The organism is Sphingomonas sp. DC5200-1 (assembly GCF_049897245.1).
In the GTDB taxonomy this organism is placed as follows: domain Bacteria; phylum Pseudomonadota; class Alphaproteobacteria; order Sphingomonadales; family Sphingomonadaceae; genus Sphingomonas; species Sphingomonas aquatilis.
Genome location: NZ_JAFCVW010000010.1, coordinates 1 through 93706 on the forward strand (window position 1 = coordinate 1; position 93706 = coordinate 93706).

At 65.2% G+C, this 93706-nt stretch carries 95 protein-coding genes, 2 tRNA genes and 1 pseudogene; 53 read left to right on the top strand and 45 right to left on the bottom strand.

Annotated elements, in window-relative coordinates; all coding sequences use genetic code 11:
* The 3 genes from ACP7A3_RS17225 to ACP7A3_RS17235 form a co-directional block, all read left to right on the top strand.
* A partial coding sequence (locus ACP7A3_RS17225; RefSeq protein ID WP_426256996.1) for a hypothetical protein occupies positions 1-211 on the top strand: 211 nt, incomplete at its 5' end.
* 20 nt (positions 212-231) lie between these two features.
* Positions 232-519: a hypothetical protein gene (locus ACP7A3_RS17230; protein WP_426290046.1), complete on the top strand. Its 288-nt coding sequence runs from the start codon at positions 232-234 to the stop codon at positions 517-519.
* 62 nt (positions 520-581) lie between these two features.
* Positions 582-2834, top strand: a complete 2253-nt coding sequence (locus ACP7A3_RS17235) for a tail fiber domain-containing protein (RefSeq protein WP_426254490.1) — start codon at positions 582-584, stop codon at positions 2832-2834.
* A 198-nt stretch (positions 2835-3032) separates the two neighbouring features.
* On the opposite strand, the gene ACP7A3_RS17240 is transcribed toward ACP7A3_RS17235, so the two are convergent.
* Positions 3033-3491 carry a hypothetical protein gene (locus ACP7A3_RS17240; protein WP_426254489.1) on the bottom strand — a complete coding sequence of 153 codons (459 nt, stop codon included), beginning with the start codon at positions 3489-3491 and terminating at the stop codon, positions 3033-3035.
* An 11-nt stretch (positions 3492-3502) separates the two neighbouring features.
* Between ACP7A3_RS17240 and ACP7A3_RS17245 the strand changes: the two genes are divergently transcribed.
* The 4 genes from ACP7A3_RS17245 to ACP7A3_RS17260 all read left to right on the top strand — a co-directional run bounded on the left by ACP7A3_RS17245 (position 3503) and on the right by ACP7A3_RS17260 (position 5575).
* Entirely contained in the window at positions 3503-3991 is a 489-nt protein-coding gene (locus tag ACP7A3_RS17245) for a hypothetical protein (RefSeq protein WP_426254488.1), read from the top strand.
* Positions 3988-4290 carry a hypothetical protein gene (locus ACP7A3_RS17250; RefSeq protein WP_426254487.1) on the top strand — a complete coding sequence of 101 codons (303 nt, stop codon included), beginning with the start codon at positions 3988-3990 and terminating at the stop codon, positions 4288-4290. The genes ACP7A3_RS17245 and ACP7A3_RS17250 overlap by 4 nt, the downstream gene beginning before the upstream one ends.
* Positions 4291-4628: 338 nt before the next feature.
* Entirely contained in the window at positions 4629-5144 is a 516-nt protein-coding gene (locus ACP7A3_RS17255) for a TIGR02594 family protein (RefSeq protein WP_426254486.1), read from the top strand.
* Entirely contained in the window at positions 5141-5575 is a 435-nt protein-coding gene (locus tag ACP7A3_RS17260) for a hypothetical protein (protein WP_426254485.1), read from the top strand. Before ACP7A3_RS17255 ends, ACP7A3_RS17260 begins: the two co-directional genes overlap by 4 nt.
* 124 nt (positions 5576-5699) lie before the next feature.
* Here ACP7A3_RS17260 and ACP7A3_RS17265 read toward each other — a convergent pair whose 3' ends face one another.
* A complete protein-coding gene (locus ACP7A3_RS17265; protein WP_426254484.1) occupies positions 5700-5888 on the bottom strand; it encodes a hypothetical protein in 189 nt (62 codons plus the stop codon).
* 44 nt (positions 5889-5932) lie between these two features.
* Here ACP7A3_RS17265 and ACP7A3_RS17270 point away from each other — a divergent pair, with 44 nt between their 5' ends.
* A complete protein-coding gene (locus ACP7A3_RS17270) occupies positions 5933-6208 on the top strand; it encodes a hypothetical protein (RefSeq protein WP_426254483.1) in 276 nt (91 codons plus the stop codon).
* A 98-nt stretch (positions 6209-6306) separates the two neighbouring features.
* Here the strand turns inward: ACP7A3_RS17270 and ACP7A3_RS17275 are convergent, their stop codons facing one another.
* The 7 genes from ACP7A3_RS17275 to ACP7A3_RS17305 form a co-directional block, all read right to left on the bottom strand.
* Positions 6307-6498 (bottom strand): hypothetical protein, encoded by a 192-nt coding sequence (locus tag ACP7A3_RS17275; protein ID WP_426254482.1) that lies wholly within the window; start codon positions 6496-6498, stop codon positions 6307-6309.
* Positions 6495-7124, bottom strand: coding sequence for an SOS response-associated peptidase family protein (locus ACP7A3_RS17280; protein WP_426254481.1), 630 nt, complete (start codon positions 7122-7124; stop codon positions 6495-6497). The genes ACP7A3_RS17275 and ACP7A3_RS17280 overlap by 4 nt, the downstream gene beginning before the upstream one ends.
* Positions 7124-7597, bottom strand: a complete 474-nt coding sequence (locus ACP7A3_RS17285; protein WP_426254480.1) for a hypothetical protein — start codon at positions 7595-7597, stop codon at positions 7124-7126. Before ACP7A3_RS17285 ends, ACP7A3_RS17280 begins: the two co-directional genes overlap by 1 nt.
* A 327-nt stretch (positions 7598-7924) precedes the next feature.
* Positions 7925-8074 carry a hypothetical protein gene (locus ACP7A3_RS17290; protein ID WP_426254479.1) on the bottom strand — a complete coding sequence of 50 codons (150 nt, stop codon included), beginning with the start codon at positions 8072-8074 and terminating at the stop codon, positions 7925-7927.
* 54 nt (positions 8075-8128) lie between these two features.
* Positions 8129-8260: a hypothetical protein gene (locus tag ACP7A3_RS17295; RefSeq protein ID WP_426254478.1), complete on the bottom strand. Its 132-nt coding sequence runs from the start codon at positions 8258-8260 to the stop codon at positions 8129-8131.
* A gap of 131 nt (positions 8261-8391) precedes the next feature.
* Positions 8392-8850 (bottom strand): hypothetical protein, encoded by a 459-nt coding sequence (locus ACP7A3_RS17300; RefSeq protein WP_426254477.1) that lies wholly within the window; start codon positions 8848-8850, stop codon positions 8392-8394.
* Positions 8851-9080: 230 nt separating this feature from the next.
* Complete coding sequence (locus ACP7A3_RS17305) at positions 9081-9545, bottom strand: hypothetical protein (RefSeq protein WP_426254476.1); 465 nt, start codon at positions 9543-9545, stop codon at positions 9081-9083.
* Between the two features lie 154 nt (positions 9546-9699).
* On the opposite strand from ACP7A3_RS17305, the gene ACP7A3_RS17310 reads away from it, so the two are divergent.
* The 3 genes from ACP7A3_RS17310 to ACP7A3_RS17320 all read left to right on the top strand — a co-directional run bounded on the left by ACP7A3_RS17310 (position 9700) and on the right by ACP7A3_RS17320 (position 11482).
* Positions 9700-9776, top strand: a tRNA-Pro gene (locus ACP7A3_RS17310).
* A gap of 255 nt (positions 9777-10031) precedes the next feature.
* Positions 10032-10949 (top strand): bifunctional helix-turn-helix transcriptional regulator/GNAT family N-acetyltransferase, encoded by a 918-nt coding sequence (locus ACP7A3_RS17315; protein ID WP_426254475.1) that lies wholly within the window; start codon positions 10032-10034, stop codon positions 10947-10949.
* Positions 10946-11482, top strand: a complete 537-nt coding sequence (locus ACP7A3_RS17320; protein ID WP_426254474.1) for a GNAT family N-acetyltransferase — start codon at positions 10946-10948, stop codon at positions 11480-11482. Before ACP7A3_RS17315 ends, ACP7A3_RS17320 begins: the two co-directional genes overlap by 4 nt.
* A gap of 23 nt (positions 11483-11505) precedes the next feature.
* Here the strand turns inward: ACP7A3_RS17320 and ACP7A3_RS17325 are convergent, their stop codons facing one another.
* Both ACP7A3_RS17325 and ACP7A3_RS17330 read right to left on the bottom strand, forming a co-directional pair.
* Positions 11506-12669, bottom strand: coding sequence for an MFS transporter (locus tag ACP7A3_RS17325; protein WP_426254473.1), 1164 nt, complete (start codon positions 12667-12669; stop codon positions 11506-11508).
* Positions 12670-12681: 12 nt separating this feature from the next.
* The gene (locus tag ACP7A3_RS17330; protein WP_426254472.1) at positions 12682-13716 is read right to left on the bottom strand and encodes an aldo/keto reductase; all 1035 of its coding nucleotides are present in this window, start codon (positions 13714-13716) and stop codon (positions 12682-12684) included.
* A gap of 92 nt (positions 13717-13808) precedes the next feature.
* Here ACP7A3_RS17330 and ACP7A3_RS17335 point away from each other — a divergent pair, with 92 nt between their 5' ends.
* From ACP7A3_RS17335 to ACP7A3_RS17345, 3 genes are all read left to right on the top strand, one after another.
* Complete coding sequence (locus tag ACP7A3_RS17335; RefSeq protein WP_426254945.1) at positions 13809-14726, top strand: LysR family transcriptional regulator; 918 nt, start codon at positions 13809-13811, stop codon at positions 14724-14726.
* 84 nt (positions 14727-14810) lie between these two features.
* On the top strand, positions 14811-15920 hold the full coding sequence (locus ACP7A3_RS17340; protein ID WP_426254471.1) for a lactonase family protein: 1110 nt from the start codon (positions 14811-14813) through the stop codon (positions 15918-15920).
* Positions 15921-15973: 53 nt separating this feature from the next.
* The gene (locus ACP7A3_RS17345) at positions 15974-16516 is read left to right on the top strand and encodes a hypothetical protein (protein WP_426254470.1); all 543 of its coding nucleotides are present in this window, start codon (positions 15974-15976) and stop codon (positions 16514-16516) included.
* A gap of 16 nt (positions 16517-16532) precedes the next feature.
* On the opposite strand, the gene ACP7A3_RS17350 is transcribed toward ACP7A3_RS17345, so the two are convergent.
* The 5 genes from ACP7A3_RS17350 to ACP7A3_RS17370 form a co-directional block, all read right to left on the bottom strand.
* A complete protein-coding gene (locus tag ACP7A3_RS17350) occupies positions 16533-17261 on the bottom strand; it encodes a GntR family transcriptional regulator (RefSeq protein ID WP_043059627.1) in 729 nt (242 codons plus the stop codon).
* 2 nt (positions 17262-17263) lie between these two features.
* Positions 17264-18157 (bottom strand): N-acetylmuramic acid 6-phosphate etherase, encoded by an 894-nt coding sequence (locus ACP7A3_RS17355; protein WP_426254944.1) that lies wholly within the window; start codon positions 18155-18157, stop codon positions 17264-17266.
* Positions 18158-18161: 4 nt separating this feature from the next.
* On the bottom strand, positions 18162-19718 hold the full coding sequence (locus ACP7A3_RS17360) for a sodium:solute symporter (protein ID WP_426254469.1): 1557 nt from the start codon (positions 19716-19718) through the stop codon (positions 18162-18164).
* A gap of 97 nt (positions 19719-19815) precedes the next feature.
* Complete coding sequence (locus tag ACP7A3_RS17365) at positions 19816-22434, bottom strand: TonB-dependent receptor domain-containing protein (protein ID WP_426254468.1); 2619 nt, start codon at positions 22432-22434, stop codon at positions 19816-19818.
* Positions 22435-22702: 268 nt separating this feature from the next.
* Positions 22703-23560 (bottom strand): protein phosphatase 2C domain-containing protein, encoded by an 858-nt coding sequence (locus ACP7A3_RS17370; protein WP_426254467.1) that lies wholly within the window; start codon positions 23558-23560, stop codon positions 22703-22705.
* Positions 23561-23769: 209 nt separating this feature from the next.
* Here ACP7A3_RS17370 and dld point away from each other — a divergent pair, with 209 nt between their 5' ends.
* Both dld and ACP7A3_RS17380 read left to right on the top strand, forming a co-directional pair.
* Positions 23770-25494 (top strand): D-lactate dehydrogenase, encoded by a 1725-nt coding sequence (gene dld / locus ACP7A3_RS17375; protein WP_426254466.1) that lies wholly within the window; start codon positions 23770-23772, stop codon positions 25492-25494.
* A gap of 104 nt (positions 25495-25598) precedes the next feature.
* The gene (locus tag ACP7A3_RS17380) at positions 25599-26831 is read left to right on the top strand and encodes an NAD(P)/FAD-dependent oxidoreductase (RefSeq protein WP_426254465.1); all 1233 of its coding nucleotides are present in this window, start codon (positions 25599-25601) and stop codon (positions 26829-26831) included.
* Positions 26832-26936: 105 nt separating this feature from the next.
* On the opposite strand, the gene ACP7A3_RS17385 is transcribed toward ACP7A3_RS17380, so the two are convergent.
* A complete protein-coding gene (locus ACP7A3_RS17385; protein ID WP_043059633.1) occupies positions 26937-28571 on the bottom strand; it encodes a CTP synthase in 1635 nt (544 codons plus the stop codon).
* Positions 28572-28660: 89 nt separating this feature from the next.
* Positions 28661-29020 carry a preprotein translocase subunit SecG gene (secG, locus tag ACP7A3_RS17390; RefSeq protein WP_017979015.1) on the bottom strand — a complete coding sequence of 120 codons (360 nt, stop codon included), beginning with the start codon at positions 29018-29020 and terminating at the stop codon, positions 28661-28663.
* Positions 29021-29532: 512 nt separating this feature from the next.
* Between secG and ACP7A3_RS17395 the strand changes: the two genes are divergently transcribed.
* The 9 genes from ACP7A3_RS17395 to ACP7A3_RS17435 all read left to right on the top strand — a co-directional run bounded on the left by ACP7A3_RS17395 (position 29533) and on the right by ACP7A3_RS17435 (position 37746).
* On the top strand, positions 29533-29853 hold the full coding sequence (locus ACP7A3_RS17395; protein WP_043059634.1) for a MarR family transcriptional regulator: 321 nt from the start codon (positions 29533-29535) through the stop codon (positions 29851-29853).
* A complete protein-coding gene (locus tag ACP7A3_RS17400) occupies positions 29789-30178 on the top strand; it encodes an SH3 domain-containing protein (RefSeq protein ID WP_426254464.1) in 390 nt (129 codons plus the stop codon). Before ACP7A3_RS17395 ends, ACP7A3_RS17400 begins: the two co-directional genes overlap by 65 nt.
* Positions 30175-31104, top strand: coding sequence for an N-acetyl-gamma-glutamyl-phosphate reductase (gene argC, locus ACP7A3_RS17405; RefSeq protein ID WP_426254463.1), 930 nt, complete (start codon positions 30175-30177; stop codon positions 31102-31104). Before ACP7A3_RS17400 ends, argC begins: the two co-directional genes overlap by 4 nt.
* Before the next feature lie 14 nt (positions 31105-31118).
* Positions 31119-32582, top strand: a complete 1464-nt coding sequence (gene zwf, locus ACP7A3_RS17410; protein ID WP_017979020.1) for a glucose-6-phosphate dehydrogenase — start codon at positions 31119-31121, stop codon at positions 32580-32582.
* A gap of 209 nt (positions 32583-32791) precedes the next feature.
* Entirely contained in the window at positions 32792-33496 is a 705-nt protein-coding gene (pgl, locus tag ACP7A3_RS17415; RefSeq protein WP_426254462.1) for a 6-phosphogluconolactonase, read from the top strand.
* A gap of 124 nt (positions 33497-33620) precedes the next feature.
* On the top strand, positions 33621-35432 hold the full coding sequence (gene edd, locus ACP7A3_RS17420) for a phosphogluconate dehydratase (RefSeq protein ID WP_426254461.1): 1812 nt from the start codon (positions 33621-33623) through the stop codon (positions 35430-35432).
* Between the two features lie 124 nt (positions 35433-35556).
* The gene (gene glk / locus ACP7A3_RS17425) at positions 35557-36522 is read left to right on the top strand and encodes a glucokinase (protein ID WP_017979023.1); all 966 of its coding nucleotides are present in this window, start codon (positions 35557-35559) and stop codon (positions 36520-36522) included.
* Between the two features lie 16 nt (positions 36523-36538).
* Positions 36539-37144 carry a bifunctional 4-hydroxy-2-oxoglutarate aldolase/2-dehydro-3-deoxy-phosphogluconate aldolase gene (eda, locus tag ACP7A3_RS17430; RefSeq protein WP_331360326.1) on the top strand — a complete coding sequence of 202 codons (606 nt, stop codon included), beginning with the start codon at positions 36539-36541 and terminating at the stop codon, positions 37142-37144.
* A gap of 209 nt (positions 37145-37353) precedes the next feature.
* A complete protein-coding gene (locus ACP7A3_RS17435) occupies positions 37354-37746 on the top strand; it encodes a hypothetical protein (protein WP_426254460.1) in 393 nt (130 codons plus the stop codon).
* On the opposite strand, the gene mltG is transcribed toward ACP7A3_RS17435, so the two are convergent.
* The 6 genes from mltG to fabD all read right to left on the bottom strand — a co-directional run bounded on the left by mltG (position 37747) and on the right by fabD (position 42655).
* Positions 37747-38715, bottom strand: a complete 969-nt coding sequence (mltG, locus tag ACP7A3_RS17440) for an endolytic transglycosylase MltG (protein ID WP_426254459.1) — start codon at positions 38713-38715, stop codon at positions 37747-37749.
* A 10-nt stretch (positions 38716-38725) separates the two neighbouring features.
* Positions 38726-39982: a beta-ketoacyl-ACP synthase II gene (gene fabF, locus ACP7A3_RS17445; RefSeq protein WP_020486511.1), complete on the bottom strand. Its 1257-nt coding sequence runs from the start codon at positions 39980-39982 to the stop codon at positions 38726-38728.
* Positions 39983-40140: 158 nt separating this feature from the next.
* Positions 40141-40377, bottom strand: coding sequence for an acyl carrier protein (locus ACP7A3_RS17450; protein ID WP_017979028.1), 237 nt, complete (start codon positions 40375-40377; stop codon positions 40141-40143).
* A gap of 119 nt (positions 40378-40496) precedes the next feature.
* Positions 40497-41237, bottom strand: a complete 741-nt coding sequence (gene fabG / locus ACP7A3_RS17455; RefSeq protein WP_426254458.1) for a 3-oxoacyl-[acyl-carrier-protein] reductase — start codon at positions 41235-41237, stop codon at positions 40497-40499.
* 12 nt (positions 41238-41249) lie between these two features.
* Positions 41250-41696, bottom strand: coding sequence for a GxxExxY protein (locus ACP7A3_RS17460; protein ID WP_241891337.1), 447 nt, complete (start codon positions 41694-41696; stop codon positions 41250-41252).
* On the bottom strand, positions 41696-42655 hold the full coding sequence (gene fabD, locus ACP7A3_RS17465; RefSeq protein ID WP_426254457.1) for an ACP S-malonyltransferase: 960 nt from the start codon (positions 42653-42655) through the stop codon (positions 41696-41698). Before fabD ends, ACP7A3_RS17460 begins: the two co-directional genes overlap by 1 nt.
* A 206-nt stretch (positions 42656-42861) precedes the next feature.
* Here fabD and ACP7A3_RS17470 point away from each other — a divergent pair, with 206 nt between their 5' ends.
* From ACP7A3_RS17470 to ACP7A3_RS17490, 5 genes are all read left to right on the top strand, one after another.
* The gene (locus ACP7A3_RS17470; protein ID WP_017979032.1) at positions 42862-43206 is read left to right on the top strand and encodes an RcnB family protein; all 345 of its coding nucleotides are present in this window, start codon (positions 42862-42864) and stop codon (positions 43204-43206) included.
* Between the two features lie 195 nt (positions 43207-43401).
* A complete protein-coding gene (gene rpsF, locus ACP7A3_RS17475; protein WP_017979033.1) occupies positions 43402-43824 on the top strand; it encodes a 30S ribosomal protein S6 in 423 nt (140 codons plus the stop codon).
* Positions 43824-44048, top strand: a complete 225-nt coding sequence (rpsR, locus tag ACP7A3_RS17480; protein WP_007403456.1) for a 30S ribosomal protein S18 — start codon at positions 43824-43826, stop codon at positions 44046-44048. The genes rpsF and rpsR overlap by 1 nt, the downstream gene beginning before the upstream one ends.
* A gap of 12 nt (positions 44049-44060) precedes the next feature.
* Positions 44061-44666, top strand: a complete 606-nt coding sequence (gene rplI / locus ACP7A3_RS17485) for a 50S ribosomal protein L9 (protein ID WP_017979034.1) — start codon at positions 44061-44063, stop codon at positions 44664-44666.
* Between the two features lie 312 nt (positions 44667-44978).
* The gene (locus ACP7A3_RS17490) at positions 44979-45476 is read left to right on the top strand and encodes a hypothetical protein (RefSeq protein ID WP_426254456.1); all 498 of its coding nucleotides are present in this window, start codon (positions 44979-44981) and stop codon (positions 45474-45476) included.
* Here ACP7A3_RS17490 and mutL read toward each other — a convergent pair.
* Positions 45385-47211, bottom strand: coding sequence for a DNA mismatch repair endonuclease MutL (mutL, locus tag ACP7A3_RS17495; protein ID WP_426254455.1), 1827 nt, complete (start codon positions 47209-47211; stop codon positions 45385-45387). The two genes, ACP7A3_RS17490 and mutL, sit on opposite strands and share 92 nt — an antisense overlap.
* A 132-nt stretch (positions 47212-47343) precedes the next feature.
* Between mutL and ACP7A3_RS17500 the strand changes: the two genes are divergently transcribed.
* From ACP7A3_RS17500 to ACP7A3_RS17525, 6 genes are all read left to right on the top strand, one after another.
* Positions 47344-48384 carry a rod shape-determining protein gene (locus ACP7A3_RS17500; RefSeq protein ID WP_018250722.1) on the top strand — a complete coding sequence of 347 codons (1041 nt, stop codon included), beginning with the start codon at positions 47344-47346 and terminating at the stop codon, positions 48382-48384.
* Positions 48385-48439: 55 nt separating this feature from the next.
* Positions 48440-49318: a rod shape-determining protein MreC gene (gene mreC, locus ACP7A3_RS17505; RefSeq protein ID WP_294286364.1), complete on the top strand. Its 879-nt coding sequence runs from the start codon at positions 48440-48442 to the stop codon at positions 49316-49318.
* Positions 49319-49322: 4 nt separating this feature from the next.
* On the top strand, positions 49323-49850 hold the full coding sequence (gene mreD / locus ACP7A3_RS17510) for a rod shape-determining protein MreD (protein ID WP_017979040.1): 528 nt from the start codon (positions 49323-49325) through the stop codon (positions 49848-49850).
* Positions 49847-51952, top strand: coding sequence for a penicillin-binding protein 2 (mrdA, locus tag ACP7A3_RS17515; RefSeq protein ID WP_426290047.1), 2106 nt, complete (start codon positions 49847-49849; stop codon positions 51950-51952). Before mreD ends, mrdA begins: the two co-directional genes overlap by 4 nt.
* A complete protein-coding gene (rodA, locus tag ACP7A3_RS17520) occupies positions 51949-53058 on the top strand; it encodes a rod shape-determining protein RodA (RefSeq protein ID WP_147034642.1) in 1110 nt (369 codons plus the stop codon). The genes mrdA and rodA overlap by 4 nt, the downstream gene beginning before the upstream one ends.
* 117 nt (positions 53059-53175) lie before the next feature.
* Positions 53176-53251, top strand: a tRNA-Lys gene (locus ACP7A3_RS17525).
* Positions 53252-53262: 11 nt separating this feature from the next.
* Here ACP7A3_RS17525 and ACP7A3_RS17530 read toward each other — a convergent pair.
* Positions 53263-53901: a site-specific integrase gene (locus ACP7A3_RS17530; RefSeq protein WP_426254453.1), complete on the bottom strand. Its 639-nt coding sequence runs from the start codon at positions 53899-53901 to the stop codon at positions 53263-53265.
* 83 nt (positions 53902-53984) lie between these two features.
* On the opposite strand from ACP7A3_RS17530, the pseudogene ACP7A3_RS17535 reads away from it, so the two are divergent.
* Positions 53985-54179: pseudogene (locus ACP7A3_RS17535) on the top strand (IS5/IS1182 family transposase); the annotation flags it as partial.
* Positions 54180-54300: 121 nt separating this feature from the next.
* Here the strand turns inward: ACP7A3_RS17535 and ACP7A3_RS17540 are convergent.
* A complete protein-coding gene (locus tag ACP7A3_RS17540) occupies positions 54301-55641 on the bottom strand; it encodes an MFS transporter (protein WP_426254452.1) in 1341 nt (446 codons plus the stop codon).
* A 63-nt stretch (positions 55642-55704) separates the two neighbouring features.
* Here ACP7A3_RS17540 and ACP7A3_RS17545 point away from each other — a divergent pair, with 63 nt between their 5' ends.
* The 3 genes from ACP7A3_RS17545 (at position 55705) to ACP7A3_RS17555 (ending at position 60462) form a co-directional block, all read left to right on the top strand.
* Entirely contained in the window at positions 55705-56844 is a 1140-nt protein-coding gene (locus tag ACP7A3_RS17545) for an ROK family protein (protein WP_426254451.1), read from the top strand.
* Positions 56845-56912: 68 nt separating this feature from the next.
* Positions 56913-59423 (top strand): TonB-dependent receptor, encoded by a 2511-nt coding sequence (locus tag ACP7A3_RS17550; protein ID WP_426254450.1) that lies wholly within the window; start codon positions 56913-56915, stop codon positions 59421-59423.
* Positions 59424-59502: 79 nt separating this feature from the next.
* Positions 59503-60462, top strand: coding sequence for a glycerophosphodiester phosphodiesterase family protein (locus tag ACP7A3_RS17555; RefSeq protein WP_426254449.1), 960 nt, complete (start codon positions 59503-59505; stop codon positions 60460-60462).
* A gap of 433 nt (positions 60463-60895) precedes the next feature.
* Here ACP7A3_RS17555 and ACP7A3_RS17560 read toward each other — a convergent pair whose 3' ends face one another.
* From ACP7A3_RS17560 to ACP7A3_RS17570, 3 genes are all read right to left on the bottom strand, one after another.
* Entirely contained in the window at positions 60896-61291 is a 396-nt protein-coding gene (locus ACP7A3_RS17560; RefSeq protein ID WP_426254448.1) for an SDR family NAD(P)-dependent oxidoreductase, read from the bottom strand.
* 84 nt (positions 61292-61375) lie between these two features.
* Positions 61376-62047: a sensor histidine kinase gene (locus ACP7A3_RS17565; protein ID WP_426254447.1), complete on the bottom strand. Its 672-nt coding sequence runs from the start codon at positions 62045-62047 to the stop codon at positions 61376-61378.
* A gap of 67 nt (positions 62048-62114) precedes the next feature.
* Positions 62115-64379: a PAS domain S-box protein gene (locus ACP7A3_RS17570; protein ID WP_426254446.1), complete on the bottom strand. Its 2265-nt coding sequence runs from the start codon at positions 64377-64379 to the stop codon at positions 62115-62117.
* A gap of 135 nt (positions 64380-64514) precedes the next feature.
* On the opposite strand from ACP7A3_RS17570, the gene ACP7A3_RS17575 reads away from it, so the two are divergent.
* From ACP7A3_RS17575 to ACP7A3_RS17585, 3 genes are all read left to right on the top strand, one after another.
* Complete coding sequence (locus tag ACP7A3_RS17575; protein ID WP_426254445.1) at positions 64515-65690, top strand: zinc-dependent alcohol dehydrogenase; 1176 nt, start codon at positions 64515-64517, stop codon at positions 65688-65690.
* An 11-nt stretch (positions 65691-65701) separates the two neighbouring features.
* Positions 65702-66292, top strand: coding sequence for a hypothetical protein (locus ACP7A3_RS17580; RefSeq protein WP_426254444.1), 591 nt, complete (start codon positions 65702-65704; stop codon positions 66290-66292).
* 493 nt (positions 66293-66785) lie between these two features.
* On the top strand, positions 66786-67595 hold the full coding sequence (locus ACP7A3_RS17585) for a hypothetical protein (RefSeq protein WP_426262748.1): 810 nt from the start codon (positions 66786-66788) through the stop codon (positions 67593-67595).
* A gap of 294 nt (positions 67596-67889) precedes the next feature.
* Here ACP7A3_RS17585 and ACP7A3_RS17590 read toward each other — a convergent pair whose 3' ends face one another.
* Entirely contained in the window at positions 67890-68945 is a 1056-nt protein-coding gene (locus tag ACP7A3_RS17590) for a LacI family DNA-binding transcriptional regulator (protein ID WP_394663670.1), read from the bottom strand.
* Between the two features lie 151 nt (positions 68946-69096).
* Between ACP7A3_RS17590 and ACP7A3_RS17595 the strand changes: the two genes are divergently transcribed.
* The 4 genes from ACP7A3_RS17595 to ACP7A3_RS17610 all read left to right on the top strand — a co-directional run bounded on the left by ACP7A3_RS17595 (position 69097) and on the right by ACP7A3_RS17610 (position 73588).
* On the top strand, positions 69097-70059 hold the full coding sequence (locus ACP7A3_RS17595; RefSeq protein WP_426257122.1) for a dihydrodipicolinate synthase family protein: 963 nt from the start codon (positions 69097-69099) through the stop codon (positions 70057-70059).
* 160 nt (positions 70060-70219) lie between these two features.
* Positions 70220-71605 (top strand): MFS transporter, encoded by a 1386-nt coding sequence (locus tag ACP7A3_RS17600; protein ID WP_426268126.1) that lies wholly within the window; start codon positions 70220-70222, stop codon positions 71603-71605.
* An 88-nt stretch (positions 71606-71693) separates the two neighbouring features.
* A complete protein-coding gene (locus ACP7A3_RS17605; RefSeq protein ID WP_426254441.1) occupies positions 71694-73175 on the top strand; it encodes a carbohydrate porin in 1482 nt (493 codons plus the stop codon).
* A gap of 86 nt (positions 73176-73261) precedes the next feature.
* Entirely contained in the window at positions 73262-73588 is a 327-nt protein-coding gene (locus ACP7A3_RS17610) for a MarR family winged helix-turn-helix transcriptional regulator (protein WP_426262749.1), read from the top strand.
* A gap of 447 nt (positions 73589-74035) precedes the next feature.
* Here ACP7A3_RS17610 and ACP7A3_RS17615 read toward each other — a convergent pair whose 3' ends face one another.
* Genes ACP7A3_RS17615 through ACP7A3_RS17630 form a run of 4 tightly spaced genes read right to left on the bottom strand, consistent with a single transcriptional unit; the run spans position 74036 to position 77311 of the window.
* On the bottom strand, positions 74036-74674 hold the full coding sequence (locus tag ACP7A3_RS17615) for a methyltransferase (RefSeq protein ID WP_426254439.1): 639 nt from the start codon (positions 74672-74674) through the stop codon (positions 74036-74038).
* Positions 74671-75324, bottom strand: coding sequence for a PIG-L deacetylase family protein (locus ACP7A3_RS17620; RefSeq protein WP_426254438.1), 654 nt, complete (start codon positions 75322-75324; stop codon positions 74671-74673). The genes ACP7A3_RS17615 and ACP7A3_RS17620 overlap by 4 nt, the downstream gene beginning before the upstream one ends.
* Entirely contained in the window at positions 75321-76295 is a 975-nt protein-coding gene (locus ACP7A3_RS17625) for an acyl-CoA dehydrogenase (protein ID WP_426254437.1), read from the bottom strand. The genes ACP7A3_RS17620 and ACP7A3_RS17625 overlap by 4 nt, the downstream gene beginning before the upstream one ends.
* A complete protein-coding gene (locus tag ACP7A3_RS17630) occupies positions 76292-77311 on the bottom strand; it encodes a glycosyltransferase (RefSeq protein WP_426254436.1) in 1020 nt (339 codons plus the stop codon). Before ACP7A3_RS17630 ends, ACP7A3_RS17625 begins: the two co-directional genes overlap by 4 nt.
* A gap of 399 nt (positions 77312-77710) precedes the next feature.
* On the opposite strand from ACP7A3_RS17630, the gene ACP7A3_RS17635 reads away from it, so the two are divergent.
* The 4 genes from ACP7A3_RS17635 to ACP7A3_RS17650 all read left to right on the top strand — a co-directional run bounded on the left by ACP7A3_RS17635 (position 77711) and on the right by ACP7A3_RS17650 (position 83520).
* Positions 77711-78238: an RNA polymerase sigma factor gene (locus tag ACP7A3_RS17635; RefSeq protein ID WP_426268137.1), complete on the top strand. Its 528-nt coding sequence runs from the start codon at positions 77711-77713 to the stop codon at positions 78236-78238.
* Positions 78222-79187 (top strand): FecR family protein, encoded by a 966-nt coding sequence (locus ACP7A3_RS17640; RefSeq protein ID WP_426254434.1) that lies wholly within the window; start codon positions 78222-78224, stop codon positions 79185-79187. The genes ACP7A3_RS17635 and ACP7A3_RS17640 overlap by 17 nt, the downstream gene beginning before the upstream one ends.
* Positions 79188-79242: 55 nt before the next feature.
* Complete coding sequence (locus tag ACP7A3_RS17645; RefSeq protein ID WP_426254433.1) at positions 79243-82341, top strand: TonB-dependent receptor; 3099 nt, start codon at positions 79243-79245, stop codon at positions 82339-82341.
* 66 nt (positions 82342-82407) lie between these two features.
* On the top strand, positions 82408-83520 hold the full coding sequence (locus tag ACP7A3_RS17650) for a pectinesterase family protein (protein WP_426254432.1): 1113 nt from the start codon (positions 82408-82410) through the stop codon (positions 83518-83520).
* Between the two features lie 272 nt (positions 83521-83792).
* Here the strand turns inward: ACP7A3_RS17650 and ACP7A3_RS17655 are convergent.
* From ACP7A3_RS17655 to ACP7A3_RS17670, 4 genes are all read right to left on the bottom strand, one after another.
* Positions 83793-84502, bottom strand: a protein-coding gene (locus ACP7A3_RS17655; RefSeq protein WP_426254431.1) for an IS5 family transposase whose coding sequence is annotated in 2 segments (ribosomal slippage) — positions 83793-84172 and positions 84172-84502 — 711 coding nt in all. Because the reading frame shifts where the segments join, the coding sequence is not laid out codon by codon here.
* Between the two features lie 112 nt (positions 84503-84614).
* Positions 84615-85394 carry a hypothetical protein gene (locus ACP7A3_RS17660; protein ID WP_426254430.1) on the bottom strand — a complete coding sequence of 260 codons (780 nt, stop codon included), beginning with the start codon at positions 85392-85394 and terminating at the stop codon, positions 84615-84617.
* A 326-nt stretch (positions 85395-85720) separates the two neighbouring features.
* The gene (locus tag ACP7A3_RS17665) at positions 85721-85960 is read right to left on the bottom strand and encodes a hypothetical protein (RefSeq protein WP_426254429.1); all 240 of its coding nucleotides are present in this window, start codon (positions 85958-85960) and stop codon (positions 85721-85723) included.
* A gap of 248 nt (positions 85961-86208) precedes the next feature.
* Positions 86209-87189, bottom strand: a complete 981-nt coding sequence (locus ACP7A3_RS17670) for an AraC family transcriptional regulator (protein WP_338108133.1) — start codon at positions 87187-87189, stop codon at positions 86209-86211.
* A 65-nt stretch (positions 87190-87254) separates the two neighbouring features.
* On the opposite strand from ACP7A3_RS17670, the gene ACP7A3_RS17675 reads away from it, so the two are divergent.
* Complete coding sequence (locus ACP7A3_RS17675; protein ID WP_426254428.1) at positions 87255-87590, top strand: EthD domain-containing protein; 336 nt, start codon at positions 87255-87257, stop codon at positions 87588-87590.
* 53 nt (positions 87591-87643) lie between these two features.
* On the opposite strand, the gene ACP7A3_RS17680 is transcribed toward ACP7A3_RS17675, so the two are convergent.
* Positions 87644-88279, bottom strand: coding sequence for an NADPH-dependent F420 reductase (locus ACP7A3_RS17680; protein WP_426254427.1), 636 nt, complete (start codon positions 88277-88279; stop codon positions 87644-87646).
* Entirely contained in the window at positions 88276-89088 is an 813-nt protein-coding gene (locus tag ACP7A3_RS17685) for an inositol monophosphatase family protein (RefSeq protein WP_426254426.1), read from the bottom strand. The genes ACP7A3_RS17680 and ACP7A3_RS17685 overlap by 4 nt, the downstream gene beginning before the upstream one ends.
* Before the next feature lie 156 nt (positions 89089-89244).
* Here ACP7A3_RS17685 and ACP7A3_RS17690 point away from each other — a divergent pair, with 156 nt between their 5' ends.
* Positions 89245-89763 (top strand): TetR/AcrR family transcriptional regulator, encoded by a 519-nt coding sequence (locus tag ACP7A3_RS17690; protein ID WP_426254425.1) that lies wholly within the window; start codon positions 89245-89247, stop codon positions 89761-89763.
* 103 nt (positions 89764-89866) lie between these two features.
* Here the strand turns inward: ACP7A3_RS17690 and ACP7A3_RS17695 are convergent, their stop codons facing one another.
* The 4 genes from ACP7A3_RS17695 to ACP7A3_RS17710 form a co-directional block, all read right to left on the bottom strand.
* Positions 89867-90679 carry an SDR family oxidoreductase gene (locus tag ACP7A3_RS17695; protein WP_426254424.1) on the bottom strand — a complete coding sequence of 271 codons (813 nt, stop codon included), beginning with the start codon at positions 90677-90679 and terminating at the stop codon, positions 89867-89869.
* 65 nt (positions 90680-90744) lie between these two features.
* On the bottom strand, positions 90745-91602 hold the full coding sequence (locus ACP7A3_RS17700; protein ID WP_426254423.1) for an SDR family oxidoreductase: 858 nt from the start codon (positions 91600-91602) through the stop codon (positions 90745-90747).
* Between the two features lie 13 nt (positions 91603-91615).
* On the bottom strand, positions 91616-92098 hold the full coding sequence (locus tag ACP7A3_RS17705; protein WP_426254422.1) for a MarR family winged helix-turn-helix transcriptional regulator: 483 nt from the start codon (positions 92096-92098) through the stop codon (positions 91616-91618).
* Positions 92099-92303: 205 nt separating this feature from the next.
* Positions 92304-93518 carry a methyl-accepting chemotaxis protein gene (locus ACP7A3_RS17710; RefSeq protein WP_426254421.1) on the bottom strand — a complete coding sequence of 405 codons (1215 nt, stop codon included), beginning with the start codon at positions 93516-93518 and terminating at the stop codon, positions 92304-92306.
* Between the last annotated feature and the right edge of the window lie 188 nt (positions 93519-93706).

A 93706-nucleotide genomic window follows, 5' to 3' on the forward strand; every position in this document is an offset into this window, starting at 1 on the left:
CGTCCAGATCCAGCAGTCTGCGCGACCGCAGGTGCCGCTTGCGGCAGAAAATCCTTGTCTAGCGCTCGGATACAGGCGATCTTCACCTCAAACGCCACGCCACTTGGGGAATGCAGGCTACATGGACTATGAGTCGGGATCGGGACCAGACAGGTTCGCCTATGACGTGCTGACGGATGGTCCGATTATCGGCATCTCCTTCAGGTTCTGATCGCGGCAGGGGAACGACTCATGACATCGGCTGCCAATTTTTTCGGCGCTCGCCGCCATCTTCCAGTCATCCTCGCGACAGTGATCCTTGCCGCTGTCGGCACGACCGGCTGCCGAAATGCCGAGAAGGCCGCTGCTGCGCCCGCCGATGTCGACATGCAAGGCATCGCCGAGGAAGCCTTCATTTATGGATATCCCATCGTCATGAACTATGGGGTCATGTACGAGTCAAATATCGACGAAAAATCTTCGCAATTCCGCGGTGGCATGAACAAGCTTGTCAATATCGCGCGGGTGTTTACCCCCTAAATACCTGACCCAAGGCCCCCTTGGGCGGAATGCCCATGGGAGCTCCATCTCCGGAGACCCTTATGGCCCCGATCACGGCGCAGCTGGATCTGTCGATCTGGCGCAATGACGAAGTGTGCGAATTCAAAATGCTGGTTCGCGGCGTTGATCTGACCAACGTCGAGCTTCGCGGCCAGGTCAGGCTGGCGCCGGATACGCCCGGTGCGGCATTGGTCGACCTATATACCGTGCAGAACGGAAACGCCGAGGGCATCCGCCTGGCCGGCGTCTCGACGACCGACGGCGTGCCGACCAGCGACGTTCGGATCCGGATCAACAAAAGCACCCGGGCAGCTCTGCCTTACTCGGGCGAGCTCGGTGACCCGACGAAGCTCGTCTGGGTTCTGGCTTGGGGCGGAGTGACGCGCGTCGTCGGTGACTTTTACGTCCTCGCCCATGCGCTTGCCAGCGACAGCGCGCCGACCAATCGGCCATTGGGTGCCGGCTATGGCACGCGAGCCGCAATGCCGTTTGCCAGCGCTACGCTGACGATCGCAGAAGACCAAGGCGCAACGATCAACATTGAAGGCATCGATACAATCGCGCCGCTGCTGGCTGCATCGAAGGCTGCGGTCGATCAGGCGATCGCAGCCATGGCCAACGCGCGGCCGACTACGCTTGCGAACGCCACGCGCGGCAGGATCATCTTCGCCAATGGCAGCAGCTATTTCAACGGCGCGGCCGGCCAATCGGGCGCGATCAAGATCGGGCTGCCCACAGGCATCGACGCGCGCGAGGTTACGATGCGCGTGCTGGTTCGCGACCATTATGGCAGCCTGATCTTCCATCTTGCTGGCCGGAACGATGGTGCGTGGAATTATCCCACTGCTCGCGTCGAGGGCCAGCACCAGATCCTCGCCGAGCACCCCGTGCGATTCGGCAACGATGGCACCCGCGACTGTATCTGGATCGGCGACACCAGCTACAGCTACTGGGACAATCTCACCGTAGAGGTGCTGGAGGCGACCTTCACGGGCGGGCCGGTGACGGAAGCATGGATGGCCGGATGGTCTGTCGGCCTGACGACGACGATCGAGAATGTCTATGTCGGGCCGATCCCGACGTTCCTTCCGGTCACCTCGAAAGACATAAAGATTAACGCGTCGCCGATGGTTGGCATTGCTATCGGTCCTGGTGCATCGTTCGGGACCCGCGCCTCCGGTTACAACGTCAACATTGGCTACGAGAACGGCAAAGGGCTCGGCCCGAACGATTTCAACATCGTCAGCATGGGCCTACAAGGCTTCGACGATCCTTCGGAAGGATCGAGCGCGTCGACCGGCATCGGCTCGCAAACGTTCCAGCATGCCAAGGCCATCATCAACTCGATGGCCTACAATATACATGCCGGTCTCTCTATAGAATACGGCGACAACTTCAACGCGCTAGGTGCCGGCGCGATGGAGTACGCGAAGAATGTCAGTCGAGCGCTTGCGATCTGCGCGTACGCGGGGCGGGATAATCAAGCGTCCGACACGATGTTCATCGGACCGCGCGCTGGCATGTACTCGGTCAACGAGGCGGGCGCCTTCCACCTCGCCGTGAACGAAAACGAGAGCCTTTTTCGCGGTAATTTCCTGACCCGCTACGTCAACGTCAACGGGCAGCTGGCTAGCGAGGGTCTCAATCCCCTCCAGGACAACCGCTGGTCACTAGGCACAGGATCTCTGCGGTTCGCCGCGATCTTCGTCGCATCGGGCCAGATCAGCACCTCCGACGAACGCCAGAAGACCGACATCGAGGCGATCCCAGACGCCTGGCTGGACGCCTGGGCGGAGGTCGAATGGTCGCGCTATAAGTTCGTAGGTGGAAAACGCTGGCACGCGGGACTGGTCGCGCAACGCGTTCACGCGGCCTTTGCGCGCCACGGGATTGACGCGTTCGAGATCGGCCTGATGTGCTTCGACAGCTGGGACGAAGAGACGGCCGTCAGGACCGAGGATCGGTGTGAGACGAAAACGTGGCTGGAGCCGGTGCTCAAGGACGATCCGATCCAGCTGGTCGAAACCGGTCGGACCGAGGACGGCCGGCCGATCTACGGATTAGCGAAGCCGGCAGAGCCTGAGATGGTGGAGCGAAGCAAGGAGATCACCGTTCGGGTCGAGCTGGACGAAACGGTGGTCACCCGCGAAGCTGGCGACATGTGGGGCCTGCGTTACGACGAATGCTTCGCCCTGGAGGCGGCCTTTCAGCGCCGCGCACTCGCCCGCGAACGAGCGCGCAATGATCAACTGGAAGCGAGGCTTCGCGGTATCGAGGCGAGCTTAGCGGCCTGAGCCGCCGCTCGCCCGTTGACCGTTATTCAGCCGCACTCCGCCTCAAAGCGAGCCCGGACTGAATCATAGTCAGCATCGCGCGACAGGCGCGGATCCACAATTCGATGATGAGGGACGGCGAAAAGCTGTTGAAGCTGCGTCAAGAACCGTTCGAGCATATCGTCTCCTGTCTGCGCGCTTCATCACGCGTCTACAGGATCATACGTCAGAAACGGTTGACGAGTTCCTCAAAGAACTTCGCTTTCTGTGAAGCGCTACGACGATCAGTACCGCTGCGATAATGCCGGTGTCGGCGATCCAATCCCGGATGTCGCAGTCCCTATGAAGCGCCGGGATCGACTGGACCACCTCGATCATCGCTCCCACGAACGATAGGCGCTCGCCGAGGTGCGTAAGGCTGAAGGTCGGATAGCCGGCACACGCCAAGGTCGTCAGCGTGCCGAATGCCGCCATGTGCTGCCACTTGTCGCCTATGCCGTGAAGGTCGGGCGGGTGTGGGAGGAAGGCCATCGTCAGCGCGAACGCCAGCGCGCCCCAAAAGGCGATGCGGAGTAGTCCGATACTCATCGCGCTTGTGCGTAATCGAAAGACCCCACCGGCGCCATCGGCGCCATCTCGAAGGATACGCTGATGAACAACAGCAGCTTCGCGGCTCAAGCGGTCGCGATATGACCCCGCTCGGCCATGTTGTCAGCACCGTCGCCATCTGGTCGATGATGCTGTTCGGCATCCGCTTCGCAGTTGCTGCGGTCGAGTGGATGATCCCGACCGTTCGCGCATTCGCCCGCTGGGCGCGATGCGCGCGGGAGGGCCGCATGCGACATGGCCGCGCCTTCGTCCGAGTGTTGGTGAAGCTGCACGTCGACTTTCGTCGCGCGATCGTCACGCCTTGGTCGGCGCCCCTTCTCTTCGTCGGCTCGGCGATGATCGGCTTCGGGTATGCATTCGGCGCGTCCGGTGACGCGGCCAAGCTCGTGTCGCACACGCCCGACGCGTGGAATGCGTTCGACGTCGCGACCGACGCTATGGCCGCGGCGCGTTCGATTGCCGGCATGTCCTTCGTTCTGGCAGCGACCGCTCAGCGTCGCACGGCCAGCTTTCTGGTCTCAGCCGCGCTGATCGCGACGGGCATCGGTATCGGGGTGGTGACGTTGTGAAGGACTGGCAGGCATATGCTCTCGCGGCCTTCGCCGTGTTCGCTGGCCAGGTGCTGCGCGTCGGGCAGAAAATCGAGGCGGGCAAGCCGATCAGCTGGCGCGACCTGTTCGTGATGGCGTCGCTGCTGCCGGCGTTCGGATCGATGGCGGGCGCCGCAGCAGTACATTTCGGCTGGCCGACCTGGTCGGTGCTCGTCGTCGGCACAAGCGCCGGCTGGGTCGGCTTCGGCTCGATGCGGTTCATACTCATGCTGGCGAAGACGATCTTTGGCCAATTGGCCAGTGCCAAGGTCGAATGACAGCGCCTCGCCAGATCAAAGAGGGAAACGGCGAGGCGCTGGACCAGCGCCCCCTAGACAGCGCGATCTGGCGCCCCTGTGCTTCAATACTGTTGCCGACGCAAGACGCCTCCGGCCGCGAGATTCGCGCGCAGCCGGAGGCGTCCTGCTGTCCGGGGCAATATTGCCCTGCACGGCTTGGTAAATGCGAATGGTGTGCAAATCATGACCGGAAGAAGGTCAGAGCGCCCCGCCCACTGATCGCTGTCCGTGGGGCGGGGCGCTGGTCCCGTAGTGACCAGTCCTGAGACTGGCCGGGCTGGCGCCGGGCCGCAAGCGAAATCGATAGGAGTTTACCGATGACGACGGCAACAGAGCCGGCGTGGCTTCGTGCTGCGCGGGCGAAGCTCGGCACGCGTGAGGCGCCCGGTGCGGCCAACAGCCCCACGATCATGGGCTGGGCGAAGAGGCTCGGCACGAAGGTGCTGGGCATGGTCTACAACGCTGACAGCGTGCCATGGTGCGGTCTGTTCGTCGCCACCTGCCTTGCCGAGGAGGGCATCGCCGCGGCGCCGATCGCGGTGCGGGCGAAGGCATGGGCGACCTGGGGCGTCGCGCTGCGACCGGAGAAGCTGGCGCCGGGTGCGGTGCTGGTGTTCGAGCGGCCGGGCGGCGGCCACGTCGGCTTCTATGTCGGTGAGGATGCGGCCGCCTATCATGTCCTCGGGGGCAATCAGGGTGACGCGGTCACCGTCACCCGCATCGCGAAGGATCGCTGCATCGCGCGGCGCTGGCCCGCTGGTCGGTCGATCGTCGGCGGGCCAGTGGCGATGAAGACCATCGCGGGTCTGCCTCTGTCGAGGAATGAGGCGTGACCTGGGCGGCGGGATTCGCGCTGCTGCGCCGGTTCTGGCCGGCGATCCCGATCGTCATCCTTGGCGCCGCCCTGCTCGCGACGCGCGCCACGCTCGCCGACCGCACCGCCACGCTGAAGGCGGAACGCAACGCCTGGTCTGCGGAGATCGACCGGGCGACCAAGCAGCGCGCGATTGACGAGGCGCGATGGGCGCAGGCGTCCGCCAGCGCCGCCCTGACCTATGCCGACCGTCTCGCCGCGCGCGAACCAATCATCCTTCGATCCACCAACACCGTGAGGGAATATGCTCAGACTGACGCTGGCCGGGCTCGTTGCCTTGGCGCTGACCGGGTGCGCGGGATCGACGCGCTCGACGCTGCCCTCTTCCCCGCGGCTCCCGGCGCCGCCCGCAGTGGGGGTGCTGGCGTGCCTGCCGACCCCGATCAATAGACAGGCGGACGGGAGCGCGACGTCGGCTGACGCGGAGGCGGCGATCCGCACCAGCCGCGCTGATCTCGCGCGCTGCGACGCGCGCCGGCAGCTGCTGCTCGACGCTTGGCCGCGCTGATCGCGATCAATCCATCGTCAGCGCCTGCCGTGCCGCCACGGCCATCTCGCGAAACGCGGCCTGCCAGGTCGCGCCCGCATCTTTCCACGCCCACGGCCCCTCTAGCCGCTCGATACGGCTGTCCCATAGCTTCTCGGCGAGGTGCTCGATCACCGCCTCGTCATCGTTGCTGGTGCATAGTCGGCAGCGTGCCATGTCGAATCGCTTGCGATGTTGTTCCCGATCCGTTCCATAGCCGGATGCGCCCCGGTGAGCGAATCACGGTCGAGCTATCGGTTCAGATCCTGCGCACCGCCATGTCGGCCGGCGAGCAGGTGACGCCCGACTGCGCGCCCGTTCGCCTCGCGCTGCGCTGCCTCTGGCGGCACTGCCCAGAGCGATGGCCGCTCTATTCATTCTGGGAAGGCTGCCAGGGTGGGCACGAGCTCGGCAGGCAGCAAACGATGACGTCGGCCTTCAACGGGATCATCCGCCAGCTGCGCCGTTCGGGCGCTTGGTCCGACACGTCCAGCTAATCGTGGTGGCGCGTCGCCAGCCGCAGGAAAACGATCGCGCCGACCAACGCCGCGGCGAACGCCACGAATATCACGAGCTGGCCATCCATCGCGGCCGGCTATCGAAACATAGCGCTCGCGGCAAAGCCCTGAGGGGTAAGCTGCCATCGGCCGTGCCAGTGACGAGCCAGGCCGTCCGCGGCCAGCTGCTCGACCGCGGCCTGCGGTGCATCCGCGGGCAATGCCCAGCCCTCACCGTCGTGCTGCGCGGCGTCGATGATCGACTGCAGCGCCGGAGGCAGATCGCTCAACCCTTGGCATTCCTCGTGGGGAATACCGGGCCGCGCACCGTCATCCGCTCGGCCGGATAAGGCTGTTGCAGCGCGACGACGTCGTCATAGCTGCCCTGCAGCCAGCGACCCCAGTCCGCCTCATGGAGAATGGTGATCATCGCTTTGGGGTGGATCGGCGCCACGATCTCGTTCGGGTCGCACGTCACCATCGAGAAGCCGGCGCCCTTCGTCGTGTGCTGCCAAAAGCCGGCGATCGCGAACACCGGTTGGTCGACGACGTTGAACCACATCTCCCCTTTGATCGGCTTGCCCTCGCCCACCTGATGAGGGTCCGGCGTCCACTCGCAGAACTCGGTGAGCGGGACGAGGCACCGGTTTTCCGGCTCAGCTGCCAGCTTCCGCCACTGCGGCAGCCCGGGGTTGCGGACGTTCGTCATCGGCCACTTGGCGCCGCCCCCGAGCACGTCCCAGAGCATAAGGTCGACCGCGCGCCGGCCCCGCTCCTCGCGAACCACGAAGGCCTTCGATTTCGGGTATAGCTCGTGAGGGTCGAGGTTCGGCCGGACGACGTCCTGCGCCCAGCTGGCGCCGAAGCGTTCGAAGAGCGTCTCAGGCTCGCCGGCGAAGCGCGCGCGGTTGCACATCAGCGAAGATCCAGTTTCAGCGAACGGCCGGTTGGCGAAGCAGAGGGCTTCGGAGATGGCGTGGAGGTTGCCTTAGGCTCAGCCCGACGCGGCGGGGCCTGACGGTTTGCGGGACGATCGACAGCGGTCTTCGCAGGCATCGGCGAAGCTGTCGGCGTGGGTGTCGGCTCGACCTCCCGAGCAGCTGCGTCAGCAAGTGCCTTTTGCGACACGGCGAGTTGCTGCTTCAGCATGTCATTGTCGACCTGCTGGGTTCCACCCTGCAGTTCCGCGACTTGGCGCTCCAGCGTTGCGATCCTCTTCTCGGCCACCTCGAGGCGAACGTCCGCCATAGTATTGTCGAACGCAGCAGCCTGCGTGGGCGTGGGTCGCATCTGCTCCCGTTCTGACCTGCGCTCAGGAGCATCGCAGCCCTGCAGTGTCAGCACCGACAGGGCGACCAGTATCCGCTTTACCAAGCGCTCGAACCCCATCTCATGAGCAGTCGGGCCGTCAACAAGGCCAGCGACACGGCGGCGGCCACGACAAGCGTGCTGACGATCGCGACCTCGATCTGGAAAAATGTCGGTAGACGCAGCCGCCTCACAGATCGGCCTCGTCGTCGTCGGCTTGGCTGGCCACACCGCGCGCCGCCAGGGCGTCCCGTAGCTGCCGTTGCACGCTTGCTCCACTCAGGTGGGCGTGCACGTTCTCGTGACCTTCGTCAGCCAGGCGGCGTCGTATGTCGCTCACCGATCGGCACCCCCCGGCCTGCGCCAGCTGAAAAGCGCGTTCGACCGTGCCCACCCCGTTCCCCCCGCTCATACGTCGAGGCCGCGGCGCTGGATTTCAGCGATCAGCCGATCGGCTTCGGGATCGCCCGGCGTTCCGCTCGTCGCCTCATACGCGTCAAGCAGTTGGTCATCCGTCAAGCTGGACAGATCGGGCGGAGTCGCTTCGTCTTCGGTCATGGGGTGAGCCTATGCCGCCGGACCTGCGACGTCGAGCGGCGTCAGCACGGCTGCTCAGATGGTCGATACCAGCCACGCCACCACGATGATCGCGACGATAACGGCAAGGATCGCCCACGCCTCAGCAGCGTGGTCGATCTTCGTCTTTCGGGCGCGACGGCCCGACGTTTGATCGTCCTCTATCATGGGGTGAGCCTAAGATGCGGCTCGGGCTGCGCCGAGCCATGGCGGAGATATAGGGCCTTGCCCTTCACCTTGGGCGAATGGAGATCTCAGCCCGCAAAACACGGCTGAATATCACCTGAGAAAAGTTCCGCTTAAGGGAACTGATCACGCAAGTCTGGGTCTCTGGCGATCATGTTGAGCAGCTCTGAAATCCAAGAAATACTCAATATCACGCGCTGACCATCAGTATATGCCGAAAGAGCGTGATCGGTACGCGCCGCGAATGTTATCTCATTAGGTAGGGCTGCTTCGTGAAACAGGGTGTTGCGGATATGAGTATAAAACACATCCTCCATTCCTATTGATTTTCCTTGATACGAAATCGCGATGTCGAGTTGACACCGACTTCTAAAATACTCCTTGAACGCTTTATTGTCAGGATATGGTTTGGGACGCTTCAAGCGTGCAGCGGCCGACATTGCTGTTAGTGCGATCGTCAGCGCCGAATGATAGTCGCCTCCCTTGAGGATTTCGTAGGCCCTGTCGCATTGCGACCTGATATCCATCGTCTGCCCCCGCCTTGCTACCGTCTGAAGCTTGGCAAGGTACATGCGAACCTCCCTTGCGTCGACGCTATATGGGTCGCGTCGGCCTTTTCCGACGTCGGCGCTTGTTTCGCGGCAGGTGCAACTGACATTTCGAAGTCCTTTCCGTTTTCCGACAAATTCCACCCCGCTCAGGAAGTGCTACGGGGAACAGAGAGGGGAATTGTCGGAAGAATAGGAGAGCGGGCCGCTGTCTCTTAATCAGCGGCGGGCTCCCCGATCCGACACCCCTCCCCTCAGGCTTTACCCGGTCCGCCGAGCAGGAGCATGCGCGTGCCGCCCGTCTCATATTCCTGGGCAACTGGCGCCGCGATGCGCTCATAGACGGTGGCGCCGTCGGCCATGACGACGTTGGCGAGAAACGCCTGTTCGAACGTCTCGACCTCGCTGGCCACGCTCTCGAGCTTGGCTTTGATGACGAGCAGCAGCGCCCTCGCCCGCTGGCGTGCCGCCTGGGCCGCGCGATCGATCCGCTGCTGTCGCGTCAGCACGCGCCCGCGGCCGTCCTGTTTCGGCATCGCCTCCATAGCGGGTATCGTCACCCGGAAGCGTACCATGCGCCCCGCCATCGTGAACTGGACGGTGAACCGCTCGGGCTCGTCGAACTGCGCGATCCGCTCGGCGCCGGCGCGCTTCACCAGCGCCACGATCTCCGCGATCGACTTCTCGACCGGCACGGTTGTGGTCTCAGCGTAAGCCACACGCGCCTCCCCGATTATAGCGCCGCACATGCGGGGGTATTCCGGGGGGTATTCCGATGTTCTCGGAATGTGCTACAAGAGCGTGAGTTCGATAGGTGCCGGGCCCACCAAATGCTTGCGTCCACGGCCTCCACCGCCTAGGCGCATTCCACGTCGGGGAGTGGCGCAGTCCGGTAGCGCGCCTGCTTTGGGAGCAGGATGTCGCAGGTTCGAATCCTGTCTCCCCGACCATTTTCGGCGCGGTCTCACGGGACGATCACGGGCTGCGGCATGTGACAAACGCTTTGCCGCTCCAGCATTCAGGCTAAACGGTTCGCAGGGCGCTGCGACCAGGCATTGAGATCGGCCGACCGGCGACGTCCGGCCTACCGTCCCAGCGCCAGCGTATCTTCTCCCGACGGCACGGCTATGGCCATAGCCCCTCCACGCCGTCGCTCCCATCGCAATACTTGACTCCGTCAACCATTCCGAGCCAGCATGGCGGACATGGAAGATGCAGACGTCACCGCGATCCGCCGGTTCAACCGCTTTTATACCCAAACGATCGGCGCACTTGATGCACGGTTTCTCGGAACCGAGGCGACCCTGCCCGAGGCGCGGTTGCTGTTCGAGATCGCGACGCGCGAACCCGTCACCGCGACCGTGTTGCAGGATGCGCTCGACATGGACGCGGGCTATCTGAGCCGCCTGGTCGCGCGCTTCGAAAAGCGCGGCTGGATCGCGCGCGTACGGCGGGACGACGATGCCCGCGCGCGCGATCTGCGGCTGACCGAGGCGGGGCGTGCGGCGTTCGCGGTCGTCGACCAGCGCCAGCGCGACGCCGTCAGCGATCTGCTCGGCGCGATGGACGGACTGGCGCGGCGCGATCTGGTCGAGGCCTTGACGCGCGCGCAGTTGCTGCTCGATCCGGCATCGGGTGGCGCGTTCGTCATCCGCCCCTTCCGTACCGGCGAGCCCGCCATGATCGCCGCGCGCCAGTCGTTGCTCTATGCCGAGAGCCATGGTTGGGGTCGCGACCTCGAAACGCTCGAGAGCGAGGTGACCGCGGCGTTCCTGCGCGACTTCAATCCGGCGCGCGAGCAATGCTGGGTCGCTGACATCGACGGGGTCATGGCGGGCGCCGTGTTCGTCACCGACGAAGGCGATGGCGTTGCCCGGCTGCGCCTGTTGCATGTCGAGCCCTTTGCCCGGCGCCGTGGCATCGGCGATGCGCTGGTCGCCCGCTGTGTCGGTTTCGCGCGGGATACCGGCTATCACACGCTCATGCTGTGGACGCACACGGTGTTGGAATCGGCGCGCCGTATCTACGCCGCGCAGGGCTTCGTGTGTGTCGAAACCGCGATGCACGACGCGTTCGGCGTCCCGCTGCAGGGGGAAACGTGGCGACTGGAGCTGGCCGCATGAGCGGCGCGCTGACCATCCGCATCGCCACCGAAGCCGATGTGGGGGCGCTGCGCGACCTGATGGCGCTGGCGATCGATCGGGGTCAGGCCGCGGTGCTGACCCCGGCGCAGATCGTTGCCAGCCGGGCAGTGATGGGGCTCGACACGCAATTGGTGCGCGACGGCACCTACTTCGTCGTCGAGGACCACGGCGTGCCGGTCGGCTGCGGCGGATGGAGCCGGCGCGCGACGCTCTATGGCGGCGACCATAGCACCGACTTGCGCGATCCGGCGTTGCTCGATCCGGCGAAGGACGCCGCCCGGATCCGTGCGATGTACACCCACCCGGATCATGTCCGGCGCGGGATCGGCCGGATGATCCTCGCCGCTTGCGAACAAGCGGCGCGGGCGGCAGGGTTCGCCGCCGTCGAACTGATGGGCACGGCGGGCGGTGTGCCGCTCTATGCCGCGAGCGGCTATGCGCCGATCGAGCGGGCCGATACGCATGTCGAGGGCGTCGTCGTGCCATTGACCCAGATGCGCAAGCGGCTGTGACTCGAGGCTAACCGCGCCGCGCGTCAGGCCGGACACACCTCGGCGCGCGGCTGACGCCGGAACGCCAGCAGCATCGCCAGCGCCACCGCCGCCATCGCCGCGCCCGCCAGCGACACCGCGGGCAGCCCCAGCCCCGCCCCGATCACGCCCCCGCCCAGCGCGGCGCCGATGGCGTTGCCGAGATTGAAGGCACCGATGTTCATCGCGGAGGCGAGGTTCGGCGCGTCCGAAGCCGCGTCCATCACCCGCATCTGTAGCGGCGGCACGATCGCGAAGCTGGCGATGCCCCAGATCAGGATGGCGATCGCGGCGGTCGCCGGCCATTGCATCAGCACCGTGAAGGCGAGCAGCGTCAGCGCCATGATCGTCAGCATCGTCATCAGCGTCCGCTCGACCGACCGGTCCGCCAGCCGACCACCCAAACCATTGCCGATCGTCGCACCGACGCCGAACAGCATCAGCATCGCGGTGACATAGCCGGTCGAGCCGTGCGTGACGTTGCGCAGGATCGGAACGATATAGGTGAAGACGGTGAAGACACCGCCAAAGCCGATCGTGGTCAGCGCCAGCGCCATCACCACCGGCCCGCGCGTCAACACGCGCAGTTCGGCGCGCATGTCGCCGCCCTCAGCAGCCGGCAGCGGCGGCAGCGCGAGCCGCAACGACAGCATCGCGATCGCCCCGACGCCCGCGATCCCGGCGAACGCGGTGCGCCAGCCGATCGCCTCGCTGACCCAGGTCGCCGCCGGCACGCCGCCGATCGTGGCGACGGTCAGTCCGGTGAACATCGCCGCCACCGCGCCCGCGCGCTTGTCCGGCGGCACGAGGCTGGCGGCGACCACGGATCCGACGCCGAAGAACGCGCCATGGTTGAACGAGGTGACGATACGCGCCGCCATCAGCATCCAATATCCGCCCGCCATCGCCGACAGCGCATTGCCGAGCGTGAAGATGCCCATCAGCGCAATGAGCAGCGTCCGCCGGTCGATCCGCCCCGTGGTGAGCGTCAACAGCGGCGCGCCGATCAGCACGCCCATCGCATAGGCGCTGATCAGCAGCCCGGCGGCGGGGATCGACACATGCAGGTCGCCCGCGATCACCGGCAACATGCCCATCGGCGCGAACTCGGTCACGCCGATGCCGAAGGCGCCGACCGCCAGCGCGGTCAGCCCGAGATTGAACTTCATGATCGTCTTTCCTCAAACCATCGGCGGCGCGAGGCGGGCAAAGCCCTCCTGCTGCCGATAGGGGGTGTGTGGATAGGGCGGCAGCACGTCGCTTGCCGCATCGAGCGCGGCCAACTGCTCTGGCGTCAGCGCCCAGCCGACCGCACCCAGATTGTCGCGCAGTTGCGCCTCGTCGCGCGCGCCGATGATCACCGACGACACGGTCGGCCGACGCAGCAGCCAGTTGATCGCGACCTGGGGCACGGTCTTACCCGTCTCCGCCGCCACCGCGTCCAGCGCGTCGACGACGCGGTAGAGATGCTCGTCTTCGACCGGCGGCGCGAACTGAGCGGTTTCGTGCAGGCGACTGCCCGCCGGGATCGGACGTCCGCGCCCGATCTTGCCGGTCAGCCGACCCCAGCCGAGCGGGCTCCAGACCAGCGCACCGACGCCCTGATCTGCCGCCAGCGGCATCAGGTCCCACTCATAGGCCCGGCCGATCAGCGAATAATAGACCTGGTGCGCGACGAGGCGTGGCCAGCCATGACGATCGGCCAGCCCTTGCGCCTTCATGATCTGCCAGCCGGGATAGTTGGACACGCCCGCATAGCGGACCTTGCCGTCGGCGATCAGCCGGTCGAGCGTGCCCATCACCTCCTCCGTCGGGGTGGAGGCGTCGAAGGCGTGAAGCTGGAGCAGGTCGATGCGGTCGGTGTCGAGCCGCCGCAGTGCCGCCTCGACCGCGCCGATCAGCCGCGCGCGCGACGCGCCCCAGTCCTGCGGGCCGTCACCCATCGGCAGCCCGGTCTTGGTCGAAATCAGGACGGCATCGCGCCGCCCCTTGATCGCCTCGCCCAGCACCTGTTCCGACGCGCCGTCCGAATAGACGTCGGCGGTGTCGAACAGCGTCACGCCCGCGTCGAGGCAGATGTCGACCAACCGCCGCGCTTCGGCGGCGTCGCTTGTGCCCCAGGCGCTGAACAGCGGTCCCTTGCCGCCGAAGGTCCCCGCGCCGAACGACAGCGCCGGAACGCGCAGGCCGGACGATCCCAATTGCCGATATTCCATGACACCTCCTTTGCCGAATGTCATTGTCAGGCGCATAGATGGCCGGTGAAGCAACGTGGCGGAACCGCCCGCCGGTGCAAAGGATCTATGCCCTGGACGCAAAGGTGATAGGCAATGACGATCGCGCCCGGTCGCTCGCCTTGTTCGCGAGCGTGGTGGAGGAAGGCAGCTTCTCCGCCGCCGGTCGTACGCTCGGGCTGACGCCCTCAGCGGTGGCGCGGGCGATCGACCGGATCGAGGCGCGGTTGGGCGTCCGGCTGCTGCTCCGCTCCACTCGTGCGTTGACGCTCACGGCCGAGGGTCAGGCCTATCTGCTCGCCGCCCGGCGTATCCTCGCCGACCTCGACGATGCCGAGCAGCAGATCGCCGACCAGGGCGCGCCGCGCGGCCGGCTGCGGATCAGTGCGGCGCTGGCGCATGGGCGGTTGTGCGTCGTGCCGCTGCTTGGCGACTTCGCGCGCGCCTATCCGCACATCCTCATCGATATCGCGTTGACCGATACGCTGGTCGATGTCGCAGCGGGTCAGGCGGATGTCGCAATCCGGTTCGGCCCGCTCGCTGACAGCGGGCTCACCGCGCGCAAATTGTCCGAGGCGCGGCGGGTGATCGTGGCGTCGCCCGACTATCTGGCGCGGGCGGGCACACCGCAGGTGCCGGAGGATCTGCACGCCCACAACTGCCTCAACTTCAACTTTCGTCGCGCCGAACCGATCTGGCCGTTCCGCCGCGACGGCCGGGATTTCACGCTGTCCGTCGAGGGCGGCATCGTCGCCAACAATGGCGAGACTTTGGGCCAGCTCGCCGCCGCCGGGGTCGGCATCACCCGCGTCGGCCGCTTCAGCGTTGCGGCCGAGATCGCGGACGGGCGGCTCGTGCCGCTGCTGGAAGACTATAATCCCGGCGACGTCGAGCTGATCCACGCCGTCTTCGTGGGCGGCTCCACCACGCCCGCCCGCGTGCGGGTGTTCGTCGATTTCCTCGTCGAGCGGCTTGCCAGCCGCTTCGAATAGCGGGCGCGACGTAGACGCAATCTGACCGCCTGCGGCAAGCAGCCCGACGTTGACGCGACGCGCATAGGCGGGTTCAAGCGGGCCATGATCGACACGCCTCTCTTCCGCCCATCCCGCCGTGCCGTCATCGGCGGCGCGCTTGCGATCGGGTTGCTGCCGCGCACCGGCATCGCGGCCCCCATCCCACGGCTGTTCGCAGGCACCTACGCACAGGAAGGCGGCGCCGGGCTGGTGGCGTTGGCCGCGGACCAGGGCGGCTGGACGGCCGGCGCCGCTGATGCCGCGATCCGCAACGCCTCCTTCGGCGTCGTGTCGCGACGTCATCGGCTGCGTTACCTGCTGGATGAGCAGCAAAAGGGCATGATGGGCGTCTACGACGCATCGCTGCAGCAGGTCGCCATGTCGTCCACCATGGGCGCAGACCCCTGCCACATCGCCCTGTCGCAGGACGGCAAGTTGCTGGCGGCGGCGAATTATTCGAGTGGCAGCGTCGCGCTATGGGCGCTGAACCCGGCGACGGGGCTTCCGGCGGGCCGCCCTGGGGTGGCCCAGCACCAGGGCAGCGGGCCAGACGCCAAGCGCCAGGCCGGGCCGCATGCGCACTGGGTCGGCTTCGATCGCAGCGGCGACATTCTCCATTCGGTCGACCTCGGTGCCGATGCCGTCTTCTCGCACCATATCGATCGCGCGGCGGGCAGGATCGCGAAGACCAGCATCGCCTATCGTGCCGTCGCAGGATCGGGGCCGCGGCATCTGGTGCGTCACCCTCGCCTGCCGGTCGCCTATCTCGTCGCCGAGCTGGCCAATACGGTCACCGTCTTGCGTGGCGGAGCGGACGGCACCTTTGCCCGGCGCGTTGAGGTATCGACCCTGCCCGCCGGCTTCAGCGACACGTCCTTCGCGGCCCATATCGCGGTAAACGCGGCCGGAACGCGCCTCTACGTCTCCAACCGTGGGCACGACAGCATCGCGGTCTTCGCCATCGGCGCCACCGGTGATCTCAGCCTGCTGCAGCATGTCGGATGCGGGGGTCACTGGCCGCGCTTCTTCCTGCTGATGGAAGACCGGAACGCCATGCTGGTCGCCAATGAGCGATCGAGCGGCATCGCCCGCCTGCCGCTGGAGGGGGACGGTCGCTTGCGGCCCGCAATCGGCACCACCCCGGTGCCGGGCGTCGTGTTTCTGACCGCGTAATGTCAACGGCTTTTACGTGGATACCTTCGGCGCCGACCGCGCGTTGATGGGGCATGGCGCGCAAACTGAAGGTCTTCCGCACCCCGATCGGGTTTCACGACGCCTATGTCGCCGCGCCGAGCCAGAAGGCCGCATTGCAGGCCTGGGGTACGGATACCGATCTGTTCGCCCGCGGCGTCGCGGAGCAGGTGACGGACGCCGCGCTGATGGAAAAGCCCTTGGCGCACCCGGGCGACGTCATCCGCAAGACCCGCGGCAGCGTGGACGACCATCTGGCCGCCTTACCTGCCAACCCCAAGCGCAAGCCGGCGGACGCGACGGATGCGCCCCCGGCCAAGCCCCGCCGCACGAAGCCCAAGCCCCGCCCCTCTCGCTCCAAGCTCGATCAGACCGAACAGGCGATCGATGAGGCGGAGCGGCGATACGATGCGGCGCGCCGCGATTTCGCCGCGCGTGAGGCGGCGCTGCGCAAGGAACGCCAAGCCCTGGACCACGACCGGGATCGCGAGCGCGAACGGCTGGAAACCGCACGCGCGGACCAGGAACGACGCTATCGCGAGGCCATGGCCGCGTGGCGTGATGGCGAGGCTGACTGACGGCCCCCGCCCCAGATCAAATGACGTTGAGGTCCGTCACGAACTCATAGCGATCGCCGCGATAGACCGAGCGGGTGAATTCGACGATGCGGCCATCGGGAATCCGCGTACGGCGCTCGATCCGCAAGACCTCGGAATGCTGGCGGACGCTCAGGATTCCCGCTTCGGTTTCGGTCGCCAGCGACGCGCGAATGCGTTGCGTGCCCGATGTCGGCCGAAAGCCATGGACGTCGAGCGCCTGATAGAGCGAGTCGCCCAGCGCATCGAGATCGGGCATGAACATCGCCGGGATCACCGCATGTTCGATCGCCAGCGGCTCATCGCCGGCCAGCCGTACGCGGCCCAGGCGCGCAACGCGGACATCCGGCGACACCTCCAGCACGGCGGCTTCCTCCTCGGTCGCCAGGGCATAGGATTTGTAGATCCAGACCACCCCCGGATCCTGTCCGCGCGAGCGCGTATCGTCGCTGAAGCTGTTGAGCTTCGCACCCGCGGTCTCGATCCTCCGCGCGACGAACGTGCCCGACCCATGTTTGCTGATCACCACGCCTTCGTCGATCAGCTGCTTGATGCCCTTGCGCACCGTAACGCGCGACAGGCCCGCCATTTCGCTGAGCTCGCGTTCGGAGGGCAGCGCGCTGCCGGGATCGATGCCGCCGCCGTCGATATGCTCGCGCAGGCGCTGGGCGAGCTGCATGTACAAGGGCGTCGCTTCGTCGCTGCGCGTCCAGGCGATATCGCGCACCGTTACGCCTCCCGCTTGCCGATGGCGTGCAGGACGTCGCGCAGGCTGCCGCGATGGGCGTCGAGCAGCTGCGCCGCCGTCTCGACCGGGATCCCCATGGCGATGACGATGCCCAGCCGAATGTCGTTGTCCGCCAGGTCGAGCGCGCGCGCGGCGACCTCGGCATCGACGCCAGCAAGGTCCTGCACCATGCGGCGCGCCCGTACCAAGAGCTTCGCATTGGAGACGCGCATCGCCACCATGCGCCCGCGATAGACGAGGCCGAGCCGCAGCATCACCGCGGTCGACAGCAGGTTCAGCACCGCCTTTTGCGCGGTGCCCGCCTTCATCCGCGTCGATCCGGCCAGAACTTCGCTGCCAGTGTCGGCGACGATGACGTGCTCGGCCCGCTCGCTGAGCGGCATATCGGGATTGTTGGTGATGCCGATCGTCAACGCGCCCAGCGCCCGCGCGCGTTCGATCACGGCGACGGTATAGGGCGTCCGCCCGCTGGCAGCGACGCCGATGACGACGTCGGACGCGGTAAGGCCGCAGGCATCGATGTCGCGGTGCGCGGCCTCGACATCGTCCTCCGCCCCTTCGCGCGCTTCCGTCAGCGCGCCCATGCCGCCCGCCATCAGGAAGACGAGGCGATCCATCGGCCAGCCGAAGGTCGGATGAAGCTCCGTCCCGTCCTGAACCGCCAACCGGCCCGATGTGCCCGCCCCGACGAAGATCAGCCGCCCGTCATGCTCCAGCCGCGCCGCGGCCGCTTCCGCCGCATCCGCGATCGCCGCGACCTGCGACTGGAGCGCCGCGATCGCCGCCATCTGCCCCTCCAGCATCGCCTCGACGGCAGACTGGGTCGGCCACAGGTCGAGTTCCAGGAACCGGGGATCGAGCGCTTCGGTGTTCATCATATCAACGACCTCGATGCGATGCCGGGCCGGCGGGCGCGGCGCAGACCAGGAAGGCGACCGCCGTTCCCAGACACAGCTGAAACGGAAAGGACAGGCCGGTGAGGACCAGCGGCAGACCGATCGCCTTGGCGATAGCGGGTTGCAGCAACACGATCGTGACAAAGCCGATCAGCAGCGCGGCGATCGCCGATCCGGTCGTGCCGCGGGTGGTGAAGACCGCGGTGAAATAGACGCCCAGCAACCCCGCATAGCTGAACACCATCACCTGCAACGCAAACTCCAGCAGGCCCATCGAACTGTGGCGCTGCCAATAATAGGACGCGACCGCCATCAGGAACATCGCAAAGCCGATCACCCCCATGCCCGCGCGCCCGGCCTGGACGAAATGATGCTCCTCCACCGGCCCGCGCCGATCGCGCCAGGGGCGGTAGAAGTCCTGCACCAGCACCGACGACATCGCGTTGAGCGCGGAATTGGTCGTCGCGACCGCGGCGGCGCATATGCCAATCGTCACCAGACCGCGCAGACCGCCGGGCAATTCGGTGAGGATGTAATGCATGAAGATGCTGATCTTCTCGCCGCCGAACTGGCTGGCCGCGACGGCACCGGTGCCGCCCATCAGGTCCGGGCGGTTGTAGAAGATATAGAGCAGCAGGCCGATCACGATGAACATGCCGACCGTCGGCACCGTCGCCAGAACGGACAGGTACAGGCTGCGCGCGCCCGTCTTCGCGTCCTTGCACGACAGCAGGCGCTGCGTGGTGTCCTGATCCATGCCCGCATTCGCGATGTAGAGCAGCGCGATGCCGGTCACGATCGCCAGCATCGAAAACGGCCGCGACAGATCGAACGAAAAATCGAACAGACGCAGCTTGTCGACGCCTTCCGGCGTATGCGCCAGCGCGTGCAGGATCTGGGCGTTGGACGCCGGGATCGACAGGCGCAGGAACACGACCACCGCCACCGCCGACCCGACGTAGACGATGAACTGGATCAGGTCGTTCCACAGCACCGATTTCAGGCCGCCGACGAAGGTGAAGGCGACGCTCGCCACGATGAGAGCGGCCGCCGCGATCATGATCCCCTGCGCCCCGACGCTGCCCGTGACGACCATCGCCAGCGCGATCGCGGCAAGATACACGCGCGCGCCCCCGGCAAAGACGCGCCCGATCAGGAACATGCCGCCCGCCCAGCGCGTCGCCCGTTCGCTGAAGCGCAGCGTCAGCAACTCATAGGCGGTCGTCGCGCGGATGGCGTAGAAGCGCGGGATCAGCACATGGGCGACGAAGATCGCACCGATCAGCCCGCCGATATTGCCGGTCAGATAGGTCAGGTCGCCGCGATAGCCGTAATCCGGCCCGCCCAGGAACGTCGCGGCCGACTGGGTCGCCGACAGGACCGACAGCGCCGCCAGCCACGCGGGAACGTTGCCGCCGGCCAGGAAGTAATCGTGCGCGGACTCGGTCTTGCGCGGGGTGAATATCCATCCGCCCGTGACCAGCAACAGCAGATAGGCCGCGATGACGAGCCAGTCGGCAACAGAAAAGGGCAACATCATCGAGCCGTGCTCCGCTTGCGTTGGACCGGGTGTCCGCAGCCGATGGACGGCCCGCCCGCCCCGTCGATCGGGCGGGTGCGATCGCGATGCCGGGCGATCACAGATGCGCGGTCAGCGAAACGCCGATCGTCCGGCCCAGAATGTCGTACGTGTCGGGGAAGGTGTTGAAGACGCCGCCAGACGACACGCGCGGCGGGTTGCGGTCGAACAGATTGTAGACGCCCGCGCTCATCGTCACCCTGTCGGTGAAGTCGTACGAGGCCGACAGGTCGAACGTGTCCTGCGCCTTGATCACCTCCGTCGATCCGACCGTGCTCGACCGGACCTTGCCGATGCGCTGCCAGTCGAACTGGATCACGCCCTTGTCGAGCAGCACGCCGATTCCCGCGGTGTGACGGTAGGCGGGCTGGACCAGCGTGGTCCCGTCGCTCGAGCAGGTGGCGCCGAACGTGCCCTTGCACTGCACTGCCGACACGGTCGGGTTCGCCTGGATCAGATACGACGTGACGATATTGCCCTGATAGCTGGCGCGCAGCCCCCTGCCCGGCAGCCAGTCACCGCGCAGCGTATAGGCCGCCGAAATGTCGAAGCCGCGTTGCAGCAGCCGGCCGAGATTCTGGTTGTTGACGAAGGCGTCGGCAAAGCTGCCGTTCGGATTGCGCGTGACCAGGCCGCACAGCGGATTACCCGCGGTCGGATTGGTGATGTAGCAGCTGGTGATCGCCGCGATCGGCTGGATCACGCCCACCGCGCCGCGCAGGTCGAGATTGTAATAGTCGACCGTGACGTTCAACCCGGGGATAAACGTCGGCGTGAACACCGCGCCCGCGGTCGTCGTATAGCCCGTCTCCGGCTGGATCGCGGGGTTGCCGCCATAATAATAATTGCCCGTCAGGTAGCTGGCGGCATTCGAATTGGTCGAGCCCACCGCCGGCGCGCCGAACCGCTTGCACTGCGCCGCATCGCCCGTGCCGATCACGCACGGATCGCCGCCGTAGCGCGGCTTCAGCCGATCAACGGTGACGAGGCTGCTGAACGGCAGCGATGAGGTGGTGGCGGCGAATTCGCCGAAATTGGGGGTGCGCAGCACGCGCTGATAGGTGCCGCGCAGCCGCAGGTTGCGATCCACCTCCCAATTGCCCTCGACCTTCCACGTCCCGTGCGTGCCGAACAGGTTATAGTCCGACAGGCGATACGCGCCGCCCACGGACAGCCTGCGGATCAACGGCGTGTCGTGGATCAGCGGCACCAGCACTTCGCCGTACAGTTCGCGCACGTCGAACGCGCCGCTATATGCCGCCTGCACGCCTTGGCGATAGGTGTTGCCGGTCAGCAGCGCGCTGTCCTGCGTGATGCTCGCGGTCTCGCGGCGATATTCGACGCCGACGGCAAAGCCGATCGGCCCGGCGGGCAGCGCGAACAGGTCGGCGAGGCTGCCGCTGATCGTCGCCGCGGTGACGAACTGGTCGCGCTTGCGATCGAAGCCGTTGATCGGGCTGCCGAGCGCTGCGGCGAGGCCCGGCTGGCGCGGGCCGAAGATGTTCACGGTGTTGACGATCGAGGCGAAATTGTTGGCGCCCGCCGCATTGGTGACGAGCCCGTCGCCCGAAATCAGCGACGATTCGGTCGAGCGGCCATATTGCGCATAGACGTTCCACCGGATCGCATCGGTCAGCGGCCCGCGCAGACCCGACTGGAACTGCAATGTGTTGCGTTCGGTCGCATAGGTGATGAGGCCCAGCTCGGCGAGCGAGCGCGAGACGTTCACCTGCGCAACGCCGTTGACGAAGGTCAGCTGGTTGCGGATCGCGTCGGTCAGGAACGGATTGGTGGCGCTGATCCCGACGGTGCGGCTGACCGAAGCGGGCGCCGCGCCGGGCGTACCGGTCTCTTCGGTCCGCGCATTGGTGAACATCGCCCGGCCGTACAGTTCGATCTGCGGCGTGATCGCATATTTGTAGAGCGCGGCGACGTTGATGCGGCGGAGCGGCGAGATCAGCGGATAGCTCGCCGAGATGTTCGAGGTGGCGGACGGGCTGGTCGTGAACGTGCCATCGTCGGTAAAGCCGAAGCGTCGGCCGCTGGCGACATCGGTGAAGACGCCGCCGATGCTGGGGATCGTCTGATTGGGCGTCGCCGCCCAGTCGCGCTGCCCGGCCCGCACGCCATCGCGCTGCGTATAGTCCGCCGCGATCACCAGATTGCCGGCATCGCCGATGCCGGTGCCCATCATCAGCGAGGCGCCATATTGCGCGCCGCCATGGACCGACAGGCGGCTGGTCGCCGTTCCGCGCAGGCCCTTGTAATCGTCGTTCAGGATGAAGTTGACGACGCCCGCGACCGCATCCGCGCCATAGACCGCGGCGGCACCGCCAGTGAGCACGTCGACGCGCTTGATGAGCGAGGCGGGGATGGCATTGACGTCGACCGAGTTGCGGAAGCTGAACGGCGCCGCACGCGTGCCGTCGATCAGCACCAGCGACCGGCTCTGGCCGAAGTTGCGCAGCTCCAGCACCTGCGCCCCGAACGCATCGCTCCCCTGCGAACCCTGGCGCACGCCGCCCGACAGCTGCGGGATCTTGGTCGAGAAATCCTCGATCGTCAGCGCGGATTGCAGCTTGATCTGCTCCTCGCCGGTCGATGCGACGGGGCTGCTGCTGGTCAGGCCGGGGATCGCGATCCGCGTGCCCGTCACCACGATGTCGTCGCCTGTCACGGGCCCGCTCGGGTCCGTCGCTGCGGGAGCGGTCTGCGCGTGCGCCACACCAGGCACCTGCGCGAGGGCGATGGCCAGAGCCGCGACGGCTACGGTATGTCGGTACGACGTCACCATGATGGAGTCCCTCCCTTGAACCCGAACCCGGCGCCGCTGCCCGGTCATCATGGGACCCGGCGAGACGCTGGCTAGGGGGGGGATAATGCATACCTGTCTTATGCCTGTAAAGATGTGGTATTGCATATTGGTATTATGGCAGGGATCGGCGTCAGCTCGGAACGTCCCAGCTACAGACGATCAGACTGGCGTCGTCGCGCCGCTTGACCCGGGTGTGACGGCGTAAGGAGTCCGGCTCGCGCTCGATGTCACGCAATCGTGCCAGCCACGCCTGCGCCTCGTCCGGCGTGGCGATCGCCAGCAGATCGGCGGGCGTCGCGATGCCGAACAGTTCGACGAGACGCAGGAAACCGTCACTCGTGATCGCGAAGCGCTGCCCGGGCTGCAAGGGAAGCCTCGCCTGCCAGACATGGTCCGCCGCCGCGGCCTCTGGCCCGAAGACCCAATAGCCGCCCTGGCAATTCTTCAGGCAGCGATTGGCGCGCAATCCGGGCAACAGTCGCAACTTCAGCGCATCGGGATCGATCGTCGGCTCCGCGTCGTAGATCGCCTTCAAGGCCGCCAATGTCCGCCCCTCGACGATCTCGAGGTCGGACGCGCCGTACAATCGCGCCGCGCCCATCTCATCGACCGCCGCCACGCGGCAATCGGCAAGGCTGGTGATCTCGACCGCGTCGTCGATGATGCGAACCATGGCGAAGGCGGCCGAGGGAAGATCGCAGGAATCGACATCCGCGCGCAATTGCACCCGCGCCAGCGCTTCGGCGCATTGCGTCATGACGGTGCGCAGCAGCGCGATCGTGGGGCAGTCGGGATCTTGAGCAAGTGCTTCGGCGAGCAGCCGGTTGGCGGTCTGGGCCAGCCATGCCGCGTCGCTCGGCGCGTCCAGTATCGACGGGCCGATGCCGGTGGCGCCATCGATCACCCAGGCGGCGTTGCCATGATGACCGATCGCGTCCTCGTTGACAGGGCCCTGCCCATCGGACAGCGCGACGTCGATCCTCAACATGAGATGCTCCAAGTCCGTGCGCGCAAGAGGCTACCAACTCCGCATCCGACGCGCAAACCAATATGATGCCACTTGCACGCCGTACCGGACTGGTATCTACTCGTATGATGGAAATGTGCGCTGACATCCGTCATACATCGGCCGGGTGGATGGAAGGGATGCGATGACCGACCAGAGTCTCCAAACGCAATGACCCCGGCGTCACGGCCATGACCGACACCGAGGCGCTCCTGGCGACGCTGCGCGCCATCGTGGGCGGGCGTCACCTGCTCACCAGCCCGCGCGCCACGGCGCGGTTCCGCAAGGGATACAGGACCGGCGACGGACCGGCGATCGCGGTCGTGCAGCCGGCCACGTTGGTGGAGCTGTGGCGCGTCGCGCAGGCCTGCGTCGCCGCTGATGTCTCGATCATCATGCAGGCATCGAATACCGGGCTGACCGGCGGCTCGACACCCGACGGCGACGATTATCCGGGCGGTTTAGTCATCATCAGCACCACCCGGTTGTCCCGGCTGCGCGTGATCCGGGGCGGCGAGCAGGTGGTGTGCCTGCCGGGCGCGACGCTGCACGCGCTCGAACAGACGCTGCGACCCTATGGTCGGGAACCGCATTCGGTGATCGGATCGTCCTGCTTCGGCGCGTCGGTCGTCGGCGGCGTCTGCAACAATTCGGGGGGATCGCTGATCCGGCGCGGCCCCGCCTATACGCAGCTCGCCCTGTTCGCCGCCGTGCAACCGGACGGCAGCCTCAAACTGGTCAATCATCTCGGCATCGCGCTCGGCGACGATCCGGACACGATCCTGTCGCGGCTCGACACCGGCGATTTCACCGAAGCAGATGTCGAGGCCACCACCGATCGCTGGGCGCACGACCACAGCTATGCCGAGCATGTCCGCGCGATCGACAGCGACATACCCGCCCGCTTCAACGCCGACCCACGGTGCCTGTTCGAAGCGTCGGGCAGCGCGGGGAAGCTGATCGTCTTCGCGGTGCGCCTCGATACCTTCGCGCGCGAAGAGGATAGCGCGACCTTCTATATCGGCACCAACGATCCCGATCGGCTGACCGACCTGCGCCGAACGATGCTGCGTGACTTCGACCGGCTGCCGATCGCGGGCGAATATATCCACCGGACCGCCTTCGACGTCGCGGATCGATATGGTCGCGACACGTTTCTCGCTATCGAGCGGCTCGGCACGCATCGGCTCCCTGCCCTCCTAGCCGCCAAGGCCCGGTTCGATGCGGTCGCGGATCGCATGTCGAAGGGGCTGGGCGACCGCCTGATGCAATGGTCGGCGCGGTTCATGCCCGATCACCTGCCCGGCTGGATGCGCGCCTATCGCGATCTTTTTGCGCATCACCTGATCCTGAAGGTGTCGAGCGATCAGCGCGCCGAGACCCGCGCGCTGCTGGCGCGGCTGTTTCCGGGTGATGCCGTGGGCGACCATCGGGAATGCAACGCGTCGGACAGCGCCAAGGCCTTTCTCCACCGGTTCGTGGTGGCGGGGGCTGCCGTCCGATATCGGGCGGTCCATACCGGCGAGGTCGCCGACATCGTCGCGCTCGACGTCGCGCTGCCGCGCAATGCGCAGGCCTGGGTCGAGAACCTGCCGCCAGCGCTGGCCGATCAGGTGATCCACACGCTCTATTACGGCCATTTCTTCTGCCACGTCTTTCATCAGGATTATATCGTCCGACGCGGCAACGATCCCCTCGCCTTCGAACATGCACTCTGGGCGCTACTCGACGCGCGCGGCGCCCAATATCCCGCCGAACACAATGTCGGCCACCTCTACGTCGCGCCAACTCAACTGGCGGAATTCTATCGCGATATAGACCCCCGGAATCAGTTGAATCCAGGGATCGGCCAAACGCCCCGCACGCGGCACTGGGCCGACAGTGACGGCGGTGATCACAAACGCGCCAAGCTTTAGGATCGATATGGACGGGTCATGACAACCCGTCGCTTTTCTGGCACCGCACCCTATGGTCCATCAAACCATAAGCACGTGTTCGGAATAGGCGAGGGATTTCGGGAATGAGCGACAGGTTCGACATTGTGATCGTCGGGGCGGGCCATGCCGGCGCGCAAGCCGCCATCGCGCTACGCCAGCGTGGCTTTGCTGGGACGATCGCGATCATCGGTGACGAGCCCGAGCTGCCCTACGAACGCCCCCCGCTCAGCAAGGATTATCTGGCGCGCGACAAATCGTTCGATCGCCTGCTGCTGCGCCCCGAAAGCTTCTGGCGCGAACGCGAAGTGACAATGCTGCTGGGGCAGCGCGTGACGGCGATCGATCCGGTTGGTCATGCCATCACACGCGAGGATGGCGACAGCATCGGCTATGGCACGCTGATCTGGGCGACCGGCGGTGCGCCCCGCCGGCTGACCTGCCCGGGCCATGATCTCGCCCGCGTCCATGCCGTGCGCACCCGCGCCGATGTCGATCGCATGATGGCGGAGCTGGACGACACCAATCGCGTCGTCGTCATCGGCGGCGGCTATATCGGTCTGGAAGCCGCCGCGGTTCTGTCGAAGCTCGGCAAGTCCGTCACCCTGATCGAAGCGCTTGACCGGGTGCTGGCGCGTGTCGCGGGCGAAGCGGTGTCGCGGTTCTTCGAAGCGGAGCATCGCGCGCATGGCGTCGACATCCGCCTGGGCTGTGCGGTGGAGTGTATCGAGGGCACGGACGGCGCCGCCTCCGGCGTGCGGCTGGCGGACGGGGAAGTGGTGCCGTGCGACATGGTGATCGTCGGCATCGGCATCATCCCGGCGATCGCACCGCTCCAGGCGGCCGGCGCGGCGTGCGGCAACGGCGTGATCGTCGATGCCATGTGCCGCACCACCCTGCCCGACGTCTATGCGATCGGCGACTGTGCCGCCCACCCCAATCCCTATGCGGACGGCGCCGTCATCCGACTGGAATCGGTGCAGAACGCCAACGATCAGGCCAGCACCGTCGCCCACGCGATCCATGACGCGGCCGAACCCTATGACGCCGTCCCCTGGTTCTGGTCGAACCAGTATGACCTGAAGTTGCAGACCGTCGGCCTGTCGACCGGGCACGATCAGGTGGTGGTGCGCGGCGATCCCGCCTCACGCAGCTTCAGCGCCATCTATCTCAAGGACGGGCAGGTGATCGCGATCGACGCAATCAACAGCGTGAAGGATTACGTGCAGGGACGCGCGCTGGTGGTCGCCCGCACCGCCGCCGATGCCGCGACACTGGCGCAAACCGACATCCCGCTGAAGACGCTGCTGACGGCCTGAGCCGCTTCCGAAGCGAACCCTGCCGCCGACTAACGCGCCGGCGGCGGGACCGACATCCCGAAACGCAAAACCCTCCCCCGGCCATACCGGGGGAGGGCTGACACATCACACCAATCGGCTCTGCTTCACCGCGGCGGCGATAAAGCTGGCGAACAGCGGGTGCGGGTCGAAGGGCTTGCTCTTCAGCTCCGGGTGGAACTGCACGCCGACGAACCAGGGGTGATCGGGGCGCTCGACGATCTCGGGCAGCGTGCCGTCGGGCGACATGCCGCTGAACACCAGGCCGCCCTTTTCCAGCGCGTCCTTATAGTGGGTGTTCACCTCGTAGCGGTGACGATGGCGTTCCTGAATGGTCGTGCCGCCGTAGATCGACGCAACGACGCTGTTGCCGTCGAGCGCGGCTTCATAGGCGCCGAGCCGCATCGTGCCGCCCATGTCGCCCGACGCCTCGCGCTGCTCCAGCCCGTCGCGCCCCATCCATTCGGTGATCAGGCCGACCACCGGCTCGTTCGTCGGGCCGAATTCGGTCGACGAGGCATTGGCGATGCCCGCGGTATCGCGCGCGCCTTCGACGCAGGCCATCTGCATGCCGAAGCAGATGCCGAAATAGGGGATTTCGCGCTCGCGAGCGAACTTCACCGACTTGATCTTGCCCTCCGCGCCGCGCTCACCGAACGCGCCGGGGACGAGGATCGCGTCGCACGGTTCGAGCTGGCTCACGATCTCGCTGTCGTCATTCTCGAACAGTTCGGCGTCGATCCAACGGACGTTGACCTTCACGCGGTTGGCGATGCCACCGTGAACCAGCGCTTCGTTGAGCGACTTATAGGCGTCCTGCAGGCCGACATATTTGCCGACGACGCCGACCGTCACCTCGCCCTCCGGGTTGGTCAGGCGATCCATGATGTCGCTCCAGCGCGACAGATCGGGGGCCGACGACGGCGTGATGCCGAAGGCGCGCAGCACCTCCGCATCCAGACCCTCGCCGTGATACTGCATCGGCACCGCATAGATGCTCTTGGCGTCGAGCGCGGGGATGACCGCGGTTTCGGGGACGTTGCAGAATAGCGCGATCTTGGCCCGCTCCGACGGCGGCAGCGGCTGTTCGCAGCGGCAGACCAGCACGTCGGGCTGCACGCCCAGGGCGGCCAGTTCGCGCACCGAATGCTGCGTCGGCTTGGTCTTCAGCTCGCCCGCGGCGGCGATGTACGGCACCAGCGTCACGTGGATGCTGATCGCGTTGTTGCGGCCTTCTTCGTTGCGCAGCTGGCGGATCGCCTCGATGAACGGCAGCGATTCGATATCGCCGACCGTGCCGCCGATCTCGCAAAGCACGAAGTCGAGGTCGTCGGTTTCCGCGCGCGCGAACGCCTTGATCGCGTCGGTGACGTGCGGGATCACCTGCACCGTCGCGCCGAGATAGTCGCCGCGACGCTCGCGCTCGATGATCGTCTTGTAGATCCGGCCGGAGGTGACGTTGTCCGACTGGCGGCTCGCGACGCCGGTGAAGCGTTCATAGTGGCCGAGGTCGAGGTCCGTCTCTGCGCCGTCGTCGGTCACATAGACCTCGCCGTGCTGATACGGGCTCATCGTGCCCGGATCGACGTTGAGATAGGGATCGAACTTCCGGATCCGGACGCGATAGCCGCGTGCCTGAAGCAGAGCTGCGAGAGAGGCCGCCATAAGGCCTTTGCCGAGCGACGAAACCACGCCGCCGGTGATGAAGATGTACCGCGCCATGGGAGGAATCGCCTAGCTTGGATGGGGGGCAAACGACAAGAGCGCGCGGGGGTCTCCCGCGCGCGATTTACGACGAAACGTTGTGCGGCTTAACGCTGCAGCGGCACCGCGCCGTTATCGGCCGGCGCATTGGGCACCGCATCCTGCGCCGGTGCGAGCGGCTGGGCCGCCGGAGCCGGCGCCGCAGGAAGCGGACGGGCGAGAGAGGTGTCGATCGTCTGCGTCTGACGGTGCGCCGCGATGAAGGCGAGCGCGATCGACATGCAGACGAACACCGTCGCGAGGATCGAGGTCATGCGGGTCAGGAAATCCGCCGCGCCACGCGCCGACATCAGGCCCGACGGGCTGCCGCCCATGCCGAGGCCGCCGCCTTCCGACTTCTGCATCAGGATCACCGTCACGAGCGCGGCGGCGATGATGGCATGAACGACGAGGAGGAAGGTGAACATCGACGACCTTGGGAAAAACGGATGAAGGCGCGCACATAGGCGAGGCGCGCCGAACGATCAACCGGCGTGGGGATGGGGTGTGGGCGCCTCGCCTGCCAACCTTCACCCCAGCCGTGTTCCGGTGTCCACCTGGGGATTGGGGGTCGGCAAGAGGTTCGGGAGCTGCCCCTGCGGCCCGGCGGACCCCGGAACAAGTCCGCGGTGACGGAGTGTTTGCGGTGGACGACACCTCGCCTCCAACCGTCATCCCCGCGCAGGCGGGGATCCAGACGCGCTACCGCTTCGACTCCATAAATAACGGTAGCGGTTATGGATTCCCGCCTCCGCGGCAATGACGGCTGAGGTGGCATAAGCGCCGACACGCCAACCCCCGCCTCGTTTATTCCGCCCACCGTTCATTTCCCGGAAACCACCACCGCACCGCGGCGTTATGACCCCGAAACAAAGCCCGAAAATGGCGCAGAAACGGATATTTGCACGTGGGAACAGCCGCGCAATCACTCGCGACGTGGATGAGCGCCCTGGTGGATTACGTGCGGTCGGGCGAGCCCGATCTCACCAACCGGCAGATGGCACTGCTCCTCCTCGTTTACCTCAATCCTGGCCCGCATACGGTGCGTGGCCTGGCCCGGGCGCTCAACGTGTCGAAGCCCGTCGTCACGCGCGCCTTGAATCGGCTAGGCGCCCTCGGCTATCTGCGCCGTCAGCGTGACGACAGCGACAAGCGCAATATCTTCGTCGCACGTACATCCGAAGGGGCAGAGTTTCTTGAAGAGTTCGGGCAATTCCTCGGCGACGGCGAATCACACGCACGTCAACCGGCCCTCGCGTAAAGCCTTTGCGCTGACCGGCCCCTCGGTCGATCTCGATCCGCGCACCCACGCCGTTCGCGGCGATCTGGCCGACGTCCGCCTCGCCGAACAGGTTTTCGCGCCCCATTATGCCGCGCCGATGGTCACCGTCGTCTCACGCGCAGTCGGACTGTTCGGTGATCGCAACCTCAGCGATCAGATCGCCGAGCTCTCCGTCGGCGACACGTTCGACGTGCTGGAGCTTGCCGGCAACCACGCTTGGGGCCGCGCCACGGCGCAGAACCTCGTCGGCTATGTCGACCGCACCGCATTGGATATCGCCGTGCCGCAGGATGACGCGGCATGAGCGTCTCGGTCTTCATCGACGGTGCGGTCGGCACCACCGGCATCGACATCCGCGAACGGCTGAGCGGGCGCAGCGACCTCACGATCGTCACGCTCGATGAGGCACGCCGCAAGGACGCCGCCGCGCGGGCCGAGGCGCTGAACGACTCCGATTTCGCGATCCTCTGCCTGCCCGACGAGGCTGCGAAGGAAGCCGCGGCGCTGGTCCGCGACGGTGGCGCGCGGATCATCGATGCCTCGTCGGCGCATCGGGTCGCGACGGGCTGGGCCTATGGCTTCCCCGAACTCGACGCAGGCCAGGCGGACCGGATCGCGCAGTCCCCGCGCGTCTCCAACCCCGGCTGCTACCCCACCGCGTTCCTCGCGCTCATCGCCCCGCTCATCCGCGCCGGCCTTGTCCCCGCCGACTGGCCGCTGACCTATAACGCCACCTCGGGCTATTCGGGCGGCGGCAAGGCGATGATCGCCGAGTTCGAAGAGGGCGGCACCGACACGGCGTTTCGGGTCTACGCCCTCACCCTCGCGCACAAGCATCTCCCCGAGATGAAAACGCACGCCGGCCTCGCCCACCCGCCGATCTTTGCGCCGTCGGTCACGCGGCTTAATCGCGGCATGCTGTCCGAAGTGCCGCTGCCGCTCGCGCAATTGCCGGGCAGCCCCAGCATCGCGCAGATCGAGGACACGCTGGCTGCGGCCTATGCAAACAGCGCGCTCATTTCGGTCGCGTCGGGCGACGTCACCGCGATCGCCATCGAGGAGAATGCGGGCACCGATCGCATGACGTTGCGCGTCTGCGGCAACCCCGGCACCGGCCACGTCCGGCTGATCGCGACGCTCGACAATCTCGGCAAGGGCGCGGGCGGCGCGGCGGTGCAGAACCTCAACATCATGGCCGGGCTCGATCCGCTCGCCGGCCTCATCCTGTAACGTAAAGGATCGTCATGCAGCGCAATCCCGTCGGCAAGCTGCTCCTGTTCGGAGCCACCGGTGACCTCGCCAAGCGCATGTTGCTGCCGTCGTTATATGGCCTGCACGCCGACGGCCTGCTGCCCAAGGATTTGACGATCACCGGCTCCGCGCGCGGCGACATGGACGACGATGGCTATCGCGACGTCGTGAAGAAGGCGCTCGACGAATTCCTACCCGCCGACCGCAAGGACGAAAGCGCGCTCGGCACCTTCATGCAGCGCATCCAGTTCCAGCCTGCCGATCTGTCCGACCCCAACAGCTTCCAACCGCTCGCCGACAAGATCGGCGACGTGTCGGGCGGCCTCGCCATCTATCTCTCGACCGCGCCCTCGCTGTTCGAATCGGCCGTGCAGGGCCTCGAGAAGGTCGGACTGACCGGGCCGACCGTGCGCATCGCGCTCGAAAAGCCGCTGGGCTACGACCTCGCCTCGTCGAAGGAGATCAACGACACCGTCGCCAGCGCCTTCCCCGAAGAGCGGACGTTCCGCATCGACCATTATCTGGGCAAGGAAACCGTCCAGAACATCCTCGCGCTGCGCTTCGGCAATTCGATGTTCGAGCCGATCTGGAACGCGCAGGGGATCGACAACGTCCAGATCACCATCGCCGAAACGGTGGGTCTGGAGGATCGCGCCGGCTATTACGAAGGCGCGGGCGCGCTGCGCGACATGGTCGCCAACCATATGCTCCAGCTGGTCGCGTTGATCGCGATGGAGCCGCCGGCGCTGTACGACGGCACCGCGATCCGCGACGAAAAGGCCAAGGTCTTCCGCAGCATGCGCAAGATCACGCCCGAGCAGGTGCCGCAATGCACCGTCACCGGCCAGTATGAAGAAGGCGCGGTCGGCGGCAAGGTCGTCAAGGGCTATGACGACGAACTGGGCTATGACAGCAATGTCGAGACCTTCGTCGCGATCAAGGCGCATATCGACAATTGGCGCTGGCAGGGCGTGCCCTTCTACCTGCGCACCGGCAAGCGCATGGCCAAGCGCCGCAGCGAGATCGCGATCCAGTTCAAGCCCGTGCCGCATTCGATGTTCTCGGGCCGCGGCGGCGTGCTGCAGCCCAACACGCTGGTGATCCGCCTGCAGCCGGAGGAATATATCCAGCTGCTGGTGATGACCAAGGAGCCGGGCCTAGACCGCGACGGCCTGCGCCTGCGCGAGGTGCCGCTGAACCTCAGTCTCGATGCCGAATTCGCCGGCACGCGTCGCCGCATCGCCTATGAACGCCTGCTGCTCGACCTGATCGAAGGCGATCAGACGCTGTTCGTCCGCCGCGACGAGGTGGAGGCGCAATGGACCTGGATCGACGCGATCCGCGCCGGCTGGGATGCGAACCAGACCAAGCCCAAGCATTATGCCGCCGGCACCTGGGGCCCCGCGGGCGCGATCGCGCTGACCGAACGCGACGGCGTAACCTGGCAGGACGATTGAGGCTCTTTCGTCACCCCGGCCTTGAGCCGGGGTCCCGCTTCCTTTCGCAGTCCTACGTGATAGCCAAAAAGCGGGACCCCGGCTCAAGGCCGGGGTGACGAAGTACTTACGCGAACATTTCTGTCCCCCATGCGTATGCGGGGGCACTTACCTTGCGTGGGCTACTCCGCTAAGCGAGCCCCGCGCGCCGACATGAAAAGGCTGTACCCATGACCGAGATCGAATGGTGGGAGTATGACGACGCGGGTGAACTCGCGGACGCGATCGCCGGCGACATCCAGTTCGACATCGAAAGCGCGATCGACGCGCGCGGCTCCGCCGTCATCGCGCTCGCCGGCGGCAAGACCCCCTTCCCGGCCTATGAAAAGCTCGCGAGCGCCAAGCTCGACTGGAAGCGCGTGACGATCGTACCGGGCGACGAGCGCATCGTGCCGCTCGGCGACCCGCTGTCGAACGTGACGCAGCTCGGCAAGCTGTTCATTCCCAAGGGCGCGCGCGTCATCCCGATCGTGCCCAAGCAGACCGAGGATTATAAGTCCGCCGGCCGCTCCGCCGATGCGCTGATGCAGGACCTGCACTGGCCGCTCGACCTGTGCCTGCTCGGCATGGGTGGCGATGGGCATACCGCCTCGATCTTCCCGGGCCCCGATTTCGACGAGGCGCTGAACGGCCCCAAGGAACGCCGCATGCTGGGCGTGATGCCCGATCCGCTGCCGCCCGAGGCGCCGGTCGCCCGCGTCACGCTCAGCCGCCAGGGCATCGTCACGGCGCGCGCGCTGATGATCGCGCTGACCGGCAAGGACAAGCGCAAGGTGCTGGAACAGGCGATTGAGCAGGGCCCGTCGTCGCCCTATCCGATCGGCCGCGTCCTCGCCGATGCCGAGCTGCCCGTCGACATCCACTGGGCGCCGTAAACTCCCTCCTACCGTTCGTGCTGAGCCTGTCGAAGCACGGTGAGACCCACCGCCCTTCGACAAGCTCAGGGCGAACGGTATAGAGGGATCACCCGCGCCCCACCCCTCCCCAGGAACCCGCGCCATGAACCCCGAAGTTTCCGCCGTCACCGACCGCATCATCGCCCGGTCGAAGGACAGCCGCGCCGCCTATCTGTCGTTGATCGAGCGCGAGCGGGACAATGGCGCGCGTCGCCCGCAGCTCGGCTGTGCCAACCTCGCCCACGCCTATGCCGGAACCGAGGAAGACCGCGACACGATGCGCGCCGGCCAGGCGATGAACATCGGAATCGTCACCGCGTACAACGACATGCTGTCCGCACACGCGGTCTACTACCGCTATCCCGAACTCATGAAGGTCTGGGCGCGCGAGGTCGGCGCGACGGCACAGGTCGCCGGCGGCGTACCGGCGATGTGCGACGGCGTGACGCAGGGCTATCCGGGCATGGAGCTGTCGCTGTTCAGCCGCGACACGATCGCGCTGTCGACGGCGATCGCGCTCAGCCACGGCACGTTCGAAGGCGCGGCGCTGCTCGGCATCTGCGACAAGATCGTTCCGGGCCTGCTGATGGGGGCGCTGCGCTTCGGCCACCTGCCGATGGTGTTGATCCCCGGCGGTCCGATGCCCTCGGGCCTACCCAATAAGGCGAAGGCCGCGGTGCGCGAAGCCTATGCGGAGGGCAAGGCCGGCCGCGAGGAACTGCTCGACGCCGAAATTTCGGCCTATCATTCGAAGGGCACCTGCACCTTCTACGGCACGGCCAACACCAACCAGATGATGATGGAGGTGATAGGCCTGCACATGCCCGGCGCCGCCTTCGTCAATCCGGGCACCAAGCTGCGCCAGGAGCTGACCCGCGCTGCGGTGCATCGCCTCGCCGGCATGGGCTGGCGCGGCGACGACTATCGTCCGCTGGGCCATTGCGTCGACGAACGCGCGATCGTGAACGCCGCGGTCGGCCTGCTCGCCACCGGCGGTTCGACCAACCACCTGCTCCACGTCCCCGCCATCGCGCGTGCCGCGGGCATCGTCATCGACTGGGAGGATTTCGATCGCCTCAGCCAGGCGGTGCCGTTGATCGCGCGCGTCTATCCCAACGGTTCGGCCGACGTGAACGCATTCGAAGCGGCGGGCGGCATGCCCTTCGTCATCCGCGAACTGCTCTCGGCCGGTCTGCTGCATGGCGACATCACGACGGTCAGCGGCGACAGCCTCGCCGCTTATGCGCAGAAGCCGGTCATCGCCGACGATCAGCTGGCGTGGGAGCCGGTCGGCGACAGCGGCGACACCAGCATCCTGCGCCCCGTGGCAGAGGCCTTCTCGCCCGACGGCGGCATGCGCATCCTCGCCGGCAACATCGGCCGCGCCTGCATCAAGGTGTCGGCGGTCGATCGCGAGCGTTGGGTGATCGAGGCGCCCGCACGCGTCTTCCACGACCAGCTCGACGTGCTCGAAGCCTTCAAGCGCGGCGAGCTGGAGCAGGACGTCGTCGTCGTCGTCCGCTTCCAGGGCCCGCGCGCCAACGGCATGCCCGAACTCCACAAGCTCACCCCACCGCTCGGCGTGCTCCAGAACCGCGGCTTTAAGGTCGCGCTGGTCACCGACGGCCGCATGTCGGGCGCCAGCGGCAAGGTGCCGTGCGCGATCCACTGTTCGCCCGAGGCCCTGGGCAACGGCGCGATCGGCAAGATCCGCGATGGCGACATCATCCGCGTCGACGCGGTGAACGGCACGCTCGATGCCCTGGTCGACCCGGCCGAATGGCTGGAGCGCCCGCTCTGCGACGCGCCGGGCGCGGCGACGGGCATGGGCCGTGAGCTGTTCGGCATGTTCCGCGGCCTCGCCGACGAAGCCGAAAAGGGCGCGTCGGGGATGCTCGCAGCGGCGGGATTGTAACGAACGTAGCTGCCCTCACCCATCCGGCACTGCGTGCCCCCTCCCTCTCCCATCGGGAGAGGCAAGAGACGGCGAAGCCGGTGACAGGGTGAGGGCGGGTCGGAACGATAAGAGAGGAAACGCAATGCAATTGGTCAGCGTAGACATCGGCGGCACCCACGCCCGCTTCGCCATCGCGGAGGTGGAGAACGGCCGCGTCGTGTCGCTCGGCGAGCCGGTGACGCTGAAGACCGCCGAACACGCCAGCTTGCAGACCGCATGGCAGCATTTCGCCTCGATCCACGGCACGCCGCTGCCCAAGGCGGCGGCGCTGTCGGTCGCCTCGCCGATCACCGGCGACATCATCCGCCTGACCAACAATCCCTGGGTGATTCGTCCCTCGCTGATCCCCGAACGGCTTGGCGCGGACATCTACACCGTCATCAACGATTTCGGCGCGGTCGGCCACGCGGTGGCCCAGTTGCCCGCGGAAGACTTCGAACATCTCTGCGGCCCCGACCTGGCCCTGCCCGAACAGGGCGTGACCACGGTCTGCGGCCCGGGCACCGGCCTCGGCGTCGCGCAGGTGTTCAAAACCTCCGATCGCTATCACGTCCTCGCCACCGAAGGCGGCCATGTCGATTATGCCCCGCTCGACGGGATCGAAGACGCCTTCGTCAAGCGCCTGCGCCGCCAGTTCACCCGCGTGTCGACCGAGCGCATCTGCTCCGGCCCCGGCATCGTCGCGATCTACGAAACGCTTGCCGCGCTGGAAGGCCGCGCGGTGCCGAACCTCGACGACAAGGCGATCTGGACCGAGGCGCTGGACGGCACCGATTCGATCGCACTCGCCGCGCTCGATCGGTTCTGCCTGTCGCTGGGCGCGGTGGCAGGCGACCTCGCGCTCGCCCATGGTGCCAAGGCCGTGGTCATCGCCGGCGGCCTGGGCCTGCGCATCAAGGACAAATTGATCCGCTCCGGTTTCGACCAGCGCTTCGTCGCCAAAGGGCGGTTCCAGACGCTGATGGCGGGGATCCCCGTCAAGCTCATCACCCATCCGCAGCCCGGCCTGTTCGGCGCGGCGGCCGCCTTCGCCCAAGAACACGCATAAAAAGGTAGCATCCAGCATGACCGATATCGCCACCATCATGCAGACCAGCGCCGTCATCCCGGTGCTGGTGATCGACGACGCCGCCACCGCCAAGCCACTGGCCGAAGCGCTCGTCGCCGGGGGCCTGCGCGTTCTCGAGGTCACGCTGCGCACCCCCGCCGCGATGGAGGCGATCGCCGAGATGAAGACCGTGCCCGGCGCGATCGTCGGCGCGGGCACCGTCGTCAACGAAGCGCAGGCCAAGGCGGTGATCGATGCCGGCGTCGAATTCATCGTTTCGCCCGGCCTCACCGAACGGCTCGCGCGCCCGATCTTGGATGCTGGCGTCGCCTATCTGCCCGGCACCGCCACGGCCGGCGACATCATGCGCGGGCTCGATCTCGGCCTCACGCACTTCAAATTCTTCCCCGCCGAAACCAGCGGCGGGCTGAAGGCGCTGAAGGCCCTCGCCGCGCCCTTCTACCAGTGCCGCTTCTGCCCCACCGGCGGCATCACCGAAGCGTCTGCGCCCGACTGGCTGGCGTTCGACCCCGTCCTGTGCGTCGGCGGCAGCTGGGTCACGGGCGGCAGCATGGCGGACGTCGAAGCCAAGGCCCGCGCGGCGAGCGCATTGCGGCGCTGAGGCCTATCACAAACGCCAGCAGCGATGCCGGGCCCGTCCCGGCATCGCTGTGCGTAACGGCCGCCCCGGTCCCCGTCCGCCACGATGATATCGCGCGCCACAGCCGCCCCTTCGCCGGGGCCATTTCGACGGGGCAATCGGCATCACGATGATCGAATCCCGCCGCTAGTTTAACCGATCGTCCATCCCATCGGTGCAGGGTGAAGGGCATGTACACCTTCGCCTTCGACGAACAGGCCCGCGTCTTCACGATACGGCTCCAAGGCTTCTGGACACCGCCGGTTCTGGCGGCCTTCGTCGACGAGGTGACCGCGCGCAGCGTCGGACAAGCCCGCCGCTATGGCCGCTATGGCGTCTTCGTCGATTGCCGCGACTATCAGGTACAGACCGGCGCGCTGGCCGAGGGCTTCGCGAACGTCATCGGCCGGGCGAGCAGTCAGGAGCGGCCAGTCTGCCTGTTGTTCTCTGCCATGCTCGTCAAATTACAGGCGGAACGCTCGCTCGGCACCACCGCAGCGGCGATCTTCCTCGACGAGACGGCGGCACGAGACTGGCTGGCGGCGCAGCTTGCCACCACCCCGCAAGAGCTTACCCCCGCCTGATCACATCTCGCCGCGCTGGCGGCGGATCGCGTACCATTTCTGCACATTGGCATTGTGCTGGGCCAGCGTGTCGGCGAACACATGGCCACCGGTCCCGTCCGCGACGAAGTACAGCGCGTTGGACTGCGCCGGATCGAGTACCGCATCGATCGACGCCCGCCCCGGATTGGCGATCGGCCCGGCCGGCAGCCCCACCTCGGCATAGGTGTTATAGCCGTTCTTCGCCTGCAATTCGCTGCGCAGGATCCGCCGGCCCAGCGGCCGCCCCTTGGTGATCGGATAGATGACGGTCGGGTCCGCCTGCAACGGCATGCCGCGCTTCAGCCGGTTGCCATAGACCGCGGCGACCATGCGCCGTTCGGACGGCTTGCCGGTTTCCTTCTCGACGATCGAGGCGAGGATGATCGCCTGTTCGGGCGTCGTCACCGCAATGCCGGGCTTCCGCTTCGCCCAGGCCTGGGCGAGATACGTCTTCATCGCCGTCTGCATGCGCGCGACCACCGACGCGCGGGTGTCACCGCGCTGGAAGGCGTAGCTGTCGGGCAGCACCGATCCTTCGGCGGGCACCGGCACGCTGCCGGTCAGGCCATCCGCCTTGGCGAGCGCGTCATGCACCAGCACCGACGGATAGCCCTCCGGCACGACGACGAGGCGCTGGAGCACCTTGCCGCCCTGCAGCATCTTCAGGATATCGGCCTGGCTGGTGTGCGGCGGGATGCGATATTCGCCCGCCTTGATCGAGCCATCCGCCCCGAACACGCGGGCGAACAGGCGGAAGCGGCCGGCGGAGGGGATCGCCCCGGCCCGCTCCAATTCCCGCGCGGCGGCGGCAAGGCTGCTGCCCTCCGCCACCTGCACCGTCACCGTCCGCTGCGCCGGGCCGCTGCCGCCCCAGCTGCGCACGACGACGACCGCCGCGATGATCGCGACGAGCCCGAGCAGCAGACCGAGGCAGCCGACCTTGCGCATCGTACGTGGCTCAGATCGCCTTCATGACCAGCGACGCATTGGTGCCGCCGAAGCCGAACGAATTGTTCAGCACCGCCTTCACTTCCCGCTTCTTCGCCGTCAGCGGCACCAGGTCGACGCCCTCGGTGCCCTCGTCCGGGTTATGCAGGTTCAGCGTCGGCGGCACGATCTGGTCGCGCAGCGCCAGGATGCAGAAGATGCTCTCCACCGCACCGGCCCCGCCGAGCAGATGCCCGATCGCCGACTTGGTGCTCGACATCGATGCGCCCGACAGATCGTCACCGAACACGCGCTTCGCCGCGGCCAGCTCGATCGTGTCCGCCATGGTCGAGGTGCCATGGGCATTGATGTAATCGATGTCCGACGGCTCCATGCCCGCCTTGCGCAGCGCCATGCGCATCGCATTCTCGGCGCCCTTGCCTTCCGGGTGCGGCGCGGTGACGTGATAGGCGTCGCCCGACAGGCCATAGCCGACGACCTCAGCATAGATTTTCGCGCCGCGTGCCTTGGCGTGCTCATATTCCTCGAGCACCACCACGCCCGCGCCCTCGCCCATCACGAAGCCGTCGCGGTCCTTGTCATAGGGACGGCTCGCTTCCGTCGGGCGATCGTTCATGCTCATGTTGAGCGCGCGCGCCTGGGCGAAGCCGGCGACGCCCAGCGGGTTGATCGTGCTTTCCGCACCGCCCGCCAGCATGATGTCGGCATCGTCGTCACGGATCATCCGCGCCGCGTCACCAATCGAATGCGCGCCGGTCGAGCAGGCGGTAACAACCGCGTGGTTCGGGCCCATCAGACCGTATTTGATCGAGACCTGACCGCTGATCAGGTTGATCAGGCGACCGTGGACGAAGTGCGGGCTGACCCGGCTAGGGCCGCGCTCATGCAGATTGATCGATTCGATCTCGATGCCCGGCAAGCCACCGATGCCCGATCCGATCGACACGCCCGCGCGCAGCTTGGTCGCCTCGTCCATCTCGGTGAGGCCCGCGTCTTCCAGCGCCTGGCCCGCGGCGTCGATGCCATAGATGATGAACGGATCGACCTGACGCTGGACCTTGTGGTCGACGCGCTTGTCGGGGTCGAAACCATATTCGTGATCCTTGGGCTTCACCTCGCACGCGATCGTGCATTTCTGGCCCGTGGTATCGAAGCGGGTGATCGTCCCCGCGCCGGACTTGCCGGCGATCAGATTGGCCCAGGCCGTCTCGACGTCCGCGCCGAGCGGCGTCACGAGGCCCAATCCGGTTACGACAACGCGCCGCATACCCTTACTCCATCCAGTCCATGTACGTCCCCGGCCGCGGGTTCCGCGCCCGGCTGTTACGAAAAACGGCCCCCCGCCCTCTCACAACGGGGACGGGGAGCCGCTTCAATCATGCCCTTGCGGGCGCGAGGCGAGGCGAAAGGCCCGGCCTCAGGCGATTACGCCTTATGCTCGTCGATGTAGGTGATCGCGTCCTTGACGGTCGTGATCTTCTCGGCGGCATCGTCGGGGATCTCGACCCCGAACTCTTCCTCGAACGCCATGACGAGCTCGACGATGTCGAGGCTGTCGGCACCCAGGTCGTCGATGAAGCTCGCGTCCTCGGTCACCTTGTCGGCTTCGACGCCGAGATGCTCGACGACGATCTTCTTCACGCGGTCGGCGGTCTCGCTCATGTGTATTCCCTCTTCACGTTGGGGGGTTTTCAGTAATTCCCGACAGCCCGTAGAACGGGGCCGTCCGGCTGGCAAGCGTCTGTTAAGGGTTGGCGTCGGCCAACCGCCTTAACAAGGGGTTAGATCATCGCCATGCCGCCGTTGACGTGCAACGTCTGGCCGGTGACGTAACCCGCCTCCTTCGACGCCAGATAGACGACCGCCGCGGCGATATCCTCGCCCGTGCCCAGGTCGCCCGCCGGAATGCGGCCGAGCAGCGCACTCTTCTGCGCCTCGGGCAGCACGTCGGTCATCGCCGATCGGATGAAGCCGGGCGCGACGCAATTGACCGTGATGTTGCGGCTGGCCAGTTCCTGCGCCAGCGCCTTCGACATGCCGACGAGGCCTGCCTTCGACGCGGCATAATTCGCCTGTCCCGGATTGCCGGTTTGCCCGACGACCGAGGTGATCGACACGACACGGCCGAAGCGCTGCTTCATCATCGGCTTGGCGGCGGCGCGGATCAGCCGGAACGCAGCCTCCAGATTGACGCGGATCACCTGATCCCATTCGTCGTCCTTCATCCGCATCGCCAGGTTGTCGCGCGTGACGCCCGCGTTGTTGACCAGGATATCGATCCGCCCACCCAGCGCCTCGACCGCCTGCGGCACCAGCGCGTCGACCGCGGCGGCATCCGACAGATTGCACGGCACCGCAACGTGATCCCCGCCAAGGCCCGCACGAAACGCCTCCAGCTTCTCGGCATTCGAACCCGACACCGCCAACCGCGCCCCCTGCGCCGCCAACCCCTTGGCAATGGCAGACCCGATACCCCCCGAGGCCCCCGTAACGAGCGCAGTCATGCCGCTAAGATCGAACATTCTTCGCAATCCTTATTGATTCACGCGAAGACGCGAAGACGCGAAGGTGTCGTGGCCGTTGACGATACGTCGCAGCCCCTCCTTGAGCGTCGCGCCTCCGAAATTGATAAGCAGCCCAAGCGGCTGATCGGTTAGTCGAAGGTAGGTCAGCAATTGTTTGGCATGAGCGGCGTTGAGCCGCTCGACCGACTTGATCTCGACGAGCAAACGTCCGGCGACGACAAGGTCGATCCTGAAGGCCGCATCGAAGGACAGGCCTTCGAACGTGAACGAGACCGGCATCTGCCGCCGAACCTCATAGCCCAGCTGGGTCAGCTTAGCAGCCAGTACCGTCTCATAGACGCTTTCCAGCAAGCCCGGCCCCAGGTCGCGATGCAGACGAAAGGCGACGTCAATGGTGACCGAGGCGATTGCCTCGAGATCCACCCTCTTCGCGTCTTCGCGGCTTCGCGTGACCATCACACCTTCTTAAGCAAATCCTCGATGTCGTCCATCGTCACCACGCTGATCGCATCCGCGTCGGGAGCGATGCGCTTGACCATCGGCGACAGCACCTTGCCGCCGAATTCGACGAACTGGGTAACGCCCGCCTCGACCATCCCCAGCACCGATTCGCGCCAGCGGACCATGCCCGTCACCTGCGCGACGAGCGACGCGCGGATCGCACCCGGATCGGCGATCGCCGCGGCATCGACATTGGCGAACACCGGCACCAGCGGCGCCCCGATGCGCGCGTCGGCCAGCGCGGCGTCCATCGCGTCCGCCGCGGGCTGCATCAGCGGGCAGTGGAACGGCGCCGACACCGGCAGCAGGACCGCGCGCTTCGCACCCAGGTCCTTGGCCAGCGCGACCGCGCGTTCGATCGCGGCACGGTGGCCGGAAATCACGACCTGCGAGGGGTCGTTGTCGTTCGCGACGGTGCAGACGAGTTGCTCGCCGCCCTCCGCCAGAATCGCATCGACCGCCGCTCCGGCGATTACCTGCGCCTTGTCGCGATCGGCGCCGAGCAGCGCCGCCATCGCGCCCTCGCCCACCGGCACCGCCGCCTGCATCGCCTGCCCGCGCAGCTTCAGCAGGCGCGCGGTGGTGGACAGGTCGAACGCCTGCGCGGCGCACAAAGCGCTATATTCGCCAAGGCTGTGACCCGCGACGTAATCGGCCTTGTCGGCGAGCGACACGCCGCCTTCCCGCTCCAGCACGCGCAGCGTCGCAATCGCGTTGGCCATGATCGCGGGCTGGGCATTTTCGGTCAGGGTCAGATCGTCCGCAGGTCCTTCGACCATCAGGCGGAACAGATGCTGGCCCAGCGCCTCGTCGACTTCGCCGAACACTTCGCGCGCCACGGGACTCGCGTCGGCCAGCGCCTTGCCCATGCCGACCGCCTGGCTGCCCTGGCCGGGGAAGATGAATGCCCGCATCTGGACTCTCCTTAATTCGCAGGAGGGCGCCACTAGGGCCGCGGCGGGCCTCACGCAACCTGAACGAAGATCGCGGAGTTGCGACACCTTGCGACCGTTTTGACGGATCGGTGGGAGAGGCGTGCGACAGGTGGCGCCCATATCTCCTTCCGACGCCACGAAAAACGGCGCCAGTATCCAATGCATGTTCAACGGGAGTATGAACGATGAAGAAGCTGATCCTGAGCGCGATCGCCGCCACGCTGGTCGCCAGCCCGATGGTTGCCAGCGTCGCCGAAGCCGCGCCGCAGCAGCGCACGGTCACTACCGTCAAGGAACGCGCCAACGGCCGCACCGTGGTGACGACGCGCACCACCGAAACCCGCGGCTGGCGCGCCGGTCAGCGCTTCGATCGCCGTCGCGCGGCCAACTATCGCATCGTGCGCGACTACCGCACCTATCGCCTCGCCCCGCCGCCGCGCGGTGCCTATTGGGCGCGCTCGGGTCGCGATGCGGTGCTGGTCCGCAACAACGGCACGGTCATCCGCGTGATCCAGCGCTCGTTCCGCTGAGCCTGACTGTTCATCAGGCGGGCCGTTAAGCCTTGCCTTTTGGCGCAAACCCGTTAGGGGACGCCACATCCGGGGTGGAGAGCCAGTCTCTCCGCCCCGGTTCGTATTGCGATTTGAGTGAGAGCGATACGGGGACGACAGCCGGAGGGGCGCCGCATGGGGCGGCGTCAGCGATCGGCCAACGAAGGACAAGGCATGGCTCTGTACGAGCATACGTTCCTTGCGCGCCAGGATCTGGCACAGGCGCAGGTGGACGCGCTGGCGGAAACCGCCACGAAGATCATCGAAGACAATGGCGGCAAGGTCGTCAAGACCGAGACCTGGGGCCTGCGCAGCCTCGCCTATCGCATCGCGAAGAACCGCAAGGCGCATTACGTGATGCTCGAGATCGACGCCCCCGGCAACGTGGTGGCCGAGCTGGAGCGCCAGACCCAGATCAACGAGGACGTGATCCGCTACATGACCGTCAAGGTCGACGAGCTGGAGCAGGGTCCGACCGTCATGATGCGCAAGCAGGAGCGCGACCGCGAGCGTCGCAGCGACCGTGAAGGCGGCCGTGACGGCGCCCCCCGTGGCGACCGCGGCCCGCGTCGTGACCGTGAAGAGGAGGCCGCATAATGGCTCGCCCGTTTTTCCGCCGCCGCAAGTCGTGCCCGTTCAGCGCCAAGGATGCGCCCCGGATCGACTATAAGGACGTCCGTCTGCTCCAGGGCTTCGTGTCCGAGCGTGGCAAGATCGTTCCGTCGCGCATCACCTCGGTGAGCGCCAAGAAGCAGCGCGAACTCGCCCAGGCGATCAAGCGCGCCCGTCATCTGGGCCTGCTGCCCTACGTCGTTAAGTAAGGAGTCCGATCCATGGACGTCATTCTGCTTGAGCGCGTCGAGAAGCTCGGCGCCATCGGCGACGTAGTGAAGGTGAAGGACGGTTTCGCCCGTAACTTCCTGCTGCCGAACAAGAAGGCGCTGCGCGCCAACGAAGCCAACCGCAAGGTGTTCGAGGCGAACCGCGCCCGCATCGAGTCGGAAAACGCGAACCGTCGCGGCGAAGCCGAGAAGGAAGCGGTCAACTTCAAGGACGTGTCGGTCACGCTGATCCGTCAGGCGTCGAACACCGGCCAGCTGTACGGCTCGGTCGCGGTGCGCGACCTGGTCGAGGCGCTGGTCGCCGACGGCCACAAGGTGACCAAGAGCCAGATCGTGCTCGATAAGCCGATCAAGTCGATCGGCCTGTACGACGTGCGCGTCGCGCTGCACCCGGAAGTCGCCGTGACCGTCAAGGTCAACGTCGCCCGCTCGCCCGAAGAGGCCGAGATGCAGGCGTCGGGCGTCGATGTCATGGCATCGATGTTCGAGCGTGACGAAGCCGGCTTCACCGAGGATTACGATCCCAACGCCGAGCCGGGCGCCACTGCCGAAGTGCAGAGCGACGATCGCGCCGAAACGGAGCAGGCGCAGGGCTAACCCCCCGCGTCGGCGATCGCCGATCCAAGAAAAAGGGCCGTCCGGTGCGTACCGGGCGGCCCTTTTTCTTACGTCTGGCCTACCGCCGACAGGTCTGACGACCGACGCCTCAGGGGCAGGTTACGCAAGCGCTCACGACCGCCGCCAGCGGGATCAGGGCCAGAACGACGGGAAAAATCTGCTTCATCATCGGGTCCTTGCGATTCCCAATGCCCAATGCGCACCCGATGCAAAGGTTGCGTGTTCGTGAACGGCCGCCGCCTCTGGTGTCTCGCGCGAGTCATGTTCCTTTAACCCGCGCCATTAACCTCCATGAAAGTCCGCACCGATATGGACACATTCATGGGTCCGCATTCTCCTGCTCGATTTCGCGTAGAACCGGATACCGCCCGGGGTGTCACCTACATCACTTTGGCGGGATTCTTCCTGTTGCCCGACGTCGCCGCGTTCGATCGCGAATGGGCGCAGGCGCATCGCCTCCTGCGCTGCGCGCCCAACGCGCATCTAACGCTTTGCGATATCTCCGACATGAGCATCCAGTCGCAAGACGTCGTCAACGCCTTCACCACCATCGTGCGCGATCCGGTACGGCAGGGCCGGCGGCTCGCCATGGTCGTCGGCATGTCGCTGTCCCGCCATCAGGCCAAACGCCTCAACCCGCCCGATCGCGAGGGCGTCGCACATTTCTTCAGCCGTGCGGAGGCGGAAGCCTGGCTGTTCAGCGACGACCGAATAGACGCTCAATATCGCCATGCGCCAGCTTCACCCATGTCGGCCGACCATGGTTACATTGGCCCGAGTGCGGCGTAGCCTCCATCTCGCGCAGTAGCGCATTCATCTCGGCGACGCCCAGCACCCTGCCCGCCCGCACCGACCCATGGCAGGCCATCGTGCCGGCCACGGCATCCAGCCGCTCGCGTAGCGACAGCGCCTCGTCGAACGCGGCAAGTTCGTCCGCCAAATCAGTAATAAGTCCGGACGGATCGGCCTGCCCCAGCAAGGCCGGCGTCGCGCGCACCAGCATCGCCGTCGGCCCGAACCGCTCCAGCTCCAGCCCCAGTTCGGCGAGTTCGCCGATCCGCGATTCGAGGCGGTCGCAGGCAGGCTCGTCCAGCTCGACCACTTCGGGGATCAGCAGCGCCTGCGCAGCCACCCGCCCGCCCGCCAGTCCCGCGCGCATCCGTTCGAGCACCAGCCGCTCATGCGCGGCATGCTGGTCGACCAGCACCAGCCCGTCCTCCGCTTCCGCGACGATATAGGTCCGCGCCACCTGCCCGCGCGCGACGCCCAGCGGGTGCGCGACGGTCGACGGCGGCAGCGCATAGGCCGGCTCGGCGCGCGCGGCGGGGGGCGGCGGGGCGAACGTCGGGCGGGCATCGTTGACGTAGCGCTGCGCGAACAGCCCCGCGCCATCCGCCGCTCCAGACGCCCCACCCTCCATCGCCGGCGCGGCCCACGCCTCGGCCGCCACCGCGCCCGACGGATGGGGCGCTACCGGCTCCGGCCGCCACATCGCCAGCGCATCCTCGGCCGGCCGCTGCACGCTGCGATGGCCGGCCGCTTCCAGCGCGCGCCGCAGGCCCGACACGATCATGCCCCGCACCATCGCGGGATCGCGAAAGCGCACCTCGGTCTTCGCGGGATGGACGTTCACGTCCACCTCCGCCGGCGGTACGTCGAGGAACAGCGCCACCACGGCATGCCGATCGCGCGGCAGCATCTCGGCATAGGCACCGCGGATCGCGCCCATCAGCAGGCGGTCGCGCACAGGGCGACCGTTGACGAACAGATATTGGTGATCGGCGACACCGCGATTGTAGGTCGGGATGCTCGCCACCCCGCCCAGCACGATCGGCCCCGAATCGGTCGGCCGCTCCAGATCGATCGTCACCGCATTGTCGGCGAGCGCCCGGTCGGTCAGCCCGGCGACGCGTGCCGGCCGGTCCTCCGCCAGCATCGCGGCAAGCGCGCGGCGGCCGTCATGCTCCAGCGTGAAGGCAATATCCGGTCGCGCCATCGCCAGCCGGCGTACCGTATCGAGACAGGCGGCATATTCGGCGCGGGGCGAGCGCAGGAACTTGCGCCGCGCCGGCACGCGCCCGAACAGATCCTCGACGATCACGCGCGTCCCCGGCGGCAGGGCGGCGGGGCCTTCGCGCGCGACGACGCCATTGTCGACCGTCCGCGCCCAGCCCTCCGCGCCGCGGACGCGGCTTTCGATCGTCAGCCGCGCGACACTGGCGATCGAGGGCAAGGCCTCGCCGCGAAAGCCCATGGTCGTCACGTTTTCAATGGCTTCGTCGGGCAGCTTGGACGTCGCATGCCGTTCGAGCGCCAGCGCCATGTCGGCCGGGGCCATGCCACAGCCGTCGTCGACCACCTCGATCCGCGCGAGCCCGCCGTTCGCCAGCATCACCGCGATGCGATTCGCACCGGCGTCGATGGCGTTTTCGACCAGCTCCTTCAACGCGCTGGCGGGCCTTTCCACCACTTCACCGGCGGCGATGCGGTTGACGAGATGTTCGGGCAGACGGCGTATTGACACTGCGCAAGCTCTATACCAAGCGGACGCATCCCGCGAGCCCTACGCAAGACGTGACGAACCTCCTGGCCGACACGGCCTGCGACGGATGAAGCGGTACTTTTTGTGCGTCCCGAACACGGAACCCTGCGCTCCATGGCTCTCCCCCGCTTCTTCAAATTCATGTCCCACGACATGGCGATCGATCTCGGCACCGCGAATACGCTGGTGTACGTCCGCGGGCGCGGCATCGTGCTCAACGAGCCGTCGGTCGTCGCGGTCGAGACGATCAACGGCGTCAAGCGGGTGAAGGCGGTCGGTGACGACGCCAAGCTGATGATGGGCAAGACCCCGGGGTCGATCGAGGCGATCCGTCCGTTGCGCGATGGCGTCATCGCCGACATCGACGTCGCCGAAGAGATGATCAAGCACTTCATCCGCAAGGTCCACGGCCCCCGCAAGTTCGCGCGCTGGCCGGAAATCGTGATCTGCGTGCCGTCGGGCTCAACCAAGGTCGAACGCCGCGCGATCCGCGACGCCGCGTCGAACGCCGGCGCCAGCCAGGTCTATCTGATCGAAGAGCCGATGGCCGCGGCGATCGGCGCCGACATGCCCGTCACCGAACCGATCGGGTCGATGGTCGTCGACATCGGCGGCGGCACTACCGAAGTCGCCGTGCTCAGCTTGCGCGGTCTCGCCTACACCACCTCGGTGCGCGTCGGCGGCGACAAGATGGACGAAGCGATCGTCAGTTACGTCCGCCGCAACCACAACCTGCTGATCGGCGAAGCCACCGCCGAACGCATCAAGCAGGAAGTCGGCATCGCCCGCCCGCCGGTCGACGGCATCGGCAAGATCATCCACATCAAGGGTCGCGACCTCGTCAACGGCGTGCCCAAGGAGATCCAGATCAACCAGGGCCAGATCGCCGAGGCCCTAAGCGAGCCGGTCGCGACGATCGTCGAGGGCGTGCGCGTCGCGCTGGAAAACACCGCGCCGGAACTGGCGGCGGACATCGTCGACCAGGGCATCGTGCTGACCGGCGGCGGCGCACTGCTCGAAGGGTTGGACGAGGTGCTGCGCGACGAAACCGGCCTTCCGGTGACCGTCGCCGAGGACCCGCTGACCTGCGTCGCGCTCGGCACCGGCCGCGCGCTGGAGGATCCGATGTTCCGCGGCGTGCTGCAAACCGGCTGAGCGCCCGCAACGACGTAACGGCTGACCCACACTTACAGGACGGGGGACCCGGCGCATGGCGCCTGCCCGCGACCGTCGCACCGGTTTTTCGCGGCGACGGCAATATTCGACGTTCATCGGCTACGTGCTCGCGGTGGCGGGCGCGGTGGTGGGGGCCGTGTTGCTCGTCGTGTCAACGGTCCACCCGCCGGCATTCGGCACGGCGCGTATGGCCGTGGCGAGCGTCACCGCGCCGATCGCCGGCGTGCTCGATGCGGGGGTGGATGCCGTCGCCTCCGTGCCGCGCGCCATCGGCACGTGGATCGGCGTGCATGGCGAGAATGCGCAGCTTCGCGCCGAAGTCGCGCGCAGCCGCGCATTGCTCACCCGCGCGCGGATCATCGCCTATGACAACCGCCGCCTGCGCGCGCTGCTGCGCGTCCGCGACCGCACGCCAGAAGTCGTCATCGCGGCGCGCCTCGTCGGCTCGACCGCCAGCAGCGGGCGACGCTTCGCGCTGCTCAACGCCGGGCGCTTGCAGGGCGTGCAGCCGGGCATGCCGGTACGCGGGCCGGACGGCCTCGTCGGCCGCGTCCTCGAATCCGGGCCGATCGCCGCGCGTGTTCTGCTGATCACCGATCCCGAAAGCCTTGTCCCCGTCCGCCGCACCCGCGACGGCGTTGCCGCGATCGCGGCGGGCCGCGGCGACGGGCGCGTCGATATCCGCTCGGTCGACGCGACCAACGTGCGTTTCAATCGCGGCGACATGTTCGTGACCTCGGGCACGGGCGGCCTGTACGCGCCCGGCGTTCCGGTGGCGCAGGTCGATCGCAACGGCATGGACAGCGTCGCCGCGACGCCGTTCATGGCCCCCGATGCGCTGGATTTCGCGGTGGTCGAGCGCCCCTACGTCCCGATGCCGCCGCCCCCGCCGGCCCGCCCGGCGGTGCCGTGATCCGGTGACGACCCGCAATTCGATCGACTATCGGCCCTTCCAGGCGCCGCTGCCCCCCGGGCGGGCCCGCGCGCTCCCCTGGGTCAGCGTATTGGCGGCATCGACGCTGACCGCCATCGTGCCGGTGGTCGCCAGCCTGCCGCTGATGCCGCCACTGGGGCTGATCCTGCTGCTCAGCTGGCGCCTGCTCGCGCGCTTCGCACTGCGCCCCTGGGCCGCGGCGCCGCTCGGCCTGTTCGACGATCTGGTGAGCGGCCAGCCATTGGGGTCGGCGATGCTGCTCTGGTCGCTCTGCTTCATCGCGATCGAGCTGATCGAACAGCGCCTCGTCACCCGCGATTTCTGGCAGGACTGGCTGATCGCCAGCGGCGCGATCGTTTTTTGCACCGCAATCGGGCGCTGGATCGCGGTTCCCATCGGCGCGCACGTCGATACTGTGCTATTGGCACAGACCATGATCTCCGTGATGCTGTTCCCCCTGTCGGCCCGTCTGGTCGCCTGGATCGATCGCAAGCGAGGGCCGACCGCGTGAAGCGTTCCTCCCGGATCGTCACCGAAGCGATGCAGGCATACAGCTTCTCGCGCCGGGCGTGGCTGCTCGGCACCGCGCAGGGCGCCGTCGGCGTCATGCTAGCCGGCCGCATGGGCTATCTCGCGATCGCCCAGAACGAGAAGTACAACCTTCTTGCCGAAAGCAACCGCGTCAATCTGACGATGATCCCGCCGCGGCGCGGCTGGATCGTCGATCGTCATGGCGCCGCCATCGCCGACAATCGCACCGATTTCCGTGTCGACATCATCCCCGATCGGCTGGAGGGCGGCGATGCGGGTCGCGACCGCGTGCTCGCGCGGCTCGCCACGCTGCTCGACCTGCCGCCCGACGAGGTCGAGCGGATTCGCATCGATCTGAAGGGGGCGGCGGGCTTCCAGCCGGTGCAGGTGGCGGAAAACATCAGCTGGGATCGCTTCGCCGCGATCAGCCTGCGCCAGCCCGAACTGCCCGGCGTCGCGCCAACGCGCGGCTTCGCGCGCAACTATCCGGCGGGCGCCGCGGTCGCGCATCTGACCGGCTATGTCGGCGCGGCCAACGCCGAACAATATAAGAAGACGCACGACCCCCTGCTCGTCACACCGGGTTTCAAGCTCGGCAAGGATGGCCTTGAAAAGCAGCTGGAAAGTGAACTCCGCGGCACGCCGGGCGCCAAGCGCGTCGAAGTCACCGCACGCGGCAAGGTCGTCGCCGAACTGCCCACCCGTGCCGACGTCCCCGGCAAGACGCAGAAGCTGACGATCGACGCCGGGCTGCAGGAATATGCCGCGCGCCGGCTCGGCACCAATTCGGGCTCGGCGGTGGTGATCGACTGTCGCACCGGTGAGATGCTGGCGATGGTGTCGATGCCCGCCTACGATCCCAACAGCTTCTCGGACGGCATCAGCCATCTCGAATGGAAGATGCTGTCGGATAACGATCACGTCCCCTTGATGAACAAGGTGACGCAGGGGCTGTACCCGCCGGGATCGACAGTAAAGCCGATGAACGGTCTCGTGCTGCTCGCCGCGGGTGTCGGCGCGCATGACCGCGTCGTCTGCTCGGGCGCGATGCGCGTCGGCACCGGCGTCTTCCACTGCCACAAGCGCGGGGGCCACGGCCCGCTCGACCTGAAGGGCGCGATCGAACAGAGCTGCGACATCTATTTCTACGAAATGATCCGCCGTGTCGGCTACGACAAGATCGCCCCGATCGCGCGGATGATGGGGCTCGGCCAGAAGTTCGATCTGCCGCTGGCGACGCAGCGTTACGGCACGGTGCCAGATTCCGAATGGAAGCTGCGGAAATACAAGACGAAATGGACCGTCGCTGACGGCCTGAACGCGTCGATCGGCCAGGGCTATGTGCTCGCCAACCCCTTGCAGCTTGCCGTCATGGCGGCGCGGCTCGCGTCGGGTCGCGCGTTGCAGCCGAGCCTGCTCTCGCATCACGTCCACCTCGACGCACCGGCGCTGCCGCTCGCTTCAGAGCATCTCGCGATCGTGCGCGACGCGATGTACGGCGTGGTGAACCAGGGCGGCACCGGCGGTGCGGCGCGGCTGCTGATTCCGGGCGTCGCCATCGCGGCGAAGACGGGCACCGCCCAGGTCCGCCGCATCACCATGGCGGAACGGCGCGCAGGCGTGCTCAAGAACGGGCAATTGCCCTTCAAGCTGCGCGACCATGCTTTGTTCGTCTGCTTCGCCCCCGCCGACAGTCCCCGCTATGCCGCCGCGGTCGTGCTCGAACACAACGGCCACACCGTCCGCAATCTCGACACGCCGATGATCGGCCGCGACATCATGACGTGGCTGTTCGATCGCGACCGCGCGATGAAGAGCCTCGCTGACGTCGAACCCACTTGGGGCGGCGACATCAAGACGCGCATGGCCGCCGAAGCCGCCGCCTATCGCGCCGCCCAGGCGCCGCAGCCCGCCGCCAACGCCACCAAGACCGATTCCACCGTCCCCAGCGATTCGGACGCGGTGGAGGCGGCGACCGATCTCGCCAATGCGACGCAGGCGGCGATGGGCCCCGCCGTCGCCAACGGCGATGTGCCGAGCGACACCGACTCCCCCGACGACGCTGCGAGCAACACGCAGTGAGCCGTGGCCATCTGATCCCCGATCCGATCGCGCGGCTGCCCTGGCGGGTCATTTTGCTGATTATTGCGATCGGCACCTTCGGCCAAATCGTACTCTATTCCGCCGCCGGCGGCTCCCTACAACCCTGGGCGCTGTCGCAGGGCGTCCGCTTCTTCATCCTGCTCGGCATGGCCCTGGCGGTCTCCTACGTGCCCGAACGCGTCTGGCGATCGGCGGCGTTACCGGCCTATGTCGTCATCGTCATCGCGCTGGTGCTGGTCGAACTGGTCGGCGCGGTGCGCGGCGGCAGCCAGCGCTGGCTCGACGTCGGCATTAAGCTGCAACCCTCCGAATTCATGAAGCCCGCCATCGTGCTAGCCTGCGCGCGCTTCTACGACATGCTCCCGCCCGGCGAGACGCGGCGCTTCGGCGCGATCTGGCCTGCCTGCCTGTTGATCGGCATCCCCGCCGCGCTCATCGCCAAGCAGCCCGATCTCGGCACCGCGCTAATGGTCACCGGCGGCGGCATCGCGGTGATGTTCCTGGCGGGCGTCCCGATGCGCCTGTTCGTCGGCGGCGCGCTCGGGATCGCGGTCGCAGGCCCCCTCGCCTTCCAATATGCGCTGCACGACTATCAGCGAAATCGCATTCTCATCTTCCTCGACCCTGAAAGCGACCCGCTCGGCACCGGCTATCACATCAGCCAGTCCAAGATCGCGATCGGTTCGGGCGGGCTGTGGGGCAAGGGCTTCCTCAACGGCACACAGAGCCACCTCGACTATCTTCCCGAAGGCCATACCGACTTCGTCTTCGCGACGATGGCTGAGGAATGGGGCCTCGTCGGGGGCTGCCTGCTGATCCTCGCCTTCTTGCTGGTGATCCGCTGGGGCGTGAACGTCGGCCAGCAGGCGAACACGCGTTTCGCCCGCCTCACCGCCGCAGGCCTCGCCACGACGATCTTCTTCTACGTCGCGATCAACCTCTCGATGGTGATGGGCCTGGCACCGGTCGTCGGCATTCCCTTGCCCCTGGTCAGCTTCGGCAGTTCCGCCCAGCTTACCGTGCTGTTTTGCCTAGGTATTTTGATGTCCATCGACCGCGAAAATCGCCGCCGCGTTCGCTGGTAAGCGAAAAAATCCGCCGCAACGCAAAAAAGGGTTTGCACGATCCGAAACGCCTGCTAATTGGCCGCCTCCCGACGGGGCCGGCGCCTCTCCAAAGCGCCACCAAACAGGCCAGGTCATGGACGCATAGCTCAGTTGGTAGAGCAGCTGACTCTTAATCAGCGGGTCCTTGGTTCGAGCCCAAGTGCGTCCACCACCTCCTTTCCTTCACAATGAATGACTTAAGCCCGCCTCGGCGGCGAGCCGGAGCCTGGGCGGTCTCTCGCTGTGACCATTTTTGTGCCCTTGACCGGGGTTGATGCCCGAGGGTCGGGCCAGAGCCTTTGTGCCCTCGAAAATCCGCTGGTCTGCGTAGGGCTGCAAATGCTTCGTCGACATGTGCGCGTGGCGGCGCACCATCGCTTCCGATTTCCAGCCGCCCAGCTCCTGAAGCACCCAGGTGGGCACGTCATTCTGCCGTAGCCAGCTCGCCCAAGTATGGCGCAGGTCGTGCCAGCGGAAATCGGCGATGCCGGCCCGCTTCAAGGCCGCCCGCCAACGCCGCGTATCCACCTGCCCGATCGGACGCCCGGCATAGGTGAATACGCGCTCGCACTGCTTACCCATCTGCCGCTCAAGAACCGAGACCGCGAGATTGTTGAGCGGCACGCCCAGCGCCTCGTCATTCTTGGTCTCCCCGTGCTCGATCGTGACGATGCGGCGGGTGAGATCGACCTGATCCCAGGTCAGCCTCTTGATATTACCTTGCCGCAGCCCGGTGGCGAGCGCGAACAGCATCAGGTCCTGCTGATGAGCCGGGAGTTCCCCGAGAAGGCGATCGACCTGCGCATGAGTCAGCCAGCGCACCCGGACCTTGCCGTTCCTCGTGTAGGTCTTGAACGTTGATCGACAAGGGCTATGCGCCGTTATCTACGTGATGCCGGAGCCGTCCCGTCATTCCCGGACGGTGAAACCGCAAACTCACGATCCGATATGATAAAGACAGATACCGCGGCCGCCACTTGACCGAGAACGCCTTCTGCCGTCTCAAGGACTTCCGCCGTGTCGCTACCCGTTACGATAAGCTCGCCATCAACTTCCTCTCAGGCGTCGCCATCGCAACCGCGCTCGCATTCTGGCTCTGATTGAGTCTCAGCCCTAGGAATCGATTTAGACAGAGTTCGATAGAATAACGGCAAAATTCTGTCAGGCGTGGGCACGATTCAGCTGCATACCCCTAGCATCCTCCATAAACCGACAATTCTATCAAGATGTCGGCCTAAGGTCTTGCGAGCCCAAGCAAGCTTGATTTCCCGATGCTTCACTGCCCGGCTGTCGCACAAGCAGGCTCAGGACGATGATACAGCCAGCCGCCGGTATCAAAGTGGCGACGACCGGCAGCAGGTTGCCCCCCACGACGACATTGTCAGGCAACCCATGCGACACGGCAGCGATGATCACTGCAAGCAGCAGGTTGCCGACCGCTGCGGCTGCTTTCAAAACGGTCAGAAAGAGGCCGACGGGGGTCGCGTCCTGTCGAGTTCCCGTCGCCCATGACGCTTGCACGATGGCAGTCAGCAACGACCAGATGGCAAGGTTCATCCCGCCCAGCGCGACGCCCAGGCTCGCCATCAGGACCATGGCGACCGGCACCGACGTCGTCACGGTCAGGCCGATCAAGGATATCAAGGCGATGCCATGCGCGGCCACGGCGATCCCACGCGCCGAATAGCGGCGCGATGCCGCGATCCAGCCTACCAACGCGCCGGATTGCGCGATCGTCATCGTTAACAGCGCCGAGCCGGCCCAGGCGGGGTCGCCGTGAACGGCGGCGCCGTAGAAGGGCAGCGCGCGCTGGAACAGCGGCACCAGCCCCGCCTGTGCGGCGATCACCAGCAGGAGCCGACGGAATTGCGGGTCGCGCCAATAGACCCCTAGCGGCCGTAGCCTTCGCTCCTGACTTGCCGCCGCCGGGCCTCCCGACAGGTTGCGCGTCGCCCATACGGCCAGAAAGAGGGTCGCGACGTAAAGCGCACCGGCGAGCATCGCCGAACTTGCGAAGGAAGCATGCTGGGCGGACGCACCCGTCCGTGACAGGCTCGATCCCGCGGCGAGGGACAGCAGCGCGACACCCGCCGCACTGAACAACAGACGCAGCCCCGATACCCGACCGGCATCAGCCGATGACCGCGCCACACGGATCAACAGCGTATTATGGCCGACATCGCAAAGCGAATAACCGATCCGGCACGCCATGATGGCGGCTGCCACCGCCGCAGGCGCCTCTGCCAAAAAGATCATCCAGAAACTGATGCCGCACAGTGGCGCGCCGATCAGGACCAGCCTTACGAGGCCCGTCGCTCCCCCATGTGCGTCGGCCCACCGCGCGACCGCCAGGTCGAATGCCGCATCCCAGAGCAGCGCGACCGCCAACACCATTCCCGCCGAAAGGGGGGCGAAGCCGGCGATCGTGACCAGGTAGAACAGCATGACGCTTTCGAAACTGGTCCAGATCACGCTCTTGCCGAGATTGCCGGCGCTATACCCCAGTTGCACCGCCAGCGGATGTGATCGCGACGGGCACGGATCGGAGGGAATGGTCGTCATGACCGCGCCCCTATCCGCGCCGACTTTCATTTATTTGACATCGCGCAAATATATCGGTGCGCCATGGCCCGCCCGCATCGCCCCCTCATCGTACTGAACGAGCCGCAACGCCGCGTCCTGATGCAGTTGCGCATCGAGGGTGCCGCGCCGCGGACACGCCTGGCCCATCAGCTCGGCATGAACGGCGCGACGATGACGCGGCTGACGCAATCGCTGCTCGCGCTGGGGCTGATCGAGGAGCGCGAGACGGTGGATGCGCACACCCGCGGCCGGCCGATGGTGCCCCTGACCGTGTCGGGCCAAGGCGGCTGGGCGATCGGCGCGGCGCCACACCCCGGCTGGCTGGAACTGGTCATCGTCGATTTCCGCGGTCGCGCGCTGGCCCATGACGCGACGCCCTTCGACAGTCCCGATCCGCGCGTCTTCGCCCAGGTCGTCGAACGACGGCTGGCCGCGCTCGCCGCCACGCATGGCTTCATGCGCGGCAAGTTTCTGGGCATGGGCGTCGCGGTGCCCGGCTATGCGATGCCCGGTGATCGCAACCGGCGCATCGTGGTCGACCGCGTGGCGGGCTGGAACGACGTGCCGCTTGCCGAGGTGATCGGCGATGCGCTGGGCATGCCGGTCTGGATCGAGAATGACGCGAGCGCCGCCGCCTTGGCCGAATATTATCAGGACGGCATCATCGGCCGCTACCGATCGGTGCTGACGTTGTTCCTGGGCCACGGCATTGGCGGCGGCCTGATCGCCGAGCGCGATCTGTTCCTGGGCGAACATGGCAATGCCGGCGAGGTCGGCCGCCTGTTCCCGGGCCTTCACGAGCGCCCCTCCGGCATTGATCTGCTGCGCGTACTGCGCGAGGCGGGCATCGACATCGATTCGCTCGCCCAGATCGAAACGCTGCTCGACACGCAGGGCCCACTGATCGCGGCCTGGGCCGACCGGGTGACGGAGCAGCTGGATCAGGCAGTGATCAGCGGCACCGTGTGGCTCGATCCGGGCGCGGTGGTCGTCTCTGGCGCCCTGCCCTTGCCGCTGCTGCGGCGGATCGCAGACGGCCTGTCCGCGCGATGGCAGACGCGCGACGACAATTATCGGTCGAGCTTGCCCGCCATCCACGCCTCGCCGATCGGCAGTCGTGCGGTCGTGATCGGCGCGGCGATGATCCCGATTCATGCCGTCACGGCGCAATCGGCGATTTAATTACATGTAAGCAAATAAAACTGTCATCGACCGCCGCCATGGGCCCCGCATCCAGACCTTTGGGGGCCATGATGAAGACCAGATTGCTGATGGGCGTCGCGCTGTGCGGCATGCCGTTCCTGCCGCACAGCGCCGGCGCGCAGACCACCGCTGCGACCGCCGCGGCGCAGGCCGCGACTGCGACCGCGCAGGACGATCAACCGTCCGACATCATCGTCACCGGCTCCGCGCGCCAGCAGCGCCGCTTCGACGTCTCCTACGCCGTCAATTCGCTGTCGCAGGCCGATATCCAGAAGCTGGCGCCCAAGAGCACGACCGACCTGATCGGCACGCTGCCCGGCATCCATGTCGAGGCGACCGGCGGCGAAGTGCAGAACATCACCCGCGTCCGCGGCATCCCGACCGATCGCGGCTTCCTCTATTATCAGCAGGACGGCCTGCCGCTGTTCCAGGAACTCGACGGCTGGTTCTTCAACCAGGGCGACGGGATGAACCGGCTCGACCTGATGACCGACCGGATCGAGGTCGTGCGCGGCGGCCCGGCGCCGATCTACGCCAGCACCGCGGCGGCGATCGCCAACGTGATCGAGGTGACCGGCACCGATACCACGCGCGGCAAGGTGCAGGCGACGGTCGGCGACACGGGCTATTACCGGCTCGACGCCTATCAGGCAGGTCCGCTGGGCGGTGACACCTATTATGCGGTCGGCGGCTTCCTGCGCTATCACGACGGTTATCGCGACTCCGGTTTCCCCAGCGACAAGGGCGGCCAGATCCGCGCCAACATCAAACATGATCTGGCGAACGGGTTCATCAAGCTGTCGGCGCAATATACCGACGATCATAACCTGTTCTATCTGTCGATCCCGACCAACGACCCGCGCAATCCGTCGGTCAGCCTGAACAAATACCTCGATTATTTCGACGGCACGCTGAACACGCCGTCGCTCCGCAACGTGAACATTCGCTATCGCGACGCGACCGGCACGATCCAGGACCAGCGCGGCGATCTCGCCAACGGCCGCCACATCCGCTTCGGCAACTTTGCGGCGGATTACGAAGGTGACTACGGCCCCTGGCACGTCTCCGCCAAGGGCGGGATGACGCTGGGCACCATGCATTTCGACGCCTTCTATTCGACGTCGAACCCCGTCGATGCGACCAGCTTTGCCAATAGCTATCTTGCTCCGGCGACTACCGCCTTCGGGCCGAATGTCGCACGGATGGGCTACAGCTTTTCGGGCACCAACGGCCTTGGCGCCTATGACCCGTCGGCGGATTCGGGGCTGGTGATGCAGGCGCAATATCGCGCGATCCAGACCGATTTCTATTCGACGCAGGGCGACCTGTCGGTCACGCGCAAGCTCGACACCGGCATCGGCACGCATGACGTGCGCATCGGGACCTATGGCTCGCTTTGGGGCCAGAAGATGTTCACCGCCTATCAGAACTATCTGGTGCAGGTGACATCGCAGCCGAAGACGCTCGATCTCGCCGCCTATTCCGCGAACGGCGCGGTGCAGGGCTATGTCACCGACAACGGCTCGCTTAACGATGCAGTATCGCTGAACGCGGGCAACGTCGATGGCCAGCTGATCGCACTCTACGGCACCGACACCTGGGACATTACCGACCGGCTGCGTCTCGACGCCGGCATCCGCCATGAATGGTACAGCTACAGCGGCTATGGTCGACTGACCGCATCGTACAATCTCGGCGATCCCACGACGTTCGCCGACAACAATACGCGCGGCTTCACCGGCGGCATCGGCACGCTGCGTCTGAAGCAGCAGGCAAGCAACTGGACGGTCGGCGCCAATTACGACCTCACCCACCATATCGGCATGTACCTTCGCGCCTCGCAGCTCGAGGTGCCGCAGAACACGACGATCGCCTTCACCTATCCCACGCCCGCGGTAATCCCGACCAAGGCCAAGCTCTACGAAGCGGGCGTCAAGCTCGCCAACGGTGGTTCGTACCTCTACGTCACCGGTTTCTACACCAAGTTCGATCCGCTTAACGCCAGCTTTGCGGGCTTCAACTCGGCAACCGGCCGCGCCGACGTGACGACGACCTTCGTCGGCACCGCCGAAACGAAGGGCATGGAGGCCGATGGCCGCCTGCGCCTGCCCGGCCCCTTCTCGCTCGCCGGGTCGGTGACCGTCCAGAACCCACGCTACCTCAACTTCAGCAGCAATACGGGCCTCGATGGCAGCCGCGCCAACGGCAAGCAGATCATCCGCGAGCCCAAGCTGTTCCTGAACGTGCGCCCGACCGCCGACTTCACCGTCGGCGCGACCAACGTCAGCCTCTACGGTCGGTACGATTACGTCGGCCGCCGCTACACCGACTTCTTCAACTCCACCGCACTGCCCGCCTACGGTGCGTTCGGGCTCGGCGGGATCGTGTCGAACGGCGCGTGGCAGGTGCAGCTCGTCGGCGACAACATCACCAATGCGCACGGCTTCACCGAAGGCAATACCGCAGGCGACCGCTTCGGCCAGGGTGTGCCGACCGCGATCTTCGGCCGGCCGCTGTTCGGCCGCAACGTGCGCCTGATCGTCAGCCGCGCCTGGTGAGCCGCTGACCGCTCGCCCCTCACAGCAGGCGGCCCGCCAACGGCCGCCTGCCCCATCTGCCGCCCCCACGAAAGTTCCCATGCATCGTCCGCTTCTCGCCCTCGCCGCCGCGTGTCTCGCCTGTTCCGCCGTCCAGGCGGCCCCCGGCGACGCGCTGCACCGTCTCGCCGATCCCAACGGCGGCCTGATCGTGGTCGCCCATCGCGGCTGTCACGAAGCCGCGCCGCTGCACGGGCTCGGGACCACGCCGGAGAATTCGCTGGGCGCGCTGCGCCAATGCGTCGCATTGGGCGCTGACGTGATGGAAACCGACGTCCGGCGCAGCCGTGACGGCCATCTCGTCATCATGCACGACGACCGCGTCGACCGGACGACGAACGGCACCGGCAAGGTCGCCGACCTCAGCCTCGCGCAGCTGAAGGCTTTGCGCCTGCGGCAGGACGAAGGCGGCGCGTCAGCCCCTCTCTCCGATCAGCAGATCCCCACGCTCGACGAACTGCTCGCGCTGGCGAAGGGCCGCATCGTCCTCAACCTCGACGTGAAGGACATGATCTACGGTGAGGTCGTCGATGCCGTGCATCGCGCCGGCGCGCAGGACCGGGTGATCGTCAAGACCTTCGCGGGCGTCGCCTCCGTCCCGCTCGCCACCATCCCGCCCTACGACCGCGTGCCGTTCATGGTGATCCCGATCACCGCCGATCCCGCAGCCGCCGACGTGCCGCAGATCATCGCCACGCAGATGCAAGGGCGGATCAAGCCGATCGCCTTCGAATTGCCGGTCCTGCCGTTGACGACGCTGCCCGCGGTCATGACCCGCGCGCAGGCGCTGGGCGTGCCGATCTGGATCAACACGCTGTTCACGGGCTTCGTCACCGGCATGGGCGGCGATCCGGAGGCCCGCAGCGATCCCGCAGCGGTCTGGGGGCGTTTGACCGATATGGGCGTGCGCCTCATCCAGACTGACGCCGTAGAAACGCTCCTGCGTTATCGTGAGCAACGTCGAAATGCGCCACGGCGGGCAGGAGAATACACACGATGACCCAATAGTCGACACTCGCAGGCCCATTCCGCCTTCCCAACTTCGACCGCTCGTTCATGTCGAGAAACGCGGGTCGGAATGGCTTGGTTTGGGACGAAGCCGTCATTCCGAAACAACTCGTCGAACGGCGGCTTTTGCCACAGGCGGACTTTCGCACACCCGGCCCGTGAGGCCCCCTTTCCGATGGACATCACCCTCACCCGTTTATCAGCAGGGCATTTGGTTTGACGGTGCAAATACTCATGCTCCGCGTAAAACTCCTGAGGTATCGTATGGGCGCTCAGCGCCATTCAGCGGCTGCTTAGCTATCCGGTCTGATGACAGGAGAGTGGCATGGACGCAGTGGCACCGCGACTCCCGTTTCAAGGTGGACCTTTGGCTTTCGGGTATCGTCGCCATGATGGCGCGAGCGCGCTCAGTATCAAGACCCCCTTCAGACGGAAACCGCCGCGATATTCTGGGCGCGGAGCTCGTGGGCCATGTCCGCTGCCATCTTGTCGGCGCCTGCCTTCTGAGTACCATAAGGCGGCCCGTTATCATAGCTCACCGCCCCATAATGACCGGTGTCGACGATCAGCCCGCGAGCATTGGCGATCAGCAACGGCGCGGCATGCCAGCTTGCCACGAAATGCGAACGCAGCCCGACGGTGATGAGGTCGGCCGCATCGATCAATTTTTGCCAGGAGCCTTCAGGTTCGGGCAGGCTCATCATCGCGGCATTGTTGACCAAGATGTCGAGCTTGCCTTCGTCGCGCGATCCGGGCGAAAAGATCCGCGCCTGCTTGTCAACGCCGTGCTCGACGGCGACCCTCGAGCGATAGGCCAGCATCCACTGTAGAGACAAGGAGCGAGTGTCTGCGACACCAAGGTGCCGGTCTGGCTCATTCCCCCTCGCGGGATGATGTATCGTAGTTCATGCTTGATCGGATACAAATTGCACGGGCACCCGAATTTCAAAACATTTGGATCCGCCCCCATGCTGAATGAAAATCCCATCGGCGGACGCAACCAGACGTCTGGCCAGTGACAAACCCATTCCGCTGCCCTTCGTGACATCGATCGCAGGAAAGGGAAGGCCGTCGTCATCCACCAGGATCGCGGCGTGCCGTTCGCTATACCGACGCACTGATATGCGAATATGCCCGGCCTTTCCTTCCTCGAATGCATGCTTGATCGCGTTGGTCGCGAGTTCATTCACGACCAGCGCCAGGGTAGCGACCTGGTCCGGCGAGAGTCCCTGAACGTCATGCTCCGCGTGCATCGAGATCACGATCGCACGCGGTTCGGCCTGGCTCAGCAACGCCTCGCATACCTGTCTAAGCGCGCGTTGCAGGCTGAGAGGTTGCCGCCGGTTCATGTCGCCACGGGCGTGCGCCAGTATGGCAACTCGAGCCATGACATCCGCCAAGGCATCCCGCGTCTCAGGGTTTGTCGCGCGCCGGCTTTGCAGAGATAGCAGCCCAATGACAAGCTGGAGGTCGTTGCTCGATCGATGACAGGTTTCGCGCAGCAGCAGTGCGTCGTTCGAACAGGATGGACGGGCACTTGAATTTCCCGAAGCCTCTAGAGTCTGGCGCTGTGTCATCGGGTTCTCCCATAACATCGGCAGCAGTTCTATTTGGTGGCTAGCGGCGAGGGCATCCGGTGTGATCCTAGGTAGGTTTCCGTGTCCTTCCGCTGGCGCTGGTGGGGCTGATATGCGCGGCAAGCGCGATTTGAACCAGTTCAGTCAGGTTACTGGCGCCCAGCTTGTTCATTACCTGTGCGCGATGAAGCTCGATCGTTCGGGGGCTGATGCCAAGTGCCTGTGCGATGATCTTGTTGGTGCCGCCATCGACAAGGCCGACTAACACCTCGCGCTCGCGTGGCGTCAGGCGGGCGATCTGGGCACTGGCCTCTTCGTCGCGCGCCGCCGGACGCACGACCGCGTGGCACTCGGCGAGCACTGCACGCAGCTTGTCGCGCAACACCGCCTCGTCGTCGCAGATGATATGGTCGACGGCGCCAGCTTTCATCGCGGCGACTGCGGCGTCGGTCCCGGCCCAGGGATCATCCAGCGTTACGGCCGGCAACGCGATGGACCGTGCCTTGAGTTCGCGCGGGATCGACAGCATATCGTCCCGCCCCTTGCGCAGGTCGACCATAACGCAGCCGGGTGCCAGGACCGGAGCGATGTCGAGAAAGGCGGCGGCATTCTCGAAGATGCGCGCGTGACAGTCGAGAGCCCGGGCCAGCCCGGCGAGGTAGCGCGCCTCGGCCGATCTGGCGCTGACTATATAGACCTGCCTGACGTCCTTCTGTGTCAGATCCTGGGCGATGCCGCCTATGCGCGTGATCCGGCCCTGATCGTCACGGATCGGAAAACTCGTGTCGCGCAACCAGCGGATACCGCCGTCGCCGGGGCGGATGATGCGGTATTCATATTGCGCGACCTCGCCTGCCGTCACGATCTCCAGCGCCCGCACGACGCCCGGCCGGTCATCGGGATGGACATGCTCCATCCACGCGTTGAGGTCGACGGGTACAGCGTCGGGCGGCTCGCCCCAGATCCTTTCGAACGCCGAACTGCGATACACGATCGCGCCAGCCATGGGGTCGGCGATCCAGAGCAGGTTGCTGCTGTTTTCCGCGAAGCTGCGGAACTGCGCTTCGCTCGCCCGGATCGCCGCCTCGTTCCGGCGCTGGTCGGAAACGTCGACGGCCGCCCCGATGAAGGCGACCGCGCGCCCCTGCTCGAATGTCGTGCGGCCCGAGGTCGCGACGTGACGGGTGATGCCGTCATCGCGCCCGATCACCCGAAACTCGATCGCGTAGCGGCCATCACCCGCCGGATCGACGCAGGCGGCGATCGCCTCGCGAACCCTCGGCAGGTCATCCGGATGGATGCCTTCCTCATACACCGCCATGTCAACCGACGCATCCGGCGGCAGTCCCCACAGGCTGCGCAACCGTTCGTCCCAGTCGAGCGCGCCCGTGACGGGATCCCACGCATAGACGCCCAAACCGACCAGTTCCGAAGCGGCACGCAAGCGGGCCTCGCTGCGAGCCAAGGCCTCCTCGAACACGCGCCGCTCGGTCGTGTCGCGCGATACGCCGACCACAAGTTCGACCCTGCCATTTTCGGCGCTGATGGGGCCCCAGAGATAAGCGAAATAAGCGGCGTGGCCGGTCGGGCTGCAATAGAAGACCTCGTCCTCGACCGTGACGCCATCCGCGAAGATCCGATCGATGTGCGTGTTCAGGTGCGCGGCCAGATCGGGCGGATAGTCCAGCTCGGCGAAGGTGCGTCCGAGCATTGCGTCGGAACGCAACCCGAACAACCCGAGCATGGCGGGATTGGCGTAGACAAAGCGCCGCTGCCGGTCGAACGCATAGACATAGTCGGGGATCGACGACAGAGTTGCCTCTAGGAACCTCGATTGGCTGGCGAGTTTGCTCCGGGCTGACTCGATCCTTTCACCCGCACGCTTGAGATCGTCCACATCCTGCACCACCACAATCGCCTCGCAGCTGCCCGTCTCCTCGCGCCGGAAAGGAATTGCGCTGACCCGCATCCAGCGTTCGGGTGCTCCGCCGGGATCGTAGAGGAAGTCGATCCCCGGCGTCACGCGCTCGCCCCGAAGCGCCCGCGCACCGGGATAGTCGCGCGGAGGGATTCGCTGGCCATCCGGATCGTAGCCGCGCCAGCGACGCGTCTCTGCAAGTTCTTGCGAGGGTAAACGGTTCAGGCCGCCGTAAGCACGCAGGCACGCGTTCGAATGAATGAGCGCGCCGTCGCCATCATAGACGCCGACGCCGAGCGGCAGGTTTTCCAGGACCGACGCGAGCAGCCGACGCTCGTCCCGCAACGCGCGCCCGACCTGATCGCCAACCGATGCATCCTGGGAACCTTCATCGTTTGATCGGTCCTTCGACATGTACCCGCTCCCTGCGGACCGTACGCCAGCTCTTCCGCAACACATTGATAATGTGGAAAGTTCCTTAGGGATCGCCCGTATGGGCGCGTCTCCCTCAAGTCTTAAGTCGGATCAGACGCAACCTAGGAGACCGGCATGAAAGCCCTGGTTTGGCACGGCAAGGAGGACATCCGATACGATACGGTGTCCGATCCTGCCATCGAAGATCCCCGCGACGCCATCATCAAGGTCACGAGCTGCGCGATCTGTGGGTCGGATCTGCACCTCTTCCACAATCTCGTGCCCGCAATGCTGCCCGGCGACATCATGGGGCACGAGACGATGGGCGAGGTCGTCGAGGTTGGTAGCGGCGCCAAGGGATCGCTCAAGAAGGGCGATCGCGTCGTCATCCCCTTCACCATCCAGTGCGGCGACTGCGACCAGTGCCGGCGCGGCAACTTCTCGGTGTGCCAGCGGAGCAACCGCAAGGGCGAACTGGGCGACAAGGCCTTTGGGCACCGGACGGCGGGGCTGTTCGGCTACACCCACCTGACCGGCGGCTATCCGGGCGGACAGGCGGAATATCTGCGCGTCCCCTTCGCCGACACCACCCATATCAAGGTGCCGGACGGCATCGCCGATGAAAAGCTGCTGTTCCTCTCCGACATTCTTCCCACCGGATGGCAGGCTGCGGTGCAGGCCGACATACAGCCGGGCGACACCGTCGCGGTGTGGGGCTGCGGCCCGGTCGGGCAGATGACGATCCGCTCGGCGATCCTCCTGGGTGCCGAACAGGTGATCGCGATCGACCATCTGCCCGAGCGGCTGTCGATGGCCGCGGCAGCCGGGGCAATCACTATCAATTTCGACGAGGAGAGCGTCGTCGAGCGGCTGAACGAGCTGACCGGCGGACTCGGCCCGCACAAATGCATCGATGCCGTCGGCACCGAGAGTCATGTCAGCTTCGGACAGCCGGATACGGTGCTTGATCGCGCCAAGCAGATGCTGATGATGGAGAACGACCGTCCGCATGTGCTGCGCGAGATGATCTTCGTCTGCCGGCCGGCCGGCGTCATTTCGATCATCGGCGTCTATCTCGGCCTCGTTGACAAGATCCCGATGGGACAGGCGATGAACAAGGGCCTGACCTTCCGCATGGCGCAGGCGCATGTCCCGCGCTGGACGGGCGACCTTCTGCGCCGGATCGAGGACAGTCAGATAGACCCCTCGTTCGTCATCACACACAAGGTCGATCTCTCCCGAGGTCCCGAGATGTACGCCACGTTTCGCGACAAGGCGGACGGCTGCATCAAGGTCATGCTCCAGCCCTGAAGGAAGCAGTCATGCCACTCACCAACATCACTGGCATCGCACGTTCGGAGGGCGATCCCAGCGTCGAGCGCAAGGGACCCAGCTCTTTGAGCGGTGCCGACCGGCTGGCGCGCGCGCTTGGCTGGTTCTCGATCGGCCTCGGCATCACCGAACTGGTTGCCCCGGGGCGGCTTGTCCGCACCCTTGGCCTTAACGGCAAGGAGGGGCTTATCCGGGCCTATGGCGCGCGCGAATTGGCCGCCGCGGTGCCGACCCTGTCGATCGATAAACCGATCGGGCTCGCGGCGCGGATCGGCGGCGACGCGCTCGACCTCATCACCCTCGCGACGGCCTTGCACCACGATAATCCGAAGAGGCGCAACGCCGCGATCGCCACCGCGATGGTGGTGGGGATCACCTTGCTCGATCTGGTCGCCTATGCCGGGGTCAAGACGCTCCACCGCCGAGATCCAAACAGCGAGGAACGCGATTATTCGGATCGTTCGGGCCTGCCACGCGGTGCGCAGGCGTCACGGGGTCTAGCTCGAAAGGACTTTGAGATTCCGCCCGATTACCGCGCTAAAGGCACGGTCGCGGACGCGCTTCCCGTGCTGGCGTCATGAACAACGCCGCCCCCGCTATGACGCTTGATGCCACCGCACCCGCAGCGATCACGATCGGTCGATCCGCTGAGGAGTTGCGCGCCCTTTGGCTCGATCCGGATACCCAGTCGCGCATATGGACGCATTTCGCCGACGTGACCGCTGTCGACCCCCGCACCGCCGACTGGGTCGCCCGCGGTCTCGCAGGGGCAAGTATCGGGAAAGCCACAGCCGACCCGGGGTGGCGTGTCTCGGGAACGCGATCGGCACGGTGAGCAGCCAAGATCGACCACACCACGATCGGTGGCCCAGCCGCTGCAAAGACCCACTCCCGGACATGCAAAGCACCCAAACCGGCTCCCAAAAGCAGACGCCTGTTCATCTTCTACCACGCTAGGCTCGGGCCGGCGGCGAGCGGAATGAGCCATGGACTTGGTAGGCCCAATATCTCATTCTTTCGCCCAGATTTCTGATACGCCTTCAGCGAGGCAATCGGATGAGGGGGGACAACTTGATGACGATCGAGGAGCTGGATGACCTTTATGCGCGGGCTAATAGGCTTATCATTGCCCGAAGCGTCACAGCCGCCGGAAAAGCGCTGGTATTCAGTTCCAGCAGCCTCGATGAGGCGGCAAAGGACATAGCTGACCTCTACGATCTCACCTCGGAAGAAATGGCAGCTTTGCATCTAGGCGATCAGGGCACTGCACTCGCGACGGTGCAAGACACCGCCGCGGGTTTGTTGGGAACCGGAACTCCGCTGAATGCGAAGAAGGCCATCTCGATCGCCAAGACCGCCATCGACGGGGGACGCAAGATCAAGGCCGTCACTGCCCTCCTCAAGGCGGGTCCTAGCGCGGCGGAAGCCGCAGCCGTGGGCGGGCAGGTTGCAAGTAAGGCGACGGTGTGGGGCTGGGTCGCCACGGCAGCCTATGCCGCAGGGACTGGATCTTGGTTCGCCTACAATCTTCGATCTTTCAACCTCGCTGCCTACGAGGCGAGACGTATCCGGGAAGGTCTGGACGCGCACCCCGCGGGGCCTTCGGTGAAAGACTTAGCGGCCGCCGGTCTGCACACGGCAGCAAACGTCGCAACTGATGCCGCTAGGCAGGTTGGGCATGGAGCGAGCGCCACAGTGGAGGCCGTCGGTCAGGGGATGAGTTACGCGGTGACGGGAGCCTCGAAGGGCGGCGGCTGGCTATATGGCGCAGCCACCGGTCTCTTTCGTCGCAACCCGGCCGCACCCGCCACTGAAAATGCTAACTCAGGCGTTCCTATTAAGGGAGAACGAGGCGGTAAGAGCGATACGATTGCCGAAGCCTGAAAGAAGCACCATTCCTCCCCACCTTTTCGGCCAACCTGGAGAGCTAGTCCAAGGAGACCCAATATCGGTCGCTCAACGCCGCCCGGCGACTACTCGAAACCTGCCACTCGTTCATGTGGAGGAGCAAGCGCTCCGGTGAACTAAGCGACCCTCCGTAAACGACTGGATTGTAGCAAGGTCGTCTTTCTTGACTGGCTCGGCAAACGTCAATTCCTGACACGAGCCGACGTAAGCGCGCTTGGTAGTCGCCCGTCCGGCGATGTGAGCGAGATGATGCACGTTCAGACGGTCCGATCACCCTTCCCGCGTCGAAAAGGCCCCCGCTCGTTCCTCCTGGACATTTGCGGTCGTGGACCGTCGCGGAATAAGGGTTGGCGCTGCCATCTGAATCGGATCGCGCGGTCGGCTACGGCCCGAGATTAGCAGGTCGAGCGCCGTCATGGCGATCTGATCAAAGGGGACGCGAAGGGTCGTGAGCGGCGTCGGCAGACAACCGACGATAGGGATATCATTATATCCGACGAGCGATACGTCCTCGGGCACCTTGAGGCCCAGGTTGATCAGTGCGGACATGGCCCCGATGGCCGTATTGTCGTTGACAGCAAATATCGCCGTCGGGGGAGAGGGCAGCCGCATCAAAGTCAGTGCTGCATCGGTGCCTGCGTCGATACTGAAAGTTGAATCGACGATGAGATCGGGGTCGGGGTTGATGCCCTGCTCGCCAAGCGCCCGAACATATCCCTCCTGCCGCCCCCTGGCGCTGGATGCATAGCCTGGTCCCGCGATGATGCCGATCCGCCGATGACCAAGATCAAGGAGATGCCGGGTCGCAAGATAGCCGCCCAGATCGTCGTCGCCGATCGAGGAAAGGCTCTTGCCGTCGGTCCTGAGCGCGAGCACGAACGGCACGCCGCGCTTGGCCAGGATGTCAGGCAGATCGTCATCGTCCCGCGCGGTGGCCAGGATCAATCCATCCACGCCGCGCTGCAAAAGCGACTCGGCGGCCCTCAGTTCGCCCTCGACCTGCTCGTCAGTCGTCGCGACCAGCGCGATGCGACCGGTCCGTGCGCACGCACGCGCAATGGCCTCATACAGCATCGCCATGACCGTGTCGGTCAGCCGGGGCACGATGACGCCGATCGTCATCGTCTGCCCTCGGCGCAGGCTGGCCGCCGAGACGTCGCGGACATAGCCGAGTTGTTCGGCAATCTGGCGCACTTTGCGCGCGGTATCGTTGTCGGACGACGGCAGGCGCTCGTCGAGGATGCGCGATACCGTCGACTTGGAAACACCGGCCGCAGCGGCGACGTCGAGGATCGTCACCCTGCCCGTTTTGACGTTGCTGTCCATTGTCGCCATTCCCTGTCGCGGTCTCGGTCCCATCCGGTCCCTCGTGCATAAAATGCCTCAACCGGCAGCTTGACTCCAGAAAAAACTGGATCGATAACGGGAACGTTCCCGCCAACGTTCCAAAAGGGCGGGTGAGAGCAGGAGAGAAATGATGAGCCTTCATGATCCCGAGCCCCGCGCCGTATCGCGCCCCGCCCCCGAGAAGGTCATGGACCTGCGCGGCCTGAACCCCGCCCCCGTCACCGTCTTCACCAAGGACGGTCAGGTCGATTGGGAGCAGAACGTCAAGCTCGCCAAATGGCTTGTTTCGGTCGAGGGCGTGAAAAGCCTGGTCATCCTGGGCCATGCCGGCGAGGGCACGTTCCTGGACCGCGACGAGCAGGTGAAGCTGATCGAGACGCTGGCGGAGGCGGTCGATGTGCCGATCATCGCCGGCATTACCGGCGAAGGCACCGAGGTCGCCGCGAAGGAAGCGAAGCGCGCGGCCGACGCCGGGGCGATTGGAGCGCTCGTCTATCCGAGCCATGGCTGGCTGCGCTTCGGCTATCAAACGGGTGCGCCGCAGGACCGCTACAAGGCAATCTATGAAGCCTCCGGCCTCCAGTGCATTCTGTTCCAGTACCCGGATGTCACCAAGGCAACCTATAATCTCCAGACCCAGCTGGAGATCGCGGCACAGCCGGGTGTTGTCGCCACCAAGAACGGTGTGCGCAACATGAAGCGCTGGGACACCGAGATCCCGGTCCTGCGCAGCGAATTCCCCGAACTGCAGATCCTGACCTGCCACGACGAATATCTGCTCCATACGATGTTCGACGTCGACGGTGCGCTGGTCGGTTACGGCAATGTGGCGCCCGAGCTGCTCGTCCAGCTGATCGAGGCCGGCAAAGCCAAGGACTATGTCCGCGCCCGCCAGCTTCACGACCAGCTGCTGCCCGTGACCAAGAACATCTATCATCGCGGTAGCCATATGGAGGGCACCGTGGCCCTGAAGATCGCGCTGCGGGCACGCGGGATCATCGACAACGCCACGATCCGCTCGCCGCTGCTCGACCTGACGCCGGAGGCTGAGGCCGAGATCGAGGCCGCGCTGAAGGAGGCGGGCATCATCTGAACCTCCTGGGCCGGGACCCTGCCATGCGGGGCCCCGGTCGACCACCGCCGGTCCCGTCCGGCTTACATCCCAACGAGAACAGACGCGCCGATGGCTTTGCCGCAAGAGCGTGCCAATGGGAGAGATTGCTGTGAACGCATCCATTGCGTCGGTCGGCCGATTGGCCGACGACTATGCCATGGCCAAGCGCCAGGCTGATAGCGGAACCCTGCTTGCGCGTCTCGAGCGCCTGCCCGTCACGCGGCCCGTCCTGTGGGCGCGTGGTTGCGTCGGGATGGCGACCTTCTTCGACGGTTATACCACGATCGCGCTTGCCTATGCGCTGCCGATCCTGGCCAAGGAATGGGGGCTCGCCCCCGCAACCACCGCGGCCATCATCTCGTCGGGCTATCTGGGCCAGTTGTTCGGCGCGATCTTCTTCGGCTGGCTGGCCGAGCGTATCGGGCGGCTTCCGGTACTGGCGATCTGCATCGCCATTTTCGCCGCTATGAGCGCCGCCTGCATTTTCTCGTGGAGTGCCAGCTCGCTAATGCTGTTCCGTTTCCGGCAAGGGATCGGGACGGGTGGCGAGGTCCCTGTGGCCAGCGCCTATGTCAACGAACTGTCGGGCGCCAAGAAACGAGGACGCTTCTTCCTCCTTTACGAATTGCTGTTCCTTGTCGGCCTGACCGCGGCCGGGGGAATCGGATATTTCCTGGTCCCGTCGCTCGGCTGGCAGGCGATGTTCGTGGTCGGGATGGTGCCAGTCCTTCTGGTCATGCCGCTCCGCTTCTTTCTGGAGGAAAGCCCACGTTGGCTGATCACGCGCGGTCGGCTGGATGATGCCGAGAAGGTCGTCGCGAAGCTCGAAGCCAGTGCCATCAAGCATGGTCAGCCGCTCGCGGAACCCCGTGCCGTCTTACCGACCGCCCCGGCACCCAGCCGTCAGGCAGGGTCGTGGCGCGAGCTGTTCAGCCCGCTCTATGGTCCGCGCACGCTCCTCCTCTGGGCGATGTGGTTCGGCGCCTATATGATCAACAACGGGCTGCTGACCTGGCTGCCGACACTCTACAAGACCGTCTTCGACATGCCGATCGATCAGGCGATCGGATATGGGTTCGCTATGACCGGCATTGCCCTGGTCGCATCCTTCATCTGCGCAATCACGATCGATAAGGTCGGGCGTCGCAACTGGTACACCGGCGCGCTGCTCTTCGCTGCGATCCCGCTGCTGGCGCTATGGTGGCTGGGCGCCACGACGCCGGTCATGGTCTTCGCCTTGGCGACACCGGCCTTCGCCGCGCTGCAGACGGTCACCTATTCGCTCTACCTCTATTCGGGAGAGCTCTACCCCACCCGCCTGCGCTCGCTGGGGGCAGGACTGGGTTCGGCGTGGCTGCGGGCGGGGTCCATCACCGGCCCCTGGGTGATCGGCCTGGTCATGACGAGCGGCTCGGTCGCTCCGGTCTTCCTGACCTTTGCCGTGGTGGCGGCCCTGACCGGACTCATCGTCTTGCGCTGGGCTCCCGAGACAACCGGGCGCGCCTTGGAAGAAGTCTCTCCGTAACGATGGCGGGGCGCGGCAGGGCCGCGCCCCCGACCGGCCTGCCGGCCCCGACGCCGTGCCTGCGCCCCCTCCCGTCTGGAGACCATTCATGATCCTCGTTCGCTGCCTCTGGCCCTTGCTGGCCAGTGCGACCCTCGTCGCGTCGCCATGCCTGGCGCAAAGTGCAACCTCGGCGTCGGAGAAGGCAGGTCCGCCGGAACCTCGGCAACCGCAAGCCGGGACGAAGCCGTACGCCACGGCACCGACCATCTTCCTCAACAACTATCCCAAGCCACAGGTGCAAGGGCCGCCGGGTAACGGCAAGCCGCTCAAGGGGCCTCTTGTCGGCGTTGGACGATCGCTTTCGGATCACGGCATCTATCTACGGCTGCTGGCCGTTGACGAGTTCGCCGGCAACGTCACCGGCGGACAGGGACGCGGGACGGCCAATTCCTATGCCCTTCCCTTTGGCTTCGACCTGGATCTCGATCGTCTCGTCGGCTGGAAGGGGGCAGCGCTCCATTACAGCATGAATGTCTCGCAAGGATCGTCACTGGCAGTCGATCACACCGCCAACGCCATCGGCTTCCAGACCCGCTACAAGGCGGTTCAGAACCTGCGCCTCGCCGCCCTTGCGCTCGAACAGAATTTCTGGGGCGGTAAGGTCAACATCTCCGGTGGCCGTGTTGCCCCGCTGACCTATTTCAACCAGTCCGCCATCTATTGTACCTTCCAGAGCAATTCGGTGTGCTTCAACCCGGCCGTGGTGCCGATCCAGGACCGCGCGCTGGGATTCTTCCCGTACAACACCTGGGGTGGCCGTATCAAAGTCGCACCCACCAAGTCCTTCTATGCGCAGATCGGCATCTTCGAAGCCAACACATCGCTGATCCCTACCAACGGGTTCAACTGGTCGACAAAGGGCTCGACCGGCCATCAGACCGCCGTCGAGATCGGGCTGCAATCCGGCGATCCGAAAACCCGCCATCTCTATCATGTGCGGATAGGGGCCTATGGCAACACGTCCGATGTGACCGATCCCTATCTGAACACGCGGGGGCTGCCCCGGAACGGGCCGGGGGCGGCAGGCGGTGCGGCGCTGGTCCATGATGGCCAGGCCGGGGTCTATGTCATGGGGGACGTGGCCGCGACTCATATGGGCGGCGATATAAAGCGCCCCGTTACGCTCTTTGGCGGCGTCATCAGCGCGACCAACGATTATGTGCCGTTCAAGGCACAGGCGCTGGCAGGCGTGATCGTTACCGGCCCCTTCTCCGGGCGGCCGGCCGACACCTTCGGCGTGGTGGGCAGCTATATCCGGCTTGGCGATCGCCAGCGCCAGTTCCTCCAGGCATCGCGGGCGTTGGCCGGTGGAACCGACACGGTCTTTCCAGACGAGGGCGTGTTCGAGATCAATTACGGCATCGCCGCCTATCGCGGCGTGCGGATCAGCCCGAACGTCCAGTACGTCGTCAGCCCGGACAATTTCGCAAAGCCACGGGCCCTCAAACGATCGGGTGACATATTGGCATTTGGCTTGCGCGTCTCGATCGATGGAGCAGCACTGTTGGGAATGCCTGCGCAGCGATGATGGCAAACAGAAGTGGCGCGACACTCGCATCCATCGACCCGTTGGAGACGGGCGGAGACCATCGCATCCGCTGCGTCGCGACGGAGATGCCGCCTGACCAGACCAGGTTAGATCGTCGCAACGCTTGCCTTCGATTTCTGCGTCATCTTGATGAACTGGCGAGCCGAGAAGGACTTACATCGACCCAATGGATGATCTTGGACGTTTTCGCCAAGGAGGGTGATAGCACCGTAAAGACATTGGCGGCGCGTCTGGTCCATGACGCTGGCGCGATGTCCCGCGTTCTGGACGTTCTTGAGGCAAAAGGGCTGATCAGCCGACGGAGGTGTGGGGCGGATCGTCGCATCTTGTTCGCAATAATTTCGGCCTCGGGGAAGACCATCGCTGATCGTTTGAATATGGCTATCGGCTAAGACTTAAGACCCATGCGCATTTTTGGCCAGAGCATGCCAGATTGGGTCAGCACAGGCGAGGTTGCCATCGGCTTGGTCGCTCTGGCAGAGATTGTTCACATTGTAGGCCAATTTCTTTTTGACCCAGAAACGGACGTGTATGGGGGCAGCGGCGCTGCTCGAAAGCAGACGCTCATTCATTTATGAGTGAGGACCCAACTGATTGCCTTCGGTTTTGAACGGGGGCCTGCCTTGTCACCGGTTATTAGCAAGCCAGTTGACCGGTCTAGGTCCGAAACCTGCAATGATGACAGGCCTGCGTTGTCGGCGTGATCACAGTCTTGCCAATTGCCACACCCAAGTGCTGCGGGATGCGATACGATCCAGCACTGCCACGTCAGCAAACCCCTCGACCGAACGATCTGTCGACGTCCATCCTGTCGGCCATACATGACAACGACCTATGGTTTAGCCCAAGGCCGATATTGCTGATGTAAGGACAGCTTCGGCCGAATTCCTTGGCCCCCCGGTTACACGAAGGCGGCATGCGAGCACGATCCAACGGCCGGTACGGCGCGCCACCCGCACCTGCCAGCAACGCCCTGTCGCCGCCAGAAACGCCCACTGCACATCCGCGGCGTGCTGCGCGAAATCGGGATAATCGACGCGATGATGCGCCAGCACTAGCAGGCCACCTGGGCGTAAGGCGGCTGCGGCATCTCGTGCCGTCTGCGCCATGTCGCGCGCCGTCAGATAGTACAGCACTTCGGCGACGACCACGATGTCGTACCGCGGTCGCGGCAGACGGGCGGGCACGACCAGTTGAATTGCCTGCGCCCGCGAGCGCCCCGCGACGGCCTTGGCGACCAGCGCCACACCGCTCGCTGTCGCCTCGGTGGCGTCGAGGCGCAAGGCACGCGGCGCGATGGCAGCGCTATTCGACCCGTTCCCGGCGGCGAGCTCGAGAACGCGGCCCCATGGTCCGGGACCCATCGCATGCAGGATAGCGCGGCGCTTCAGCGCCTCGTCCCGGTCGGTCAACGTCGACCAGGGGTCGTCCGTCTCGACGAACTTCGCCGCGAAGCCGTCAAGCGTGATCGGCCTCATCGCCGCCGCTCCACAAAGACTTCGCGCGGACCGGTGAAGGCCGCGATCTGCGTGCGAGTCATCGTGAAGCAATCCGGATCATCGGTGATGCACCCGGTCTGGGTATGATAGCTGCGGATCGCGCGGCGCTTGGCCAGCCGCTCCTGCGCCGTCAGGAACAGCGCGCCGCCCCCCGCGACCGCGCGGCCGGCCGGCCACACCGGATAGGTCAGCATACGGACGCCGGGTCGGCGCAGAGCTTCCACGCACGCCGCCACGGTGCGGTGATCGACATGGTCGTCGTCATGGGAGGGCGACACGATAAGCGTCGGGCCGTGGGCGCCGATTGCGCGAGCGAGGCCGCGACGCGCCGCTGCCGCCTGCGTGTGCAGCAGACCATCCGGCAGGTCGAGGAACGTCACGGCAGCCGCCGCCACGCCAATCTGCCGCAGCACACGTCTGCTCTCGCGTCTGCGCTCGGCGACCAGCCGCCGACGCGGCCAGCGTACACTGGAGGGATGCGACGCGGCGCCGTCGGTGACGACGACGACCTGCACCGTCACGCCGCGTCGTTTCAAGCGGGTCATCATAGCATGCGCACCGATCGCCTCGTCGTCCGCATGCGGCGCGATAACGAGCAGACGGCGCGGCATTCCCAGCCGCAGCATCATAGGCGTGCGGCCAAGGTGCCCGCCGCCACGGCAGCACCGACCTGCATACGCTGCGCGTCAGGCGATGGCTGGCGAAGATACATCGACAGGTCGGTGATGATCGCGGCGAGCGGATGCCCGACGAATAGCGCCTGGACGCCCACCGCCTGCTCGGCGAGGTCGATCGCCTGCCCACCGGCCGCATAGACCGCGGCACGCGCGGCAGCGACCAGCGGCAGACGCGCAGTGACGTCGTCAAACCATCCAGCCGCGGCAGTGCGGATCGCTCCTGCCGCGGTTTCGGCGAACCCGTAGAGTGCCGCAAGGCGCCCTTTCTGATGCGGATCGTCCGCACGACCGGCCGCAACGAGATGCGCGGTCGTATGGTCGAGCAGAGCGGCGATACCCCCGGCCTGTACGGCGACGAAGCGCAGCGCGCCGCCGCTGAACCATGGCTCGCGTACATAATCGCCCGGCACACCAATCACGTCATCCGCCGCAACGGACGCGTCGTCCCAGCGTACGACATGCGTCTCCGACCGCTGCATCCCGGCGACCCGCCAAAACGTTCGGTCGATCACCGGCGTCGTGCGTGCCAGATCGAGCAATATCAGCTGGCGTCCGCCGTCCCCATCGACCGTGACCAAGGCGTGCGATAGGATCCCTGCGCCGCTGGCAAAGCTCTTACCGCCGCTGAGCCGGTGGCCGTTGAGACGGAGCGGCTCCCCCGTCAGATTGGCATTCCAAACGCCGCACGCACCGCTGGCCGCGACGATGGCAGCTACCCGCTCCCGCTGATGCGGCGTGCCATAGCGCCATACGATCTGCACCGCGTCGACATGCCCCTCGAAAAGGCGGCCGAGGGGCAGATCGACGCGACCCGTTTCGTAGAGCAGCCGTAGCAGCTGCATCAGCGCGCCGGAGTCGGTCGGATCGCCGAGCGTCGGCAGCAGCGCCGAGCGCTGCGCGATGGCGCGTCCCATGGAATTCATGCGGCGAACCTTCCAGCCCATAGCGCCGCCAGTCCGCCTTCCGCCGCTGCCAATGTCACCTGCCGCATGCCGCCCGGCGGCACCGGTACGACGCGCATCGCAAAGGCTTCGCCATTGGGACTGTCGCGCAAGACGCCGACGAGATGGTCGCAGGTCAAGCCGATCGCGTCGGAGAGCGCGGCCACGTCGCCGTTGTCGTAGGCTCGGCGCGCCAGGGCATGACCGCGATACTGCCACGCGGCATCCTGGGGATGGGCGACTGCGATACCGTCGCCATCACGGCCGAGCGCGCGCAACCCGCCTGCAAAACCGTGGATCACCCGGCCGATGCGCCGGTCCGACGTGTACACCACGCTGGCCGCGTCGCGCCGCACGCGCAGCCCCGCGCGCGACGCATCATCGACCAATTCAGCATCCTCCCCTTCAGGGATCGGCGGAAAGCCGCCCAGCCTCCGATAATGGTGCACGGAGATGCCCAGGTTGGCGCTGCTCGTCTGATGGTGGGTTGCTCCCACCTCCCATACGACGGGATCGAGTGCGCGCCGTATCGCGTAGAGCGATTCATAATAGCGTTCCAGGCGATCCTGGACTGGATTTGGCCGGGTGACGGTGCGCACCACCCTGCCCGCGACGACATCGGCCTGGCCGAGCGCGGCGACCATCGCTTGCAACCAGTCAACGGCGGGCAGGCTGTCCGCGTCGGTGGTCAACAAAAGGCCGCTACCGCCCAACGCCCGCTCGCCGAGCAGCATCGCCCCGTGTCGCGCACGACCGACATTCGGCTCCGGCTGGGCGGCATGGTCGATCCACACCGGCAGCGACGCATGCCCGGCATAGTCGCGCGCCACCGCAACGCTCCGGTCGTTGCAGCTGTCCAGCATGAGGCACAGGACGGGCTGCACGCCCTGCCGGTCGAGCCTATCCAGCGCTGCAAAAAGCCGTGGCAGCCCCTCCGCCTCGTTACGAGCAGGCACGCAGATGGCGACACGGAAACAACCCGCGGCCGACTGTTTCATCAAGTGAGATCGCCGACCGACATTGCGTCAGCCTAGCGGCATACCTGACATATGGCACTGATCGCGATCAAGCCTGGCCGTCATGGTAGGAATATGTCGGCCGAGCACAAACACCCGCTGCCCCTTCTTGCGCAGGAGGTACAGCGGACGCCTTACTTTGTTGCCGCATTGACCCACGAGGCGACACTCCAGCCGTATTGTGCGCAGCTGGAGGCTGGCCATTCCCTAATCGCAGCCGTCGACGAGATAATAGTTTCGATGCACGCTTGATCGACCGCGCGCGCCTCGGAGGCCCCACGCCGCCCTATTTTGCATCTTGGTTGACGGAAACCGCATTCCAGTGCCTCGTTCCCAACGAGAGGGGCAACTGTGACCGAACGCGAGGTTCTGGCTGAATGGGTGGGGCGAGAAATCCTACCGCATGAGCGCGACCTTCGAGCATGGTTGCGGCGTCGGGTCGCGGGGGACGTGGAGGATGTGGTGCAGGAATGCTATTGCCGCCTCGCACAGATCGCGGACGTCGCAGCCATCGGCAACGGGCGGGCGTATTTATTCACGATGGCGGGCAACATCGTCAAACGCCAGCATCGCGGGGCGCGGATCGTGCCGATCGGCGTGGCCATCGATGACGTCCATCAGCAGATCGAAAGCGAGCTGCCCGACCCTGAGCGCACCGTGATCGCACGTGACGAATTGCGCCGCGTCCAGGCCGCGCTTGCCACGCTATCCGACCGTGCCCGCCGGATTTTCCTGCTGCGTCGGATCGAGGGGATGCCGCAGAAAGAGATCGCCCGCACGCTCGGCGTCAGCGAAGCGGTCGTCGAGAATGAAGCGAGCCGCAGCCTACGCGCAATCCTGACGATGATGACCGACGACACCACGACGGCAATCGATATCCGGAGGGGCCGTCATGTCCGACAGCGTTGAGGCAGCGGCCGCCGCCTGGGCCCTGCGGCATCCGTTGCAGGAGAGCGAACGGGGCCAGTTCGAGGACTGGCTGGCGCGCGACCCGCGCCATGCCGGCGCTCTGCTGCGCGCTCAGGCCGGGTTGAGCGTCATCGACCGAGCGATCGTGCCGGATCATGCCGTGGCGCACACGCCCGCCTTGCCGCAGCGGCAGACGAACCGTCGCTGGGTGCTTGCTGGCGCGGGCAGTGCGATCGCGGCGGCCATCGCAGGGCTGATCGGCTGGCAGCGCTGGTCGGGGGAAGAGGTGACGACAAAGCGCGGCGAAATCCGCCGCTTTCCACTGGCCGACGGATCGGTCGCGACGATCGACACGGACAGCGCGCTCCGCGTCGTCCTCGATTCGCAAAGCCGGCGGATCGCGCTGCAACAGGGGCAGGCCTGGTTCCAGGTCGCAAAGGAGCGCCAGCGGCCGTTTGTCGTGGACGCGGGCATCGCCCAGGTTCGCGCAGTCGGCACCGCCTTTGCGGTACGCCGCACCGACACCGGCGTGCAGGTCGCCGTCACCGAAGGCACGGTGGCGGTCTGGCCGACCGATGCGAGCGGCGCCATGATAATTCTGGAGGCGGGACATTTCGCCACGTTCGTGCGTGGCCAGACGGCGCCGATAACCGGCACCGCTCCCGCGGCGATCCAGCGATCGCTGGCATGGCGGGACGGCGAAATAGCTCTGGAAAACGAGACGCTCGGTTATGCGATCGGCGAGTTCAACCGGTACAACCGGCGACCGATCGTTCTGACCGACGACAGTTTGAAGGACGAGCGGCTGGTCGGACTGTTCCAGATCGACAATCCCGACGAATTCATCGCAATGCTGTCCGCGTCGCTGGACGTGGTCGCCACCGTTACGCCGCACGACGTTCGGCTGCGCAGGAAAAAAGCGCGGGACGACGACGGAAACGCGCAATAACGGGCTCTTACCCCTTGAGCGCACCGAAGACAGGGCGCCAAAACAGGAGGGGATTATGACCGACATGCGCGCATTCTGGCTCGGTACTAGCGCTATCGCCTGCGCCGCAGCGCTGCCGTCGGAGGCGGAGGCACAGGTCCGCCGCTTCGACGTTCCGTCGCAACCCGCCAGCACCGGCATACCGCTCTTCGCGCATCAGGCGGGCATTCAGATCCTCGCCCCTGCCGCCGTGACGCAGGGACTGACCGTCAATCGTATCGCCGGTTCGATGGAGGTGGAAACCGCCCTCCGTCAGCTTTTGTCGGGCACCGATTTGACACCGGTTACCGTCGGCCGGTCGATCGTTCTGAAGCGTCAGCAGCTCGCCGCGGCACCCTCGTTGCAACGCATCGCCCAGACGAGCGCCCCCGCGCAGGATCAGCCGGGCGGTGCCATCCCGCCCCAGACCAATCCGACGGACGTTGCTCCGCTGGCGGCCGGCTCGCAGGTGGATGGCGAGAGTCAGCCGGACATCATCGTGCGGGGCTTTCGTAGCAGCCTTGGGCGCGCGCTGAACGAGAAGCGTCAGGCGAACGGCGTCGTCGACATCATCAAGGCGGAGGATATCGCCGACTTCCCTGATAACAATCTGGCGGAATCGATCCAGCGCGTACCTGGCGTCTCGATCGCACGCGATGCCGGCGAAGGACGGCAGATCACCGTCCGCGGCCTCGGCCCGCAATTCACTCGCGTCCGCGTCAACGGTGTGGAGGGGCAGAGCACCGCCGGCGGCACCGACAGTTCGGGCGGGAACAACCGCAATCGTGCCTTTGACTTCAATGTCTTCGCATCGGAGCTGTTTAACTCGATCGCGGTGCGCAAGACCGCGTCGGCGGAAACCGAAGAGGGGTCGCTGGGCGCGACCGTCGATCTCACGACCGCGCGGCCGTTCGACTATAACAAGTTCACCTTCGTGGCGTCGGCACAGGCCGGCTACAACGACCTGTCGCAGAAGGTCGATCCGAAACTGAGTGCGGTGATCAGCGACACCTTTGCCGGTGGGACGCTGGGCGCGCTCGTGTCCGCCTCCTACACCAAGCGACGCATTTTCGAGGAAGGCCATGGTTCGGGGGGCTGGCTGGATGGCACCAACGTCGGCGGCTATAATCCGGCATCGCCCTTCGCCGCGGCCAATTCGATCAACACCTACAGCCCCCGCTTCCCGCGCTACGGTCGGTTGACGCACGATCAAGAGCGGCTGGGCATCACCGGTTCGTTGCAGTGGCAGCCCACGAGCGACACGCTGATCAGCGGCGACGTTCTATACTCGAAATTCTCCGCAACCCGGACGGAAAACTGGCTCGAAAACCTGTCCTTCGCTCGCCCGCTGTCGCAGGGCGGGCGCCCGGAAGCAGTGGTCCTGAACGGCGAGATCAACGGTAAGGGCGAGATGGTCTACGGCGTCTTCAACGACGTCGACATCCAGAGCGAGACCCGCCGGGACGAGCTGAGCACTGAATACACGCAATACACCCTGACCGGGGAACAGAAGTTCGGCGATTCGCTGAAACTGACGACGTTGATCGGCTATTCACGATCGTTCTTCGACAACCCGGTCCAGACGACGGTGATCATCAATCGCGAAAATACCGACGGATACAGCTATGATTATCGTCCGAACCGTAACCTGCCGATCATCAATTACGGGTTCGACGTCAACGATCCGGCGAGTTTCGGCTTTGGCATTCCGCGATCCGAAATCCGGTTGCGGCCCAATTCGGTCGATAACACGATCCTGACCACGCAGGCCAACCTCGCCTACACGGTCAACGACGGGCTGACGCTGAAGGTCGGCGGAAACGTCAAGCGGTATCGGTTCAATTCGGATGCCAAGGCGCGCGTCAACGAAGGCATCGTGCCGCAGCTGCCGGCCGGCACGACGCTCGCCTCGCTGACGACGCTGTTGACCGGCTTCGGTCGCCATCTGGGCGATCCCGCCGGCAATGTCTCGTCGTGGATCACACCCGACATCGACGCATTCGCGAAGCTGTTCGATATCTACAGCAATACCGGTCTGTTCACGCTCAGCGGCGCGAGCAACGCCAACGCGCGGGGCAATATTCGCGGCGTGCAGGAAACGGACACGGCTGGCTATGTGCAGGCAGACTTCAAGGCGGATATCGGTATTCCGATCCGCGGGGATATCGGCGTCCGATACGTGCATACACGCCAGGAATCACGCGGCTATCAGCTGGTCGCGGGATCGGCCCAACAGGTCAGCGTCACGCGATCCTATGACGATTGGCTTCCCGCGCTCAATCTGACCGCAGAGGTGACGCCCGATGTCCTCATCCGGCTGGCGGCTGCGAAGGTGATGACGCGGCCCAATCTGGGTTCGGTGACGCCGGGGGGCAGCCTTAGCACGGTCGGTGTCTTCTCGGTGAGCTCAGGCAACCCGCAGCTCGAGCCGATCCGCGCCAACACGCTCGACCTGTCAGCCGAATGGTATTTCGCGCCGCGCGCCTTCCTGGGCATCGGCCTGTTCTACAAGGACATCAAGTCGTTCATCCAGACGGCGCGGGTTACCCAGCCGTTCAGCGCATCCGGCCTGCCGACGTCCCTTCTGACCGGCCTCGGCGTTTCGGCAAACGACCAGTTCACTTTCAGCCAGCCGGTCAACACGCCGGGTGGATCACTGAAGGGGTTGGAGATCAACTACCAGCAGCCGTTCAGCTTCCTGCCCGGAGCTCTCGCCAATTTCGGCACCCTGCTGAACTACACGTTCGTGGATTCAAAAATCCGCTATCTGTCGACACTGGCGTCGAGCGGCTTCATCGAGGCCGACCTGACAGGTCTGTCCAAAAACGCTTTCAATGCGACCCTTTATTACGAGGACAAGGCGTTCAGCGCCCGCGTCTCTGCCGCCTATCGCGACAATTACCTGACGGCAGTGCCCAGCGGGACCAGCTTCAACGACGCCGATGGCGTACGATCGACCCTGACCTTCGACACGTCAATTTCCTATGCGCTCAACAGCCATATCAAGCTGACGCTGGAAGGGTTGAACCTGACCGACCAGTTCAATCAGCAGTTCACCGACACCAACCGGGATAGCATCCTCGTGAACAGCCACACAGGGCGGCAGTTCTATCTGGGTGTCCGCTACGCTTTCTGACCGACTTGGCGCGGCCTCGTCACGCCTCCCCGGCCGCGCCTTTTTTTCTATTACGAGGACAAATGCATGATCGATCGCCGACAGTTGCTCATCAGCGGTGTCGCAGCAGGGCTGGTCGGCGATCCTGCACCTGCGAGGGATCGCTACGATACGGTCGTTGCTCCCGCTGCCCGGCGCGACGTTCCCGCCGGGCGCCGCTTCGCCGACCTTGGCGCCGCGCTGGCGGCGGTACCACGGGCGGGTGGACACCGCATCTGGCTGGCGGATGGCGAATGGCGTGGCCAGCATGTGATCGACACGCCCGATGTGGCGCTCATCGGTGAAGACCGGAAGCGGACGCGGATCGCTTTTACCGCAGCATCCGGAATGACCGCGCCCGACGGCAAACATTACGGCACGTATCGCACCGCGACGCTGACCGTCTCCGCGCCCGGCTTCGCCGCCCGTAACCTGACCATCGCCAATGATTTCGATGGCATCGCGGAGATGCGCAAGACCGGTCCGCGCCTGCTGTCGGACGATCCCGCCGGGCCGCAGGCGGTCGCCCTGCGTCTGGCCGAGGGAAGCGACCGCGCGAGGCTCGACGCGGTCGACATCCATAGCCATCAGGACACGTTTTTCCCCGACGCCGGCCGCGTCGTCCTACGTGACTGCACGATCAGCGGCAGTTATGACTTCATCTTCGGCGCGGGCGCCGCGCTGTTCGAACGATGCGAGATCCACTCGAGGCTTCGCCCCGATCCGCGTCAGGTGACGGGGTATATCGCAGCGCCTAGCACGCTGATGACGCAGCCGTTCGGCCTGGTGTTCGACCATTGTCGCCTGACCCGTGATCCGGATGTCGCCGACGGCAGCGTCTTTCTCGGCCGGCCTTGGCGTCCGTCGAAACGCTTTGCCGACGGCCAATACGGCAATCCGGAAGCAGTGGGCATGGCCACCTATTTGAATTGCTGGATGGACGCGCACATCGCCACCGCTGGGTGGACGGAGATGTGGTATACCGGTCGCGACGGTAATCCCCGCCACATGCTGCAGCCCGAAAAAGCGCGGTTCAGCGAGTTCGGCAGCCGCGGCCCCGGCGCGTCACGGTGGCGACGCTTGCCAACCCTCAGTGCTGCGCAGGCCGCGGAAATGAAGAGCCTCGCAACAAGTCAAGCGGACAGACCCCATCTCAGATGAGTAACGGCGGCCGGCCAGACCCAGTTGTGGACATTCCGCGCTATCGTTCCCGTTCTCGCTTTCAGCCGTCTATTCATCCCGTCGACTGAGCGTCGCATTGCCCGCTGATGCTTCACTCGACGGCAAACCGCCCGGTTCGCGAAGGTAGTCTGTGCAGGCCTGCGGCTGCCGTCGCCGCCTGAGGCTTCGGCCGCGGCTCGAGTCGGCGAGATGCGAAGGTCGGCAAGCCTTCGTCAGAAGGGTAATTTTCACCGCTGGGCTAGGGCTGGGACTCACAACCACCAAGCGATGATGGCGGCGAGGCTGATGGCGGCGGCGTAGGTTGCAGCGAGCTTGTCGTAGCGGGTGGCGACGGGTCGGAAGTCTTTAATGCGGCCGAAGGGGTGCAGGTTCTTGCGGCGAGGTCCGTTCGGGATGACAGGCGTGGTGCCGCGGGCGATCAGCAGGCGACGAAGCGCGTCGCTGTAGTAGGCTCGGTCGGCGGCGAGCGTGTTGGAAGCGGGCAGCAGGGCGACTAGGTCTGCCGCGACTGGCGCGTCGCCGCGCTGGCCGGGCGTGATCGTGAAGGCGATCAGTCGCCCACGGCCATCGACCAGCGCGTGCAGTTTGGTCGTGGGGCCGCCTCGCGACCGGCCTATGGCGTTGGCGTGAGCCCCCCTTTGCCGCCGGTTGCCGAGCGGTGCGCCTTGGCCCATGTGCTGTCGAGCATCAGTTCGGTCGATGGACCACCCGCTGCTGCCAGCGTCTCGAAGGCACGCTGCCATACGCCCTTCTGCGCCCAGCGCACCCAACGGTTGTAGAGCGTCTTCTTCGGACCATAACAGGCAGGTGCATCCACCCAGCGACCGCCGCTCATCAACACATGCACGATGTCCGAGATCACCCGTCGGTCATCCACTCGCGCTACACTCCGTGTGTCGGTCGGCAGCAACGGCGCCAATCGACCGAACTGCTCCTCGCTTAGCCAAAATTCGCCTGCCATGATCGCTCTCCTCAAAGAGCTTGAATCACATCAGCCCCGGCGCGTGCATCCATTTTATGGGCCTCAGCCGTAGACGAACCACTTAGATCGAGCGTTGACCGCAGCGAACTTTTCAGATGGGATTTATAGAATTTCCGTCATGGGGCACATCACGATCGACTGAACTCTCGATGCGCTCCTGAACCCTTTTAATCAGTTCGGGTGAGAAGCCTCGGTTAGTGGCGACGATGAAGCGGTACTCATTGAGGTACATTCCGCAAATCGCCCTTACCCAATAATCTTCGGCGGCGTCACGGTGGTCCGCGCCGAATACGCCGGCCTTCACAAACGCGTCCGTGTCTGAAAGCGTCTGCATTACGTAGCACAGGAACAAGAAGCGACGAACAAATTCAATGCCGTCCGCCTTCCCCTCGTTCGTTGAAAGATTTTTGCCCATTTGCTTCTCTAGCCAGTCGATGATCTCGGGATCATTGCGTAGGAAGTAGGTGCAGTCTTCAGTGGAACGGAAGCTTAGATTAATGGCCTGCCATTGCGAAGTAATCGACTGCTGCGCCTCGGCCTTGGCGGATTTCTGGCTGAGGGTTTTGATCTCGTCGGCTACGCGTCGGGTCACATCGACGGCCCACGCGGCCACGACGAGCGCAACTGCGGCGAACGGCAGCGAGTAGTACTGGGCCGAATCCCGTAAGTAGGCTGGAAAGGCCGAGGGCGTCCCACGCACTTCATTAGCGTCGAAGAGATCGGCAACCCAGAGCGAGAGAGCACAGCCTGCCCCAAGCAGCAGGAGCACGGTGATGAACGTTCGCCAACGTCTAGTGATCGACACGATCCGCGGATGACGACGTGAGCGCAACGCCACTGTCACGATGGCTGCGGTTGCGGCAGGGTTCAATGCAGCCGCTCCCTGCAAGCTGCCAAAACGATTGGCTTTAGTTGATCGGCGTGTTGCAGCGCAACTGCCTCAACCGTGTGCTCAACATTTTTGCGGTCGACCATTCTCCGCCCCCCGGGAAGTTCCGACATCCTGAACGCACAACCAAGACTTGTCGATGACTATTTGATCACGCGGGAACTGATTGTCCCACTTTCATCATCCTGACCCAATAGCCGTCATTCGAAGCTGCCAGATCGCCTCCCGCTTTCTGCCATTCGTTCATCACGCGAGACCGAGGCAGTGACACAAATACTGGGCTGACTGTGTGTCACCTATCTGGGAGGTTAGCTGCCATCGCCGATAGCTATGCGGTCAGCTTCGTCTGCCAGTGCTAAAAGCTCGCGCTGCCCGTCCGCCTCCACTGGAAGGTCCACGCCGCTCGCCCGCAACCGGATGCTATCGACCAGCGGGTCGCGAAGGGAGCATGAAGTGAAATCGTCCCAATCGTATGGACCACATGTCTCGTCCAAGAAGGTGCGGATAACGCCAGCGGCGTAAGCTGCCTTGTCCTGCTGAGTCTTCATCTGGCGAGCTTACCAGCCGGGCTTCATGTCCGCTATTGGGCGAGAGCTGCCCCCCTCCCTTCGCCACGACGACCCACATCCGGTCATTCGCGCCATCTTCATCGCTTACCAACTTCGGACGTTCGTTCATGCTCGGAGCGGGAATAGTGCAGCGAGCATCGGCGCACGCCGGGCGGTCGCTAGCTGTCCCGAAAAGGATGGTATTTTGAGACAGAGTTGAAAAATCGGCTGCCACTGCAGGTAACCAATCAGCGTCTTGAGGTACCCGCGTTAGAACATTCGGCGTTTTTGTACCTCATCGGTGCGCAACCGTGTACCCGCTTGAATGCGGTGCTGAATGCAGCTTCCGACGTGTAGCCAAGCGAAAACGCGATGGCCGCTATCCTGTCGCTTCCGTTTCTCAGGCGCTGTTGAGCAAGAACCATACGCCAGCGTGTCACATACTCCATCGGGGGTGTCCCAGTTAAACTCCGAAAGCGTTCCGCAAACTTGGAACGTGACATGCCCGCGGTCGCTGCAAGCCTGGCGATTGTCCATGGATGAGATGGATCGGCGTGGATAGCCTGCGCCGCCCGCCAAATCTGTGGGTCGGATTGGGCAAAGAGCCAGCCTGTTGTGCGTCCCGCACTTTGGCTCAAGTAGTGGCGCAGCGTATCAACGAGCAGCAAATGAGACAGGTGACGTACGGCAGAAATGTGGCCCGGCGCCTCTGCCGATAATTCTTCCCGCAGTCGCTCCAGAAGCCAGCGCAGGCCGTTTTGGCCCGCAGCGTCACGAAGGGGAAGGATGCTGGGCATCGCACCGAGCAGCATTGCCGTCTGCGGACCCGTGAAGGCGAAATGCCCAGCCAGCAAGACCGTATCTCCACCGCCGTTTATGGTCGCGGTGCGATCGCTCCATGCCTCTTCGGGTATCTTGTCGATACCTGTCGACGCGAAAGAAAGATCGCGCGCGATGGTAAAGGATCGGCCACTCGGCAGGATCACACAGTCCTCCGCCGAAAGGCGCAGCGGCACTGCCTCGCCTTCGACACTTAACCATGCCCGACCCGAGGCAACGGCATATACTTTGAGCCCGTCATGGGCTGGAAACCGTATCGCCCAGGCTCCGCCCAGATCGAATGCACCGGCAACGTGAGTGACCGGGAACAGGGTCGACAGCACGTCAGACAGGGGATCTTGTGACATCAACGTGGGACGATCGCGAATGTTAAATGGACTGAGACGCATAGTTCGTCTCAGCGTACGGCGCTAGATTGTGTCTCGGTAAAACGCAAACATGAGGTCGCACAGATATGATCAAGATGCTGATCGGCTTTCGCCGTCGTCAGGGAATTAGCATGCAGGAGTTCAAAGACTACCGGCGCGATATCCACGCACCGCTACTTTTCAACCTTCCCGAAGCGGACAAAATTAGACGATTTGTCGTATCCTATCCCGTTGCCGCACCTGGCTGGCCAGAGCCGACCTTCGATGCAGTCGTGGAGGCATGGTTCGACTCGCTTGACGACCTGAATGCACTCTACACTTGCGAAGCCTTTCAAGAGGTGGTCGACCCCGATCATGCCAACTTCATCGATCTAGCGTCGGTCAGCCGGATCGTTTCAGAGGAGATAGTCGTCGTTGGTTAGCCGTCTCCTGTGAGCATCAGGCTGACGTGGCAACCTGATGCTCCAGCGCGGCATCAGCGTACTGGCGAGATGGCGAACGGCGCGAAACCAGTCGCTTTCATAACGTCGGTGACCAGCAGCATGACCGCCTCGACACCACGGGCCGTTGCGATACCGCCAAGGTCTAGAATCTCGGAATCTTGCCAGCCAAGATCGTGAAGCAGTGACCTGACCAACGACTTGGCACCGGTGTTGTCGCCCGACAGATAGGCTGTTGGATTTCCCGTAAGCGAAGCCGGGTTGTTCATCACCGACGACAGCATCGTATTGAGCGTCTTGACGACGTTTGTCCGTGGCAGGGCGGCCTGCAAGCGCTCGGCGAGGCTGTCTGTTGGATAGAAAAGACCCGATGGGGCGCCATCTTCATCACGGCTGGTCGCGTTCGCCACATCGATCAGCAATTTGCCCGCGAGCGCGTCGGCCAAGGCGGTGAGGCGCTCGACGCTGCCGGCTCCCGGCGTTGCATTAATCACGATCTGTGACGAGCCAATGGCTTCGGCGTGGGAGGCGAACCGCACGTCAGGTCCCGTCCAGTTTCGCGGGATAGCGATGTCGCGGACGCCGATGGTGATCGTATGTCCTGCTCGCGCCAAACCGGACGCGAGGCTTGAGGCAACGCGGCCGGAGCCGAGGATGGCGATGGTGGTCATGCAGTGGTCTCCGAACTTGGGGATAACGAGGCCAGGAGGGCCTGTTGAAGCGCCAGTGGTGCGGCAAGAAAATCAGGCGAACCGGCCGTCCAGCGGCGGCCGCGAAGGTCGACGACAGTTCCGCCCGCTTCGCGGACGAGTAACGCCCCGCCGATAAGCCCGGCGCGGACGCTGCCGTGCTGCCAGAAGGCGTCGAGCCGGCCTGCGGCAACGTCGACCAGTTCGAGCATGCTCGGGACGGATAACCGGACCAGAAGAGCAGTATCGAGAAGCCTTTCGGCCGAATGGACCATGGCATTACGGATCGGGCGAGCTTCGCCCGGGCTCGCCTGCCCGCTTGAGATGATAGCGGCCGCTATTTCGTGCTTCGCAGAAACCGACAGGCGCTCGCCATTCATGAACGCGCCACGTCCGGCGATCGCGCTATAGGTCTCGCCGGTCAACGGGACCGAGATCGCAGTCAAGATCGGCTCCCCCTTACGCACAAGGGTCGCAGTGACGGCCCAGCCCGATCGTCCGTGCAAATGGTTGACGTTGCCCTCGGCCGGGTCGACCACCCACCAATCGCCTGACGGCAGCTCCCCTTGTTCTTCCTCGTCGGAAGCCCAGCTCGATCCCGGAAGCGAGTTCAGCAACGCCTGGCGGAGCTCGTCTTCGACGGCGGCATCATTGGCCTCAATACCGGCGAGCAGATCCGCCAACGTCGTCGGCGGAGGTGTTGTGCGAAAACGGGCAAGAAGCGTTTTTCCGGCCGTCTCGACCGCGCGGATAGTTTCAGCGAGCAGCGCGTCGTCTTCGTTGCGTATCATGGTTGCTGGCCTCGTGTTGATCTATGGGGGGAAACTAGCCTTGACCCACAGCCTCCACTACTCGCCTTCCTGATGACGACATCCGTGCCACCCAAAGCGATGAACCCGCGGAAAACCGCGCGACAGGGCCGCTCCGCAGCCACGGTGGACGCGATAGTGGAAGCCGCAGCTCGCATTCTGGAGGCGGCTGGACCATCAGGTTACACGACGAACGCTATTGCCCAACGGGCCGGCGTCAGCGTCGGATCGCTGTACCAGTATTTCCCGAATAAGGATGCGATCACGCGGGCGATTATCCGCCGGGAGCTCGCCATACTCGAGGCACAGATCGCCGCAATCAACATCGGCTCGACGAACCCGTCGCCGCTAGCGCGGCTGATCACCGTCGCTGTCGGTCAGCAGCTGGAACGCCCCCGGCTTGCCCATATTCTTGAGGCGGAGCAGGAACGTCTTGGGGCGGACGCTGATATCACTCCGGTCTATGAGCGAGTGGTGGTCATGATATGCGCCATTCTGCAGTCGGCCGGCTTCGCAGCGAGTTGCGAGCTAGCGCAGGATATCGCATCGCTGATCGCCACTGTCGTCAACCCGGCAGCGACGCGCGGCGATGACGACCGTGCTCGCCTCGAAATGCGCGCGCGGGCTGTGGTGATGGCCAGGCTGTCGACACCCTGATCTAACAACACGTCAGCGAATCGAGATTACCACCGATGTACCCGACCCGGACGCGCCAGCAATTCGGGGTATCACCAGCCGGACCAGTCATGATCGAAGCGGGTCAGCCGTTGTCGCGAAATTCCGGGTAGAGCGACATGCCACCATCGACGAAGAGTGTTGTTCCGGTGACGTAGTCCGCTGCATCGGAAGCCAGCCAGAGGACCGCTCGAGCAACATCTTCGGGCTCGCCGATACGGCCATAGGGGATAAGACGCAGAAGCTTAGTCAGCGCCTCTTCGCTGTCCCACGCTTCTTTGTTGATTGGCGTGCGAATAGCACCGGGCGCAACGGCATTGACCCGGATACCATCGGCTGCGACTTCCTGCGCCAGCGACCGCGTCAGCATCCGTACACCGCCCTTGGCCGAAGCATAATTGAGATGTCCAGCCCACGGAATGATCTCATGCACTGAGCTCATCGCAATGATCGCGCCAGCGCTACGCGCCGGCCGCCCGCCCTTTGGTTGTGTGCGAAACCGTCTTACGGCTTCGCGCATGCACAGGAATTGCCCGGTTAGGTTGATGTCGATGACCACGTTCCAATCCTGGAGCGACATATCGGCAACGGTGGCATCCTTCTGCACTCCGGAGTTTGAGACGAGCACGTCGACACGACCGAAAGCGGACACCGCCTCATCAAAAAGACGAAGGACATCCGCTTCCTGCGAGACATCGGCCTTGACGGCTATAGCCTGACCGCCTTGGGCGTTGATCCGAGCGGCAAGTTCATCAGCCGGCTCGGCATGAGAATGGTATGTTATGGCGACAGAAGCGCCAGCGAACGCAAGCGCCTCGGCGACCGCAAGGCCGATACCTGAGCTGGCACCCGTGACGACTGCGGCGTGGCCGGTGAGCGGTTCAGATGAAGACGGCACGGGAAATGTCTCCGGATCGGGCGGATAGGGATAAGGTTGCTAGAAAGTTGGCTCAGGATTCGAGCCTAACGCGCAAATTCTTTGCGATGATCCTGAATGAAATCTCCGAACGTGTGCGGTGGCTTGCCGGTGAGACGCTCGATCTCAAAGGTCGGATCGATGTCGTGATGACCAGCGACGACATCAGCGAATTGCACTACCAGTCCCTTTGCCATCCAATTTGAGTTTCCCGTCAGGCGAAGGATGAGCCAGAACAGCGGTGACGGAAGGTCGAGGTAGCGCACCTTGTGGCCGATAGCCTTGGAGAAGCGGGATGATGCTTCCTTCATGTCGATCGTCTCCGGCCCGGTTAAAAAATAGGTTGCGCCCTCATGACCGTCTTGGGTCAGCACGGTCGCGGCCACGCGAGCGACGTCGCGCGTATCGACCCACGAAACCGAGCCGCTGCCTGTCACCTGCGGCAGGAATCCCTTGGTGATTGGATCTTTAAACCAGAGAAAGTTTTGCATGAATGCTGTCGGCTTCAGGATCGTCCAGTTGATCCCCGATGCACGCAAATGGTGGTCGATGAGGGCATGGGACTTTGCCCAAGGTACGGGCGATAGCACGTTGCTGTCAGACGCGGAGATCTTTACAATTCGGTCAACCCCCGCATTTCGAGCAGCATCGATCGCGGCTGTCTCTTGGTCGACCTGCTGGGGTGTGGGCGGCGTGATGAGAAACATGGTCTCGATGCCCCGCATGGCGGATGCCAGCGTCTCTGGCCGGTCGAAATCGCCAATTATGGCATCGATGCCCTTCTTCTGAAAGTCTTGCACCTGCTCATCCTTGCGGCACAAGGCACGAAACGGCGTACCTGTTTCTTTGAGCAGTCGGCAGATTTCTCCGCCGATGCCACCGGTCGCCCCTGATATCAAAATCATGTCACAGCTCCTTTCACGAAGCGTCGCTGGGAGAAGGGAATGGCGCCGTTCGGTCCAGCCACTCGGTCAGGATGGCGTTCATTTCGCCGAGAATGCGGGTGGCATCTTCGATACGTTCACGCCCGATCCTTTCAGCGATCTCCCTGTCGAGGGTCGCGACAGCTTGTTCGGCACTGGTAACCGCAGCCAAACCTGCCCGGGTAAGGACGACGAGCTTGGCGCGTCGATGATGCGGATTGTCTTCAAACGCGACCATGCCGCGCTCGGCAAGGAGATCGACAATGCGCTGCACAGCTTGCCGGGTCAGGCCCATGTTGCGAGCGATGGACGCGGTGGGTAGCGGAACCGGCGAATAACGCAGTGCACCCAAAACTTGCCACCATGCGCTGGTGAGACCGAGATGCGCGACGCGTTCATTGCCAGTCGCGATCAATCGACCGCTCGAAGCGAAAACCGCTATTGCCAGCTCACGCACTTCAGTGATCTGTTCGGACACTAGACAGCACCATTCCAATACGACAGCTCGTTGTCAAACTCGGTGGTTGCGTGAAGGTTCCTCGAAGCTGAGCGTGCCTTGAGCGCTATTCTCCCGATCATCGCATCGAATGATTCTCATTGGGATCGGAAAACGGGAATAGAAGCACTTTCTCGAAACTCGGTCCGGTCGCGAGAGAGCTGTGTCAGCGGAGCTTGCGCGGTCCTTATTGGAGTGGCGCCTGCAAGTAGTGTCGCATCAGTCGGTCGGCGTGCCCGCGAAGCAGGGCCGCCGCTCCCAGCACTCCCTCACTGCGGCTGTCCACCTCCGTCGCACAGGCGCCAATCTGGCGCGCCGTCTCGACCATCTCGTCGATATCACCGCCGACATGAGTACGGGTCGTCGCTTGCAGGCTTGATGTCGCCTTGATGCGCGCCGAGCCCCTCTGCACGTCGGCGACCCGCTCTGTCAGCCGCTCACAGCGCTCGACCAAGCGGGAGATCGTCCGCTCGATCGACCGCAGTTCGGCCAGGATGTGATCGGTTGCGCTAGCTGTCAGCCCCGCTAGCTGGCGGACCTCGTTTGCAACCACTGCGAAGCCGCGGCCGCCTTCTCCAGCCCGAGCCGCTTCGATCGAGGCGTTGAGCGCCAGCATCTTGGTCTGCGAGGCGATAGAGGAGATCTCGCCGGCAACCGACCCGATGCCCTCCAGGTGAACACTAAGCCCTTCGACCGTTTGCCGCATCGCGACCGTGTCTTCGCCGACGCGCTCGATGTCGCTCGATGCACTCATGACGCCCTTCTCGACCTCGTCTCCCATCAGAACGAGCTGGCGCACGCCTTGCCCCGCGGCGTCGGACCGCAACGCGCCAGCCGTCGCGAGATCGGTCAGTGACCTCGCCTGATTAGCGAGGTGAGACGCAGCCTCGTCGAGCCGAGCGGCCACGGCTAACACCTGCTCGGCTTCCGCCTGTCGCTCCAGGCGCAGACGCCTCGTGACCAGCCGCTCCATCACCATGCCGGCCAGCATCGCCAAGTGGGTGCGCTCAAGCGCGCTGAAGCCTTGGGGGCGGGGCGTGGGATCGAAGATGCACAGGGTACCGATATTGAATCCCGCCGGCGTCGTGAGCGGCGCGCCAGCGTAGAAACGAATGAACGGAGTGCCGACGACGAGCGGATTGGCCGCGAACCGCTCATCAGCATGGGTATCTGGCACGACCATGACGTCGTTCTCGAGAATGGCGTGGCCGCAGAAAGCAGCGTCACGCCCCGTCTCGCAAACATCGAGCCCGACGCGAGCCTTGAACCATTGCCGTTCGTCGTCGATCAGCGACACGGTACTGGTCGCAACGTCGAATAGGCTTTGCGCCAGTCGGACGATATCGTCGAACACGCGCTCCGATGTGCTGTCGAGCACCTTGTAGGCGGACAGTTCCGCCAAGCGTGCAGCTTCATCATTGGGCACGGGGAAAGAGCGTAGGTCCAAGCCGGGTCTCGCGTCGCAATCAGGGTAAGCGTGGCCTGAGGGCCGCCTTGCTCGTTTGGCCGTAGCCGGGATGCTTATCGTCTTTGACGAGGGCGCGGGCGGTGCGGGAAGTTTTCGGTTCTGAGACTGGTCGTACGAGCGCT

What these genes read in the sequence shown, in the direction of transcription:
- ACP7A3_RS17450 (WP_017979028.1), bottom strand. Translation starts at nt 40,377, where the DNA reads ATGAGCGAGACCGCCGACCGCGTGAAGAAGATCGTCGTCGAGCATCTC.
- ACP7A3_RS17610 (WP_426262749.1), top strand. Translation starts at nt 73,262, where the DNA reads ATGCCGCCTGACCAGACCAGGTTAGATCGTCGCAACGCTTGCCTTCGA.
- ACP7A3_RS17295 (WP_426254478.1), bottom strand. Translation starts at nt 8,260, where the DNA reads ATGATAGAGGACGATCAAACGTCGGGCCGTCGCGCCCGAAAGACGAAG.
- ACP7A3_RS17540 (WP_426254452.1), bottom strand. Translation starts at nt 55,641, where the DNA reads ATGACGACCATTCCCTCCGATCCGTGCCCGTCGCGATCACATCCGCTG.
- ACP7A3_RS17460 (WP_241891337.1), bottom strand. Translation starts at nt 41,696, where the DNA reads ATGGTCACGCGAAGCCGCGAAGACGCGAAGAGGGTGGATCTCGAGGCA.
- ACP7A3_RS17255 (WP_426254486.1), top strand. Translation starts at nt 4,629, where the DNA reads ATGACGACGGCAACAGAGCCGGCGTGGCTTCGTGCTGCGCGGGCGAAG.
- ACP7A3_RS17270 (WP_426254483.1), top strand. Translation starts at nt 5,933, where the DNA reads ATGCGCCCCGGTGAGCGAATCACGGTCGAGCTATCGGTTCAGATCCTG.
- ACP7A3_RS17575 (WP_426254445.1), top strand. Translation starts at nt 64,515, where the DNA reads ATGAAAGCCCTGGTTTGGCACGGCAAGGAGGACATCCGATACGATACG.
- ACP7A3_RS17285 (WP_426254480.1), bottom strand. Translation starts at nt 7,597, where the DNA reads ATGGGGTTCGAGCGCTTGGTAAAGCGGATACTGGTCGCCCTGTCGGTG.
- ACP7A3_RS17620 (WP_426254438.1), bottom strand. Translation starts at nt 75,324, where the DNA reads ATGATGCTGCGGCTGGGAATGCCGCGCCGTCTGCTCGTTATCGCGCCG.
- ACP7A3_RS17700 (WP_426254423.1), bottom strand. Translation starts at nt 91,602, where the DNA reads ATGATTTTGATATCAGGGGCGACCGGTGGCATCGGCGGAGAAATCTGC.
- ACP7A3_RS17385 (WP_043059633.1), bottom strand. Translation starts at nt 28,571, where the DNA reads ATGGCGCGGTACATCTTCATCACCGGCGGCGTGGTTTCGTCGCTCGGC.
- ACP7A3_RS17395 (WP_043059634.1), top strand. Translation starts at nt 29,533, where the DNA reads ATGAGCGCCCTGGTGGATTACGTGCGGTCGGGCGAGCCCGATCTCACC.
- ACP7A3_RS17315 (WP_426254475.1), top strand. Translation starts at nt 10,032, where the DNA reads ATGGAAGATGCAGACGTCACCGCGATCCGCCGGTTCAACCGCTTTTAT.
- dld (WP_426254466.1), top strand. Translation starts at nt 23,770, where the DNA reads ATGACCGACACCGAGGCGCTCCTGGCGACGCTGCGCGCCATCGTGGGC.
- ACP7A3_RS17685 (WP_426254426.1), bottom strand. Translation starts at nt 89,088, where the DNA reads ATGATACGCAACGAAGACGACGCGCTGCTCGCTGAAACTATCCGCGCG.
- ACP7A3_RS17605 (WP_426254441.1), top strand. Translation starts at nt 71,694, where the DNA reads ATGATCCTCGTTCGCTGCCTCTGGCCCTTGCTGGCCAGTGCGACCCTC.
- glk (WP_017979023.1), top strand. Translation starts at nt 35,557, where the DNA reads ATGCAATTGGTCAGCGTAGACATCGGCGGCACCCACGCCCGCTTCGCC.
- edd (WP_426254461.1), top strand. Translation starts at nt 33,621, where the DNA reads ATGAACCCCGAAGTTTCCGCCGTCACCGACCGCATCATCGCCCGGTCG.
- ACP7A3_RS17380 (WP_426254465.1), top strand. Translation starts at nt 25,599, where the DNA reads ATGAGCGACAGGTTCGACATTGTGATCGTCGGGGCGGGCCATGCCGGC.
- ACP7A3_RS17670 (WP_338108133.1), bottom strand. Translation starts at nt 87,189, where the DNA reads ATGCGTCTCAGTCCATTTAACATTCGCGATCGTCCCACGTTGATGTCA.
- fabD (WP_426254457.1), bottom strand. Translation starts at nt 42,655, where the DNA reads ATGCGGGCATTCATCTTCCCCGGCCAGGGCAGCCAGGCGGTCGGCATG.
- ACP7A3_RS17565 (WP_426254447.1), bottom strand. Translation starts at nt 62,047, where the DNA reads ATGACACAGCGCCAGACTCTAGAGGCTTCGGGAAATTCAAGTGCCCGT.
- ACP7A3_RS17320 (WP_426254474.1), top strand. Translation starts at nt 10,946, where the DNA reads ATGAGCGGCGCGCTGACCATCCGCATCGCCACCGAAGCCGATGTGGGG.
- ACP7A3_RS17245 (WP_426254488.1), top strand. Translation starts at nt 3,503, where the DNA reads ATGACCCCGCTCGGCCATGTTGTCAGCACCGTCGCCATCTGGTCGATG.
- ACP7A3_RS17555 (WP_426254449.1), top strand. Translation starts at nt 59,503, where the DNA reads ATGCATCGTCCGCTTCTCGCCCTCGCCGCCGCGTGTCTCGCCTGTTCC.
- ACP7A3_RS17550 (WP_426254450.1), top strand. Translation starts at nt 56,913, where the DNA reads ATGATGAAGACCAGATTGCTGATGGGCGTCGCGCTGTGCGGCATGCCG.
- ACP7A3_RS17230 (WP_426290046.1), top strand. Translation starts at nt 232, where the DNA reads ATGACATCGGCTGCCAATTTTTTCGGCGCTCGCCGCCATCTTCCAGTC.
- ACP7A3_RS17665 (WP_426254429.1), bottom strand. Translation starts at nt 85,960, where the DNA reads ATGAAGACTCAGCAGGACAAGGCAGCTTACGCCGCTGGCGTTATCCGC.
- ACP7A3_RS17580 (WP_426254444.1), top strand. Translation starts at nt 65,702, where the DNA reads ATGCCACTCACCAACATCACTGGCATCGCACGTTCGGAGGGCGATCCC.
- ACP7A3_RS17290 (WP_426254479.1), bottom strand. Translation starts at nt 8,074, where the DNA reads ATGACCGAAGACGAAGCGACTCCGCCCGATCTGTCCAGCTTGACGGAT.
- ACP7A3_RS17355 (WP_426254944.1), bottom strand. Translation starts at nt 18,157, where the DNA reads ATGAACACCGAAGCGCTCGATCCCCGGTTCCTGGAACTCGACCTGTGG.
- ACP7A3_RS17560 (WP_426254448.1), bottom strand. Translation starts at nt 61,291, where the DNA reads ATGCTGGCCTATCGCTCGAGGGTCGCCGTCGAGCACGGCGTTGACAAG.
- eda (WP_331360326.1), top strand. Translation starts at nt 36,539, where the DNA reads ATGACCGATATCGCCACCATCATGCAGACCAGCGCCGTCATCCCGGTG.
- ACP7A3_RS17490 (WP_426254456.1), top strand. Translation starts at nt 44,979, where the DNA reads ATGAAAGTCCGCACCGATATGGACACATTCATGGGTCCGCATTCTCCT.
- ACP7A3_RS17645 (WP_426254433.1), top strand. Translation starts at nt 79,243, where the DNA reads ATGACCGACATGCGCGCATTCTGGCTCGGTACTAGCGCTATCGCCTGC.
- ACP7A3_RS17625 (WP_426254437.1), bottom strand. Translation starts at nt 76,295, where the DNA reads ATGAATTCCATGGGACGCGCCATCGCGCAGCGCTCGGCGCTGCTGCCG.
- fabG (WP_426254458.1), bottom strand. Translation starts at nt 41,237, where the DNA reads ATGTTCGATCTTAGCGGCATGACTGCGCTCGTTACGGGGGCCTCGGGG.
- ACP7A3_RS17300 (WP_426254477.1), bottom strand. Translation starts at nt 8,850, where the DNA reads ATGTACCTTGCCAAGCTTCAGACGGTAGCAAGGCGGGGGCAGACGATG.
- fabF (WP_020486511.1), bottom strand. Translation starts at nt 39,982, where the DNA reads ATGCGGCGCGTTGTCGTAACCGGATTGGGCCTCGTGACGCCGCTCGGC.
- zwf (WP_017979020.1), top strand. Translation starts at nt 31,119, where the DNA reads ATGCAGCGCAATCCCGTCGGCAAGCTGCTCCTGTTCGGAGCCACCGGT.
- ACP7A3_RS17570 (WP_426254446.1), bottom strand. Translation starts at nt 64,379, where the DNA reads ATGTCGAAGGACCGATCAAACGATGAAGGTTCCCAGGATGCATCGGTT.
- ACP7A3_RS17545 (WP_426254451.1), top strand. Translation starts at nt 55,705, where the DNA reads ATGGCCCGCCCGCATCGCCCCCTCATCGTACTGAACGAGCCGCAACGC.
- rplI (WP_017979034.1), top strand. Translation starts at nt 44,061, where the DNA reads ATGGACGTCATTCTGCTTGAGCGCGTCGAGAAGCTCGGCGCCATCGGC.
- ACP7A3_RS17330 (WP_426254472.1), bottom strand. Translation starts at nt 13,716, where the DNA reads ATGGAATATCGGCAATTGGGATCGTCCGGCCTGCGCGTTCCGGCGCTG.
- ACP7A3_RS17615 (WP_426254439.1), bottom strand. Translation starts at nt 74,674, where the DNA reads ATGAGGCCGATCACGCTTGACGGCTTCGCGGCGAAGTTCGTCGAGACG.
- ACP7A3_RS17345 (WP_426254470.1), top strand. Translation starts at nt 15,974, where the DNA reads ATGGCGCGCAAACTGAAGGTCTTCCGCACCCCGATCGGGTTTCACGAC.
- secG (WP_017979015.1), bottom strand. Translation starts at nt 29,020, where the DNA reads ATGTTCACCTTCCTCCTCGTCGTTCATGCCATCATCGCCGCCGCGCTC.
- mltG (WP_426254459.1), bottom strand. Translation starts at nt 38,715, where the DNA reads ATGCGCAAGGTCGGCTGCCTCGGTCTGCTGCTCGGGCTCGTCGCGATC.
- ACP7A3_RS17435 (WP_426254460.1), top strand. Translation starts at nt 37,354, where the DNA reads ATGTACACCTTCGCCTTCGACGAACAGGCCCGCGTCTTCACGATACGG.
- ACP7A3_RS17640 (WP_426254434.1), top strand. Translation starts at nt 78,222, where the DNA reads ATGTCCGACAGCGTTGAGGCAGCGGCCGCCGCCTGGGCCCTGCGGCAT.
- ACP7A3_RS17650 (WP_426254432.1), top strand. Translation starts at nt 82,408, where the DNA reads ATGATCGATCGCCGACAGTTGCTCATCAGCGGTGTCGCAGCAGGGCTG.
- pgl (WP_426254462.1), top strand. Translation starts at nt 32,792, where the DNA reads ATGACCGAGATCGAATGGTGGGAGTATGACGACGCGGGTGAACTCGCG.
- ACP7A3_RS17675 (WP_426254428.1), top strand. Translation starts at nt 87,255, where the DNA reads ATGATCAAGATGCTGATCGGCTTTCGCCGTCGTCAGGGAATTAGCATG.
- ACP7A3_RS17585 (WP_426262748.1), top strand. Translation starts at nt 66,786, where the DNA reads ATGACGATCGAGGAGCTGGATGACCTTTATGCGCGGGCTAATAGGCTT.
- rpsR (WP_007403456.1), top strand. Translation starts at nt 43,824, where the DNA reads ATGGCTCGCCCGTTTTTCCGCCGCCGCAAGTCGTGCCCGTTCAGCGCC.
- mreC (WP_294286364.1), top strand. Translation starts at nt 48,440, where the DNA reads ATGGCGCCTGCCCGCGACCGTCGCACCGGTTTTTCGCGGCGACGGCAA.
- ACP7A3_RS17235 (WP_426254490.1), top strand. Translation starts at nt 582, where the DNA reads ATGGCCCCGATCACGGCGCAGCTGGATCTGTCGATCTGGCGCAATGAC.
- ACP7A3_RS17470 (WP_017979032.1), top strand. Translation starts at nt 42,862, where the DNA reads ATGAAGAAGCTGATCCTGAGCGCGATCGCCGCCACGCTGGTCGCCAGC.
- ACP7A3_RS17590 (WP_394663670.1), bottom strand. Translation starts at nt 68,945, where the DNA reads ATGGACAGCAACGTCAAAACGGGCAGGGTGACGATCCTCGACGTCGCC.
- ACP7A3_RS17340 (WP_426254471.1), top strand. Translation starts at nt 14,811, where the DNA reads ATGATCGACACGCCTCTCTTCCGCCCATCCCGCCGTGCCGTCATCGGC.
- ACP7A3_RS17360 (WP_426254469.1), bottom strand. Translation starts at nt 19,718, where the DNA reads ATGATGTTGCCCTTTTCTGTTGCCGACTGGCTCGTCATCGCGGCCTAT.
- ACP7A3_RS17680 (WP_426254427.1), bottom strand. Translation starts at nt 88,279, where the DNA reads ATGACCACCATCGCCATCCTCGGCTCCGGCCGCGTTGCCTCAAGCCTC.
- ACP7A3_RS17595 (WP_426257122.1), top strand. Translation starts at nt 69,097, where the DNA reads ATGAGCCTTCATGATCCCGAGCCCCGCGCCGTATCGCGCCCCGCCCCC.
- ACP7A3_RS17325 (WP_426254473.1), bottom strand. Translation starts at nt 12,669, where the DNA reads ATGAAGTTCAATCTCGGGCTGACCGCGCTGGCGGTCGGCGCCTTCGGC.
- argC (WP_426254463.1), top strand. Translation starts at nt 30,175, where the DNA reads ATGAGCGTCTCGGTCTTCATCGACGGTGCGGTCGGCACCACCGGCATC.
- ACP7A3_RS17370 (WP_426254467.1), bottom strand. Translation starts at nt 23,560, where the DNA reads ATGTTGAGGATCGACGTCGCGCTGTCCGATGGGCAGGGCCCTGTCAAC.
- rpsF (WP_017979033.1), top strand. Translation starts at nt 43,402, where the DNA reads ATGGCTCTGTACGAGCATACGTTCCTTGCGCGCCAGGATCTGGCACAG.
- ACP7A3_RS17630 (WP_426254436.1), bottom strand. Translation starts at nt 77,311, where the DNA reads ATGAAACAGTCGGCCGCGGGTTGTTTCCGTGTCGCCATCTGCGTGCCT.
- ACP7A3_RS17500 (WP_018250722.1), top strand. Translation starts at nt 47,344, where the DNA reads ATGGCTCTCCCCCGCTTCTTCAAATTCATGTCCCACGACATGGCGATC.
- ACP7A3_RS17265 (WP_426254484.1), bottom strand. Translation starts at nt 5,888, where the DNA reads ATGGCACGCTGCCGACTATGCACCAGCAACGATGACGAGGCGGTGATC.
- ACP7A3_RS17280 (WP_426254481.1), bottom strand. Translation starts at nt 7,124, where the DNA reads ATGTGCAACCGCGCGCGCTTCGCCGGCGAGCCTGAGACGCTCTTCGAA.